The following is a 115343-nucleotide window of genomic DNA, read 5'->3' as shown; positions in this document are numbered from 1 at the left end:
CCTTATTGCGTTAGCTGTTGGAGATATAGCTTACAAACCCGTAAGTCATCGCACAGGTGTATATGCCGAAAAATCTATGATAGACAAAGCGCAAGCAGAATTTATAGACATGGAAAAAATGGTTACAGCAGCAGAAAATTTATATGGAGCCTACGATTGGGATCAATTTGATGTGATTGTTTTACCTCCTAGTTTTCCGTTTGGTGGTATGGAAAATCCGCGTTTAACATTTGCGACACCTACTGTAATTGCAGGAGACAAAAGTTTAACCTCTTTAATTGCACACGAGTTGGCACACTCATGGTCTGGAAATTTAGTCACCAATGCTACTTGGGATGATTTTTGGCTCAACGAAGGGTTTACGGTATATTTTGAAATTAGAATTATGGAAGCTCTTTACGGAAAAGAGCGTGCAAACATGATTGCGTTAATTGGCAGGCAAGATTTGGAAGAAGAAGTTGAGGGATTTAAGGACGAACCTAATATGACAAAACTTAAATTAGATTTAAGCGCTAAAAATCCTGATGATGGCATGAATAGTATTGCTTATGATAAAGGCTATTTGTTTTTAAGAACTTTAGAAGAAACGGTTGGTCGTGAAAAAATGGATGCATTTTTAAAAAGCTATTTTAAAACCAATGCTTTTTCTACAGTAACAACCGAAGGTTTTATAGATTATCTCAACGCCAATTTATTAACACCAAACAATATTACATTTAATACTGAAGAATGGATTTATAACCCAGGAATTCCAGAAAATCAATCGGTAATTGTTTCTAATGCATTTACAAATGTTGAGCAGACGTTACAGTCTTTTTTAAATTTAAAATCTATTGATGTCACAAAAACCAAAGATTGGACGACACAAGAGTGGGTTCATTTTATTAGAAATTTCCCTGAAACCATCACTCTAGACGATTTGTCTAGATTAGACGCTGCATTTAATTTTACAAACGCTACAAATTCTCACATTGCTATGGTTTGGTATGAGCAGGCGATTCATCATAATTATCATGGTAATAATGTAGACCAAAACATTGAAGAATTTTTAATACGTGTTGGACGACGTTGGTATGTTTCTACCTTATTTAAAGCTTTTAAAAATGCAGATAGAGTTGATGAGGCTTTGATTATATATCAAAAATCTCGACCAAATTATCATAGTGTAACTGCCAATACAATTGATGCGCTTTTGGGATTTGAGAGCAAGTAAATGGGATTTAATTAACTTTAGCATTCATAACCATAACCTTATTAAAACTAAAACATGGGATTATTTGACCAATTTATAAAACAACCAGAATCTAAAATCATAACTTATAAACCGCTTTCAGATTTTGAAGCTTGGATTGGAATTCTTTATGCTTGCATGTCGGCAGATGGCACTGTAAGTGATGTTGAAATCGATGCGCTTTCTAGAATGATTGTGCTTAAACAAAAATTTAAAGGCATTGACATCTCTCCTCTTTATGATTCGGTAGCAGAAGCAAAACTAAAAATTGGTGGTATTGGTTTAATAGAAGTTTGCTCAGAGTATGTTAATGAAAATGATAAAGCGACATTATTCTCAATGGCTGTTGAAATTGTATTAGCTGATGGTATTTTAGAAAAAGACGAAGAAAAAGTTATTGAATTAATAGCCAACCACATGAAAATTGAAATGGAATTAGTTGAAAAAATCATACAAGTCATGCTCATTAGAAATAGAGGTAATGTTGTTATCGTAGATTAATTCTAGGGTTAAATTCAATAGAGATTCATCACTAATTAAATACTAAATAACAAATAGATGTGTTGGTTGTTACAGCTATTTGAACTGTCATTGCTTGTTATTTACACCAGCGAATAATGAGTGAATTGTAATATTTCTGCAGTATAAAACCAACCACACCTTAACCTCATACTTCAAATAAAAGCCATGATACAGCTTTAGGAAATTCTTCTCGCCAATACATCTTTGAATGATGTCCATGCTCATTAATAGAAAAGTGAAAATCAATATGATAACCATTAGTCATTTTTTCTTTTATAAAGTCACCTAATTTATTTGCATTAGGTAAAATGCTCTTCACTTTATTTTCCGCCAGAATACAAGTATATTTTTGATTCTTCTAGTGGTTTAAAGCTTTTAGTGTATTTAAAAATTCTATTAGAAATCCAAAGGCTAAGCGAGAAAATAAGCAGTTTACCAAAAACACCAGGATTTGATAAACCTGCATGCAAACTAATAAAAGCTCGCATTGAACTGCCTCCAATTGCTGTATTTTAAAAATCGGTTAAGGTTCTAAATTTATCATTGATATATGGCATTAACTTTTCAATCATGAACTGAATATAAAAATCACCTTTTCCTTCACCAAAACGCGAATATTAATAAGGTAAGTAGTCACTAATTCGTTCTTGTTCGCCATGATCTACGGCAATGATTATAAGGTCTCCATAATCTTCTAGCGCTAATTTAGCCATAGCTTTATCTATAGCCCAATCACCATAGAGTGCAAATGGATTGAATAGATTTTATCTGTCTTGTAAATAAACTACTGGATACTGTTTATCTGTGTGGTAATGATCGTGTGATAATACAGCCGAAATTTTACGAGTTGCACTTAAATGCGGAATTTCATAGGCTTTTTCGATGGCTTCTAAAATGGGATCAAACTCCGTCACTGATATTTCTAATTAATTTAAAACATAGGGAAAACGAAAGTAAAGAAATATGTACATACATGTTACCCTTTATCATATATTAAATAACAGAAACATGATCAAAACATTTGGTATAATTACTGCTAAAAATTGTATTTAAATACAGATTCTAAAAATGTAATTACACCAATATTAAAACCTACTATCTTGAGTAATTAGGAGATTCGTTAGTAATTGTTACATCATGCGGATGACTTTCATTGATACCAGACGCTGTTATTTTTACAAACTGACCTTTATCTTGAAGTGTTGTAATATCTTTAGCGCCACAGTAACCCATTCCTGCTCTTAAACCTCCAATAAATTGATGTATACTCTCTACGAGTTCACCTTTATATGGTACACGACCTACAATACCTTCTGGTACTAATTTTTTGATGTCATCTTCTACATCTTGGAAATAGCGATCTTTACTACCTTGTTTCATGGCTTCCACAGATCCCATACCACGATACGACTTAAATTTTCGTCCTTCGTAAATAATAGTATGCCCTGGACTTTCTTTTGTACCTGCTAATAATGACCCTAGCATAACACAATCTGCTCCTGCTGCTATTGCTTTTGGGATATCACCTGTATAACGAATTCCACCATCAGCAATTACGGGAACTCCAGATCCTTTTATCGCTGCTGCGACTTCTAAAACTGCTGAAAATTGTGGAAATCCAACTCCTGCCACAACTCTCGTTGTACAAATTGAACCTGGTCCAATCCCTACTTTTACAGCATCTGCTCCTGCGTCGACCAAATATTTTGCCGCTTCACCTGTTGCAATGTTTCCTACGATGACTTCTAACTTCGGAAACTTCTTTTTAATATCCTTTAGAACCATCACCACACCTTTAGTATGACCATGAGCTGTATCGATAATAACAGCATCTACACCTGCGTTTACAAGGGCTGAAGCTCTTTCAACTGCATCTGCAGTCACTCCAATTGCAGCTGCAACACGTAGTCTTCCGTAGGTATCTTTATTTGCATTTGGTTTTTGAGTAACCTTTGTAATATCTCTAAATGTGATAAGTCCTACTAGTTTATAGTTATCATCAACAATGAGTAATTTTTCGATTTTATTTTTTTGTAGAATCTTCTCTGCATCTTTCAACGAAGTGCCTTCTCTTGAGGTTATTAAATTTTCCGAAGTCATGACCTCAACAATCGGTCTGTTATTTTCGTGTTCAAAACGTAAATCACGATTAGTCACAATACCTTTTAATAATCCATTATCATCAACAATAGGAATACCTCCAATACTATGCTCTGCCATACTATGTTTAGCATCACTTACAACTGCGTTCATTGGTAAGGTCACAGGATCCATAATCATACCACTTTCTGCACGTTTTACTTTACGTACTTTCTCGGCTTGTTGCTCTATGGTCATGTTTTTGTGGAGTACACCAATACCTCCTTCTTGAGCCATAGCTATTGCCATTTTGCTCTCTGTAACCGTATCCATAGCTGCTGAAACTATAGGAATATTTATAGTAATATTACGTGTTAACTTGGCTTGGATATTTACTTCTCTTGGTAAGACTTCTGAGAATGCTGGAACTAAGAGTACGTCGTCATAAGTAAGACCTTCTCCAACAATTTTATGTTCGTGTGCTGTCATGATGCAATTAGAATTAATTGCATGCAAAGATACAATTTAAATAAGATAAAGTATTAATACAAGGTTAAATCTTAACTAAAGAAAAAAGACCTACACTCTAGGGCAACGTTTACAATTCGTTTTTCCCGATTTTTTATACTTTTTACAGCATTTAGACTTCTTACTGATATCACAATACATTACACATGAAGTAATGATTATAGGAAAGTCGTCTACTATTATATCGTTTTGCATTATTTTAATTTATTCTAAATAAATACAAATTTACAAAAAAAAGATTCCTGTTCAGGAATCTTTTAAGATATAATTAGCAAAATTAATTATTCATTTGTGTGATTGGCAGCAATTGTATTAATATCACGATCAAATAGATAGTGACCAGATTTATCTGCACCTATAATATTTAATTTATCTAGTAAGGTTCGTGCCATTGCTTCCTCTTCTAACTGCTCGGTTACATACCATTGCATAAAATTATGAACATTGTAATCTTTTTGCTGTAAGCACTCAAAGATGACGTGATTAATTTGTTCTGTCACGAACATTTCACTTTCTAAAAACTTTTCAAAAAGTTCATTGAGACCTTCATAAGTATCTTTTGGTTTATCTAAAGCTGGAATTATAACGTTTCCTCCTCTTTCATTTACAAACTTTATAAGTTTACTCATGTGCACACGTTCTTCATCAGACTGGCTATAAAAAAAATCTGAGACTCCATTATATCCTTTTGCATCAGCCCAAGATGCCATTGCTAAATATTGTAAAGAGGCTTGTGCTTCGTATTTTATTTGAGAATTAAGTAATGCTTCTATTGTCGTGTTCATAATAATTTTGTTTTTACGAAGATAATGAATTTGTGAGTTGAAAGTTATGTTTACAAAAATTCAGAATCACTCTAAACTAAGCTTTATTATAATTTAATTTGTAAGGTAGTATACCAGTTTCTTGGTGCCGAAGGTATAATTCCTGGTCCAGGATAACCCGTTGCTCGTCTCGTAAAATAGGTTTCGTCTAATAGGTTATTAATACCAGTTTCTAGTTTAAAACGCTTGTAGGTATATGATAATGATAAATCTAAAATATCATATTCTGGGATGGCACCTATAACACCACTCAAATTAGCATCTTGAGAATTTGTAGCATCTGTAAATTGGCGACCTAAATAAGAATACTGTACGTTTGCCATTAGATTTTTATATCCAAATCGCACTCCTGTTTTTAGGTTCACATCTGGCACAAACTCTACTTGATTACCTTCTACACCAGATTGTTGTGAGTTTGTATATTCCGAAGAAATAAAGGATGCATTTACAAAGTAATTAAAGCTGAAATCATTGTTCATTTTCAGCACCTTTTTTAGGTTAACATCTACTAATGACTCTATACCAACAATTCTCGCATCACCAACATTGCCACGCTCACTTATTACGCGACCATCATCAAAAGATTTTTGTATGAACCCAATTCTGCCATTATAGAACAAGGCAAAAGCACCTAAATCATAAGAAATGGTATTTTTATAATTACCTCTAAAACCTAAATCTGCGGTAAACCCATCCTCATCAGTAATATCTGGGTTAACTGCAAATGCCGGATTATTGATATTAATATCTGAAAAGGTAACTGAACGATAGTTCTGTGAGATATTACCGTAAATTTCTAAAGCTGTTGTAGGTTTATAACTCAATCCTACACCTAATAACACAAAATTACGTTCAAATGTTCTATCGTCATTTACGGTTTCTTCAAAAATAACATTGCCTGCAGCATCTGTATTTATACGCTGAAAAAAGCCTTCACTTTCAGTCTTTATATATTCAAATCGAAAACCTGGTGTAACTGAGAATTTATCATTAAGATAAAATATATTTTCTCCAAATACAGCTACATTGAGATTTGGGAAATCAAATTGTGATTGCGACGGATAATTTGGAAATTGATCATAGTAAAACTCAAAATCTGGACCACTACCATCAGATCCTGGACCTTGTTGTTCATTATTATTGGCTTTGTAAAATTTAGACCCAATTAGGAAGGTCGCTTCTTTTCCGAAGAACTTATACTCACTAAGCAGTCGTGCCTCTGCACCAAAGTTTTTAAAATCACCTTTAATTAAATCGCGCTCATTATTTGGGTCTATTTGATCTACACGATTGGTTCTAAAACCTAAGGCATCTCGTGATGCATTTAAACCAAATGCGTTAAAAGTAAAGTTTGTTTTTTCTGAAAATTTATGACTCAATTTTAAGCTGTACAACAACCAATTAACCTTAAACCAATTTCTTGATCTATTGCTTTGAAATGCATCGTTATTAAATTGCGCATCTGTTAAGCCACCTCCTTGTTGTGCTAGATAATGTAAATGTGTAAACTCTGCTGCGATATTGGTTTTCTCATTAAATTTATAGCCTAAATGTGCAAATACGTTTTTAGACTCAAACTCAGAGTTTGGTCTAAACCCATCCCCTTTTTTATAGTTGAAATAAGAATAGTAGCTAAACTTCCCTTTTGTACCACTAAGGCTTGTGAAATTGGTATACAACCCATTGCTACCCAAAGTATTTCTTGTGATAAGCTCAATTGGTTTGTTTGGATTTGGTGCCTTGGTTTTAAAATTTATGAGTCCGCCAAATTGTGTACCATATTGTAAAGATGCTGCACCACGAATCACTTGTATTTCTTTTAAACCTTCGGCAGCTGGAGTGTAATAACTTTCTGGATAACCCAACACATCTGCGCTAATATCATAGCCATTTTGTCTGGTATTAAAGTTAGCTGTACGGTTTGGATCTAAACCTCTACCTCCAATATTGAGTTGCAAACCTGCATCATCATTTTGGTAAATATTTAATCCTGCAACTTGGCTATATATTTGTCTTGCGTTGTTGGTAGCTAAGTTAGCTAGTGATTGGTCTACAAGAATAACCTCAGTTTTTTTACCTGCAAAAATTGACGTTTCTTCAACATCTTTTAACCTATTAAGTTCAAAAACCTTTGCACGTCTTGCATTGATTATAATTTCTGAAAGGTCTTCTTGCAATGGTATTAAAACCACATTTAGATTTTTATCTTTTTCAAGTGTTTGCTCTAATTCTATAATTTCAAATTCTGAAATGTAAAATACTAAGACAAGCTCAGTCTTTACTGTAGAAAACTCAAAATAACCTTTAGCATTAGAGGTTGCTAACAATCCTGAAACTTTATCAAAAACTTGAACATTGGCAACAACATCGTTAGTATTGCCATTAGTAATATATCCAGAAACTTTGTTTTGCCCTATTACAGGCAAACTCAATAAAAGTAGTGTTATAATTATTTTAAAATCCTTTAATGTCATCTTTAAATGGTAAAATCCAGTGTTTGGGTTTAAATGATTCCTTTTCTTTATATAAATCTACGGTTGGGTCAATATATTTCTGACTTAACCTACCGTTGAGTGCTACGTAACTGTCTGCAAAAACTTGTACATTTTCATGTCCTTGCGCTTTAAAATGATCGCCTAAAAAATGTGCGTATTCTAAAATAAAATCAGGTTGAAAACTCATTTGTTTTTCTTGAAATGCAGTTAAAAAATCTGAATTTTGGACGTAAAAGTACTGCCCAGTTTTAGAATTGGCAATTTTAAAAGTGGTTAATCCTGCTTTTTCCATGAGCATTACGCGCCATGATAGTCTGTAGCCTTCCTCAGTCCAAAATAATTCGTTTTTATAAAAGGCATATCTAAACGGAAATACGAGTTGAATTATGAAAAAAACGGCAAGAATTGGGAGCAAGATATTTCGGCTAGAAAAAGAATAGGTTTCTACAGTAATTGGTGATTTTATGTGTTTACGAAATGGTTTTAATACGCGTTTAATATTAGCTATTATTTTGTCATGCACGCTAGCATCAAAAAAGATTAAGGTGGCAATAATCATGATATACGGAAACATGCCAATTGAGAATAAAACGCGTGTAAATACATGAAAAATTACAACTAATACAAATGCAAAAGTGCGTGTTCGTTTATACAATAATAAAAACGGAATTGTTAAATCATATAACATTCCAGACCAACTCATGGCGTAATGAAACCAATCTTGTTGCATGAGATCGTTGCCTATAAATGGTAAATCGTATTTTGATGGTAACCAAATTTTTAATGGCATGGCTTTAAATAACCAGTCGCTATTTAGTTTTGCAAGTCCTGCGTAGAAATACACAATACCTAAAAGTAATTTTATACTATCTATGGTCCAGTTTGGGATTTGATTATAGCTTTTTTCCCTTAATAGATTATCTACAGAGAATTTAGCGTTTGCTGGCAAAAAAATCATTACAAAACTAAGCACACTAATAAAATAGTAGTGATTGAGATAGGTAGTTTTATCTATAAGTTCTATGTAAGTGAACGTTAGGAAAAATGCGATAATGGCTAGTCTATATTTTAACCCAAAGGCGACAAAGAGCGCAGCGATTCCGCAGAAAAAAAACAAAAGATAATTATAATCTCCAAGAGATTTCACCCACTCAAAACCATAATATTTAAAATGAAAATTGGGTGCAATGTATAATTTTTCTATCCAGCCATGATACCAAAACCTGATGATACTGAAACACATCAGAACACCAAAACCAATGCGAAAAACTGCTAATGGTACAGCGTTTGTGGTTTTGTTTAGGTATGTTTTTAGCATTTGTGCCATTGAAAAAACCATCATACTGGTGTATGATGGTCTGATATATTTATCTTTAATTGGGTATTATAATACCACTAGTTAGTTTTTTAAACTGTTTAATATAATTATCATTAATATGAACAATGTACTTACCATAAGGTAAATTGGACAAATTAACGTTAGTACCATCAACAACACTCATATTTGTAATCAAATCTAGTGTGTCAAATTTGTAAATTTTTAAATTATAACGAGTTTGAGTTGGTCGAATACGATTATTGGATGGAAAGTACTGGTCTAAACGGACTTCAACTAAAATATTATTTCCAAGATTTAAATAAGCAAATCTTCCAGCTGTGTTATGAATATAAACTCTTCTTGATGAAAATGAATTATTAGATTCGTTAGAGCCTTCATCCACATCATTATCAATATCAACTTTAATATGTATATAAGCATTATCTAGTATTCCTAGCAAGTTGGCAAAATGCCAATGGCTAATAGCAATATTTTGGGAAGCTGAAGAATTTTCATTAATATTATAAAATTGTTCGTCTAGAAGAAGGGTAGAATTAGATATGTTATTATCTGTAGATAAATAAAAACCCACCTTAAAGTTACCAGAATCTCCAATTCCTTCGTTTTTAATTTTTAAATTGAATTGAATTTCATCTCCAGTATAAATTTGTTCAATTATACTTGAAGATAATGAAGTTGTAGCATTCCCACTGCCAGGAACCACTGTATTAGAACCACTGACATCCACGACTAAATCTGGAAGTCCTGGACAACCGTTATTGCTTAATATTCCATATTCATCTGGACAATTATCTTCCGTATTAGAAATACCATCACCATCCCGATCAGCATCACAAACATCTCCAATACCATCGGTATCCATGTCTTGTTGATTTGCATTAGCTTCATTTATACAATTATCACATATATCACCAACTCCATCTAAGTCTGTATCAAGATTATTTGAGCTTGCTATAAGAGGACATTTGTCATTTATATCAAGAATTCCGTCATTATCATCATCATCATCACAAACATTTCCAATCCCGTCATCATCTGTATCTAATTGATTTGAATTGGCTACATTAGGACAATTATCACAAACATCTCCATCTCCATCGTCATCAGTATCTGCATTTGATGGATCAAAATCTTCTGGACATAAATCAATTTCATTTAGCAGTCCATCACCATCAATATCCGGACTTTCACTGAAGGCAGTTGTTCTATAATTATTACCATCTGAATCAGTAAAAACTGTATCTGAGTTAAATAAACCTGAACTCATTTGATAAACTCTATTATTTACACCTCCCGGATATAGATGAGCAAATTCTGGTTTAACATAAATATAAACTGTAAAACGTATATTTCTAAAAACCTCATTTGATGGAAAATTGTTAGATCCGCCAAGAAAAAAATCAATATCATTAGGATGAAATAAAAATGACATATCGTAGGTAGTAGTTAATGCGTATACATTACTACCTAAACTTGGATTTAGAGTAAATTGAGGTGTACTATTTGGGTAAATATTTCTACCATAACCATTTAAATACTCACCCGTGTTTATATTGTTATTTGACGGATAACTACTATCAAACCATATTTTATCTCTGATTTTTTCAATATGGTTTCTAATTATAATTGGTTTTCCGTTAATACTACCGGGATTGTCTTGAAGTTTAATATTATAACCTGTGACGAGATCATGCCTAAAAATGAAACCATCGTGATTTCTGTCTGGGTTATTAATATTTGGAACTGACAATCCCGTTGCAACAATATTGCCACATTCCTGAATGGAGACTTGTGAATAAGAGTAACTTATTAAAAACAAAAATGCTAAAGTAAATTTTAATTTTTTCATGTTTATTTGAAATTTTAATTTTTAATTAATTGGTTTTAATCTCCATCGTTATCATCGTAACCATCATCAATGGCAACTTGAAAAGCTACCATCATATCAACTTTTAAAAGCACAACTGCTTTTTGAATTTCGTCATAAGTCTCCAACATTTTAGTATTGTCTGTCTCAATTTGAAGAGAAAAATTATTATTTAACGTTTGGATTTTTGTCTCTGCAATATCAAATTGATTGTTTATAAGTAGATTCAAATCCTCACCATTTTTTATAGTGTTGAGATAATCTAGATAATCCTTAAAACTTAGTCCTTGTGAAGAATTGTCATAAGCCTCACCATTGAAAAAATCTTGAACTGCTTTAAATGCTTCTAATGCCAAATCCTTTGATACGTCTTGGTTGTAAAAAGCCTCAACTTTATCATTAAAAGGTGTTGTTGAAAACACTCCCGAAGGAATTCCAAATTTATTAGCACGCAAACCTTTCTCATAATAGAAGTTAAAATCATTGACAATTTTATTTACAGAACTTGTTGCTGTATTTGCTGTACCATTAATAAATGTAGTTCTATAATTACTTGTCCAATCATTTAAAATAAGATCTGTTAAAGATTGCATTCTATCTATCAAATTTGACAAATACGTCTTATTTGATTCAAAATTAGAACTATTTGTATATATATTTAGAATTTCAATATCACTGCTTGCAATACCATAAAGCAAATAATCTACAGCAGGAAAACCAACCGAAGCATTATTACTTGGACTTGCTAAATTATAACTTCCAGATCCTGATGAAATATTATTTTGAATGTTAGTAACATTTGTAGGATAAATATTCATTTGTTTCCAGTATTCAAGTTCTTCTGCTTTGCCAATATCAAACATTTCTACATACTGCCAAGTTTTATAAGCCTCTAACCAAGATGATCTCACAGCATCTAAAGTCGTTTGGTCTGGTGCTGCTACAAATGCATCTTTAGCAGCTGTTAACATTGCTAAATCTCCACTCAAATCTTGTAACGCTGGAATGATAATATTGTCTGCCCAATTGGTCAACATCGCTTGACGATCAAACCCATCTGATGTTGCTCCAGAACTACTATCATCTGAACTACATGCAACCAGTATGGCAAGTGTAAATACGCTAAGAATTATTTTCTTTATCATTTTTGTTTTTTTCAGTTTGCAAAGATAAACAAGCAAATGCGTTCAACCTAATGAACGCATTTACTATTGAGACATATTCAAATATTAGTTAGCAGCTTCAACTGTAAAGTTAAAACGTGCTGCAATCTCTTCAGAAATTGTATCTAAAGTTTCTGGTGTGACATCCCAAAACCCATTTCCTTGAGAAAGTTCTGCGATATAAGCATTAACTTCTGCATTAGTAAAATATGGGATAGCTGTATTTGGTTGTCTTGTAAATTGTAAGCTGTAGATAAATCCAAAACCTTCAGATAATTGATGAAATGCGCTAGCCATATCATTCTCTTCAATTTTTAATTTTCCTGCTTGTAAATAATGTACTGCTCTTACTCCAGATACTTTAGATAGGTTTTCTTTAATAATTTCTGCTTGCGCATCTCTTAACGTATAGTCTTTTTCAACAATTGCTGCACGACCTAATTTAAATGCATTTAATACTGTTTGAGCAATACCAGCAAAATCTTCGTCATTTTCTAATCTATTTAAATAGTTATTTAAAAAACTATCGGCTCCTAAAACTGGTGTAGAAGCATCATCTTCTGCTCCATAAAGGTAACCAAAAGCCTCATCCCATTTGTGCTCCATTGTAGTGTAAGTCTTTCCTTCTTCTACAACATCATTATCATTGTTTTCTACATTTGATCCTGCATCTAAAACAGCTGGACTTAGGTAGTTGTTTAAAATTTGATCTGTCATTAAACCACCAATTAATCCTTTAGAGACGATTTGGTTTAACTCAAAACCTTTACCGTTAATGTAACGAATAGATCCTCCACCTGCTTGTTGTAATTGACCTGCGTTACCTGCAGATGCAGTAGCCGACCAATTAGGAAATACGTTGTTAGCTTGATCTGCTATCCAACCATCAAATTCATTTTTTATTGAAGCCGAAAGCGTTGCATTAGATGAAAAGTAATCTGATGATGCAGCAACTTTAGAACGAATACTTTTGTTTGAAGCATTTAAATCTGCGTTAGAGAAATCTGCGTCTCCTTCAACATGTGCAAACATGCCATCTAATTGTGCTTCTGTATTAGTTTCTGTTGTAAGTGCAGAGGCTAATTCTTGAGCCATTGCAATTCTTGTTGTTTGACCATTAAAATCTACAGTAGATTCTCCGTTTCTTTCAAAACTATAGGTTGCAGGAGTTTCTATTTGTGGTACAAATGCTGTACCATCATCGTCGCTAGTACATGATGTAAATAGACTTGCAATTACGCATAAACTTAAAGCTAACTTTTTCATTAAATTGTGGTTATATTGTTTTTATTTAGACTTGTTACAAATAATATATGTAATTTGATTGCAAAAATAAAATACAAATTCGTTTAGACAAAGTTTATTTAGATTAAATTTAAATAAATTAATAACAATCTAATTTAACTTGCTGATTGTCTTCAAAATAACGTAACGATAAATTAAGTGTTGTACTTGTAATATGCCGTAATTTGTCTAACACTTGGTTTTGCATTACTATAGACCCACAAATCATAATCACACCTCCTTTTTCAAGATGCTTTGCTATAAATTCAGTTTGTTTTATCAATAAATCTTGAACGTAAACTTTTTCAATACCTTCTTGAGAATACGCCATTTGACTGGTTTTTAATTTACCATCATGTATCGCCTGATCAAGTAAACCTGAATAAAGTGCAAAAGATGTTTTTTTACGTAAACCTACAAATAAATGAATATCGCTTTTAGCCTCATTTTGGTGAATCATCCCTAAAAAAGGTGCAATTCCCGTTCCGTTGGCAATCATGATTACTGGTGTTGATGACTTCGGAAAATGAAACTCTCGATTATGTTCAACTGTTGCAGATATCTCATCACCAATATTTAGAGTGCTTAAATAAGATGAACATAAACCCATATCATGCTTTTTAATGCTTAATACTATATCATCTCCAATTTTTGCTACCGAATACTGTCGCACTGCTTCATTAACATTAGGTCTAAACGCTAACAAATCTCCCGATTGAAATTTTACTTTTTTTGTTGGCTTTAATTGCAACATAAAGGTTTGATCGTTATTTAAATTTGTGCGCTTTACAACTTTGAATTGCCGTGTATATTTTGAATTTAAGGTCTCTAAAGGTTGTTTTATTATAAGTTCTAAACCATTAGCAGTACTCCATTGTTTAATCCAGGTTTGAAACGCATTAAACGATTGATTATTAATTTTAAATACTTCTAATTGTTGTTGAAATCCTTTATGTGTAGCTAAATGTGAATCTACAACTTCTGCATACTTACAATATTCGGGATATAACAATGAACCAAACCCTAACACAGAAAACTCTAAAGGTTGATTTGGAGGCGTTTGGTTTGTTAAATTTATAAATTTTGTGGCATTTATTGGCGAATCACCTTCACCATAAGTTGCTGTGAAAATCACGATTTGCTGAGCTTGCTTATAGGTTGTATACGCGTTCATTTCAGCAATAAAAACGGTTTTCCCATGTGCTAATAATGCGTTATAAAATAGTGTGGCAAAACCAATGGTGCTTCCCGTTTCCGATCCTACGAGTATGACGATTTCCGCAGTATCTTTAGAAAACTTGTTTTTAGGAATTCCTACTTTTTTTCTGCGTTTTAAAGTCATTGCAAAACCAGAGTAGATAAAAAACAATAAGGCTACGCACACCAAAAACAACACCATAGACCAAAAAATAGTGCCTTGTCCTGTATGCAAAATAAGGCTCCATTGTGATAGCAGTTTTATAAGTGGGTAATCTTGCTCGCTTACAATGGCTCCAGAATATTGATTAACGAGCAGTTCTTTATCTTTCAGTGTTATGAAAAAATAATCTTCTATATCTTCGGAAAATGGAAATTCTAAGCGTTTTACATCTGTTATTTTTAACGTTTTAAATAACTCAAAGCTAGCGATTGAAGTTGTATCAATTTCCGAAGTCAACATCTCTGGATACTTGTGAGAAATTGTAGTTTCTGGTAGTAAAGCGAATTTTTCTAAAGACAGATAAACACCTGTAAATGCAACAATAAGGATAGGAATTAATAGCCATCTACCAAAAATTACGTGATAGTATTGATCAAAATTTTCATTAATAACTTTAGAAAAATAACGATGAATACCACCTTGTCTTTTTACAATTAAAATGAGTCCCGAAAATGCCATCAGGATTAAAAAAAAAGACACTAAACCAACAATAAAACGACCTGTTGACTTTAAAAACAAGGAACGATGCAAATTGGTAGCAAAGCTAAAAATTGGTGCCTTCTCAATGAGACTTCCTATTTTTTTACCAGTTTCTGGATTGATATAAAACGTATCACTTTCACCTTCGTTTGTAATTACAGACGCTACGACAAAATTATTTTCATCGGTTTGGATGGTTAAAATTTCATCATAGCGATTGCTTAAGTTGTCTATAGTTGTTGCAACTGTTGTATCGTCATTTATATTGTAAGACTCGAACTGATTTGAGATGGGCTCGAAAGCCAAAATCATACCAGTAACCGAAGCCAAAATAATAAATACAGAAGATAGTATAGCCAAAATAAGATGACTAAATCTCCAAATAGAAATGGTCATGCTTATTCGATTTATTGAGGCATCATACGTATGTATCTAATAAAGCCTTTACCTTCAATTTTACTTTTTACGTTTTGAGATGTGAGATCAAACTCTACGTCACTTGTGTAATAATCTTGATCTTCAACAGCCGTTTCAAATCTAAGTTTGTAGCCTTTATCTAATTTATCATTATCAATTTCAATCACATTTATTGCTCGTTCTCCACCACTTATGGTTGCTCCTGTAATGGCATCAAGGTCAGTACGTCTTTTTCCGTAGAAATCCCACCAAGATTCTACTGTATTATACCATTCATCATCATCACCTTTTACATATAAGGTTTTTTCATAATTGCCTTCAGGATTGATTAATGAAATGACAATATATGCGCCTTCTCCTGTATAATTAGTCATTTGAATCATGCATTTGTATTTTGATGATTCGGTTAATGATTTAAAAGACATAAAGCTTAAAACCACTACTAATATTGGTATTATTATGCGTATTTTTTTCATTGGTAATCTCTGTTATTTTAAAAATTCTATCGAATTACTATTTTTTGTGAGTAACTCGTTTTCTTTAGCTAGATCGTATGCTGTTTCTTCAAAATCTGTGGTGATGGTTTTATCTGCTCCTTGAGCTATAAGAAATTTTAAAACCTCAGTGTTTTTAGCTTTCATAGCTGCTAATAGCAAGGCTGTATTACCATCATTATTTTTAGCATTGATGTCTTGTTTTAGCTCTGATGCTAGCTTAATTAAATAGGTACTATTTTTATCAACTGCGTAATGATACCAAGTATTTCCATTTTTTTGAACAGCAGACACATCAACTTTATAGCGTTTTAATAACGCCATTTTTTCAGTAAACTGAGCCTTGTTTTTTGTAGAGTAAGCGTTGGCTAAATAATGTGCTAAATTGTTTCCATCAACATCTATGATAGTCGTGTCATAACCATTTCTTATTAAAAACTCTACAACATCAGGAGTATTACCTTTTACGGCTAGTGATAGCGCAGATTGCCCTTTTTTATTAATCTCATTTTTAACTTTTAGATTGTTAAATAAAATTTTAACAACCTCAAGCGAATTTCTAGAAGCAGCATTCATAATGGCATTATTTCCTTTAAAGTCTTTGTCACTTGGATCTAAATCTTTTTCTAACAAATAATATATAAGCTCAGTGTCTTTACTTCTAGAAGCGATGATATGTAATGGTGAGATTCCTTCTTCGTTTGAGATGTTAGGGTCTAAGCCAAGGCTTTCTAAATATTTGTAAACTGACACTCCATTTGTAGTACCTCTTGTTCCATAAGCTGCAAATAAAAAGGCTTGATTGGTTCCTTTTATCCCTTTTTTTAACAAGGTATTCATCACATCAATATTTCCTGTTTTTGCTACATAGTTAAAAACACCATTACCTTGATTATCTTTACTATTTAGGTCTAAACCTTTAGATTGAAAATAATCTATCAATTTAAAATCTTTATCACTTGGCGCTACTAATAATAACGCATTTGCACCATCTGGAGTAAGATCTGTTTTAAGGTTAGCTCCATTGGTTAGGCAAATATCATACACCTCAGTATTTTGTTGTCCTGAAGATGCTGCAAAATTTAAAATTGTATTGCCTTTATCGTCTGTAAGATCTGTTTTAGCTCCTTTTTTAAGTAAGTATCTCATAAACTCAACATTACCTTTGTAGGCTGCCCAAAAGATATAAGTTCTCCCATCGTGTGTGAGTTTATTGACATCATTTCCTTGTTTAGATTGTATGTACTCAATAGTTTTATTTGGAGCCTTTTGAAGAATAGCATACACCACAGCATCAAAATTATTGCTATTAGCTTCAGTAATATCATGCCCTTCTTTAATTTTTAAATCTACGTTTTTTATTGAAGGGTTTGTACTCCAATAATCACGACTTAAAAATATATTATCTTGAGAAAAGCCACAGACACTCATTAAGAGTGTAACTATGGCTATATATGTTTTAGTGTGTTTCATCTTATTTTTTTACGAATGATTCTATTACAGATTCAATTTGCTTTTCTTCATTCATATCTTCAGCAAATAAATGTTTATATAATAATTTGTTGTCTACTTTAGATTCTAATGATAAATTTTGGTGCCTGTCATAAACGTCATCCCATTTACTTCTAACTATTGCCCATTTTTCTTGATGTTCTTTCCACCAATCTGCAGCTGCTTGACATCTACTATCATCGACTTTAACATACGTATTGTAACCTTTTTCTTTTGCTAAAACCACATCTTGTTTTCCGGCTTCTCTAATGAGCTTATCATTATCTTGATCATGAACCCAACCATAATTAGTAATCTCATGACGATTACCTCTTAACGTTACATTATAATCACTACGTTTTGTATACTCTCGTCTTGGTAATGGAGCCGTTGTAGTATTTTCCCAATAGCTCTTTCCATCAACGTGAACCCAAGTAGAAGATCCTTCATAACGCGGACTATCATCTACCTGATACACTTTTTGAGTCCACTGCCCTTTCACAGCCTTATCATCCTTTTCTTCTGATAACCAAGCATTATCTCCATTAAACATATAAAAGTTGGTATTTTCAAATAACCAATCTTGTCTCCAATGCTTTACAATATGAGGTTGCGCTGGATTACCAACTTGCAATAAGTGCTGTATAGAAATTTTATTATTTTTATCTTCAATTAACTCTGCCCATTCTAATCCCTTATCAACCTTTGTTTTAGAAGGTCTATATAGAGAGTCTTCGCTATAAGAGAATGTCTCTGCAAAATTAAATGTTACTTCAAAACAACCACACATCTTTTTAATGGCTTCTTGATCTTGTTTTTTCTTGTTTTGAGCATTTCCAACTGTTGAAAATGTTAAAATCACAACTAATAAACTTACTATTTGTTTCATTTTTAAGCGTTTAATTTATATGAATTAAAAAAGTTAAAATTTCTCTATCCTTATTTAGATTGAATTAAAATAAGTATTTATATTTGCAGCAAAATTAATCAAGAATGAGTCTAAATAAAAATAATTTTAGCATTTATTTTTCACTTTTTTTCATAAGTTTATCTTTCTCACAGACAACCAGAGAGATAGACAAAGATTCTAGTAAAATCGAATCATTAGAAGAAGTTGTAATCACTGGACAGTATAATCCGCAATCCATAAAAAAGTCTGTCCATAATGTTATTGTTATCAATAGAAAACAAATAGAACAACAAGCTGCTACCAATTTAGCCGATTTGTTAAACTTCAACCTTAACCTTAATATCATCCCAAATTCTCAATCTGGAAAATCAACAATTTCATTTTTTGGTTTAGATGCTGAATATTTTAATATCCTCATCGATAATGTGCCATTAGTGAGTGATAATGGCTTAGGTAATAACATAGATTTAACTCAAATTAACCTTGATGATATAGAACGTATTGAAATGGTAGAAGGTTCGATGGGTGTAGAATATGGCGCAAATGCTGTTTCGGGTGTCATCAATATTATAACTAAAAAATCAATCGATAATGATTGGAAAATTCAAGCCTATTTGCAAGAAGAAACCATAAGCGATGAATATGCTTGGTTTAACGAAGGTCGTCACATTCAAGCCTTCAATATTGCACATAATATCAATGAAAAATGGTTCGCCAAAGTCGGTTTTAATAGAAATGATTTTGCTGGTTTTTTTAACAACAAACAAGGTAAAAACTATTATCAAAATGATGAATTACGAGGTTACGAATGGCTACCAAAACATCAAATAACGAGCAATGCCTTAATCAACTACAAGGCAAAAAACTTCAATCTATTTTATAAATTCGAATATTTTAATGAGCGTATCAATTATTATGATGCAACAGTAAGAGCCAATATAGATACCGAATCGCAAACTAGTAATCCATCTGCCACAGATAGAATTTTTACAACCAATCGTTTTCTAAATAACTTAAATATAAACGGGAAACTAAACTCTGGAGCCAACTATACATTTGCGCTTTCCTATCAACAACAAGAACGCGATCTAAATGAATTCAACTATTTTATTCTAACTCAAGATCGCAGTAATGAAACAGATGAAACCTACCAATCTAGTCAGGTTGTATTTTCAAAAGGAACCATAAGTAATCTAGTAAAAAGTGACACTTATAACTTCCAGTTAGGTTATGAAGGTCGATACATTGAAGGTTATGACACACAAGCCTCTGGTGAAATCACACAGCAAAACAAAACAAATAAGCAAAGTAATATTGCGGTTTTTGGTTCTTCGGAAATTGAACTATCTAAAAAACTCTCACTAAGACCAGGCGCACGTTTTGAATACAACACATTATTTAATTCAAAATTTTTAGGATCACTAAGTGCTCGCTACTTTTTGAACAACGGATTTGAACTTCGCGCAAACCTTGGTACATCCTATAGAGTTCCAAATTTTGAAGAACTGTATTACTACTTCGTAGATTCTAATCATGATGTTAGAGGTAACGAGAATTTAGATCCAGAAAATGGCTATTCAGCATTTATAAATTTAAAAAAACGAAGCTGGTTTAATAACATATCAATGATTTCAAATTTTAAAATGAGCTACATTGATGTGTCTGATAAAATTGATCTAGCCGTTGTAAACACAACGCCTTTACAATATCAATATATAAATATCGACAAATTTAAACTTTGGGGATTAACACTAGACAATACCTTAAAAATGGACAAATTATCTTTTAACCTAGGAGTTACTTTTCAAGGTATTTCTCGTATTGACTCAAATGAAGTTAACGGTCAAGATGATTTTTTACACAATTTCCAGGTAAATACTAGCGCATCTTATGCACATAAAAAATGGGATACCGTGTTTTCTCTATTTCTTAAATATAATGGCGAACAGCAAAATTATATAGCCACAGATACCGATGAAAACGGAAATTCACTATTCTCAAAATCAACAACAGAGGCTTACAGCTGGTTAGACGCCTCTATTAAAAAATCATTTTTTGATAATACCATAAACGTTACGCTTGGTAGTAGAAACTTATTAGACATTACCAATGTAGATGTAAGTAACGCCTCAGTTGGAGGCACTCACTCTGCAGGTAACAGTTCGCTTTTATTAGGCTACGGAAGATCATATTATTTAAAACTATTATATAACTTAAATTTTTAAAATGAATACCATGACAAACAAATTATTAAAACTCACATTATGCTTATGCGTTGTTTTATTTTCTAGCTGTAGTAGTGATGATGATGGACCTCAGGCACCATTAGTAATCACTATTGAAGGTGCAGCAGTTGCACCTGAAGTTGGAGGACCAAATCAACAAAACCAAGTGTATATTGATTTAAGCACAAATACAACAACAAGTATTCAAAGAGATTCTTGGGATTTAGGATTTTACTCCGGAAACGATTTTAGAGTAGCTATCAATGGGTCTATTGCAATGGCTGTTGCAGAGCTTTCTACAACAGATATTGACGCAATTTCGTCTTCCACTCAAGAAGTTGTTGATTTACAACCTCAAGTAGCCGTAGGTACATTTAATAGTGCTAATGTAGCTTATGTTGATGCTTTTGATGGTAACATTAATGGAACTGCAATTGAACAAGTCTCAGATACCAACTCTGAAAACAATGTGTATTTAGTTAATCTAGGAAATGAGGTAGGTACAGATACTCCTGAAACAGGCGTTTCGTTAGATGGTGAAGAAAGAGGATGGATGAAAATACGTGTACTTAAAGATGACAATAATTACATCTTACAATATGCAAATTTGGACGCTACAACTCATACCGAAGTTACCATCTCAAAAAGTACAAACTATAATTTTACATTCTTCAGTTTTAATACCGAATCTATAGTAAACGTTGAACCTACATCTACAGAGTGGGATTTAAACTTTAGTGTTTTTACTGATGAAGTTTTTGCTGGACCAGATAGCTATGGTGCTTATATTTATGCAGATTTTGTGGCGAGTAATAATCTTGAAAACGTAGGTATTTACATGATTGATACCGATGTAGACACTCAATTTACTTATGACAACTTTATCATGGCAGATGTAGTTGATTTTAATTTCTCAACTGACCAACGTAGTATTGGTAGTTCTTGGAGAAATGGAGGTGGACCTGGTGCTGCTCCTTCTTTAAAGGATAATGTATTTTATATTGTTAATGATGCTAACGGTAATTATTACAAATTAAAATTCTTAGCACTAACAAATCCAGATGGAGAACGTGGGTATCCTGAATTTGTTTACAGCTTATTAGAAGAGTAAGTAGCAAAAACCTGTACATATTAAAAAGTCCTTATCATGAGATAAGGACTTTTTTTATTTAATGATACTTTGTAAAAATCTTTGTGGCTTCATTATAAGAGCTTTCAAAGCTCATAGCATTAAGATGATTGTGTTTTTCTGATGTAAAATAAGATAGTAATTTCTCAGTAGGCATATTACCTGTTAGATCATCTTTTGCCATTGGGCAACCTCCAAAACCTTGTATAGCTCCATCAAAACGCATACATCCTGCTTTATAAGCCGCATGCACTTTTTCATGCCACGTGGTTGGAGTAGTATGTAAATGTGCTCCAAATTCAATATTAGAATATTCAGGTATTAAATTTGAAAACAAGTAATCAATATTTTCAGGATTTGAACTCCCAATTGTATCACTCAACGACAAAATTTTTACTCCCATTTTGCTTAATCGTTCAGTCCATTCTCCAACAATATCAACATTCCAAGGGTCTCCATAAGGATTTCCAAATCCCATAGAAATATAGACTACCATCTCTTTATTATGCTTATTTGTGAGTTCTAAAATTTCAGAAAGCGTCACCACAGATTGCGCAATGGTTTTATGAGTATTACGCATTTGAAAATTCTCTGAAATTGAAAATGGATACCCTAAATAATCAATCTCAGGATGTTTACATGCATCTACAGCGCCTCTTGTATTTGCAATAATGGCAAGTAATTTACTCTTCGTTGAACTCAAATCTAATTGTGCTAAAACTTCAGCTGTATCTACCAATTGTGGTATGGCTTTCGGTGATACGAAGCTGCCAAAATCAATAGTATCAAAACCTACTCGTAATAGCGATTGGATGTATTGCACTTTCGTTTCCGTAGGAATAAAAGTTTTAATCCCTTGCATGGCGTCACGAGGACATTCAATTATTTTTAAAGGTGTTGTCATCTTGCTCAAAGATAGCAAATATGACGAAATGATGGCTTTATTTTTTCGAAGTAAAAATTAAAATCGCAATCCCAACAAAGACAATAATTTGCAACCATTTTAAATACAATCCTATCTTATTATTTTGTTTTATATATTCGGAAATGGAACCAGCTAGAACAGCTATTACGGAAAAAATGATACCAGAAACAAACATAAATAGAAAACCCAAACTATAAAATTGAACCACAGTACTCAACGTATCACTAAATAAAAATCCTGGAAAAAAAGCTAAAAAGAAAATTGACACTTTGGGATTTAAAACATTCATAATAAACCCTTGTTTAAAAAGTTGTAAAAGACTTTTCTTAGGAATGTTGTCGCTATTTAAACTCAACTCTGCACTTGATTTGTAAACCTTAAAAGCTAAAAACAACAGGTAAAGCGCTCCCAATAATTTTATAATAAAAAATAAAGTATCACTTTCTTTAATAATTGCAGATACGCCAAATGCAACCAAGGTGGTATGTACCAAACAACCTGCAATTAATCCAGCAACTGTTGCTAATCCATATGTTTTACCATTAACAACACCTTGCATGAGTACATAAATATTATCAGGTCCTGGTGAGAGTGCCAAAACTGAAGTGGCAATCATAAATGAAATAAGGAGGTCAAAATTCAAACTGTTTTTTTTTATAAAAATAAATAAAATATTACGTAAGACTACTATTGTTTTCACGACATACTGCTCAACACTTAAAGTAAACCATTATGAAAAAAACTACTTTAACTTTAAAGCCTGTTCTATTTGTTTTACTACTATTATTTATAACGATGTCTTATGCTCAGTCTGCAGCAAGTTATAATATTACATTTAATAGTATTTGGGAAAATGACATTGTAGATCCACTACTTGGAAACAGTACAGCTGCAATTCCTGGAAATGCACATTGGTCAAATCTTGTTGGCGCAACACATAACAGTAATTATACACTTGTTGAAATGGGAACATTAGCCTCTTTAGGTGTAAAAAATGTTGCTGAAACTGGAAATAATGATGCCTTGATGACAGAAATTATGAATGAAATTAATGTTACAGGTAATGCAAACCAATGGTTACAGGAAGATTTTTCACCTTTTGCTGCTATAAGCTCTGCAACGCTAAATGAAGTTATCGTGGATGAAAACTATCCTTTATTAAGTTTAGTCTCTATGATTGCGCCTAGTCCAGATTGGATGATTGCAGTAAATAGCCTTAATTTAAGAGACGGCAATGCATGGAAACCAGAAGTTATTATTGAGTTATTTCCCTATGATGCAGGAACAGATAGTGGATCAACATATACTGCTGCAAATCAAATTTCAACGCCCTTTCAACCAATTTCAGTTTTAATTAATGAAGAACCTTTTAATGCAAAACCAATTGGTACACTTACAATAACATTGGTGGCCGAAACCTTAAGTACTACTGATACTAAAAGCATCACTGAGGTGAGCCTATTTCCAAACCCTTCTAAAGGTGTATTTAATATTAGCACGTCTAATTCTAATACTTTAAAAGAAGTTTTAGTTTATGATGTCTTAGGCAAACAAGTGGCTCACATCAAAAATTTAAATTCAGATAACACATTAAAAGTAGATTTAACAAGCTTAAATAAAGGTGTATACTTAGTGAGATTAGTTTTAAATGATGGTTCACAATCTACAAAAAAGGTGATTATTAGCTAAACCAATTATGCATTTCATCTATAAATTAGGTATTTAATCGGATTTTCATATATTTACCACCTAAACTTAACCTACATATATTCTTTAAGTTATGAAGAAAATCACTCAAATAAAGACGGTATTATGTCTCATTATGTTATTTTCATATTCTTATGTAAATGCCCAAACAGAACCACAATGTGGTACTCTAGCTACACCAGAATCTGAAAAATATTTGAAAAACCTTATGCCTCAAGTCTCTCAATTTGAGCAAGAGTTTTACCAAAAATCGTTACTACGATCTTCTACAGCCGTAAGCTCTGTACCTGTAAAAATTCATATTTTAAGAACTGACGAAGGAGCAGGTGGTTTATCAGAGAGTCAAATTAATAATATCATTACAGATATGAATACCTTTTATGCTAACGCCTTTCTAGAATTCTTTATTTGTGATGCCATTAATTATATAGACAATACAGCATATTTTGATTATTCAATTGATGAGGAAGATGACTTAACATTAGCTAATAATACTGCCAATGTTATCAATATCTATTTTGCTAATTCAGTAAGTACCGAAAATGGTGGAGGTTTATGTGGATATGCTTATTTTCCTGGTAATGCAGAAATTATCATGATGGATAATTCATGTGCCATAAACGGTAGTACAATGTCTCATGAAATGGGACACTTTTTTGGATTATCACACACACATGGTAATCTAAATGGTACCTTAACAACAGAGTTGGTTGATGGTTCTAATTGTGATACCGATGGTGATTTTATTTGTGACACAGCCGCAGATCCTCAATTAGGATATGGTAACGTTAGCGCTTCATGTAACTATATTGGTACAGCTACAGATGCTAATAATGATAGCTTTGTACCAGAACCTTTAAATATAATGTCCTACTCTAGAAAAGAATGCCGTACGCTATTTTCACAAGGTCAATATGCTAGAATTTATGGAGTGTATCAGGCTTCAAGATCACAAATGGCTTGTCCTAGTTTTAATATTGATCTTACTGCAAATTTTACTAGAGATTGCAGCAATTCTATGCTAGTTGATTTTACAAACACAAGTGTTGGTGCCACCTCATGGCAATGGGATATTGATGGAGATGATAACATTGACTATACCACTCAAAACCCATCTCACACTTATACTGAAGCAGGTAAATATGATGTCACACTTACCATTTCAAATGGTACAGAAACTTTAACCAAAGTATATCAAGATTATATTACTGTTGGAGGTGAAACCACAAATACCACTCAAATCATTTTAACGTTATTCACAGATGATTGGCCTAATGAAACCTCGTGGGTTTTTAAAGACAGTGCTGGTACTGCATTATATACAAGCCCAACCTATGTAGACGATGTTGATGATTTTACCACCTTTACAGAAACGTTTAACATCTCAACAAATGAATGTTACACCTTTGAAATGATTGATAGTTATGGCGATGGCATTTGCTGCTATTCAGGTAATGGATCATACAGCCTTGAAACCCTAGAAGGCACAACAATTACTGCTGGAGGAGATTATGGTGATGGTGAAATCACATATATGGCCAATGCCGTTTTAAATGATGACGATTATTTTTCTAATCAAGAAATAACTGTATATCCAAATCCAACACAACATGTTTTAAACATTAAATTATCCAATTCAAATGATTTACCAGACAACTACAAGGTCTATAATATGCTCGGTCAAATTATAAAAAGTAAGGCAGTAACGCAACTAAAAGATCTAAGTTTTCAAACAAATACGTTCAGTGATGGTGTGTATTATTTAGAAGTAACCAAAGAAAGTAACTCAAGTACAATTCCTTTTATTAAGAATTAATACTTCGGAAATATTATAATGTACAAAGCGAATTAACTTAACCGTTAGTTCGTTTTTTTACAAGCGCCTTATTGATATTTTTAATCAATCTAGGTCCTTCATAAATAAAACCTGTATACACTTGCACTAAACTAGCTCCAGCTTCAATTTTCTCTAATGCATCTTTAGCAGAATGTATACCTCCTACTCCAATTATCGGGAATGCTTTATTGCTTTTTTCTGAAAGATATTTAATAACTCGTGTCGATTTTTCTTTAATAGGTTGCCCACTTAATCCACCATTTCCAATTTCAGCTAAACGCTCATCAGTCGCTTTTAAACCCGATCTATCTATAGATGTATTACTTGCTATAACTCCATCCAGGCTCGTTTCAGCAATAAGCTCAACTATCTCATCGAGCTGCTGGTCGTTTAAGTCTGGTGCTATTTTTAAAACTATTGGTTTTTGTATTTCAAATGCTCTATTTGCTTTTTGTACTGCATAAATGAGCTCTAAAAGATACGCTTTATCATTTAATTTTGCATGACTGCCTACATTTGGACAACTCACGTTGAGCACAAAATAATCAACATAAGGATGCAAGCCGTTAAAACAAGTGATGTAATCTTTCGTGTAATCTTCTGGCTTGGTATCTGTATTTTTACCAATATTCCCTCCTATGATGAGGTTGCCTTTATTCTTTTTTAATTGTGTAATTGCCGTTTCTAAACCCTCGTTATTAAAACCCATTCGGTTGATAATTCCTTTATCATCCTTCAGTCTAAATAAGCGTTTTTTAGGATTTCCTACTTGACCTTTTGGAGTCACAGTACCAATTTCAATAAACCCAAAACCAAAATTCGCTAATTCATTATACAGTACTGCATTCTTATCAAAACCTGCTGCAAGTCCGACAGGATTATTAAATTTTAGTCCAAAAACTTCACGTTCTAAGGACGCATCTGTAACCTGATATAAATTTCTAAATAATGTTGAAAATCCTGGTATTTTAGATACATTTCTAATTAAAGAAAAGGTGAAATAGTGAACTTTTTCAGGATCAAAGCAAAATAATATCGGTCTTAGTAGAAGCTTGTACATTTTAAATCTTTTCTATTGCAAAAATAATATACATTTTTGAATATAATCCCTAACTTTAGGTTTAATAATTAAGCATTGGTTTATTATCTTTCACTCCAATTCAAAAAAGAAAAAAACATACGTTATGATTTCAAAAAAAGACATCACAAAACGATTTATAAGTTACGTAACCGTTGACACAGAATCAGACCCAGAAAGCGAGACTACACCCAGTACAGCCAAACAATGGGATTTAGCAAATGCGCTTGTAGATGAGCTAAAAGCTATTGGCATGAGCGATGTCACAATTGATGACAATGCGTATATCATGGCTACTTTGCCAAGTAATGTAGATCACGATGTGCCAACAATTGGTTTTGTATCACATTTTGATACTACGCCAGATTTTACAGGAGCCAATGTAAACCCTCAAATTATAGACGATTATGATGGTAAAGATATTATTTTAAATGCTTCGGAAAACATTGTGCTTTCACCAGATTATTTTGAAGACCTATTACAATATAAAGGTCAAACTATAATCACTACAGATGGTACAACACTTCTTGGTGCAGACGATAAAGCAGGCATCACAGAAATAATTTCTGCCATGGAACATCTTATCAATACCCCAGAAATTAAACACGGAAAAATTAGAGTAGGCTTCACTCCAGACGAAGAAATTGGTCGTGGTGCTCATAAATTTGACGTTGCAAAATTTGGTGCAGATTGGGCTTATACAATGGATGGAAGCCAACTTGGAGAATTAGAATACGAGAATTTTAATGCTGCAGGAGCAAAAGTATATATCAAGGGTAAAATTGTGCATCCTGGTTATGCTAAAGGCAAAATGGTAAATTCTATGTACATAGCAACAGAATTTATTAATTCGTTACCTCGAATGGAAACGCCAGAACATACTGAAGGTTATCAAGGATTTTTCCATCTTCATAATATAGATGGTAGCGTTGATGAGACCATTTTACAATATATTATTAGAGATCATGACAAAGATCATTTTGAAGCTAGAAAAGAAGTCTTGCAAAAGCTAACAGATGCTATAAACGAACAGTACGAACGAGAAGTAATTACCATCCAAATTAAAGACCAATATTTCAATATGAAAGAAAAGGTCGTACCTGTAATGCATATTGTTGATGTTGCTGAAGAAGCTATGAAAGCCTTAGATATTGAACCACTTATAAAACCAATAAGAGGCGGAACCGATGGTTCTCAACTGAGTTATATGGGATTACCATGCCCAAATATTTTTGCTGGTGGACATAATTTCCATGGACGATATGAATACGTACCAGTAGAAAGTATGATTAAAGCAACTGAAGTCATTTGTAAAATTGTGGAGTTGACTGCAGAAAAGGCTTTGAAATAAAATTATAGAATAGCATGAAAAAAGTAATCCTACTTATTTGTATAATAACTACAATATATTCTTGCAAAAGCAAAAAAGTTTCAACTAATAAAAATTATTTTATAGGAATTGAAAATAATTACCAAAAACGTTATTTCGATAAAGATAGTCTTAATTTAATCGCTCCAATTGTTCAACTTCGTTATGTGAATAATGGTGAACATTATTTTGTATCTAAAGACGTGACTGCATTTAACGATATGATTACAAACATATTAAAAGCAGAGCTAAATACTAGTGATATTATAACAACTGATTTAGATGCACTCAATCAAAAGAAAAAAAATAAAGTTTTAGAAAAAGTTATTCATGACAAATTTTCACATCCTAATTGGATAATGAAAGCTCCAGAGGAAATTATTGTTCCAAATAAAAAATACACTCTATTAGTTGAAATAAATGGTATTTATGGAGATCGAAATAATGGACAAATTTCATTTTCAGTAATTAATAATATTACAGAAGTCATAGAAATTGTAGATAAAGAAAAATTCTATTTTAATCCTAAAAATGAAGAATTAGTACGCGAATTAATTGCTAGAGGCATATCTAAACTAATTAGAAAATGAAAAAAGTAAATTCCGTAGAAGAATATATAGAAGTGAACTCAAATTTTTCTCAAGAACTGACTTTACTACGTGAAATTATAAACACCACAGATTTAGAAGAAACGATTAAATGGAGTGCTCCTGCGTATTGCTTAAATGGTAAAAATGTTTTAGGGCTAGGCGCATTTAAAAAGCATTTCTGCATATTTTTTCATCAAGGTGTTTTTCTAAAAGACGAACATGATTTACTCAATAATGCTCAAGAAGACAAGACCAAAGGCATGCGCCAAATGCGCTTTAAATCTATAAGTGACATCAATGAAACTGCTGTTTTAAGTTACGTTAAAGAAGCTATAGAAAATCAAGCGTTTAAACCGAAACGAATTACAAAAAAGGATGTTATCGTACCAGATTTGATAAGCGAAGTGTTAAACTCAAATGCCGATTTTAAAACTGCGTTCAAGGCATTAACTCCTTCATGTCAAAGAGAGTATTGTAATTATATTAGTGAAGCAAAACGAGATGCTACAAAATTTTCAAGGTTAGATAAAATCAAACCTATGATTTTAAAAGGCGCTGGTTTACATGATAAGTATAAAAAATGTTGAGCTGTTAATAGACTAACATTTTAACTCAAACAAAAAAACTCCGAAAGCGAACTTTCGGAGTTTTTAATATATAGATTATATAAATTTTATTTTACTGTAGCAGGCGTATTTAATTTTCTACTTATTTCCATAGAAATAGCAGATCGTTCAAACTTAATTTTTCCTGCAAGAGTTTCGATAACACAGCTATTGTCTTTCTCGTTTAGATCAACAACTTTACCATGCATACCACTTTTTGTTACAACTTTATCACCTTTTTTTAGCTCAGCAGCAAACTTCTTTTCTTGCTTTGCTCGTTTCATCTGTGGTGCAATCATAAAGAAATACACGACAGCAAACATGGCTATAAAAGGTAAAAAATCTCCAATTGATCCCATAAAATTACTTTACAGATTTAATTGATGTCGTACCTGCTTTTTTAGCTGGTGCATTAGGATCTGGCTCGACAAAAGCTTTAATTTTAACAATTTCCGAACCTTTTTCTGTGTTCGTTGTTAAAGTAATTGACTTTTGTACTTGGTTTGAACCTTTACCGTTAAATTTTACAGTAAACTCAGCAGACTCACCTGGAGCTAATGGGCTTCTGTTCCAATCTGAAGGTACTGTACATCCACATGTACTTTTAATATTACTTACTACTAAAGGTGTTTTACCTGTATTAGTGTAGCTAAATTTTGTTTCTACTGGAGTACCATTAACGATAGTTCCAAAATCGTGTTCAGTTTCAGTGAAAGAAATTACAGGAAAATCTCCTGCTGTTGCATCTCTCTCAGCTGCTACTGCTACATTTTCTGATTTGATTTTGCTTGTTGCATCTTCTTTACAAGATGTAAAAGCTACTAAACATAATGCGCTTAACGCTAAAATTGTTTTTTTCATTGCTTTATTATTTTAGATAATTTTTGATTCGAGAAGTCAAATGTACTAATAATTTCATGTAATTAAAATTTTTAGACCATTTTCAAACAAAACATTAACACTCTACAACCTATAAAATAAAAGGGATTACATTAAACCTCTTCCTATTTTATTTAGTTGTCCATCTGCAGTATAACTTTTAACAATTTTATCTAAAATACCGTTAATAAAGGTACTACTTTTTGGTGTAGAATATTCTTTAGCGATTTCTAAATACTCGTTAATTGTTACTTTTACTGGGATCGATGGGAATTTTTGAAATTCACAAATAGCCATTTGCATTAATATCGTATCAATTTGAGTGATACGATCTGCATCCCAATTTTTGGTTTTAGACCCTATTTCTTCACTAAACTTAGATTGATTCAGTAATGTTTTTTTCAACAACTCTACTCCAAAATCTCTATCTTCCAAGTCTTTATATAATTTTGGTGTAAAGAATTTTCCTCCAGATGAAGCTTTTACTTTCTTTAAAATCTTAAGTATTGCCGTATTCACAACAGGAAGATCATCTAGCCATGTAATGCGTTTATCTTCAAAGAAATCATATAATTTATCATTAGGCGCTATAACTTCTGTAAACAAATCAATGATAAAAGCCTTGTCATCTTTAAAAGTTGATGTTTTGGTAGACATGTACTCTTTATAAAGATCATTTTTAAGAATAGACTTATAGATGACATCTACGTATTCAAAATCTAAATACCAAAGATTTACTTTTTGGTCTTCTATCAATTCTAACAATAATTCATTAGAGCTTAAAAGAACTAACACCTCATTATTTACAAACTTAGAGTTAGGATTTTTATCTGCCTTAGTAGGTAATAATTTATTTTGTGTTTTATCTAAAATATCAATAGACTTTTTATGCACTTCAATCAATAACGATAATTGTGCTATAAATAAATCATACATGCTATCAAGACTCTGTAGAAGAAATTTTTCGTTAATTCTTACATTATCACTTTCTCCACCTTTTGATGCATAAAGTGTTTGCATTACTTTAATACGAATATGTCGTCTGTTTAACATGGTTACAAAGAACTATTAATTAATAAAAAATAAAAGCAAATTTATAAACTGAACTTTAAAAGTTGAGTGTACAAATTTGCTTTGCAAAAATACTATAATTTTAAATTATGCAAACTATTTTAGTTTGTATTATTTTTATTTTTGTTGTTCTCTTTTTCTTGTCTCTATACGTTCTTTTGCAAGACTCATAGCTGCTGCATTTGTAGTTATTTGACTAGCTTTTGCACGATCTAATATTTCTAAAGTCGTATTATAGATATTTTCAGTTTTACGCATGATCTCTTGCTTGTCATAATTTTCTAACTCTGCGTAAACATTAATGATACCACCTGCGTTAATTAAAAAATCTGGAGCGTATAAAATATTCTTTTCTTGTAACAGCTTACCATGCTTCACTTCGTCAGCTAACTGGTTGTTTGCTGCTCCAGCAATAATATCTGCTCTTAATTTATAGATGGTGTCATCATTTATAGTAGCTCCTAAAGCACATGGTGCATAAATATCCATTGGTTCACTATAGATATCATGCCCACCGTAAATCGTGACATCGTATTTAGAACGTACTTCTTCCAAACGTTCTTGGTTAATGTCCGAAATAGTAACCTTAGCACCTTCGTTGGTTAAATGCTCTACTAGAGATTCTCCAACATGACCAATACCTTGAACAAAAACATTTTTATCTTCAAGAATATCGCTTCCATACTTAAATTTGGCAGCAGCTTTCATTCCCATAAAAACACCATAAGCTGTGATTGGAGATGGATTTCCTGCGCCACCTTTGCTTTCTGAAATACCAGTTACATATGGCGTAACTTCTCTTACAAGATCCATATCTTCGGTAGTCATACCCACATCTTCGGCGGTAATATATTTTCCGCTTAAACCGTGAACAAACTCACCAAACTTTTTCATAAGTTCTGGTGTTTTTTGAGTTTTAGCATCACCAATGACGACTGCTTTTCCTCCACCAAGATTTAAACCTGTGATTGCTGATTTGAAAGTCATACCACGAGAAAGCCTTAAAACATCATTAAGTGCTTCCCACTCGTTATTATAATTCCACATTCGAGTACCGCCAAGTGCAGGTCCCAAAACTGTGTTATGAATTCCAATTATTGCTTTTAAACCAGTATCTTTGTCGTTGCAAAAAACGATTTGTTCATGATTATCAAAAGATAACTGTCCAAAAACTGGGTCAATTTTTGATAGTTCTTTAGTACTTAAAACATCTGTTGTCATTGTATGTAGATTAAGTGTTTATTTTAATTATGTGTAAAATAGCGAGCAAAAATAACCCAATATTAGAGTATTAGCAAAAAATAGATATTAAAAATAATAAATTGTTAATATTTAAGTTTCAAAAAGATTAATGAAAGAACTAAAACACATCAACAAATATTTTAAAAAGTACCGCTATAGATTGCTTTTAGGAATCTTAATTACGATTGGCGCTAAAATATTTGCATTGTTTACTCCAAGGTATATAGGTAAAGCCATTACTACAATCTCCAATAAATTAAATGGTAACATTTCAGAAGCCGTTTTTAGACAAGAACTAGCCTTAAATATTGGCTATCTTATTGGAGCCGCTGTTATTGCAGGAATCTTTACATTTTTAATGAGACAAACAATTATAAATGTATCTCGTTTTATCGAATATGATTTAAAAAATGAAATCTATCAACAGTATCAAAACCTATCACTAAACTTTTACAAGGCTAATAAAACTGGTGATTTGATGAATAGAATAAGTGAAGATGTTGGTAAAGTTAGAATGTATGCTGGTCCTGCTATTATGTATACAATCAATACTGTGACACTATTTATCGTAGCGTTAATATATATGATAAGTGTAGCTCCTAAATTAACCTTATATACTGTTTTACCTCTACCTCTACTCTCTTTCATTATCTATAAATTAAGTAGAGTAATCAATAATCGAAGTAGAGTTGTTCAAGAATATTTATCTCACCTATCCGCTTATACGCAAGAATCTTTTAGTGGTATTTCTGTTATTAAGTCCTACGGAATTGAACAAAGAAACTATGATGAGTTTAATAAACTTTCCGAAGAAAGTAAACAAAAGCAAATTGATCTAACAAAGGTACAAGCGCTCTTTTTCCCTTCCATGATTTTACTTATTGGGTTGAGTAATGTACTTGTTGCTTACATTGGAGGCATGCAATATATTAATGGTGAAATTAAAGAAATTGGAACCATTGCAGAGTTTTTAATTTATGTAAACATGTTAACGTGGCCAGTTGCGACAGTAGGATGGGTTACAAATTTAGTTCAACAAGCCGAAGCGTCTCAAAAACGAATCAATCAATTTTTAAAAGAAGAGCCTGAAGTTAAAAACTTAATTTCAACTCCTACGAACATCAATGGAAATATTGATTTTAAAGCTGTTACCTATGTATATCCTGATACTAATATTAAAGCTCTAGACAACGTTAGTTTCTCTCTTAAAAAAGGAGAAACACTGGCTATACTAGGAAAAACAGGTTCTGGAAAATCAACCATTCTAGATTTGATTGGTAGATTATATGATGTGCAAGAAGGTCAAATTTTGATTGATGGCACTCAAATAAATCAAATTAACCTTAAAAGTTTACGTGATCATATAGGCTATGTGCCTCAAGATGCTTTTTTATTTTCTGATACTATTGAAAACAATATCATGTTTGGAAAAGAAGATGCTACCGAAGAAGCTGTTATCAAAGCAGCCAAAAATGCAGATGTACACAAAAACATAATAAAATTCACTAATGGCTACAAAACCAAATTAGGAGAACGTGGTGTCACACTTTCTGGCGGACAAAAACAACGTATCTCTATAGCAAGAGCCATCATCAAAGCTCCAGAAATCATGCTTTTTGACGACTGCTTATCGGCTGTTGATACCGAAACTGAAGAAAAAATCCTTAAAAGTTTACGAGAAGTTTCTAAAAACAAAACGACAATCATTGTAAGTCATCGTGTCTCTTCTGCTAAAAACGCAGATAAAATTATTGTTTTAGATGACGGCAAAATTATTCAAAAAGGAACGCATGAATCTCTTGTTAACCTAGATGGTTACTACAAAGAACTATACGTAAAACAACTAAGCACAAAAGAAATATAGTTATTTGTTGCTTACTAATCTTTTTTTTTAGATTTTTGGTGAACAATCAATTCAAAAATTAAAAATTAGCTATGAGTGATCACGGAATGATGGAGAAAGAAGAAATTTTCTCAAAAGTCTTAAGAGCAGGACGACGAACCTATTTTTTTGACGTTAGAGCGACTAAGGCAGAAGATTATTATCTTACTATTACTGAAAGTAAAAAATTCACCAACGATGACGGATCGTTTCATTACAAAAAACATAAAATCTATTTATACAAAGAAGATTTTGCTGAGTTTAATGAAATTTTAAAAGAAATGACCGATTATATTATAACTGAAAAAGGGGATGAAGTTATAAGTGAACGTCATCAAAAAGATTTCAAAAAAGAAGATTACTCTAAACCAAACGATATTACAGAAGGCGGAGAATCTATTAATACTTCTGATTCTGCCGAAAAATTCACAGACATCAATTTTGAAGATATCTAAAACATTCAATTGTTAAATTATATAAACCGTTATTCATTGAGTAACGGTTTTTCTATTTTTATAAACTAATCAACTCCTTCTATGAGACTAACTTTCTTTCTATTTGTGCTTTCTATCTTTAGTATTAGTGCTCAATCTCAAAACGATTTATCCTATTATCTATCTCAAGATACTACATATGATCAGTCAATACCAACACCACAATCTGTTATAGGTCATCAAGTTGGCGAGTGGCACATTACACACGATAAGCTCGTGTATTATATGCAAGCTTTAGCAAAATCGTCAAACAGGATTTCAATAGAAAACAGAGGTACAACCTTTGAAGGCAGACCTCTACTCCTACTCACCATTACGTCTCCCGAGAATCACAAAAACTTAGAATCTATTAGAGCAACACATATTGCTGCGACCGAAGAAAACACTATAAACACAAGCAATATGCCAATAGTTGTCTATCAAGGATTTTCAATTCATGGTAATGAAGCAAGTGGATCTAATGCAGCAATGTTAGCAGCTTATCATCTTGCTGCAGCTCAAAATGAAGACGTTAAAACACTTCTAGAAAATACGGTTATTTTATTTGATCCTGCATTAAATCCTGATGGGTTACAACGTTTTGCGTATTGGGCTAACACCAATAAAAGCAAAAACTTAAATCCAGATCCTAATGACCGAGAGTACGACGAAGTTTGGCCTGGCGGACGAACCAATCATTATTGGTTTGATATGAATAGAGATTGGCTACCAGTACAATTGCCAGAGTCGCAAGCTCGTATTGCAAGTTTTCATAAATGGTTGCCAAATATTCTTACAGATCATCACGAAATGGGAACCAATGCCAGTTTCTTTTTTCAACCTGGTATTCCATCAAGAACACATCCACTTACTCCAAAACTAAACCAAGAACTCACTAAAAATATTGGAAATTTTCACGCCAAAGCCTTTGATAAAATCGGCTCGTTATATTATACCGAAGAGAGTTTTGATGATTTTTACTACGGAAAAGGATCTACCTTTCCAGATATCAACGGTGGCATTGGCATTTTGTTTGAGCAAGCTAGTTCTCGCGGACACATTCAAGAAAGTGATAACGGGATTTTAACGTTCCCATTCACCATACGTAATCAACTTACAGCAGCTTTGTCTACATTAGAAGCTGCACAACATATGCGAGAAGAGATTCTCCAATACCAACATGACTTCTATAAAAATGCAAGAACCGAAGCCACCAAAGAAAACGACAAAGCCATTGTATTTGGAGATGAAAAGGATGCTGCAAAAACCTATCATTTAGCCGAAATTTTAAAACGCCAACATATAGCGTTTCATGAATTAAAGGAGAACTTTACGAGTAATGGCAAACGGTTTAAAAAAGGACATGCGTTTATTATTCCGAAGAATCAAAAAAACACACGAATGATTAATGCCATGTTTGAAAAACGCACCACATTTCAAGACAGTTTGTTTTACGATGTATCTGCATGGACGTTTCCTTTAGCATTTGGATTGGATTATGATGACAATATCTCAACCTCTAAAGCAGGTGACAAAGTTGAAGATTTACAATTAAAAACAGGAATCGTTACCGCAAAAAGCAATTACGCATACCTCATGGAATGGCATGAATATTATACACCAAAAGCCTTAAACGCTATTTTAACTTCTGGGTTGCGAGCAAAAGTAGCCATGAAACAGTTTAGTATAAATGGTACATCTTACGATTATGGTACGATTTTAATACCTGTTCAAAATCAAGATAAATCTGCAACAGAACTCTATAACTTTTTACAGAACATTTCCGAAGAAAGTCACGTTCAAATTGATGCAGTAACAACAGGATTAACGCAAGGTATTGATTTAGGCAGCAATCAATTTAAAGCGCTTAAACAGCCAAAAGTCGCAATGATTGTTGGTGATGGCATTAGTCCGTATGACGCTGGAGAGATGTGGCATATATTTGATCAACGTTATGATATACGATTAACAAAACTAGATAACAGCGCATTAAATTGGGCAAATTTAGACCGTTATAATACCATTATTTTACCAAGTGGACGTGTTGATGCTAGTGCGACAAAAAAATTAAAAGAATGGGTTCAAAAAGGCGGAACACTCATTGGTTTTAGAAGTGCATTAAATTGGCTAAAAAACAGCGAATTTATAAGCCTAGATTTTAAAAAAATGGAGCGTAAAGCTAATGATATTAGCTTTGAGCAACGTAGTGATTATAGAGGTGCGCAATATATTGGAGGTGCCATTTTTGAAGCTCAGATTGATCGTTCGCATCCCATTAATTTTGGTTATAAAAACGATAAAATTGCCCTATTTAGAAACAATACGCTATTTATGAAGGCTGATGAACAAAGCTATAACAACCCAATACAATACACAAAAAATCCATTGTTAAGTGGTTATATTTCAAAACCAAACTTAGATAGTTTAGCTTTAACTGTTCCTTTTAAAGTGAAACATTTGGGTCGAGGTAATGTTGTGGTTTTTACAGATAACACCAATTTTAGAGCGTTTTGGTATGGCACAAATAAATTGTTGATGAATGCCATATTTTTTAGAGACGAAATGTGATTTGTAAATACTTATGGTATATTTCTACTTGAAATTTAATTTATAGCTTAACTGATAGTAAAGCCAAAATAATAACAGCAATTACATACAAAAATGCAAATTTAATAGACAATAGAAGTGCTAAAATAATCATGACCAAGATTATAAAAATGGGCACTAATGAGATAACTATTGCAAACCTAAATGTAGAGGTAAATTCAATTTCCTTAATTTTTGGTTCGGCAATTTTTTTCCAAATCAAATAAGGAGCAAACAAATTAAGGATTAATAAAACTTTAGCTATTTGTTTAATTGGATGCACCAATTTGGGTTTTGCTTGTTTACAATCTTTAAAGTTATTTGCGATACATTGATTGACGGTTTCTGGTTTTGTAAAATCTACATTTAAATCTTTTAATTGCTGAAGTGTTAATTCGTAATTGTCATTTTCAATATGAATTGTCAGTTCTTTTAACTGTTGTGATACCTCTTCTTTTAATTTTAATACACTTTGAGCTTTATCTTCAAGCAATTCTAAACCAACAGTTATAGGTTTCCCAAAATGAATTAGAGCAGTATCACTAAATTTCTCGGCATGTTTAAAGTTAAGACCTACAGGAATCAATTTTATTTCAGTTTTTGGATAACGCTCCAACGTTTCAAAAATAATACGGGTAAACCCTTTACTTAGAGGTCTAACCGTTCTATTTAAGTGATGACTACCTTCAGGAAAAATTACTACCGCATTACGTTCACTTAATAACTTTGATGTTTTAGAAAACACCGCATTATTTTTATTTAAATTTCCCCAACCATCTCTTATTCGATATACAGGAAGCATTTGTAAACTTTGCAATATTTTACTTACTAAGGGCTTATTAAAAACCGATGCACGAGTTAAAAAATAAGAAAAACGACCGTTTTTGGTTGCTATCAACAGGGCATCTAACAATGCATTTTGATGATTGCCTAAAAAAATTACAGCTTCATTTTTAGGAACACGATTAATATGTTGTATCTCAATTTTTTTAAAATAAAAAAACAACGCTAAGCGTAAATACGCTCTTACACTAAACAGCCATATTTGTTTCAAGCTACAACAATTTTAGAAGGTTTACGGCTCCAATAAAACGCTAACAGTAATCCAGAAACAATATGCCAAATTCCCCAAAAAGCAGCCATAATAGCCATACCACCTAAACCACTAAAAAATGCAAAAATGAGTAATAAACCCAACCCTGAGTTTTGGATACCTGTTTCTATGGCTATTGTTTTTTGATCTTTAAATGACAATCTAAATAATCTAGCTGTCAAAAACCCTAACAAAATAGCTAATGCATTATGTGAAACACCAATAATTAAAACATAATGTATATAATTATAAAAAACCTCTAAATTTTTAGAAAAGGCAATAACTACAATAGCTACAAACACTAAAATCGAAATGGGTTTAAGTAATTTAGACAGTTTTATAGCAAGCGTATTGTTTTTATATTTAAGTAACATTCCTAGTACAAGTGGAATTCCTAAAATGAGTACGATTAATTTAATAAGTTCAAAAGGTTGTATTTGCACATCTCTTAAAATTTGTGATGTAGGCTCATACAAACTCGCATACAAATGAAAATTTAAAGGCGTTAACACTATCGTTAGTAATGTTCCAAAAGCGGTTAACGAGACTGAAAGCGCGGTATTTCCATGAGCTAAATGCGTCATGAAATTAGATATATTACCACCAGGACAAGCAGCAACCATCATCATTCCTAAAGCAATACTAGGTTGTGGCTTAATTAGAACAACAATTACAAATGTCAACAATGGTAACAAAGCAAATTGAGCTAAAATACCCACTAATACCAACTTTGGTTGCTTTAATAAAGATTTAAAATCGTTAACCGAAATACCCAAAGCAACACCAAACATGACAACCGCTAGAGCCATGTTTAGCACCCACAATCCTTGACTGTCAAAATTTATTTTTACGTTGTCTAATTGCTCCATCAATTATGATACGGTCGATCCGTTTTTAACTCTATTTTCAGGGTTTAATAAAACAACATCTTTCCCTTGTACAGCTCCTAATACTAAACATTCACTCATAAATGTTGCGATTTGTTTCTTCGGAAAGTTAACAACAGCAACTATTTGCTTTTGTAATAAATCCTGTTTAGAGTATAAGGTTGTGATTTGAGCTGACGACTTACGAATACCAAGTTCTCCAAAATCGATAAGTAACTGATATGCTGGTTGTCGAGCCTTAGGAAAATCGTTAACCTCTATTATCGTTCCAATTCGTAAATCTACCTTGGTGAAGTCTTCAAAAGTTATTATATTATTCATAAACTAAAAGTATAAAAAATATGGCACGCACACAATCAAATATGCTTCCGTTAGGTACAAAAGCTCCCGATTTTAAATTAGTAAACACTGTTGATGACACTATAATTTCTTTAAACGAAGCAAAAGGTCTCAAGGGTACGTTGGTTATGTTTATTTGTAATCATTGTCCGTTTGTAATTCATGTAAATGCACAACTATCACAATTAGCAAAAGATTATGTTTCTAAAGGCATTAATTGCATCGCTATTTCTAGTAATGATGTTGATAATTACCCTCAAGATGGCCCTAAGTTTATGAAGCAGTTTGCCATAGATAATGATTATATATTTCCTTATTTATATGACCAAACGCAAGATGTAGCAAAAGCATATAATGCTGCTTGTACTCCAGATTTCTTTGTGTTTGATGGTAATTTAAAATTAGTTTACAGAGGACAACTGGATGACTCAAGACCAGGAAACGATATCGCACTCACCGGAACAGATATTCGTACAACCTTTGATCATATTTTAAATAACAAGCCAATTTCCGAAGACCAAAAACCTAGCATTGGTTGCAATATAAAATGGAAATAGGAAATGAAAAATACTTTTTACAGTGTATTATTTATAGGTGTAATGTTTCTGTCATGTGATCCATTAACTGTTGAATAAAAGGATTAAGATGTAGATATGTATCGCGATAATTATAACTGTACCTGTAATGCGTCTTTCGGCTTTTAAAGGTAGATTATCAATAAATAATAAAATCCTGCCTGAATACACAGACAGGATTTTACCCCTAACTAAACTAAATTTTAAATCTTAATGCGTCCGCTTAACTACTACATTAAGATTACCTACTTATGATTAAGAAACTATAATTAGTTTCTATCTGGTTTATATACGTGCTGTTTTATAGGTTTGGATTACGAGAACTGAAAAAAAGTTATATTTTTTTCGCTTCTTCCCAATAAACGTCCATTTCTTCTAGTGTCATGGCAGATAAATCTTTTTTTAAATCTTTAGATTTTTGTTCTAAATACTGAAAACGTTTAATAAATTTTTTATTAGTTCGTTCTAATGCGCTTTCTGGATCTATGTTTAAAAAGCGTGCATAATTAATCATTGAAAATAGAACGTCTCCAAATTCACTTTCTATATTATCTTTATTGTTTGCCTCAACCTCTACTTGTAATTCTCCAAGCTCTTCTTGCACTTTTTCAAATACTTGGTGAGGTTCTTCCCAATCAAACCCTACGCCTGCTACTTTATCTTGAATTCTATTGGCTTTAACCATTGCTGGCAAACTTTTAGGTACACCTTCTAAAACGCTCTTTTTACCTTTGCCTTCTTTAAGTTTTATTTGCTCCCAGTTTCTTTTGACGTCGGCTTCATCTTTAACCGTTACATTTCCGTAGATATGAGGATGACGATGTATAAGTTTATCACAAATACTGTTGCAAACATCTGCGATATCAAAGGCGTTTTTCTCACTACCAATTTTTGAATAAAATACGATATGAAGTAAAACATCACCTAGTTCGTTTTTTATTTCCTGCAAATCATTATCTAAGATAGCATCACCAAGTTCATAAACTTCTTCAATAGTTAAATGACGAAGGGTTTGAAGGGTTTGCTTTTTATCCCAAGGGCATTGCTCGCGCAACTCATCCATAATAACGAGTAAGCGCTCAAAGGCTTTTAATTGTTGTGTTTTATTAGACATAGTATCTCTTTAAAACTCAAAAATACGATGGTTTCACTCAGATAGAAATTCTAAGCAACAATTAATATGAACAATCTATTAACGAGGTTATTCTTCTTCGTTTGTAGAATCGGTTTTATCCTCATCTAAAGCACCAAGCATATCATGTTTTTGAAGTAAATTGTACCATTGCACAATTTTTTTAATATCACTTGCATACACGCGATCTTCGTCATAATCTGGTAATACTTCAAAGAAAAATTCTTCTAATTTATCTTTAGAATCTTTGTGACTAATTGATGTTTGATTAGCGTTTTCTTTAGTTCTAATTTTTTTCAAAACCTCCCTAAGTGGTAACTCTTCGGTTAATGTATACACAGCTATTTCACTTAATACACTAATATTACTATGAATATTCACAGAGGTCTTTTTTTGATCAATTAAAGATTCTACAACAAAACCATTACGAGTTTGTGTCACAATTTTATATAATCCTGGTTTTCCAGAAATGGAAAGTATTTTATCTAATGTCATAATTTATGTATATCTATTAGCGTTTTTTCTTCATTAAAGGAAAACGCATTCTGTAGTCTACTTTTATTTTTCCTTTGGAAATATTAGTTAATTTCCCTTTTATCAATCGTTTTTTGAGTGACGATAGTTTATCGGTAAATAATACACCTTCAATATGATCATATTCATGTTGAACCACTCTTGCAATTAAACCATCATAAACCTCGGTATGGGTATCAAAATTCTCATCCTGATATTTGATCGTTATTTTTGGTTGTCTAAACACATCTTCTCTCACATCTGGTATACTCAAACAGCCTTCATTAAAAGCCCATTCATCACCTTCTTCTTGTAAAATTTCGGCATTGATAAACGTACGTTGAAAATTTTTAAGTTGCTCTTGTTCTTCTTCGGTAAACACTTCATCTTCAGCAAAAGGTGCTGTATCTACAAGAAACAAACGAATTGGCAATCCTATTTGAGGTGCCGCCAAACCAACACCAAAAGCACCATACATGGTTTCTTTCATGTTTTCTAAAAGGGCATCTAGATTAGGATAATCTTTTGTAATAGGCGCTGCTTTTTTTCTCAAAACAGGGTCGCCATAAGCAACTACTGGTAATATCATTATATTGTAATTTTCGGGTGCAAAAATACGATTCTTCTTCTTATTTAAGAATTTTTAAGACGGATTTAAGATGGATTTTGCAAATATGTCTGTAATATAATTGTTGCGCTAATCTCATCTATTAAGGCTTTATTTTGTCGTTGTTTTTTTTTGAGTCCACTATCAATCATCGTTTGAAACGCCATTTTAGATGTAAAGCGTTCATCAACACGTTTTATTGGTATTTGCGGAATCGCTTTTTCTAAGCTTATTAAAAATTTAGCGATAGACGCTTCACTTTCAGAGGCTTCATTATTCATTTGTTTTGGTTCTCCAACGACAAATAATTCTACGTTTTCTTCGGAAATATACTGTTTTAAGAACACGATCAACTCCTTAGTGTTAACTGTTGTCAAGCCTGAAGCTATAATCTGTAGCTCGTCTGTGACTGCTATACCTGTTCGTTTTGTACCGTAATCTAATGCTAAAACTCTCGCCATACTACAAAGTTAATTCTTATTAATTGAGTTACCCATCTTAATGCAACAAAAAAAACTCTTCTTTAAAAACTAAAGAAGAGTTTCAAAATAATCAACTATCAATTAATAACATGAAATTGCCTACCCTCTACCTTAAACAATTCATGATATATTTTTTAAGACACGATAGTTTTTAATAAGTCACATTTCAGAAGAAAAACATTTAAATTAATACAAAAAAGCCTTTCTTGAGGTTAAGAAAGACTTTTTTTTGAATTGCATTTATATTAATGCAGGAGGTATAAGGCATTCTCTAATTTACTGTCAACTACACATTTAGACACCTCAACATGTAACAGGTCACATTTTATTTTAAGCGTTAATTTTAAAAAGAAAACCCTCCTAAGGGATAGGAGGGTTTTACAAAAATTAGCTATTAATTATTAAAGCATCCAAGTATTAGTTTAGGGAAAATACTCGGTAAATAATAATTCACACTAATAAGACACCTCTTTTATGGATAGGTCACATTATTTTTTATTTTTTTATTTATTCTGAATTTACTCAACAAAATTATAGGCTTATATTTGTACAAATAGCAGATATAAAATACAATGAAACAACTACAAAACATTATAGAAGGCGCTTGGGATGATAGATCTTTATTAACAGATCAACTCACTATTGATAGTATTAGAAGCGTTATAGATTTATTAGACGAAGGTACTTTAAGAGTTGCTGAGCCCACAGTTGATGGTTGGCAAGTTAACGAATGGGTAAAAAAAGCAGTTGTATTATATTTCCCTATTCAAAAAATGGAAACTCTAGAAGCTGGTATTTTTGAGTATCATGATAAAATTCCTTTAAAACGTGATTATCAAAAAAGAGGTATACGAGTGGTACCAAATGCTGTAGCTCGTCATGGTGCTTATATTTCTTCTGGTACAATTTTAATGCCTAGTTATGTAAATATTGGTGCCTATGTTGATGAAGGCACTATGGTTGATACTTGGGCAACTGTTGGTAGCTGTGCACAAATTGGCAAAAACGTACATCTCTCTGGTGGTGTTGGTATTGGTGGTGTTTTAGAACCTTTACAAGCTGCTCCAGTGATTATTGAAGATGGTGCATTTATTGGGTCACGTTGTATTGTCGTAGAAGGTGTTCATGTTGAAAAAGAAGCTGTTTTAGGTGCTAATGTAGTGTTAACCATGAGTACAAAAATTATTGATGTTACAGGTGAAGAACCTATTGAAATGAAAGGTAGAGTTCCTGCACGATCAGTAGTTATTCCTGGCAGTTATACCAAAAAATTTGCTGCAGGTGAATACCAAGTACCATGTGCACTAATTATAGGTAAACGTAAAGAAAGCACGAATAAGAAAACGTCGCTTAATGATGCGTTGCGTGAGTATGATGTTGCGGTTTAAAAATTAGTAAGCAGTATTAAGTTGGCCATATAAACTTAAGCCTAAAAACCTTAGACTGAAGATTCAAAATAATGAAAATCTTAATCATACAACAAAAAATGATTGGTGACGTGCTCACCACAAGTATCTTGTTTGAAGCGCTTAAAGCCGAACACCCAGATGCTGAGCTGCATTATGTGATTAATTCACATACGTTTCCTGTGGTTGAGAATAATCCATTTATAGATCAGTTTTTATTTATCACTCCAGAAATAGAAGACAGTAAATCTAAATTTCTCACGTTTTTAAAGGCAATAAAAAAAGAAAAATATGATGCTGTTATTGATGTCTACTCTAAATTTTCTAGTAATCTAATTACCAAGTTTTCGGGAGCAAAAATTAAAATTTCTAAGAAAAAATGGTACACGTCTCATTATTATACGCATACTTTTATCGAGGCTAAAACACCAAAAACAAATGCTGGTTTAGCGGTAGAGAATAGATTACAAATGTTACAACCTTTGTGTGAAATCATACCACAGCGTATAAAACCTAAAGTGTACCTAAAGCCTCAAGAAATTGAAAATGCTAAATTGCTTTTAACTCGTTCTAAAATTAATTTAGAGCAACCATTATATATGATTAGCGTATTAGGAAGTGGTGACAATAAAACCTATCCTTTGTCGCACATGGCAGATATTATTGATGCTATTGTTGAGGAAACTAACGGACAAATTTTATTTAATTATATTCCAAAACAAGCGCACGAAGCCAAAACGGTTTATAATTTTTGTAAAGCCGAAACCAAACAACACATTTACTTTGATGTGTTTGGAAAAAGCTTACGCGAATTTCTAGCAATAACGCACCATTGTACAGCTTTAATTGGTAATGAAGGTGGTGCTGTTAACATGGCAAAAGCTTTAGATGTCCCAACATTTACAATTTTCTCTCCATGGATATTAAAAGAAGCCTGGAGTATGTTTGAAGACAACAAGAAAAATGTGTCTGTGCATTTAAAAGATTTTCAGCCCGATTTATTTATAGATAAGAAGACCAAGGTTTTAAAATCAAACCAAAAGTCTCTTTACGAACAGTTATCTCCACATTATTTTATGGATCAACTCATTGTTTTTTTAAACAATAACATCTCCTCGATCTCTTAATGCTTTAATATAATCTCGCTGTTCATCTAATGATACTAGTTTTGCTTTTTCAAAACGACGCTCATTTTTTTTCTTTGCAAAATAACCCAAATAATCAGCGAAAGGTAAAAAATCCCGATGCCCAATTCCATCTACAATAATTAATCTTACCGATCCATCTTTAAAACGTTTGCAACAAATGTTGCGAGCTCTCAAATCTGAAGCAAATACCTTGTGAGTAATCATTTGTTGCTTTAAACGATTTAGTTCTTTCAAAAACACATTGTCTGAGATTGGAGACGGTTTCATTTCTAAATATTGCCTCAATACTTTAGACGTTTGTTGAGACTCCTCATCTTTTATTAGATCATAAACAAAACCTACACCTTTATTCGTTTCAATTTCTCCATGATATTTTGCATAAAAAGGATATTCAAATTTTGAGACGTCTTTACGTTTTATCTTATTATAATAAATAATTTCCTTATAAAGATGTTTAACATCGACCTCTGGCTTACCAATTTTAACACATAAATCACTGTCATTAGGATGTTGATACACCACTCTTGCCAATCCTTCAGAAATGTAAAGCTTATCTTCTAAAATTATCATATCGTATTTAAGGTATTTATTCCAAAAGGCGTTTTAGTGACGTTTTCATTTTTAGTCGTTGCTCTAATTGCTTTATTTTTTTCAATCATTTCGGGTTTCACATATCCTCTTTCATGATCTAAATGCAAACAAATAGCTGAGTAGCGCACTTGTTTTGCTTTAATTCCTGCATTAAACAAACGCTCACCAAGTTCTCTATCTTCACCTCCATATTGCATACGCTCATCATAACCGTTAGCTGCAATAATATCTTTTTTAAAACCAGAAGCATTATGTCCATTCCACGTTGCAGTAGTTGGAGTAAGCGCATTAAGCAATTTTTGCTTTACTCCTTTTGCTGTGATTTTATTATTTTTAAATGACGATTTGAGTCCGTGAGATTGCAACCAATTTATATCAAAACAACGTTGCGTTTTTATATCTTCTTCGGAAATGAGCTCACTTATATTCATGGGTAATTTAAAATATCCGCCAGATAAAAAATAACCTACTTCTCTCCTATTAATATGAACTTGCAAAAAATCTGCTCGAGCCATACAATCACCATCTGTATACACTAAGTAATCACCTTTTGCAGCTACAGTTGCTTTATTAAGAATGATGGTTTTTTGAAACCCATTGTCTTCATGCCAAATATGTTGGATGGGATAACTCACTTCAGTTGTCATGGTTTCAATCAAGTTTTTAGTGTCTTGACCTGAACCATCATCTGCAATAACAACTTCAAAATTTTTGAATGTTTGCTGGTCAAAACTCCACAAAACTTTTTGTAACCACATTGGGCTATTATAAGTACTAATAATTACAGATGTATCGATAGTTTTCATGAGTATGTTGTACCGTTTTTATAAAGAGGTCACTTGTAACATCTACATAAAAATTAGAATTTATATTAAACCCTAGATATGGATGTTTCATTGGGTCAAAAATAGTTATTTTTACGCAGATTCTTAACGTCAAATTTGAAAACCAATAAGAGTAACATATCTGCTTTAATGATTACCTTCAATGAAATAAAACACATTGAAGAGGTAATTAGTAACCTCTCGTTTGCTGACGAAATCATTGTTATAGACTCCTATAGTACCGATGGTACTTATGAGCAATTATCCAAAATGGATAACGTAACCGTTATATCACGTCAGTTTAAAAATTTCGCAGACCAACGTAACTACGCTATCGAGCAAGCTAATTGTGAATGGATTTTCTTTATTGATGCTGATGAGCGCTTAACCCAAGCCTCTCAATTAGAGATAGTCGCATCTGTAAAACACAATAACGGTATTGACGCTTTTAAATTTCCGAGGAAATTCATGTTTAATGATAAAATGATGCGTTTTAGCGGATTGCAAACCGATCAAGTATTTAGATTGTTTAAAAAGGGAGTCACTAAATATCGAGACGATAAATTGGTGCACGAATTATTAGATTTTAAAGGCGAATTTAAGATCTTAAAACATGATATGTTGCATTATTCATTTAGTGATTATGACGCTTACAAACGAAAAACAGAGCATTATGGCTTATTAAAAGCTCAAGAATTATTAAAAAAGGGCACACGACCTAATTGGTTTCACTTTTATTTTAAACCAGCATATAAGTTTTTAACTAATTATGTTTTTAGATTAGGTTTTTTAGATGGAAAAGAAGGCTACACCATTTGCGCTCTTAATGCATATGGTGTTTTTTATAGATATAAGGCTTTAAAAAACTTACTTGCGTCTCCAAAATAGCAGTTTATTTTTTAAACGTCGTCGTCGCCAATAACGATGTTGGAAGTCCATTGTTTCTTTCCACATTAAATTAAATACGACTTCAGGATCTTTACCAATACATTTGGCATACTCATCACTCATCACTCTAACCATCGACTCATGAGTGGTTAATTTTGCAAAGTTTTTAATTCGTGTTTCAAAGTCTAATAATTTAAACTCCATGCGATTTAAATCTACGAGATAAAACTCATAATTATTATCAACTTTTTTAATTAAGGTATTGCCTGGTGAGTGGTCTAAAAAATGAACTTTTTTCTCATGCATTTTAAAGGTAAACCTCGTAAATGCTCTTAAAATTTCTTCGTGATTAGGATAATCAAAGTTTTTTGTAAGTTCTCTATAGGTTATTTCACAATCTAACTGCTCACTTATATAATAGCTTTTCTTGAATAAAAATGGCGTTGTATATTCATAGTAGCCAATAGGTTCTGGCGTTCCTATATCTAAACTTTTAAGCCATTTTCCATATTCAAAAGAGCGTTGCGCTTTACTTTTTCTAAAAAAACGATATGCAATTTGATTCACTAGGTTTGGGATTCTAAATGATTTGACATTTAGGGTTTTGTCACCAAGTTTAAACAGCTTTAATGAGTTTCTATCTTGATTACCAAAATCTTCGCCTTTAGTATCATAGTTAGTAATGATATCATCTAAAAAGGCTTCGTTTGGCTTATATAACTCGTGTATATCTTTAGTTCTATTCATTTAGGTATTTATCAATTCCGTTGTTACACCATACAATCTTGTTATTGATGGTTTCAGATTGGATTCTTGTATTTTGAGTGACTCGCTTTTTAGAAAATTCGTTATGCCATATATGAAATATGATACCTCTAAATTTTAATCGTTTGCCATACACATGGTTATTTACCATTCTAATCACAAACTCGGTATCTTCTTTTCCCCAACCAGTAATATCTTCATTATAACCATTAACATCAATATAATCTTGTCTCCAATACGAAAGATTACAGCCTCTAACCTTTTTAGACAAATAATCTTGTCGTTTATAACGTTTACCTAAAATAGGTAAATACAAGCTTCTTCCTCTTTTGGTTAATGCCTTTGAAAAAAATGAAAAATCGATGGTTTTAAATTGATAAAGTTTAGGTACGCAAAATGCTTTTAAGCTTACTCTACAACCAAACAAGTATGTATTTCTCTCAATTGCAGACACATGATCATAAATAAATTTTTTATGCATTATACAATCACCATCTATTTGTATAATATAATCTCCTTTAGCTTGAGCAACTGCTTTATTTAAAATTAATGATTTTTGAAATCCGTTATCTTCATGCCACAAATACCTTAAATCTGTAGGGAAATCTTTTTGAAACTGCTCTACCAACATCTTAGTTTCATGTGTTGAACCATCATCTGCTATGATAACTTCATCAGGAAAAAGGGTTTGTCGTTTAACTGCTAGCAACACTAACTCTAAGGCTTCAGGCCAATTATAAGTTGGTATAATAAGAGTTGTACTTACTTTTTTTGACATCAATAAAAGTTTGATTTCGTAAAATTAATTTCTAAGACAAAAATAGTTATATTTTTGTATTCTAAATTTATATATATAAATGAAGTCTAAAGGATTATTTGTAATAACTTCGGTGTATCACATTCTATTATCTATCCTTTTAATAGAAGAACGAAAACTTAAAAACAACACACTTGTTATTGTTGAAATCACACCTGATATTGAGACACTTATTGATGGCCTCAAAAAAACGCCGTGGTTTGACCATGTTATATTAATGGTTGGTAGACAGCAGCAAAAAAAATTAGCAGGAAAACTAACTTATACCTTAAATAGAAAAAAAATAGTTGAACTTATAGATCAACAAAACCATAGTTTAAATAGTATTAAATCAAACGATACGAGCTTTGATATTTATATATGCTCACCCGATTCGGCAAAAAATTATTTTATCTACAAATATCCAGATCATAATAAATTTATGATTGAAGATGGCCTTAAAACCTACGTTACTCCTGCTCCAAAACTATCAAAAAAAATTACGAGCAAACTTGTTAATCGTCCGTTAGTAAATGGCTTTGACAATAGAATATCAAAAGTTTTTGCGACCAATCCCGAACAACTACCACAAGAATTAAAGATAAAATCAGAACAACTTAATTGGAAACAAACGCTAGCAAATCTAGATTTAGAGAAGTTAAATACGCTTTCACTAGCCTTTTTGCCTACAACTAATTTAAGTGAGAATAGCCTATTTCCGTTAGAAAAAACAAAAAGCATTATTATTACACAAACTTTAAATGAAGATGGTGTTGTTGACAATGAATCGATTAAACTAGAGCTTTACAAAGGCTTTGTAAAACAAGCAGAAACAGACTTAATTTACATTAAACCACATCCAAGAGAAATCACCAATTATGAAACCGTTTTTAATAATGATAAACGAATAATTGTGCTCCCAAAACTGTTTCCTGCAGAATTATTAAATCTACTTCCTAATCTCCAATTTGAAAAAGCATTCACTGCGTTTTCAACAGCCATTGACAACTTAGAGAACGTAGACACAAAAATCAACCTTGGTCATGCCTATTTTAAAAAATAACATGGCTATTCCCATAATATAAACCTCATACTAGTGATGAAACACGATATTGATAATGCCATACAAACTTTAAAACAAGGCGGACTGATACTTTACCCAACCGACACGGTTTGGGGAATTGGTTGTGACGCAACCAACTACGAAGCCGTAAAAAAAGTATATAAACTAAAACAACGTACAGATTCTAAAGCATTAATTTGCCTAGTTAACAACTATGCGATGCTAGAAAAACATGTAGATAATGTGCCTAATATGGCTTACACAATTTTAGATATTGCCGATAAACCAACTACCATTATTTATGACGATCCTGCAGGTGTTGCCGAAAATTTAATTGCAAATGATAACACATTAGCCATTCGTGTGATTAAAAATACCTTTTGCGAAAAGCTAATCAAGTATTTTAAAAAACCCATCGTTTCAACTTCTGCTAATATTAGTGGACAACCCACGCCTAAATCATTCAAAGAAATAAGTGAAGAGATTTTAAAAGGTGTGGACTATGTCGTAAATTTGCAAAACGAAAAAAATCAATCTAAACCCTCAACAATTATTAAATTAAGTAATTCTGGAATGGTGAAGATTATACGAGAATAACAGCGTTTTGCCACGAACTTGTGTCACAACAAGTAGATACACAAATACAAATGTCCAATACAAATTACAAGCAAGCCCTAAAAAACGACATCTTCAAAATCATCTCTAAATCTGCAAAAGAAATAGGTGTTGATAGCTACGTTATTGGTGGCTTTGTTAGAGATTTTATTTTAAATCGTGGTGATCATAAAGATATAGATATTGTTGCCATTGGAAGCGGTATTGCACTCGCTAAACAAGTTGCTAAAAACCTACCAAACCAACCCAAAGTACAAGTATTTAAAACCTACGGAACTGCCATGTTAGTCTATAACGACATGGATATTGAATTTGTAGGTGCACGTAAAGAATCGTATAATGAAAATAGTAGAAATCCAGTTGTAGAAAATGGAACACTACAAGACGATCAAAACCGTAGAGATTTCTCGATTAATGCTATGGCTTTAAATTTATCTGAAGATGACTTCGGAAATTTGCTAGACCCATTTAATGGTATCCAAGATTTAGAGCTTAAAATCATTCGCACACCTTTAGATCCAGATATCACCTATAGCGATGATCCTTTACGAATGATGCGTGCTATTCGTTTTGCAACACAACTCAATTTTACAATTGAAGCCGAATCTTTAAAAGCCATTTCTCGTAATAATGATCGCATAAAAATAATCACTAAAGAGCGTATTGTAGTAGAACTCAACAAAATTCTCGCAAGTGATAAGCCTTCTATAGGATTTTTACATTTAGAAAAAACTGGACTTTTAAAACACATTATGCCAGAGCTTACTGCGCTCAAAGGCATTGACGAAGTTGAAGGTCAAACTCACAAAGATAATTTTTATCACACCCTCGAAGTTGTTGATAATATTGCTAGAAACACAGATAATGTTTGGTTACGTTGGGCAGCTTTATTACATGATATTGGTAAAGCACCAACTAAAAAATTTAGTAAAAAAGTAGGCTGGACTTTTCATGCGCATGAGTTTGAAGGCGCAAAAATGGTATATCATTTATTTAAAAGATTAAAAATGCCCTTAAATGACAAAATGAAATTTGTTCAAAAAATGGTATTTATGAGTTCGCGACCAATTGTATTGGCTCAAGATTTGGTGACTGACTCTGCTGTGCGACGACTGGTTTTTGATGCTGGTGATTATGTAGAAGATTTAATGGTACTGTGTGAAGCAGATATCACCACAAAAAATCCAAGAAAATTTAATAAATATCATAACAATTTTAAAATTGTTCGTCAAAAAATTGATGAGGTAGAAGCACGTGATCATATTAGAAATTTTCAACCTCCAATTTCTGGTGAAGAAATTATGACCACTTTTAATTTAAAACCATCACGAGAAATTGGTCAAATTAAAGAAACCATTAAAGAGGCTATTTTAGAAGGAGATATACCAAATGAGTACGATGCTGCTTATCAATTGATGCTTAAAGAAGGTAAAAAACTAGGTTTAACTATTAAAGCGTAACACAATTTGAAATTAAGATTCCTTTTTTTATTAATAACAACAGGTACTTTATTCTCATGTAAAAGCTCACAATTTATTTACGAGAATGGACTCCAAAAAATAGAGTTAGTGTCTCCACATGAAATCACTCTAGATGATGGTGTAACCGAAACTAAAGCAACCTTAAAACTAACAAACATCAATCCTAATAAAGTGACTATAATTGGTGTTGGTGTACGATTAAATAAAAAATCTATTAATGGTGAGCTTATGCATTTAACCATTAAAACTAGAGCAGATTACTACAAAGGGCAAGAAAATTACGAGCTTAAGGTAAGTTATAAGAACGATGGAGAAACACACCATCATAAATTTGAAATACCCTTAACTAGAGTTAGTAAATAGTTATAAAAATTAATGTCATTATATGATTAAAATCATAAGAACCAACTCAAAAAATAAAGACTTTAGCAGTTTGGTTAAAGATTTAGATGCGTATTTAAAAATGACCGATGGTGATGAACACGATTTCTATAACCAATTTAATAACATAGACGTTTTAAACCATGTGGTTCTCATGTACGTAGACAACAAACCTGCTGGCTGTGGCGCATTTAAAGCTTTTAACAATACAAGTGTAGAAATTAAACGAATGTATGTTACTCCTGCAATGCGTGGTACTGGTATTGCTTCGGAAATTTTAAGAGCTTTAGAGTTTTGGGCTCAAGAATTAAATTTTAAGTCCTGCGTTCTCGAAACAGGAATTCGTCAAAAAGCTGCAGTTGCATTTTACAAAAAGAGTAACTATGAAATCATCCCAAATTATGGTCAATATATTGATATGGACAATAGTTTGTGTTTTAAAAAAGACATTTAAACCATGCAAAAAGCATTTAGAAAATCGGCCAAAGTTGCATTAGTATTAGTTTATTTAGTAATTATTGCAGGAGCTGTTGTGCGTATGACAGGTTCTGGTATGGGTTGTCCAGACTGGCCAAAATGCTTTGGCTATTATATTCCACCAACAGATATTTCCGAATTACAATTTAAACCCAACCACGATTACAAAAAAGGAATTGTGATTATAAAAGATGAAGCGTTACTGGTTGCTTCACAAGATTTTAGTTCTTCAAAAACATTAAATATCAACAATTGGGAAGCTTATACAAAACATGATTATGCTGCGTTTAACCCAACACATACTTGGGTAGAATACATTAACAGGCTAACTGGTGCGTTATCAGGAATTCCTATTTTAATTTTTACTATAATTTCATTTTGGTTATGGCGAAAAAACAAATGGCTAACCATTTTATCTATTGCTACTGTTTTTGGAATGGCGTTTCAGGCTTGGTTAGGCAAAACCGTTGTAGATTCTAACTTAGCACCTTTTAAAATAACGGTTCATATGGTGATGGCTATGGTTATTGTAGCTATGATTTTGTATTTAATTTATGCATCAAAAACAGCCCATAGACAACAAATATTTGATGCCAAATTTAGAAACGTTATGCTAATTGCAATACTTTTAACTTTAGTTCAAGTTGTGTTAGGTACACAAGTAAGACAGCATATTGATGAACGTGTTAAAGATATTGGATACATTAAATCGATGTGGTTAGACAACCCAACATTGCAATTTTATGTGCATCGTACGTTTTCTGTTTTAGTACTGGTTATTAATGCTTGGTTATATTTCCGAAGTAAAAAATTAAATTTAGGATATACTAAGAGTATGCTTGTAATGGTATGCATTCTTGCTGAGGTTATAACTGGTATTGCCATGTATTATTTAGATTTTCCGTTTTTATCACAACCGTTGCATTTGGTTATTGCTTTGGTGTTATTTGGGATTCAGTTTTATATCTATTTAGAAAGTCGTCACAAAAAAGCACTTCTAACATAAAACTTTATTTGTACTTTAGTAGTATCTTTGCAATCTTAATTTTTGAACATGATTTACAGATTTAGAGTTATCCTTGACAATGATACCGAAGACGATATTTTTAGAGATATCGAAATTCGTGAAACCGATTCTTTAGAAGACTTACACAATGCTATTACTCAATCTTTTGGGTTTGACGGACTAGAAATGGCATCATTTTATGTGAGTAATGAAGATTGGGATCAAGGGGAAGAAATCTCAATGTTTGATGTGAGTGAAGGGCATAATGACGCTAGAACGATGAGTGAAACACCACTCAATACAATTCTTGATACTACGCAAACCAAACTCATTTATGTGTATGACTTTATGAGTATGTGGACATTTTTAGTAGAGCTTGCCGAAATTGTTGAAGTCTCTGAAGGTACAGATTACCCTAACTTGATGTTTGTTCACGGACAAATACCAGACTCTGCTCCAGAAAAAAGTTTTGAAGTCGAAAATCTTAACGATGACGAATTTAACGAGTTTGATGACGATATTGATGTTGATGATTACAGCGATCTCGATTTTGACGAAAACTGGAACTAAGCATCTTAATTTTACTCGATCACTTATTTAAAGTAGCATAATGACTGACTTTTGGTTTTATTTAAAAGAAGGTATCAATCATATTTTAGACTTTGATGGTCTAGACCATTTCTATTTTATCATTTCATTTTGTATTCTGTTTTCTTTTAAAGACTGGAAAAAAATTGTTGGTTTGGTCACTGCTTTTACGCTTGGCCATTGCATCACTTTATTCTTATCAGGTTTAGAATTAGTCACTATAAATGCAGATACTGTAGAACTACTCATCCCAATTACCATTTTACTCAGTTGTATAAATAATTTTTATTTTATTCTGAAGGATAAGCAAACCAAACAACAACTCACTATTACATATATCATTTTGCTAGTCTTTGGGCTCATCCACGGTTTAGGATTTTCTAATTACATTAAAATGATGCTTTTTGATGGAGAATCTATAGTTTTACCGCTTTTAGGGTTTAATGTTGGTATTGAATTGGCGCAGTTGTTGATTGTTACTGGATTGCTAGCTGTAATCTCAATACTTCAATTGGTTTTGAAATCGAATATAAAATGGGTGAAATTTGCAGTTAATACAATTATCTTTTTGTTGGTTTTGAAGATGATTTTTAGCTAAACACTAACCTCATCAAGAAAAACCATCCATATTTATCCCGTCATAATTACGCTTTACAAAACCGAGTGCATTTCTTAGAACCTGACCCATATTTTTGCTTTTTCTAAATTCTAGATCTAACGTATAATTATAAATTTGTTCCTTTAGTAATTCAATGTTGTCTGTATTAGAAATAGTATCGGCTTGCATGCAGTCTAACAACTCGCCTATTCTATCTTGAAAACTTCGCATACGACGCACAATAATAGAGCGCTCTTCAATTTTATATTGATCTACAGATTCTTTTTGAATTTTCTCTCTAACCAATTCCACCATTTTAAAATTCTCCTTAAAAAATTGCGGTCTGTAAATGTTCAACTTTCCTTCGTAAGATTGTTGATCAAAATCTATGGCTCTAATTTTAAAAACTACATGATCAAAATCGTGTGTAGGTACAATCACATAATTGTAAGAACGCATATCTCCCAAAAGTCTAATCATACAACGCTCATTAAATTTTACAAACTCTTTTGCTATTTGTGATTTTTCTGATGAATTACACTCAGGCAACATGGTTTTTATAAATTCATCTCCAGGAATTCCTGCAATATGCTCTTCTATAATTGTATTTTTATAAACTAAAAAATTTAGGTTATAAGGCGAAAGCATGTGCTCTAATTCTAGCCCATAAACACGAGAAGCATCGGCTTTTTTAACATAGAAATAGGTATAATTATCATTGAGAATGTTTCGCACTTTAATTCTAAAAGGCTTGGTATTACCAAACGTACAGAAATCTATAGCATCAATATTTAGATACTTAAAAATGGTTTCGTTACCATCAGATATTAAATTAGAATACACACGTTTGAGACTCAAATCTATTTCTTCGCGTTCAAACTCATTATAATACACACGAACCCAAAGCGTATCTTCATCATTTTTGTCATAAACCACTATAGAACCTTGAAATCGTAATAAATCGTCATAAAAAATGGGAAGCCTAAAGTTTCGATTATAAGCTTTTAAATAGTTATACAGTTTATCGTTTATGGGATAAGTAGGTTTCTTTTTTGATATCTTTAAATCGTCCATAGTATTAATTGAGCTCTAATTTACTATTTTCAAAATTACTTTGTAACAATATTTCTATTTGTTCGTCGTATTTGTAATCAACCACTGCGGATTCCTTTTTTCCGTAGAAAAAATCAATCAAATTTTGGAACCAATTTTAACCATTAATAATCTTACCAAAAAATTTGGATACCTCACTGCTGTTAAAGATTTGTCGTTTACTATCAACAAAGGCAACGTTTACGGTATTTTAGGACCAAACGGAAGTGGGAAGTCAACAACACTAGGTATTGTTTTAAACGTTGTCAATAAAACCGAAGGAAATTTTCATTGGTTTGATGGCAGTATCTCAACGCATAACGCACTTAAAAAAGTAGGTGCTATTATTGAACGACCAAATTTTTACCCATACATGACTGCAGAACAAAACTTAAAGTTAGTGTGCAGAATTAAAGGTGTGAATCTCAGTAAAATCAATGAAAAATTAGAAATTGTTGGACTCTTAGACCGTAAAGATCATAAATTCAAAACCTATTCTTTGGGTATGAAACAACGTTTAGCCATCGCATCTGCATTGTTAAATGATCCCGAAATTTTAATTCTAGATGAACCTACAAATGGTCTCGATCCTCAAGGGATTCATCAAATTAGAAAAATAATCAAAGATATTGCGAGCACTGGAACAACCATCCTTTTGGCATCTCACCTACTCGACGAAGTTGAAAAAGTGTGCTCTCATGTTGTTGTATTGCGTAAAGGCGAGAAATTGTATGCTGGCCGTGTAGATGAAATGATCTCAAGTCATGGCTTTTTTGAATTGAAGGCAGAACAACATAATGAGCTTAAAACGCTTTTAGAGAATCATGCTTCCTTCGGAAATATAAAGGTTGAAGATCAGCTAATCACTGCATTTTTAAACGAACCAATGGATGCACCAACATTTAATAAGCTCATGTTTACAGAAGGGATTATCCTTTCTCATCTCGTGAAACGTAAAGAAAGTTTAGAAGAACAATTCTTGCAATTAACAGATAATACAGAAGCTTAATCATCAAATCAACTTGCCTTTAACTAGTATAAAGGTAAAAAAATCAACCACCATGTTAAGATTATTACAACTAGAACTTCAAAAATTACTGCTTAATAGAGCGAGTAAGGTTCTTATATTTATATCATTTATTTTACCTTTTTTCATCATTTTATTGTCATCCATACGATTTAATGTCTTTAACTATTTTACGTTAGAAGTAGGTCATTATGGCGTTTTTAATTTTCCGATTGTATGGCATATCATGACTTTTTTTGCCTCCTACTTCAAACTCTTTTTTGCCATTGTTGTGGTGAGTATGATTGGTAATGAATATAGTAACAAAACCATTAAACAAAACCTCATTGACGGTTTGAGTAAGAAAGAATTTATTCTCTCTAAATTTTATACAATTGTCTTCTTTTCGGCATTATCAACATTATTGATTTTTATAATTTGTATGCTCGTTGGTTTATTTTATTCAAGTATTGATGAAGTACATTTAATATTTAGAGATATTGAATATCTACTTGCCTATTTTGTAAAGCTTGTTGGTTTTTTCAGTTTATGTTTATTTTTAGGGGTATTGGTTAAACGATCGGCTTTTGCTTTGGCATTCTTATTTGTATTATTTCTTTTAGAATGGATTATATATGGTGTTTTAGCTTGGAAAATCGATGAAGGCATTGCTACAAAAATCCAGAATTTTTTCCCATTAAAATCAATATATAAGCTTATAGACCAACCGTTTCAACGTATTGCTATATCTAAAGCGCCTAATGGTCAAGACTTTTTATATGATTTTGCTGTGCATTGGTATGAATTTGCAATCGTCATAGCTTGGACTGCCTTATTTATCTTTTTATCGTATAGATTATTAAAGAAGCGAGATTTGTAATATCTTTAGTGACTTAGTGCTATGAAAAAGAACTTAATTGGTTGGTTAAAATTTCAGAATAAAACCTAGGAATTTTAAGCAATCAATTGTTCTATTCATGAAGTTATTAAAACGTGCTAAGCTAATTGCGATGATTACATGAAAAAAAAATCCCTCTTACTTTTTGCAACACTATTTTGTGTTGCTTTCTCTTTTGCACAACAAGAAGCGTCCTATTGGTTTTTTGGACAAAACGCAGGACTACGTTTTAATGCTGGAAACGGAACCGTTACGGCAATCACAGACGGACAATTAAACACCTTAGAAGGTTGTACTTCTATTTCAGACACCAATGGAAATTTACTGTTTTACTCTGATGGTAGAACCGTCTGGAATGCCAATCACAACCCAATGGCAAATGCGAGTGAAGCGTTTGGCACAGGTTTAAAAGGAGACGATTCTAGTACTTCGTCTGGTTTAATAGTGCCAAAACCACAAGATCCAGACTCCTATTATATTTTTACTGTAGATGAACCTCATCATATTAATCCGTCTCCTCCAACAACAGCAGATGATGGCTTAAATAATGGATTAATGTATTCTTTGGTAGATATTACTTTAGATGGTGGTTTAGGTGATGTTGTTGCTACCGAAAAAAATGTTCCGTTAGTCACTTATGACCCTACAGATCCGGCTGAGGAACGCTTTAAATGCTCAGAAAAAATTACAGCCGTTAAAGCAGATGATTGTTCTTCATTTTGGGTAATTACCCATTTTGTGAATAAATATTATGCTTTTAAAATAGATATCAATGGTGTACAAACAACACCTGTCATTTCAACTGTGGGACCAGAGGTTCCTGTAGCTGGATATCGTAGAAATGCTCTTGGTTACCTTAAAGCCTCTCCAGATGGTACTAAATTAGCAGTAGCTCATTTTGGATTTGCAATTACCGAAGGTGGCGACTCTGGAGGAGGCGTGTATTTAATGGATTTTGATAATGACACAGGTGTTGTTTCTAACTCGGTAGAATTGTATGGCCCTAATGAGAATGATAGCCCTTATGGTGTTGAGTTTTCTTCGGAAAACAGAAAAGTCTATGCAACCGTTGGCGTTGGAATTGGTGGTAATAATCAAGGAAGTAGCCTTTTTCAATGGGATTTAGAAAGTACAGATATATTTGGTTCTAGAAATGAAATTGATTTTTCTAGCTCACTAACTGCAGGAGCTCTTCAATTAGGATTAGATAAACGCATTTATAGAGCGCAAATGGTTTTTCCTAATTTCCCTAACACTGGAAGTTTTATAGGTATCATTAATAATCCTGAATTAACAGGAACAGCAGTTAATTATGATGAAAACGGCATTTTATTAGATGTCAATGGTGGATTTCAAAATGTAAGCCGAATAGGTTTACCGCCTTTTATACAATCATTATTTAACTCGCAAATAGATATCATTCAAAACGGAATTAGTACGACTGAGCTTAAATTGTGTACAGGTGATTCTTATACTTTAATTGCTGAAGAAGTTCCTGGAGCAACTTATGCCTGGACTAAAGATGATGTTGTATTAGCAGAAACCACCTTTGAGTTGGATATTGATAGCCCAGGGTTTTACGAGGTTTATATTGAACCTAATAATGGTGAATGCCCTATTGAAGGAGAAGCTGTTGTTGGTGTATTTGATATACCAACTGCAACACAACCTCAAAATATGGTAAATTGTGATGCTACGGAAACATCTGTTTTTGACCTTACTCTTCAAGATTTAGACATTCTTGATACACAAGACCCAACCCAATACACAGTACATTATTATACATCGCAAGAGGATGCAGATGATGATATGAACGAGATTATTGGTGATTTTACTTCCGAAGAAAACCCTCAAACCATTTACGCTCGTGTAGATAATAATGACAATCCCAATTGTTTTGCAACAACATCATTTACAGTAACGGTTTTTCTTACTCCTGCAATAAACACTTTAGACGATATTACAATTTGTGATACCGATTTTACTGCCAATAGTATGGATGGTTTAACGACTTTAGAGTTAGATACTCAAAACGCAGGAATTCTAGGGACTCAAGATCCATCATTGTATACCATAACATATCATCCAACGCAGGAAGATGCTAACGATAACACCAGTGCTTTCGCAAACTCTTATACTAATACAGAAGCTTATACCGAAGAAATTTTTGTACGAATAGAAAATAATGCTAATACCGATTGTTTCTCTACAAGTTCATTTATTTTAACGGTTAATGATGCTCCTGAAGCTATTGATTCATTGCTCATACAATGTGACGAAGACGGTATTCCTGAAGGTTTCACCAACTTTGATCTCAATCAAGCTTTTGATGATATTACAGGTGGTGCTGCAAATAGAACTATACAGTTTTATGTTTCACTAGAAGATCTAGAAAACGATGAAGACGAGCTGAATGCAGATGCGTTTGAGAATTATTTTGATCCGCATATTATTTACGCTTTAGTTACCAATACTGAAACCGGCTGTACTAATATTGCTGAATTAACTCTACAAGCAAGTTCTACATCTTCTAACGACACCAGTTTAGAAGCTTGTGACGATGATGGCACTGAAGATGGATTTACAAACTTTAATCTAAACGATACTTTAGATGCTATACTCTTCGGAATTGATCCAGATTTAGAGGTTACATTCTACGAATCCTATAATGATGCCTTACTAGAAGACAATGCTTTAGGATCTAATTTCACAAACACTACAGCTTATAACCAAACTATTTATGCTCGTGTTGAAAACATGAATGCTTGTTTTGGCATTAGTGAGATTGAGCTCACCGTATTTGAGCTACCTAATATTGTGATTCTAGAAGACCTATATTATTGTTTAAACTCATTTCCGCAGACCATTACATTAACAGGTGGTTTGATAGACGATTTTGATACACCTAACAATTACTATTATGAGTGGTCTACTGGTGAAGATGAATTTGAGATTCAAGTCAATGAACCTGGAACGTACACTGTGAGAGTCACGTCTACAGATGGTTGTTTTAAAGACAGAACGATTAATGTATTAGCCTCTGATACTGCAACATTAGACATTCAAGTTACAGATGCGACTTCAAATAATATAATTACAGTTTTTGCATCAGGAGATGGTATGTATCAATATGCTTTAGATGATCCCGAAGGTCCTTACCAAGACAGTAATATTTTTGAAGATGTGAGTTTTGGATTTCATACGGTTTATGTTCGAGATATTGAAAATGATTGTGGTATTGTAGATGAGATTGTTTCGGTTATTGGGTTCCCTAAATATTTCACTCCAAATGGAGACGAGTTTAATCCTACGTGGCAAGTTAAAGGGATTTCTAGTGATTTCCAACCTAATTCTCAAGTGCTCATTTTTGATCGTTTTGGTAAATTATTAGCAGAAATTGATCCTCTTGGCCCTGGATGGAATGGAACTTTTAATGGTTTTAATATGCCTGCAAGTGATTATTGGTTCGTAGTTACCCTAGAAGACGGTCGAGTGTTTAAAAGTCATTTTGCTTTAATACGTTAAGCCTATTATGAATAAGTTATTTGTTTTCGCGTTATTAGTTTTTATCTCACTAACATCATTCTCTCAATCACCAAATGATTGTGTAAATGCGATTCAAATCTGCGGAAATTCTAATATTGATTTAAATGTTGTAGGTGTTGGCACACAAGAATTTTTCTCCAATGAATGTTCTATGATTGAAAATAATACCATTTGGTTTAGACTTACTTTTGAACAAGCAGGTAATTTTGGATTTAAGCTAACACCAAATAGTACTGATTTAGCTGAAGATTATGACTTTGCATTATTTGGACCAACAGATTCTTGTACCAATTTAGGTGCAGCAATTAGGTGTTCATCTACAAATCCTCTCGCAGCAAATCAAGGCGATAATCTAACAGGAATGAATGCTACTGAACCTGATCCTGCTGAAGGTCCAGGTGCAGATGGAAATAGTTTTGTCAATGAAATTGAAGTTTTAGCTGGAGAAACTTATTATTTATTAATTGATAGACCTGTAGGAAACAGTCCGTTTAATTTAGACTGGACAGGAACTTCTCAATTTCCAAATCCGCCAGAAAACCAAATGACCACTGATGATGTCATAGATTTAGATGCATGTGACACCCTTGCGCCTTTTGGAGATGGTATCACTCAATTTGATTTAGAAACTTTAACCTCAGGCATTATTGGTAACCAAACTAATATTGATATCACATACCATGACTCTGAAGAGAATGCCGTTTTAGGTATTAATGCATTAATTAGTCCTTATACAAATACTAACAATCCTCAATCTGTGTATGCGAGAATCCTAAATTCGGTATCTAGATGCTTTGTCTCTGCAAGAATAGATTTACATGTCACAGATATTGGAATCATAACGCCTAGTGATTTTCAAAATTGTAGTATAGCAGATTTACCTTTTGGAATTTCAGAATTTGATTTAACATCAAAAATTCCAGAAATTTTAAATGGATTAAATCCTAACAATTACAATTTCTCCTTTCACCTTAACCAGGAGCATGCTGAGATGAACACTAATTCACTTTCAACATCATTTCAAAATACAGTACCAGAAACACAACAAATTATTGTTCGTGTTGAAGAAATCTCAACCCAATGTGTTGGATTTGTACCACTAAACTTAATTATCATTCCCCTTCCTGACGCCTTTGACACATCATTATTTCAGTGTGATGTAGATGGTATTCCTGAAGGCTTCACAAACTTTGACCTCAACCAAGTTTTTGATGATATTACAGGAGGAGCTCCTAATAGAACTATACAGTTTTATGTATCGCTTGAAGATTTAGAAAACCATGAAGATGAGCTCAATGCAGATGCTTTTGAGAATTATTTTAATCCGCATATTATTTACGCTTTAGTTACCAATACCGAAACAGGATGTACTAATATTGCTGAATTAACTCTGCAAACAAGTGCTACCGACTCTAATAACACAAGTTTAGAGGCTTGTGACGATGATGGCACTGAAGATGGATTTACAAACTTTAATCTAAACGATACTGTGGATGCTATACTCTTCGGAATTGATCCTGATTTTGAGGTTACTTTTCATGAAACCTATGACGATGCCTTACTAGAAGACAATGCTTTAGGAACTAATTTCACCAACACTACAGCTTATAACCAAACCATTTTTGCTCGTGTAGAAGATATGAATGCCTGTTTTGGCATCAGTGAGATTGAACTCACAGTGTATGAGTTGCCTAATATTGTGGTTCAAGAAGACCTATTTTATTGTTTAAACGCATTTCCGCAAACCATTGTATTAACAGGTGGCTTAATTGATGATACACCAAATAATTACTATTATGAATGGTCTACAGGAGAAGATGAATTTGAAATTGAAGTCAATGAACCAGGAACCTATACAGTAAGAGTAACATCAACAGATGGTTGTTTTAAAGATAGAACGATTAATGTCTTAGCTTCTGGTACGGCTACTTTAGATATTCATGTGACCGATGCAACATCTAATAATGTTATTACTGTATTTGTAGAAGGTGATGGTATTTACCAATATGCTTTAGATGATCCCGAAGGCACATACCAAGACAGTAATATTTTTGAAAATGTGAGTTTTGGTTTTCATACCGTTTATGTACGTGATATCGAAAATGATTGTGGTACTGTAGAAGACATTGTATCGGTAATTGGATTTCCAAAATATTTTACACCAAATGGAGACACATTTAATCCGACGTGGCAAGTCAAAGGGATTTCTAGCGATTTTCAACCTAACTCTCAAATTTTAATTTTTGATCGTTTAGGGAAGTTATTAGCAGAAGTTGATCCGCTTGGTCCTGGTTGGGACGGCACTTTTAATGGTTTTCATATGCCAGCAAGTGATTATTGGTTTGTGGTTACTCTAGAAGACGGTCGAGTGTTTAAAAGTCATTTTGCTTTAATACGCTAATAGGAAGTTTAAAAAAAAAATGTAAATTTAAAATATTAATTAGCACTTATGAGGTTTATCAAATTTGTACTTATACTATTTACATTTGTTTTGACATCCTCATCGTTTGCACAAGATATTGAGTTATTCCAGCAGTTTAATGGTCGTTATGATTATACAGCCATAGGAAACACACTTAATCCGTTTGAAAACAATTTAGATTCAAGCTTTTGCTTTCCGCTAGCATCATCGAGTGCAGATTTAAACTTACCAGCAACAAATACCATTACAGCTGCTTATTTATATTGGGCTGGATCGGGTTCTGGAGATACAAATGTCACGCTTAATGGACTCGCTGTAGAAGCCGATGACACCTATACCGTAGATTATACAGAAAACGCGAATACATTAACATATTTTTCTTGCTATGCAGATGTGACGAGTTTTATCATTTCCGAAGGTAATACAACCTACGAATTGTCAGATTTAGACATTTCCGAAGTACTTACAACCAATAGTACCTACTGCTCAAATCGCACCAATTTTGCTGGATGGAGCATTTATATTGTGTATGAAGATGCAGCTTTACCATTAAATCAAGTGAACTTGTATCAAGGTTTGGAAATTATTAATAGAAATAATCAAGAAAAAATTATTGACATTGACAACCTTAATGTCATTGATAATGTTGGTGCAAAAATTGGTTTTTTGACTTGGGAAGGTGATAATAGCTTGAATTTTGGAGAAAGCTTATCTATAAATGATAATATCATTTCAAATCCGCCTTTAAATTTAGGTGATAATGCATTTAATGGCACGAATACATTTACAAATTCAAACACGTATTATAATTGTGATTTAGATGTGTATGATATTCAAAATAACATTAGTATTGGAGATACGAGTGCCACCATAAAACTAACCACTGGTGATTATGATCAAAACGGACAATTTAGAGCCGACCTTATTATTATCAATAATATTATTACAGTTTTAAATAGTCAACTACCAGATGCGACTATTCTTTTAGATAATTACACCATTAATTGTGGTGATAGAACTATTGTGGTAGATTATACCGTTTTTAATGTAAATAGTACAGATATATTGCCTGCAAATACACCAATTGCGTTTTATGCCGATGGTATACTTATTGGACAATCACTCACTGAAAACCCAATTGCTATTGATGCTTCGGAAAGCGGCACAATCACACTAATACTTCCTGATGAGATTAATGATATTTTTTTGCTAACCCTTTTTGTTGATGATGATTTATCAGGAGATGGTACAGTTGCTGAAATCATAGAAACTAATAATAGCACTGAAAGTATTGTAGAATTATTAACTGTTCCTCCTGTGCAAGTACTACCAAATCACATGAGCTGTAATGAAGGGTTTAACAGTGCAACATTTAATTTAGTTGAGCTTTTTTTGAGTGTAATCAACACTAGTAACGACATTGTGTTTTATGAAACTCTAGAAGATTTAGAAACCGATGAAAATGCGATTAGTAATCCTGGAGACTATTCAAATACTAATAATCCCCAAACCATTTATGTTAAAGCAGATAATGCACCTTGTTATGATGTTTATGAATTTCAAGTAGCTGTAGAAAATTGCCCACCTTATGTTCCCGAAGGTTTTTCTCCTAATAATGATGGTACCAACGATTGGTTTAACATTCAAGGGTTATACGATATTTTTGAAAATCACGAACTCAAAATTTTTAATCGTTATGGCACTTTAATTTTTGAAGGTGATAATAATCAAAAATGGTATGGTCTCGTAAATAGAGGCATTAATAATCATGGTAAACTTGTACCTGTAGGCACCTATTTTTACATTTTAACTCCAAATGATGATAATTACAAACCATTAATAGGTTGGGTATATGTAAGTTACTAAAAACCAAATAAGCCTAAATTTGTAAGAATTTTACATACACATGTTAAAATAACATGTATTTAGTCGTCTTTTTTTGTATTTCAACTAAATTTCTGCTAGTTTTACGCTTAATTAGTGCCTCAACTCCTATCAATCCCAAATTGATAAGAAATATTAGTCTAAACTTAACCGCTTAAAAAATGAACTTATTTAAAATATCCCTCAGTAGTTTATTATGTCTATGCTGCTGTGTTGTTAATGCACAACAAATAAGTATTGACGATTCATTTACAGAACAACAGCTCATAGAGAACAACCTCATTCAAGGTTGTGTAGAAACTTCAAATATACAGTCGCAATTTAACGGTGAAGTCAACGGTTTTAATAGCTTTGGTTATTTTGAACGAGCTGGCTCAAACTTTCCTTTTGAAAACGGTATCATGTTATCTACAGGTAACGCCATTTCTGGTGGCAACACACAAAACAACGAGATTTTAAATGAAGGACAATCGAATTGGGCTACAGATCCAGATTTAGAATCTGCATTGGGTATTACAGGAACGTTAAATGCAACCTCAATTGAGTTTGACTTTATATCGGTTACCAACCAAATACAATTTAATTACATATTAGCATCAGAAGAATATTTTGGAGATTTTCCTTGTAACTATTCAGATGGTTTTGCTTTTCTTATTAAACAAACCGGAACGGCAGATCCTTATGTAAATATTGCTGTTATTCCTGGTACTACAACACCCGTGAATACAAATACAATACATGATGATATTGTGGGTTTCTGTTCGGCTTCTAATGAACAATATTTTGAAGGTTATAATGTTGGAGACACTAATTATAATGGGAGAACTGTTGTGCTAACTGCCATGGCAGACATATTACCAAATGTTCAATATAGTATTAAACTTGTTATTGCCGATCAAACCGATAAAAATTATGATTCGGCTGTTTTTATAGAAGGAAATAGTTTTAATGCCACGGTTGATTTAGGTGAAGATATTCAAACTTGCGCGAGTACAGTAACTTTAGATGGAAATATTGACAATCCTGATGCCACATACTCTTGGCATCTAAATAATAATTTACTTGCAGGAGAAACACAATCTACTTTAAACGCAACTCAAACAGGCGTGTATACTGTTTTTGCTGAAATTCCACTAGCAGGTTCTACTTGTGTTATTGAAGATTCTATCAATGTAACATTAAGTTCAACTCAAGCTGCAGATGCCATTAGCGATTATCAATTATGTGATGATGCCAGTGGCGATGAACAAGAAATATTTGATTTATCAACTAAAGATGTAGAGATTTTAGCCTCTGTTCCTGATTCTAGCTATGAAATTTCTTATCATTTAACGGCTAATGATGCTGAAAATGGCAGTGGTGTAATTTCTGGCTCATTTCAGAATACATCAAACCCACAAACCATATATATAAAAATAGAAGATACAGTTAACGGTTGTTTAGCCTATCAAAGTTTTGACTTAATCGTTAATCCTTTACCTGCAATCACAGCACCTACACAATTATTAGCTTGTGCAGATCATGCTGCAGATGGATCAACACTTATTGATTTATCTGAAAAAGATGATGAGATAACAAATGGAAATTTAGACCTCGTAGTCACTTACCATCTTACACAAGAAGATGCATCACTAGGTACAAATGCTATTGCATTACCTTATGCGAATACAAATACTAACGAAACTATTTTTGTTAATGTTACCAATAGTATAACTGGCTGTTCATCTACCACAACTTTAAATTTTGAAGTTAATGATAAACCAATTATTAATACAGAAGAGCACTATATTGATGCTTGTGATGTAGACCTAGATGGCTTCGCAATATTTGATTTAAGCTTAATAATTAATGATGTTTTAGAGGGTATTACTGATGTTACAGTTACTTTTCATCAAACTCAAGAAGACGCTAATATTGGTGCAAATCCAATAGCAGATATCACTAATTATGAAAACACCATTAGTGACGTGCAAACTGTATTTATTAGAGTGGAAAATGACACAACAGGTTGCGCATCTGTCACTGCTATAGAATTACATACTAATTTATTATTAACCGCTACGAACATTACTAATTACGGACTTTGTGATGAGAACAATGATGGTGTAGAGGAGTTTGATTTCATAGAGATTACAGAAAGTATTATAGGAGAACTAGAAGCTATCATGGATTATGATATTGATATTGCTTATTATTTAACTGAAGAAGATAGAGATAATCAAATAAACCCTATTGATGTCACTGCACCTTTTTTACCCTCAGAAAATCCTCAAACAATTTATATTACATTAACAAGTCCTACGTGTCAAGAAGATGCTCAATTTGATTTAATATTATACCCAATTGTTGAATTTGATCCAATTGGCGCTCAAACTATTTGTGATGAAGATCAAGATGGTATAACAGCTATTGATTTAAGTGAGTTTGATGTTTTAATCACTAATGGTGAACCTCAATTTACTGTGCGTTACTATACCTCACAAACTGACGCTGAAGATAATGCTAATGTGTTACCAGTAATTTACACCAATACAGCAACTACAGAAACCATCTATGCTAGAATCACATTTGGACCAACGTCATGTTCTAGTATCAACATGTTTGAAATTGAAGTTTTACCCGCTCCTACCTCTAATGAACCAACAGATATTATTATTTGTGATGATGACCAAGATGGAATTTCAACGATTAACTTGAATGCTAAAATTTCAGAAGTTGTAAATACTACAATCAATACAAATGTTACGTTTCACACACTTTTTAATGACGCTGAAAATGACATGAATGCAATTTCTAACACAGCATCTTATACGGTATCTACAAGCACAATATTTGTAAGAGTGGAAAATGCAACAACAGGTTGTGCGAGTATAGAAAATTTTGATGTCATTGTAAATACGTTACCTATTATTAATGATATAAGCTTGTATAAATTTTGTGAAATTGGTGATGATGGTTTTGGAGAATTTATTTTCTCAACTCAAGATGCTGATATTTTAAATGGGCAAACTGGCAAAGAAGTTTTCTATTTTGAAACAGCATTAGACGCTGAAAACAATACCGATGCAATTGACAAAGATGCAGTATATGTAAACACTTCTAACCCACAAACAATATATATTCGTGTTGAAAACACTACAGATCCAGACTGTTTTTCTACGTCATCATTAGAAATTGAGGTTGGAACAAACCCAGAATTCAATGAACCAACAGATATTTTTATCTGTGATGACGTTACAAATGATGGTAGTGTTAATTTTGACTTTAATGTACAATTAAATGAAATTACTCAAGGTATTTCTGATATTCAAGATGTTACATTTCATACATCTCAATTAGATGCTCACACTAACAATAACCCATTACCCTTAAGTTTTGATAATACTGTAAATCCGCAGCAAATTTATGTGAGAATAAATAATGGTTCTATTTGCGAGTCTTACACATCTTTTGTTCTTAACGTTATTGCTTCACCAGATGTAAACCCATCAATCCCATTAGAACAATGTGACGATGATTACGATGGGATTACTACCTTTGATTTAACACAAACAGAATTTGATATTTTAGATGTAAGACACGATAATATTGTTATATCTTACCATGAAACTGTTAATGATGCAGACGCCTATATTAATGCAATACCTGATCCTACAAATTATACAAATCTTACAAACTCACAAACGGTTTATATTAGAGTAACCAATACAATTTCAGACTGTTTTGTAACGCTACCTTTAGAACTCATCGTTAATTTGCCTCCAGTATTTAATCCAATTAGCGCTTATGAGATTTGCGATACAGAAACAAATACGACAGATTTAACACAAATAACCGATGTACTATTAATAGAAACAGAAAATGTAGTTATTACGTATTTTTCTTCGGAAGATGATGCACGCAACCAAGTGAATGCTTTAGACACCAATTATAATTACCTAACTACAAACGACTTATTATTTGCTCGTTTTGCTTTTTCTACGACACAATGTTTTTTCATACATACATTCAATCTTGTTATCAATCCGCTACCTATAGCCAATCAACCACAAGATTTAGAAGCCTGTGATAACGATTTTGATGGTTTCTTAGAGTTTGATTTATTACAGCAAAATGCACAAATATTAGGTAGTCAAAATCCAAATGACTTCACAGTAAGTTATTACTTAGACCAGTTATTTGCAGAAGAAGCTGTTGAAGAACTTGGAGACACATATGAGTCCATGACAAACGAAACGATTTATGTAAGAGTAGAAAACAATAATACAGGATGTTATAGTACTACAAGTTTTATGATTACTATTTTTGAAAGACCTGTTTTAGATATTGGTGATCAAGTTATTTGTTTAGATAACTTACCCCTTTTAGTTAGCGCAAATACAAATAATGTTGGTGATACGTACCATTGGTCAACAAATGAAACAACCCCTGAAATTGAAATTACAAATGTAGGCACTTACTCTATCACAGTAACCACACCAAATGGATGTGTAAGTTCTGAAGTTTTCAATGTCACAGAGTCTGAATCTGCCACCATAGAAATCACCGAAACAATTGACTTCTCAGATCCAAATAATATTACAGTAACCATTAGTGGTATTGGTAATTATTTATATCAACTGGATGATTATCCGCCACAATATTCTGGGTTTTTTGAAAACGTAAGTTTAGGATATCACACCATAACCATAATAGATTTGAATGGTTGTGCCAAAGTAAGCAAAGAAATAGTTGTCATTGATGCACCTAAATTTTTCACACCAAATAATGATTCTTATTTTGATACGTGGCACATAACAGGTGTTGAAACGTTAACAGGCACCATGGTTTATATTTATGATCGCTACGGAAAATTACTAACTACACTAGATTCACAATCTAGAGGTTGGGATGGCTATTATAACGGAAACCTAATGCGAGCTAATGATTATTGGTTTGTTGCCGATGTTAAAAAGGGTAATATCGAATTTCAGGTCAAAGGACATTTTGCTTTACGTTTGTAATAATTTTAAAAAAAAGTACAAGCAAAAATAGCAGTTTACCCAAAAAAGCACCGCTTAGACTAAAAATACTCATTAGTGGGTATTTTTTACTTAGCTTACAAGTCTTAAATTTACACTCCCAATGTATGTATTTCAAAGACTTGACCTCAATCACAATTAGTTACTAATAATGATAAGGGAATATTATTGCTTTTTTTTACTGTTTTTTGTTTTAATTACAGGAGTTCAAGCGCAGCAAATAACAACAGATGACACGTTACCTCTACAATCACTTATAGAAAGTAACTTTGGCCAAGGTTGTGTTGAAATTACAAATATTTCATCCTCAATTAATGGTTCAATAAACGGCCTTTCAAGTTATGGATCCTTTGATAAAAGCACATCAAATTTCCCATTTCAAAACGGTATTCTTCTCAGTACAGGAAATATCAATTCTGCTGGAAATACAATTAATACAAATCCGTTAAATGAAGGTGGTAGTAATTGGGGCACAGATCCTGATTTGGAAAATGCACTTGCGCTATCTGGTACTATAAATGCAACCTCTATAGAGTTTGATTTTATTTCAGTAGCCAACCAAATTCAGTTTAATTATTTATTAGCTTCCGAAGAGTATTTAGGCACCAACCCTTGCTCCTATTCCGATGGTTTTGCTTTTTTAATTAGAGAAGCCAATTCTACAGGACCTTTTACAAATATTGCCATTATTCCTGGCACATCAGTTCCAGTAAACACCAATACCATTCATGATGAAATTGTAGGATTTTGTCCAGCATCAAATGAGACCTTTTTCGAAGGTTATAATCTCGGTGACACCAATTACAATGGTCGCACAACTGTGTTGACAGCTACTGCTTCTATTCAACCTAATGTTCAATATCATATTAAATTGGTAATTGCAGATCAAGGTGATGAGTTTTATGATTCGGCAGTTTTTATTGAAGGAAATAGTTTTAATGCAACCGTAGATTTAGGTCCAGATATCGTGACTTGTGGAGACACCGTTTTACTTAATGGAGACATAGAAAACAATCAAGCAAGTTATGAATGGTTTCAAAACAATACACCAATTGCAGGTGAAACTAACCCAACTCTAGAAGTCACTGAATCTGGAACATATAGAGTAGAGATTAGTATTGTTCTAAATAATACATCATGTGTGATTGAAGATGAGGTTGTAATTACTTTAGATACTGAGCAAGAAGCTGGATCCATATCAGATTATTTAATTTGCGACGATCCCTCTAATGATGGTGTTGAGATGTTTGACCTATCCACTAAAGATTTTGAAGTAGAGTTACTATTACCACCTTCAAATTATAATATTACGTATCATATCTCTTCGGAAGATGCACAAAGTGGAGACAACCCATTACCTAATAACTATCAAAACACGACTTCACCACAACAAATTTTTGTGCGTATCGAAGATGTTGATAATGGATGTTTAGCGTTTACAGAATTTAATTTAATTGTGAATGAACCACCTGTACTAGAAGAACCAACAGCATTAATTGTATGTGATGATGGTGTTTCAGATGGCATTACGTCCATAAATCTAGATGACACTACAAACGAAGTAACTAATGGCGATCCTAATATATACGTTAGCTATCACTATTCTCAACAAGATGCCAATACAGGAGAAAATCCAATATATTCTCCATATACCAATATCAATCCTAATGACACTTTATACATTAGAGTTTATGATGCTACAACGGGTTGCTCAAGCACAACTTTTGTAGATATTACCGTACAAGATAACCCTATGGTAGATACTACCAATCCGCAATATATCAATGCTTGTGATCCCGATGATGGCGGTTCGGCAGAATTTGATTTAACCAGTATCATACAAGATCTTTTAGATGGTTTGACAGGAGTTACGGTTACATTCCATGAGACTAGTGACGACGCACAAACTGGCAATAACCCTATTGCAGATCCAGACACATATCAAAACATTGTGCCAGGTTTACAAGAAATATATATTAGAATTGTCGATGAGGTTACTGGCTGTTTTGTTATTGTACCATTAGAATTGTTTAGCAACCTTCCTGATAGTGCATTTGGTGGAGATACGTTTAGTGTTTGCGATGATATTTCTGCAGATGGCGTAGCTCAATTTGATTTAAACGAAGTCGAATTCGACTTGGTTAATGGTTATGATGAATTTGAGGTCATTTTTTATGAAACAGAAGACGATCTTACCAATGGTGTAAATCCTATTGATAAAACAGTTCCATATACAGTATCTACAAGTCCAACTACAATCTATGCTTTTTCATCAGATGGTGATTGCGCATCAGAATCACCAATTAGTCTAGTTGTATATCCTCCAGTTGATATTCAAGGACTTGGCGATGTAGATTTTTGTGACGAAGATACAGATGGCTTCACCTCTATTTTCTTAACCTCCTTTAACTCCTTTGTGAGTACAGGTGTCAATGGTGCAAACGTTAAATATTTTTTAACTGAAAATGATGCTATCAACAATGAAAATATCTTAGAACCTTATTATTACAATATTTCTAATCCGCAAACCATTTGGGTTAAAGTCACAAGTTCAACTACAGGATGTTTTGACATTGCACCTTTAACCATTAATGTGACAAGTGCACCAACGGCTATTAATCCTACAGATATAATTATCTGCGATGATAACCAAGATGGAATTTTCAATGTTGATTTAACACCAAAAATTACAGAAGCAGTTTCAGATACTAACAATCTCAGTTTCACATTTTATACAGATTATAGCAATGCTGAAAATGCTGAGAATGAGATTGCGAATCCAACCAGTTATGACACTACATCTCAATACATTTTTATACGCGTTGAAGACACGGTTACTGGTTGCTTTACTGTAGTATGGTTTTATGCTTATATCAATACAGAGCCTGCTTTTATACCCATTGAAAATTTTGAAAACTGTGAGGCAGATGGTAACGGTATAGCCGATTTCTATTTTTATTTGAAAGATACAGAAATCCTCAATGGTCAAACTGGAAAAGATGTTTTATATTTTGAAACTTCCCAAGATGCCATAGATCGAACAAATATTATTGATAAATATGCGCCTTTTCAAAATACAACGAGTCCGCAAACAATGTATGTAAGAGTTGAAAATTTTTCTGATGTTAGTTGCTTCGGAACGTCTCAATTTGAACTAGAAGTAGGCTCGCTTCCTCCATTTAATGAACCTCTAGACGTTTTCGTTTGCGATGATATGTCTAATGACGGTTTTGTGAATTTTGATCTCAATTTTAAAATTTTAGAAATTTCCGAAGGTATAAATCAAACACTTTCCATCTCGTTTCATCCTTCACAATATGAAGCCGATCAAGATCTTAATGAATTCCCGTTAGATTTTAACAATTATGCAAATCCGCAACAAGTGTATGCTAGAATTGAAAATGGAACGTATTGTCACGCTATTGTAGATTTTGATATTAATGTGATTCAGGTTCCTGATGTAAACGCACCTTCTGATTTAATACAATGTGATACAGATTATGATGGTTTTATGGTGTTTGACCTTACAGATGTTGAAGTTGAAATTTTAGATGTACGTCAAGATGATATTATTATTACCTATCATGAATCTTTTGATGGTGCAGAAACCGATACTGAAATTATCAGCACTCCAGATGCTTATACTAATATTACAAATCCGCAGACGGTTTTTATAAAAATAAACAATACGGTTTCAAATTGTTATGTGACCTTACCTATTAATTTAATTGTTAATATTCCTCCTACTGTTATCGATTTTCAAGAATTTGAAATCTGCGACAACACGCTTAATGAATTTGATTTAACTCTAATAGACACCATAGTTACCAATGAAACAGGAACACTTATTAGTTACTATAATTCTTTAAGTGATGCTGAAGCAAATGCCAATGCTTTAAGTACAAATTACACATATCAAAGTAGTAATGATACTATTTTTATAAGATTAGAAAATTCTATTACAGGTTGCTGGACGACCTATAATTTTGATTTAATCATCAATCCTTTGCCAATCGCAAACATGCCTACAACATTTTTAGTCTGTGATGACATTATAAATGACGGAGAAGAATCGATTGACTTAAGCCTTCAAGATTCTCAAGTTTTAGGCACACAATCTAACACACTGTTTTCTGTAACGTATTACAATAACGAAACTAATGCAAACAATGGTAACAATGCCATATCTAATGATTACATTGCCACTAATGGAGAAATTATTTTTGTAAGAGTTGAAAATAATGAGACTGGTTGTTATGATATCACGCAATTTGATGTGCTTATTTACGAACATCCTCAACCTGCGCAACCTATTATTTTATGTGATGATAATTATGATGAAATAACAACATTTGATCTTACGGTTTCAGAAAGTGATTTATACCCAACACTTCCAGAATATATCACAATTTCATATTTTGAAAATATAGATGATTTAGAGAATAATGCAAATCCTATTCTAAACGCAACTAGCTATAGCAATACGACTAACGCTCAAATTGTTTACATCAAAGTATTCAACACATTGGCTAATTGTTATGCAATTGTACCTTTAGAACTAATTGTTAATGTACCACCACCAATCAATCAATTTGAAACTTATGAGATTTGTGACAATCCTGACAACAGCTTTAACTTAAATACGATAGATGCTATTATTGTTGATGACGATACCAATGTTTTAATAAGTTACTTTGAAAATTTAACTAGTGCTCAAAATAGCGAGAATGCTTTAGATACAGATTACACCTATCAAACAACTAACGACATTATTTTTATTAGAGTGGAATTTGAAACGACAACTTGTTTCTATATCTATCCGTTTGAGCTAGTAGTTAATACATTACCTATAGCCAACCAACCTGATCCATTAGAAGCATGTGATGATGATTATGACGGTTTTTATAATTTTGACTTAACACAACAGGATGGTCAAATACTAGGAAATCAAAATCCAAATAACTATACAATCACCTATCACGCTTCTATTAACGATGCCAACTCAAATACTAATGCATTAGTAACAAACTATGATGCTCAACTCAATGAGACCATTTATGTACGCATCCAAAACAATACAACAGGTTGCTATAGTGTAACAGAGTTTATAACGCTAGTAAGACCAAAACCAGTAGTGGCCATACCTGACCAAGTGGTATGTATTGATAATTTACCACTAGTAGTAAATGCAGATACAACTTTTGCTACAGACACATATCAATGGTCTACAGGCGACATCTCATCTGAAATTGAAATCACAGAGATTGGGACTTACTCAGTAACAGTCACATCAGAATATGGTTGTGAAACTACAAGTACATTTAATGTGACAGCATCTGAATCTGCTACCATTGATGTAGTTGAGACTATAGATTTTTCAGATCCAAATAATATAACGGTCACCATTTATGATGCCATAGGTAATTACTTATATCAATTAGATGATTTTCCTCCTCAATTCTCTAATTTTTTCGAAAACGTTACTCTAGGGTATCACACCATAACTATTATTGATTTAAACGGTTGTGCAGAAGTCACTAAAGAAATAGTTGTTATTGATGCCCCTAAATTTGTGACTCCAAATGGTGATGGATATTTTGACACATGGCACATTACAGGTGTAGAAACCTTACCAGGAACTATCGTATATATTTTTGATCGCTACGGAAAATTGATAAAAACATTAACTCATAATTCTCAAGGATGGGATGGCTATTATAACGGTAACCTGATGAGAGCTACAGATTACTGGTTTTTAGCAAAAGTTAAAAAAGGAGATATTAATTTTGAGGTTAAAGGCCATTTTACCTTACGTTTATAAAGCATAATCTTAACATTTTTTAAGGTTTTTCAATTTCACTAATGCGTATCTTTGCACGCGTTAAAATTTGAAATGAAAACGACCGTTACAATCTTATGCTTTCTCTTTACAGTATTGGCTTTTGGCCAAAACATTTCAGTAGATAGCCAAACCTATACAGCACAACAATTAATAGAAAACATCCTAATTGACAGCAACTGCATTGACAACGTATTGATTACCAATGTGGTTGGCGGTGATTTTGGAGGTCCAGATGAAAGCTATGGCTATTTTGATGCGACAGGTACAACCTTTCCTTTTGAAACTGGTATTGTTATGAGTACTGGTAGATTAGCTAATGTTCCTGGACCTAACACAAGTCTTAGCGATGATGATGCACCTGGTTGGTCTGGTGATCTAGATTTAGAAATTGCGCTTAATGAAAGTAATACAACCAACGCAACTATTTTAGAATTTGATTTTACTTCTGTTGCTACAGAAATTAGTTTTAGATATATTTTTGCTTCGGAAGAATATCAAGAAGGAAACCCAAATACCTGCAATTTTTCAGATTTGTTTGGCTTTTTAATTCGTCCGGTCGCAGGAAATCAGTATACCAACATAGCATTAGTCCCAGGAACACAAACACCTGTAAAAGTAACCACAGTACATCCTGAAATTCCTGGAGGTTGCCAAGCACAAAACGAAGCCTATTTTGAGAGCTTTAATCCTGCAAATTCTCCTACTAATTTTGCTGGACAAACTAAAATATTAACAGCAACTGCACAAGTGATTCCTAATGAAACGTACCATGTAAAATTGGTTATTGCAGATGAGCAAAATTTTAGATTTGATTCTGCAGTATTTTTAGAAGCAGGTAGTTTTAGACTTTCAACAGATTTGGGTCCAGATTTATTAATTAGTAATGGCACAGCTATTTGTGGAGATGATACCTATACAATTCAAACCAACGAACCCGGAACCAATAATAGTTATAAATGGTTTAAAGATGATGTTGAACTTTTAACCGAAACCAATGCTACTTTAGTCGTTGAAGAAGCTGGAACCTATACTGTAGAAATCACTTTAGACAATAACTGTTTATCTTATGGTGAAGTAATTATTGAATATTCTGAAAATCCAACGGTCTTTGACGCTGTGCTAATAGAATGCGATCAAAATCAAGACGGATTAACATTCTACGATCTTTTTAACGCTGAAAGTGATGTCACCAATGGAGATAATTCTATATTTATTGCAAACTTTTTCTTAACCGAAGCGGATGCTGAAAGCAATACGAATGTTATCGCAAATTTCAACAATTTTGAAAATTCAATGCCTTTTCAAACTGTATATGCTCGCGTTGAAAACCAAGCTAGTTGTTATAGTATTGCCGAAGTTGAGCTTCAAATTTCAAATAATACAATTTTTATTCCTACGCTAGAATCTTGTGATGGTGATGATGTAGATGGCTTTGCCGATTTTAATTTAAATGACATTAGTACATCTATTTCTACTCAAATCCCTATGGATGCAACGGTTACGTTTTATGAAAGCGAAATGGACGCTTTTTTAGAAACCAATAGCATCTCTGGCACATTTCAAAATACAACAGCAAACTCACAAACCATCTTTGTTAAAGTAGAAAACAACAATCAATGCTATGCCATTTCAACTGCACAATTAGAGGTGTTATACACACCTGTTTTATTAGAGGATGAGTCGTTTATTTATTGTGTAAATAGTTTTCCAGACACGATAACTTTGGTTGGAGGTGTGCTTAACGATGAACCTAGCAATTATTATTACGAATGGTTATTTAATGGAGTTTCAACAGGGATTAACACCACATTTAACGACATCAATGAGGTAGGAACATACACTGTAATCGTCACAGATCCTAATGGATGTTCGTCTAGTAGAAATATAACCGTTTTACCTTCTAGCGATCCCGAAATTGAAGATGTGATCGTTTCCGAAGGTACAACATTAAACAACACAGTGACCATTATAGCTAATGGTGATGGTGAATTTGAATATGCTTTAGATACGCCTGAAAATGGGTATCAAACTGAAAATATATTTACAAATGTCTCGGCAGGTTTTCATACTATTTTTGTACGTGACGCGAATGGTTGTGGAATTACAGAACAAGTGATTTCGGTATTAGGGTTTCCTAAATATTTTACGCCTAATGGTGATACTTTTAACGAGCGTTGGCAAGTTAAAGGTGTAAATTCAACTTTTAATCAAGGTACTAGTGTGCAAATTTTTAATCGCTACGGAAAATTGCTTACCCAATTCACTAACGAAAGTGCTGGTTGGAATGGGACGTTTAATGGTAGTCCACAGCCAAGTGATGATTATTGGTTTTTAGTTACTCTTATTGATGGTAGGACTTACACTGGCCATTTTTCGTTGAGGCGATAAGTTAAATTTTAATTATTACCTAGCTTTAGACTCAAACTAAGTTTTGAACATATAGCCTCTTCTTAAATTTCCAATTTAAAATAATTGTCGTGTTTTAAAGATGATTAGCACGTCTAGAATTCTGAAAAATCAGACTCTAAAACACAGTAATTCGATCTTATTAAAACAATAAAGGATATTAGTGTCATATTTTAGAATATAAAAAAGGAAGTTCATCGTATTAAAGAACTTTTAACACAATTGAAATCAACACATAATTAAAATATAAACGCTTTATCGTAACTTTGTTACATGCGTTTTAAAGTACAATCTGAATTTAAACCCACAGGAGATCAACCTCAAGCCATTAAACAATTGGTTCACGGAATTAATTCCGAAGAAAAATACCAAACACTTTTAGGTGTAACAGGTTCTGGTAAAACATTTACAGTGGCTAATGTTATTGAAAACGTGCAACGACCAACGTTGGTATTAGCGCATAACAAAACATTGGCTGCACAGTTATATTCTGAATTTAAACAGTTTTTTCCAGATAATGCTGTGGAGTATTTTGTGTCTTATTATGATTACTATCAACCTGAGGCTTATATTCCAGTATCTGGTGTTTATATAGAGAAAGATTTATCTATAAACGAAGAAATTGAAAAAATGCGTTTGAGTACAACCTCTTCTCTACTCTCTGGTCGTAGAGATGTGATTGTTGTAGCTTCAGTATCATGTTTATATGGTATTGGTAATCCTGTAGAATTTCAGAAAAATGTAATTTCATTAAAGGTTGATCAAGAAATTTCTAGAACAGATTTATTGCATAGTCTTGTACAGAGCTTATATTCTAGAACAGAAGCAGATTTCAATCATGGAAATTTCAGAATAAAAGGAGATACGGTAGACATTTTTCCTAGTTATGCCGATGATGCGTTTAGAATACACTTTTTTGGTGATGAAATTGAAGATATTGAGCAGTTTAATATTCAAACAAATGAAGTGATTGAGCATTATGAGCGACTCACAATCTATCCTGCTAATATGTTTGTAACGTCTCCAGATGTGCTGCAAGGTGCAATAAAAGAGATACAGGATGACCTAGTAAAACAATATGATTATTTCAAGGAAATAGGCAAACACCTAGAAGCTAAACGGTTGAAAGAACGAACCGAGTTTGACCTAGAAATGATTAGAGAACTTGGTTACTGCTCTGGAATTGAGAACTATTCTCGTTATCTCGACGGACGATTACCAGGAACAAGACCTTTTTGTTTATTAGATTATTTTCCAGATGATTTTTTAATGGTTGTTGATGAAAGTCATGTCACCATTTCCCAAGTACATGCAATGTATGGAGGTGATAGAAGTAGAAAAGAAAATCTTGTAGAATATGGTTTTAGATTGCCTGCCGCAATGGATAACAGACCTTTAAAATTTGAAGAATTTGAGGTTTTACAAAATCAAGTGATTTATGTGAGTGCGACTCCTGCCGACTATGAATTGCAAAAAACAGATGGTGTTTATGTGGAACAGGTGATTAGACCAACAGGTTTATTAGACCCAATTATTGAAGTGAGACCAAGTTTAAATCAAATAGACGATTTAATTGAAGAAATTCACCAGCGTATTGAGAAAGATGAACGTACTCTTGTGACAACTTTAACCAAAAGAATGGCTGAGGAATTAACTAAATATCTAGATCGTATCCAAATTAGATGTCGCTATATTCATAGTGATGTTGATACCTTAGAGCGCGTTGAAATTATGCAAGATTTAAGACGCGGTATTTTTGATGTGCTTGTTGGTGTTAACTTACTTCGAGAAGGCTTGGATTTACCTGAAGTGTCACTCGTTGCAATTTTAGATGCAGATAAAGAAGGGTTTCTACGTTCGGCACGTTCATTGACTCAAACTGTGGGTAGAGCTGCACGACATTTAAATGGTAAAGCCATTATGTATGCAGATAAAATTACCAAAAGCATGCAAAAAACGATTGATGAAACTGAGTATAGACGAGAAAAACAGATTGCCTATAATACAAAACATAAACTAACACCTACTGCATTAAATAAGAGCTTAGATAGTGCATTATCAAAAAACTCTGTAAGTACCTATAGTTACGAACTTGAAGCTGCCAAAGCTGCAGAACCTGAAAGTGAATATCTTAACAAAGGTGAACTAGAAAAGAAAATACGTGAAAAGCGTAAATTAATGGAACAAGCTGCTAAAGCTTTAGATTTTATTATTGCAGCTCAATTAAGAGATGAACTTAAAGGATATCAAGATAAATTAGAAAAATTGAAAGTTTAACAAAACCATCAATTATATCATATAGAACGTCGAGCACAAATCTTACTCGTCAATCAAGTAATCAAGTATAACTTACAAAATTGAATGCGCCTAACGGCTTTTCAATTTTGAGTTTCACTTAATTATATTGTACCTTGAAAATATCTATTAAAAAATCTGGCGGAACCATTTTATTAGGAAAACTATCCATTAAATCTAAAACACGATTTATAGATTCGTGACTTAAACCCATTCGTAATCCAAAATTGTGAAGTTTTACTAATTCTTTACTCGAAATATGTTTATCGAGATTCATTAATAAAACTAATCTATGAAATTGCACAATACGTTCACTATGAGACTTTAAATTAACGTATGTAATAGGATGTTCAAATAAATAGTCGAAGTCTTCCTTAGAAATTTCTAGTTGCTTAGCAATACTAAACAAAAATTTGTATTCTATCGATTTTATATTATCGTCTGCTTGAGCAAATGCAATCATTTCTGATAGTAAGCTAAGCTTTTCAACACGATTTACCATATGTGAGGGATTCATGATTTTTACTTTTTATAAATTTAATGAGTAACTTTAATTTATAATCGTCGATACCTTGTAGCTTATCGAATAAATTTGTGCCGTTCATCGCATTTTTACTACCCTCATACTAAATTATATTTTAAACACCTGATTTTCAATGTTTTAAAAATAAATTACCGTTCATCGATTTTTAGACTTTCAAAAATCATTATCGATGAACGGCATGTTAGAAAATCATTAAATTTTAATTACTTTCGTATGAACTAAAAAACGATATGAAAACAACGTTGTTATTTCTATTGATTCTTATAAATTCTGTAGGTATTTCAGTTGCTCAAAGTACGGCATCTAAAAATGTTTCAACATTTACAATTGAAGCTCCTCAGTTAAAAACGCATAAGAGAATCTGGGTATATACACCGCAATCGTACCATAATTCAAATAAAAACTATCCTGTCATGTATATGTTTGATGCGCAAAATCTTTTTGATGCGCAAACTTCATATGTTGGCGAATGGAATGTTGATGAATATCTAGATACGCTAACCAACAAGGAGGTTATTGTCATTGGTATAGAACATGGTAACGATAAACGCCTTGAAGAATTGACACCGTATCCACATACAACTTATGGAGGAGGTCATGGTGACATCTTCATGAAATTTATAATTAACACTGTAAAACCACATATAGATATTACATATAGAACTCAACCCGAAGTAGAACATACAAGTGTTTTTGGCGCATCTCTTGGAGGACTTATGGCATTTTATGCAACTATAAAATATCCAGAAACCTTTAGCAAAGCTGGTGTTTTTTCACCTTCTTTTTGGGTAAACGATAAAATATACACCTTGGCCTCTTCTTCGGAAATATCTAAAACAGCAAAATTTTACTTTTTAGTTGGCAGTAAGGAAGGCGATTCTATGGTGCCAGATCAGGTAAAAATGGTGCAATTACTAAAAGACAACGGTGTTGATGCTCATCATATTGAAAACATAATAATTGAAGGAGGCGAACATAATGAAAAACTATGGAGCGAAAATTTCCCTAAAGCATTTCAATGGCTCTTTAATTAAAAGATGTAATCCATTTACTATGATAGACTAAGTGTTTGGATGATTTTAATAATAATTGATACGAAAATAATTCTCTTTATAAAGAGAACGCAAAATAAATATTTAGATGACAAATAATGACATATTTAAAAAACTAAGAGTTGCACATAAGCTACGTGATAATGATATTATCAAAATATTGGAGCTCGTAGATTTCAGAATGACAAAAAGCGAACTCAATGCGATGTTTAGACGAGAAGATCATCCTAATTATATGGAGTGTGGTGATCAAGTATTGAGAAACTTTCTCAATGCCTTGATTATTCATTTGCGTGGACCAATGCCTAAAAAGGGAGAACAAAAGAAAGCTTAAGTTTTATAATAAAAAAAGGTTCTCAAATTTGAGAACCTTTTTTTTATCTAATGTGTATATGTTTTAATAAGCTGAATGTCAATCCAGTCTAAAACACCATATATATTACGCTAATACTTCTTGTACTTTATCTGCTGCTTCTTGGAATTCTGTTGCGCTCATTACGGCTAATCCAGACTCATCAATTAATTTCTTAGCGATATCTGCATTGGTACCTTGTAAACGTACAATGATTGGTACATTAATGTTACCCATATTTTTATAAGCATCAATTACACCTTGGGCAACACGATCACAACGAACGATACCTCCAAAAATGTTAATTAAAATCGCTTTAACAGCAGGATCTCTTAAAATCAATTCAAAAGCCAATTCAACTCTTGCAGCATCTGCAGTACCACCAACATCTAAAAAGTTAGCTGGCTCTCCACCTGCTTGCTTAATTAAATCCATAGTTGCCATTGCAAGCCCAGCACCATTTACCATACAACCTACGTTACCATCAAGATCTACATAGTTTAAACCATGTTCTCCAGCTTCTACTTCAATAGCATTTTCTTCACGGAAATCACGTAGAGCTGCTAAATCTTTATGTCTAAATAAGGCATTGTCATCTAAAGATACTTTTGCATCTACTGCCATAATTTTAGCATCACTTGTTTTTAAAACAGGATTAATTTCAAATAATGAAGAATCAGATTTGTCATAAGCGGTATAAAGAGCAGTCACAAATTTTGTCATGTCTTTAAATGCAGCACCAGATAAACCTAGGTTAAATGCAATTTTACGTGCTTGAAACGGTAAAATTCCTGTTGCAGGATCTATTTCTTCATGGAAAATTAAATGAGGAGTTTCCTCTGCTACAGTTTCAATATCCATTCCTCCTTCTGTCGAATACATAATCATATTACGTCCATTAGCTCTATTTAACAGCACAGACATATAATATTCTTCTGGTTCAGAATCTCCAGGATAGTACACATCTTCTGCAACTAATACTTGGTGTACGCGTTTACCTTCGGCAGAAGTTTGAGGTGTCACTAAGTCCATCCCAATAATTTCTCCTGCGATTGTTTTTACTTCATCAAGGCTTTTTGCTAGTTTTACACCACCACCTTTTCCACGTCCACCTGCATGAACCTGTGCTTTAATAACGTGCCAACCAGTACCTGTATCTTCGGTTAATTTTTTAGCTGCTGCAACTGCTTCATCAGCATTTTGTGCAACAATACCACGTTGAATACGTACGCCAAAGCTGCTTAATAATTCTTTTCCTTGATATTCGTGTAAATTCATAATAAATTATCTATTTATATTTTCCTTAAAAAGGAAATCTTTAAAATTTATGGTTTGACTTCGTTTAATATTTCCGAAGTAATTTAAATAGTTGTAATAGCCACAAAAATAAACATACTAAAGGTTATTACCAATAGTTTTTATATTGAAATCATTTAAACTTTATATTTTAGTTTAAACATCAATCTTTTAAGCGTTTAATTACCGAAAATGCTTTATCTACCAACGCATCCTCAACAACAATTGTAAATTCATTTGTTGTAGAAACGACTTCATATAATGTGATATTTTCCCATGCCAAACGCTTAAATATTTGATAATAGAGTCCAGCGATTTTTGAGTTTCCATTGGGTAAAGAAATACTAATAGCACTCAATTTATCTTGTAATCCTATTTGAGTCTCATTCTTAAATGCCTTTAAAACACTGTCTTTTTCTGAGGTTGAAATAATCATATTACTTTCAAACATACCTCGTGTAAAGGCATAGAAAATTTGATGATTAGCCCTAATTTTTTCTAATACTTGAGAATGACTATGAATTAATGTTTTTGAATTCTGAAATGTAAAATCACTAAGATTTGATCGTACCGTAATATCTCCTAAGTTTCTAAACACTTTTTTTAATCGTACCGAATTCTCTAGATTTAACGGCGAATGATAGCGACGTAAAGCCATCATAATGGCTCCATCTTTAACAGGTTTACGCAACATTTCTGAAATAGGCTGATTCAAATCTTTGGCCAAAGCCGAGAAATTTATGATTTGTCTTGATAAGCCTTCTTCTAAAAACGGACGTGCTATAATAATGTCGTGCACACAAGAAGCAATTGTCTTCATAACGTATAACTTGTTAATTATTTAACATTTTGTGTAAAATTAGCAATATTTTTTCATTTTTATGTTTTAACTAAAGATAAAATCTAAGTTTGATGCTTCAATTAATAACGATTTAAAACTTATGGAACACACTACCTTATTACAAATTGCTGCAGACTACGGAAGTCCGGTTTATGTTTATGATGCTGAAAAAATCAAGTTTCAGTACAAACGTTTAACATCTGCGTTTAGTAAGGTTAAAAAATTAAAATTGAATTATGCTGTTAAGGCCTTGTCAAATATTTCGGTTTTAAAACTGTTTAACCAATTAGGATCAGGATTGGATACGGTTTCAATACAAGAGGTTCAATTAGGTTTAAAAGCGGGCTTTAAACCTGAGCAAATTATTTTTACACCCAATGGTGTCTCCCTAGCGGAAATTGAAAAGGCTGCAAAACTTGGCGTTCAAATTAATATTGATAATCTATCTGTTTTAGAACAATTTGGAACAAAGCATCCAAAAATACCAGTTTGTATAAGAATTAATCCACACGTGATGGCTGGTGGTAACACTAATATTTCTGTAGGACATATTGATAGTAAGTTTGGAATTTCTATTCATCAAATACCACATCTATTAAGAATTGTTGAGAATACAAAAATGAATATTAACGGTATTCATATGCATACTGGTAGTGACATTCTTGATATTGACGTGTTTTTATATGCAAGTGAAATTCTTTTTGATACGGCTAAAAACTTCAAAACATTAGATTTTATAGATTTTGGTTCTGGTTTTAAAGTTCCTTATAAAACTGGTGATATTGAAACCAATATTGAGGAGTTAGGAGACAAATTATCAAAACGATTTAATCAATTTTGTAAATCTTACGGCAAACCGCTAACCTTAGCCTTCGAGCCTGGAAAATTCTTAGTGAGTGAAGCTGGGTATTTTTTAACCAAAGTAAATGTCGTAAAACAAACCACATCCACGGTTTTTGCTCAAGTAGACTCTGGATTTAATCATTTAATTAGACCAATGCTGTATGGATCGCAACATGAGATTGTTAATATTTCAAATTCGAAGGGTCGCGAGCGATTTTACTCGGTTGTAGGCTATATTTGTGAAACTGACACCTTTGCGAATAACAGGCGAATTTCAGAAATAAAAGAAGATGATATTTTAGCTTTTAAAAATGCTGGAGCTTATTGTTACTCGATGGCTTCCAACTATAATTCTCGTTATCGTCCTGCTGAAGTACTGTGGCTCAATAAAAAAGCACATCTCATAAGAAAGCGTGAAACTTTTGACGATATTTTAAATAATCAAATTGAAATAACAATTTGAAACTCAAGGCTTTAAAAATAAGTCACCTGAAAACACAGTCTTTTATATGCGTTTTAACGTTTATTTTTGCACTTAATCGTTTATTTTGTTAGGTTTGTGTTGTATTTCATACCTATCGAATTACAATCCCAAATAATTAACACCTATAAATTAATGACAAACATAAGTCATCTTAATGACTGCCTACCTTCAGATGATCTTTTAGAAATGGCCCAAATTGGCACTTGGGAAGTAGAGTTGAGCTCCATGACTATTACATGGAGTAAGATAACGAGAGCTATTCATGAAGTAAACTCTGACTTTGAAATTACTTTTGAGCGTGCTACTAGTTTTTATAAAAATGATTGTTTACACACTCTTTTAGAAGCCTTCGACGCGTGTACAAAATTTGGTAAACCGTATGATTTAGAACTAAATTTCACAAGTGCAAAAAACAATCAAAAGTGGGTAAGAGCCATTGGTAAAGCTATAATTGAAGACGGAGTATGTGTTAAAATTTCAGGTTTATTTCAAGATATCACTGAAAAAACAAAAAATTTAAAAAAAATAGCTTTACGAGAAGAACAATGGAGAAAAACATTCGATTTTTCTGGAATTGGAATGGCTATAGTAAGCTTAGAAGGAAATTGGCTAAAAGTCAATACTTTTTTGTGTGATATGTTTGGATACAAGGAAGAAGAATTTATTTCGAAAAATTTCAACGAAATGACTCATCCTGATGATAAAACAATTGGATTAAAACTTATAAAACAATTATTAAATAAAGATATTGATTATGCAGAAATAGAAAAACGATATATATCTAAAAATGGAGATATCATTTGGGCCTTATTAAACGTTTCTCTAGTAAGAGATGATAAAGACGAGCCTATGCATTTCGTTTCTCAAATTAATAATATTACTGCTAATAAATTAGCGGCATCAAAAATACAGTCGTTATTAGATGTGACGACAGATCAAAATGCTAGATTATTAAATTTTGCGCACATCGTTTCTCACAATTTAAAATCTCATTCTGGTAACCTAGTAATGCTTCTAGACCTTATGGAACATGAAGACCCAGAAGCCGCTAAAAATAGCTTTTTCCCACTAATTGGCACTGCAGTTGGACACCTTAGAGAAACTGTAAACAACTTAAACGAAATAGCTTTCATGAATACCAAAATTCATGACGATTTATCTACAGTTAGGCTATACAATGCTATAGAAAAAACACTATTTAGTGTAAAAGCCATTATTTTAGATACAAAAGCAACAATCATTAACGAAGTTCCTGACGGTTTAAAAATCAAAACCATACCTGCTTATTTAGATAGTATTATCTTAAACTTTCTATCTAATGCCTTAAAGTATAAAAAAGAGAATGTAAGGCCTATAGTTACTTTAAAAACGCGTGTTTCAGATGAATATATTATTATTGACATAAAAGATAATGGTCTTGGCATTGACTTAAAACGTCATGGAGACAAATTGTTTGGCATGTACAATACATTTCATAAACATAAAGATTCTAGAGGCTTAGGGTTATTTATTACTAAAAACCAAATAGAAGCTATTGGTGGTAAAATTAAAGTTGATAGTGAGATCAATGTTGGCACTACTTTTTCTTTGTATTTAAAAAATAATTATAAGTAGAGCCCAAATATAAAAGCTCTTAATTTTTTGTCGTCTTTAAAGGTGAATTAATCCAGTATTTAGCTACATCTAAAGCGTGATTATTAATTTTAGATTTGCTAAGAGGCATTATTTTATTTACAAATATTAGATTATTAGGCACCGCTTTACTTTTAAATACTTCTTGTACAAAATACTCTCTAAATTGATCGGCATCAATAAACGTAAGCTCATTTAGTTTTCTACCAGCTAAATCTAATACATGTCGTATTTTATAATCGATTCCTTTTAAGGTTTTAAAATCTTCAACTTCATCAATAGACAAATCTTCATCTAAACTAATTTTAAGTTGCTTATTCGTCAATACTTCAACTTTTGAAACTCTTAGTCGTTCATCATTATAATTAAATTTAAAACGCTTTTTCTTAGTGATTGTTTTAGTATCAATAGCATTACTAAAACTTACTAAAAATGCATTGTCATCAGCATCAAATTCTACAGAGTTAATTTTAAAGCTATTGACACTCTTTGCTTTAAAAGAATTATAAAATGAAATATAATTAAGATACATTTTCCCGTATTTAGGCACGTATTCTACAGTTAAAGAATAAAAGGGTTTTTCGTTATTTTTTTCAAATCCATTATATTCGATTTTATGAATTGCAAACGTGTCATAAGCTATATAAATAACACCTGTAGCTGTATTTTTTACTCCTGCAACAGCTTCTGTAGCATAAAATTTGATTTCATATATAGGTTTGCCATTTAAATACGTTTTATTGGCTAATCTAAATACGTGATTATATAAAAAATTTTCTTTAAAGACATCTACAAAAGAGAAGGATTGCTTTTCATAATTTCTTATGGTATTGTGCATATGTAAAACGCATAATTCATTACCACCAAAACCTGAAATTGTGGCTTGCTCAATAAATTTTAAATTTTTATTATCATAAGCCTTAGATAATACCGTATCCTGAGGAAATTGGGTATTTTGTTTAAAACTATATAGAGCGGCTTGATTATCTTTATAGAATAATTTATTGGTGTGAAATCCAGCATCAAACTCTTCCATAATACCTTCGTTAAGGTTAAAGTAGCTATTATTTAAAACCTGGTATTCTCGATAGTATCCTATATATGAATGCGCATTAGTTGGATAATTTAAAGGTATATTTTGAATAGCTTTTCTAACAATATCTCTTACCGGAATATAATCTGCTTTCTCCTTTTTAGAGTCTTTCTCTGCAATAATGGTAACAACAGAAAGAGATTCTATTTGAGGATCTAATTTTAAAATATTTAAATGGTTACTTGCTAAAGTGCTCACATCAACCTCTAAAGTTCTATAACCAATACACGAAATAATAATTATAGTATTGTTCCTCTTATAAGTTATTGGCAATCTAAAACTACCGTCGTCGTCAGAAATAACACCAACATTTTGATCTTTCACTGCAACAGATGCAAACATAACTGGCTCACTAGTTTTAGTGTCTAGGATTTTGCATAATAGTTCGCTAACATGTTGTGAAAATGAAAATAATGGAATTATGAAAAAAGCGATAAGTACGAACTTCTGCTTTAGAGTTGTCATGCCTTTAATTATTTATAAGAAAAATATGACTTTTTATTTACAAAAAAAAATCCAATCAGGTTTACTCCTTTACAGTTCCTCTAAAATGATTCACATTTGGATTAATGGGATTTCCTGAGATTCTCCTGTAAGATGCCAACTGTCCACAATGCCAAATTGAATCTGCAATGGGACCATTAACTTGATTCCAAAACGGAATCTCATTCTCACCAAAAATAATTTTATACTGAGAAATATCATCACTTGTTCTCAAAATTTCGGCTGCAGTCTTTAAATTTATCAAAGCCTGTTTACGCTTGTCGGCATAAGTCATTGTAGACTTATCTACACCTTCATTTGCAACCTTTAAAGTAGAATTCACAATAATATAAGACAAATCTAAAATATGATCAATCGTCTCTGCCGTAGAACGCACATCGTCATTTGGTTTAAACGCCAAATCCTTTTCTGTTAAACCTGCACTAGCCCAATAAAATCTAAAACCTAAAGCATCAACCATACGAGCTGCCATTGTTCCGGCTGTAAATTCTTTGGAGTATTCTGGAATGTTATGATATGGAATATTCACTTCGGAAATATCTTGCGCAAAGCCCATCGTTGAAATAAAAACAGTTATAACTAAGTAAATATGCTTCATAATTTGGAGTTTAGTTCTTTAGTCTAATGTCGTCATCGGTATTTGGTGTTTTATCTTTTCCGAAGGAAAACAAATCATAACTCAAACCATCCTCAGATAATTTATAATAAAACTCGTTGTTCCAATCATCTAATGTCACCTCTTTAAGCAAAGGATTATTTCTAATGATCGTTCTTAATTTGGTGGGATATTCTCCAATATCTTTCTTTTCTTTTTCTAATAATAACACAATTTTAGAGAGTTGTTTTTCCGTTTTTCTCTTTTGCGAATTTGGAAATACAAATACCATTACAATCGTTACCGAAATCAACATAACCACCAAATAAACGACAGTTAACTGTTGTGAAGGATACCACATAGTTTTTTTTGGAAGGTTATGTTCCTTCTCAAATTTTCGTCGTTTTCGCTTTTTAAACCAGAACTTGATATCTAGATACAGTTCTAATAAATTAGCTAATAATTCAGTAAACAAATCATAAAAAATTAGTGTTAATCTCTCAATTCTACATCATTAGTGATGGTATCGGTTCCATAGGTATCCATCAAATATATTAAGGCTGTCATAGAGGCTGCTCCTAGTTCTAATTCTCGTTTATTAACATGTTCAAACGTATCGTTTGCAGCATGATGATGATCAAAATAGCGTTGTGAATCTGGACGTAATCCAGCAAGTACGATATTGTCATCTTTTAACGGACTAATATCTGCACCACTGTAACCCATCTCAAAAAAGTGAATTAAATACGGTTTAAATAATGATCTCCAACTCTGTATTTTTGCGAGCATGGCTTCACTACATTGAAAACTAAAACCACGAGGTGTGAATCCTCCCGAATCACTTTCTAAAGCGAAAACGTGTTTTTCATGTTTTGATTTGGCAACCTCAGCATATTTTTTTCCGCCACGCAAACCATTTTCTTCATTCATAAAAAGTACGGTTCTAATCGTTCGTTTTGGTTTAATACCACTTTCTTTTAATAAGCGTAACACATCCATAGATTGCACAACTCCTGCTCCATCATCATGAGAGCCATCACCTAAATCCCAAGAGTCTAAGTGCCCACCAACGACAATAATTTCATTTGGGAATTCGCTTCCTGTTATTTCTCCAATTACATTATAAGATTGGACATCGGCAAGTTGTTTACAGTTTAATTTAAAAAAGAAATTAAGGTTTTTATTTAGTGCAATCATGCCACTTAACAATTCGGCATCATTAGTACTAATTGCCGCAGAAGGAATACGTTTATTGTTTGGTAACTCGCCATAACTCATACTTCCTGTGTGTGGATAATCATCTAATCTCAAACTTAACGATCTCACAATTGTACCAACAGCACCATACTTTGCAGCTTCCTTTGCGCCAGCATAACGTTCTACAGAGCAACCTCCATAAGCTTCAAAAGTTTGAATTACATCTGCTTGCATTGGTCTATTAATAAATACAATTTTACCCTTGATGTTTTCTTCGCCTAAAGCTTCGAGTTCAGTATAACTACCAACTTCAATAATTTTAGCCTTTACACCTCCATTTGGAGTTGCAATAGAACCACCAAGCGCACAAATATTGACATTTGTAGTAACTCCAGGTGAGGTTTCAAAATAAGCGAATTCTGGAGCTCCTCTTACCCAACGTGGCACCATAACAGGTTGTAACCACACTTTATCTAGACCTAATTTTTCTAACTCTTGTTTTGTGTATTGTACTGCTTTTTCGGCATTTAAGGAGCCAGAAAGTCGGCCGCCAATTTGATTAGACAAGTGGTCTAACCATTGGTAACTCATACCATTAGTTAAAGAATTGGAATAGATGGTTTTTAGATGTTCGGCATCTGTTTGTGCCGAAAATTGAACTGTTGAAAATAGAAATACAACAATAAGTAAGTGCTTCATGCGAGATTTTTTTTTCAATGAAGCTTAAAGATACTATTTTAAATAATTACGAATTACAAAGAAAACTTAAAAAATAAATTATTCGCTTTCTAATTGTTTTATATACGCATTGAGATTAGCTTTTACTTTATCATCTAATTCTGGTTCTACAATATCCTTGTATTGATTTAGTGTATCATACAAAATTTTGGCTACAATATATCTAGCTGTTGGTTTATCATCGGCTGGAATTGCAAACCATGGTGCATGATCTTTAGACGTGCGATTTAAGGCATCTTCATAACAATCTTGATATTGATCCCATAATTCGCGCTCTTCTAGATCACCTGGAGAAAATTTCCAATTTTTTTCAGCTTTATGCAAACGTCTTAGTAACCTATCTCTTTGTTCATCTTTTGAAAGGTGTAAAAAGAATTTAAAAATAATGGTGCCATTATCTGCAATATGCTTTTCAAATGCATTGATTTGATCAAAGCGCTTATCCCAAAATGCCTCATCTATATCATCAACACCGTTGATATTTGGTAAATTTTCACCCATGATATAATCAGGATGTACGCGAGTTACTAGTACATTTTCATAATGTGTTCTATTAAATACACCAAATTTTCCACGCGCAGGTAACGCAATATAATGACGCCATAAATAATCGTGTTTGAGCTCTATTTCCGTAGGTACTTTAAAACTATGCACTACAACACCTCTAGCATTTAGCTCTTTAAACACTTCACGAATCATGCTGTCTTTTCCAGCAGTGTCCATACCTTGAATACAAATAAGAACGGCATATTTGCCATGAGCATACATCGTATTTTGAATTTTCGCCAAATCCTTGCAAACGTCTTCTAGTTCGTTTTCTATATCTTTTTTACTCGCATCTAAATCAAAGGATGTAGCTGCTTTTTTTATATTAAAGTCTTTTGAAACTTTAAATTGTTGGCTATTGACGGTTTTCATACGCTTATTATTTTGATGCAAATAATTTTACATCATTCTCACTTACTTCCTTCTCTCCTAAGATAATTAATCGCTCAATAACATTGCGTAATTCACGAATATTTCCTGTCCAATCATACTCTTGAAGCAGTTTTATAGCCTTATTAGAAAATTCTTTTTTAGCTGTACCTTGTTCTTCGGAAATTTTAGTTGCAAAATGATTAATCAACAATGGAATATCATCTCGTCTATCATTCAAAGCAGGAACTTTGATCAATATAACGGCAAGTCTGTGGTATAAATCTTCTCTAAATCGGCCTTCAGCAATTTCGGTTTTTAAATTCTTATTAGTTGCTGCAACAACCCGAACATCTACTTTTATATCTTTATCATTACCTACACGTTGAATACGACTTTCCTGCAACGCTCTCAGCACTTTCGCTTGAGCCGAAAGGCTCATATCTCCAATTTCATCTAAAAAAATTGTACCTCCATTTGCGGCTTCAAACTTACCTGCTCTGTCTTTTACAGCACTTGTAAACGCACCTTTAACGTGACCAAACAATTCACTTTCTATAAGTTCGGCAGGAATTGCAGCACAATTAACCTCAATTAATGGTCCTTTAGAGCGATCACTTTTTTGATGTAACCAATGTGCAACAAGCTCTTTACCTGTACCATTAGGACCTGTAATTAAAACTCGAGCATCTGTAGCCGCAACTTTTTCAATCATATCTTTAATATGAGAAATGGCATCACTCTCACCTATCATCTCATATTTTTTGCTCACTTTCTTTTTGAGCATTTTATTCTCCACAACTAAAACCTTGGTATCTAATGCAATTCTAACAGTATTAAGTAATCTATTTAAATCAGGTGGTTTAGAAATATAATCAAAAGCTCCCAAACGCATTGTATTTACGGCTGTATCTAAATCACCATGTCCAGATATCATCACCATAGGTATTTCTGGTTTAATTTTTTTCACAGCTTCTAATACTTCAACACCATCCATTTTTGGCATTTTAATATCACACAAGACTAAATCAAAATCGTCTTTTTTAATTTTTTCTATCCCTACAAGGCCATCTTCTGCTTGATCTACTTGATATTCGTCATTTTCTTCAGAAAGTATTTTAACCAATACTCTTCTAATTGCTGCTTCATCTTCAATTACTAAAATCTTCGCCATTTCTATATTTTAAATTTTATACCTGTTCTTAAATAAAATGCATTTACATCGTCTAATTTAAAAACTTCATCTCTATTATCGTCACGTATAACATTATTTAATCTAAATGTATAACCTGTATACAAGTAGGCAACTAAATGTTTAGTGAAGCAATATTCATAACCAAGTCCGCCAACCGCTACAGATAAAGAAATATTTTCAACGTTTTTTCCATTGATTTCTTGAGGTTGCTGTATGTGTGCAAAATAACCATCGAGACCTACAAAAGTTTGTAGCATATTTTTTTCATTAAGAAAATACTTTAGATTAGATTTTGGAACACCTGCAGAAAAAGACCATTTTTCATTAACACGTCTATAATAACTCACAAAAGGCAACGGAAAAGGAACTCCTGTAGTCGCATTATATGTAAGTCCCAAAATGAGTCGATACGGACGTTTTGCTGTTGAATCTTTAGTTCTATCATTAATAGTGTAAACACCTCCATTTAGAAAAAAATCGTCTGAGGTGAGTTTGGATGTTAATGTTGACGCTATTCTAGGATTAAATTTAAATCCTAGGCGCCATTTCTTACTAGTTTTAAACGTATAAGCAATGTTTAAGTCAATAATATTTATTGTCTCAAAAAGGGACGTATTAAAAGGATAATTGTCCTCTAAATTTAATAAGACACGATTGTATTCAGCTCCAATTATAAAATAACAGTCTTCTGATGTTTCTATGGGATAATTTACTAAAGCTCTTATTCGTGTATATTGGTCTTCTGAGTTACTTTTAGGTATGAACGAATATTCTAATCGTGCCAAATCTGTTAACTGTGCATTAGCTAATTGTGACATAATACACAGTAATACAATCCAATAACATTTAACAAGTTTAATATTCATAAATTTAAGTACTATTTTTAAAGGTTTTAATTTGGTTTTTGAATAATATGTATGTCTCTCTGCGGAAATGGTATCGACACATTATGCTCTCTAAATAATTTATCAATTTCAAAACGTATATCACTTTTAGGAAATTGCGCTTTAAAGCTGTCTGCTAGTGTAAATACTAATTTGAAATCTAATGAACTATCTCCAAAATTTGTAAATACAACGGTTGGCTCGGGAGTACTGATAACGTTTGGATTTGTACTTGCTGCCTGTAATAACAATTTTTTTACCAACTGAACATCACTACCATATGCTACACCTACCTCGACACTTTCTCTTGTCGTAGTTCCGTTTTGCGTCCAATTGTATAAACTGTTTTCTAAATATAAATGATTAGGAATTACTAATACTTTATTATCTATAGTCACTGCTCTTGTTGTTCTTAATTTTATTTCTTCAACGCGACCTACTTTACCGTCAATTTCAATAATATCTCCAACATGAACAGATTGATCTATCAATATAAAAATCCCTGAGATAATATCTTGAAATAAAGTTTGCAGAGCTAAACCTATACCAATCATTAATGCTGCAGAAGCTGCAAAAACCGCTGTTACATTAACACCTACAGTATGTAAAGTGATTAATAAAATCACTAAATATACTAACCATCTAAAATAACCAAAAACAACATTAAATTTACCTTTATCATCTGGCGGTAAATTTCTTGTTATAAGTTTTAGAACGAGCCTTAGAACTAGAGTGGTAATGAAAATAACAGTTACAACTATGAGAACATCTAAGATTGAAATACTGATATCATTACCAATATCAATATGTTGACTTAAAAAATTTTTAATATTTCCCCAAGCGGAACTCTCTGTAATTGTTTCTTCTAATTTTGATAAATCCTGGACCATGTTTAGTATTTAATCCATTTATAAAGCTCTTTATAACTTGGTTTTTTACCATACATTAAAATACCTACTCTATAAATTTTAGCTGCAAACCACACTGTAAACGCAAATGTGCATATCAATATTGCGAATGATAAAATTTGTTGCCAAATAGGTACACCAAAAGGGATACGCATTAACATGACAACTGGAGAGGTAAACGGTATAAATGAAAACACTGTTGATACTGTGCCATGAGGATCTTCAATAACGGTGAATATACCAACATATACAGCCAAAATTAATGGCATTAAAATTGGCATCATAAATTGCTGTGTATCCGTTTCGTTATCTACTGCTGCTCCAACAGCTGCGTATAATGAACTGTATAATAAAAAGCCTCCTATAAAAAAGAATAAAAATGCGATCACAAGATTAACAATTGGCAAATTAGACAACGACTGTAAGCCTCGTTGAAACTCAAAAGCAATATCAGGATTTTTCATCATCTCATTCATGGCTTCTTGTTGTGGTGTTTGTAAATCAGTTAAGCTCACACCAAGAATGGCAGATACAACTAACATTAATACACTACCTAAAAGAACCCAAATTACAAATTGTGTGATACCAGCTAGTGATGTCCCAACAATTTTACCCATCATTAATTGTATAGGTTTAACCGAGGAAATAATGATTTCAATGATTCTACTTGTTTTTTCTTCGATGACACTTCGCATAATCATATTTCCGTAGATAATAATAAACATAAACAATAAGTAACCCGATACACCTCCAAATGCCAATTTCAAATAGCTATCGATTTTAGATGTTTTTTCACCTGTAAATGTTTCTTGAGCAATGGTTATATTTGTTTTAGAACTTTCTATTTTAGCTGGATCTACGCCTCCATTAAAGAGTTTAGTATCTGAAACAATTTTTTCTATTTTTTCTTCTAAACTAGACATGATACCAATGGAAGGTGATTCATCGGAAAAAAATTGCACATTGGACAATATCATTGTACTGTCATTACTTTTTTCAATATAAAGCAACCCAAAATCTTCTTTTGCTTTTGTGAGTTCTTTTGCTGTTTTTAGATTAGTATCAGTCAAAATCGTGTAAGTGGTATGCTCTGTATTTTCAAATACACTGCTTAAAACTCCAGTTTCATCTAAAACTGCGATGGTACGTTCTTTATCATTATTTAATTGCGACAAATAGGCTACTACAGCAAATAAAGCAACCATAATTAACGGACTTACAAACGTCATTATGATGAACGATTTGTTTTTCACTTTAGTGATATACTCTCTTTTTATTATGAGTGGTAAATGGTTCATTTTAATTGTTCTTTACAGTTTGAATAAATATATCACTTGCACTTGGCACGACTTCAACAAAGTGGTTCACTTCTGCATTTGATGTAAGAAAGGATAATAAATCGTTGGAAGTATCTTTAGTGTTTAGTTTAATATTTAGCTTTACGTCATCGTTAAGATTTCTAAAGGTTGCTGGAAATGCTTCAAACTTGTCTTTAATTATTTTAGTGACTTCCTCAACACGATCTGTTTGCAAACCAACTTCAAACGTATTGGTTTTATATTGGCGTTTTATATCTGTTAATTTTCCGTCTAAAACTTTATTAGATTTATGAATTAGAGCAATATGATCACACAGTTCTTCAACAGATTCCATGCGATGTGTTGAAAAAATCACAGTAGCTCCTTCATCTCTAAGTTGTAAGATTTCATCTTTAATGAGGTTTGCATTAATAGGATCAAAACCTGAGAACGGCTCATCAAAAATTAACAACTTAGGTTGGTGTAAAACGGTTACGATAAATTGAATTTTTTGAGCTTGACCTTTACTCAGTTCTTGGATTTTTTTGTTCCACCAATCACCTATTTCTAGTTTCTCAAACCAGTATTTTAAACGCTGTTTAGCTTCGGCTTTTGATAAACCTTTGAGTTGTGCAAGATACAAGGCTTGTTCACCAACTTTCATCGATTTATACAGGCCACGTTCTTCTGGCAAGTAACCAATATTTCTAATATGCTCTGGTCGCAAGGCCTCACCATCCAATAAAACACGGCCATTATCTGGCATCGTAATTTGGTTGATAATTCTAATTAGAGTTGTTTTCCCTGCTCCATTTGGTCCTAATAAACCAAAAATACTTCCTTTAGGAACTGAAATTGATACATCATTAAGTGCTCGAAATTCTCCAAAGTTTTTAGATACCGAATCGGCGACTAAGAGGTCATTCATATAAATAAAATAGGTTGATTTTTAATAACAGTAAAGATAAAAATGTTAATGACGTATTGTATGCTTATTCGCTTAAATTTTTAACTGTAAGGCAATTTAAATTCAAAATAAGAAAAGCCATAATCATCATGAACCGTGACTTTTATACTAAAAAAACAAAACCCACCCTTAAAACAAATTAAGGATGGGAAAAAATTGCTATGAAAAAGAAAAATTACCACTAATCGAAATTAGTGATAAATCAAATATAGTGTTTTTTTATAAAGTAGTGGTTTAAACTTTTTTCAATCGGTAAAAAAACATACTTTTTAATATGATTTACGTCTTTTTTACTTAAAAACTAACCACATACAACCAAAATTAACTTAAATCAATTAACGTAACCTATGTTAAAAATGGGCTCTAAAAAGCATAAATCGTTAATTAATTATCGATTTATGAAAACATATCTTTAACTTTTTCAAAAAACGATTTATCTGTACTTTCTGGCTTAGGATCAAAATGCTCATCGTTTCTCATACTTTCAAAAAACGCTTTTTGCTCTTTGTTTAATGTTTTTGGTGTCCATACATTCACATGAACTAATAAATCTCCACTTCCGTAGCCATTAATACTCGGAATTCCTTTACCACGTAAGCGTAAAATCTTACCAGATTGCACACCTGCATCTACCTTAATTCTAACTTTACCTGTAACTGTATCTATTTCAGTTGATGTTCCTAAAACAGCATCTGGTAAACTCACATACAAATCGTAATGTAAATTATCACCTTCTCGTTTTAAGGTCTCATGTTCCTTTTCTTCAATGACGACTAATAAATCTCCTGAGATACCATTTCCTGGCGCTTCATTACCTTTGCCTGTAACTTTGAGTTGCATAGAATCTACAACACCTGCAGGTATTTTTACTGAGACCGTTTCTTCTTGCACTTTTAACCCTTGTGCATCAGCATCAGAAGGCTTTTTATCAATACTTTGTCCTGAGCCACCACAAGTAGGACAAGCAGATGCTGTTTGCATACGGCCTAAAATAGTGTTAGTCACTCTAGTTACTTGACCTTGCCCATTACAAGTTGCACATGTTTTGTAAGTTGTTCCTGGTGCTTGAACTTTTCGTTTTACTTTTATTTTTTTCTCTACACCATTAGCAATTTCCTCTAAGGTTAAAGCAACTCTAATTCTTAGGTTACTTCCTTTCACACGTCTTTGGCCTCCACCAAATCCGCCTCCAAAGCCAGAGAAACCTCCTCCTCCAAAAATATCGCCAAACTGGCTGAATATGTCATCCATATTCATACCACCTCCACCACCACCAAATCCACCTGCACCATCAAAGGCTTGGTGACCAAATTGGTCGTAACGTGCTTTTTTGTCGGCATCGCTTAATACCTCATAAGCTTCGGCAGCCTCTTTAAATTTAGCTTCTGCGTCTGCATCATCAGGATTTTTATCTGGATGAAACTTAATTGCCATCTTACGATAAGCTTTCTTTATTTCGGTTGCAGTTGCACTTTTAGTAACCCCTAATATCTCGTAATAATCTCTTTTTGCCATGCTTGTTTATTAACCATTTCTCAAGCCACTTGTTAGCAGACAGGGAAAACGATTTTTAATTTTATGTTTTTATTGTCCTATAACAACTTTAGGAAAACGAATAACTTTCTCACCAAGTTTGTAACCTTTTTCAATCACATCAATAATTTTTCCTTTTAAATCGTCTGTTGGTGCAGGAATTTGGGTTATTGCTTCGTGATCATCTGCATTAAATGCATCGCCTTGGCTTACCTCAATTTTAGCTAAACCTTTTTTCTCTAAAGTAGATACCAATTTATTGTAGATTAAAAGCACGCCTTTTCTTAACTCTTCGGCTTCTTTATCCTCTTCAATATGCATTAAAGCTCGCTCAAAATCATCTAAAACTGGTAGCAAAGAAACAATAACCTCTTCACTTGCGGTTGTAAATAAATCGATACGCTCTTTTGTTGTACGTTTTTTATAGTTTTCAAATTCAGCAAAAAGACGCATAAACTTGTCTTTTTCTTTTGCTAAATCTTCTCTAAGTTGCTCTTCTACTGTTAATTCTTCAACTTGAGTTTCAGTATTCGTTTCGTTTATATCCTCTTGAACTTGTGGTTCATCTATGGTTTGATTTTTATCTTTTTTACCCATTGTAAATTCTTATTTAATAAATCTTTGATTTAAGGATGGCAAAAGTACTGCCATTATTATTAAAATGTCAAAATGTCATCAAAATATTTTCTTCGGAATTGCAGATGCTACAAGCAATACGTATTTTTGTAAGATTAACACACTAAAAAACGGAATATGAAAACCAAATTTTTAAAATTTTCAATGATTTTAGCTATTGCCATTGCTTTTACAAGTTGTAAAGATAAAGCAGATGAAGCTAATACAAGTGAAGCAGAGGCTGCAGCAGTTAGCGAAAGCACATCTCAAAAATATATAGCAAATGTAGGAGAATCTACAATTACTTGGAAAGGTTACAAACCAACCGGAACGCATGATGGTACTATTAAATTAGAAAGTGGAAGTTTTAAAACTGACGATGGTAAATTACAAAGTGGTACGTTTTTAATTGATATGACATCTATTAGCGTATCAGATCTTGAAGCTGGTGATGGTAAAGAAAATTTAGAAGCGCATTTAATGGGAACTGTAGAAGGTAAAGAAGGTGACTTTTTTGATGTAAAAAAATTCCCAAGTGCTGCATTTGAAATCACAGGAACCGAAGCTTTAGCTGCTGGAAAAACAAGACTTTCTGGTAACTTAGCAATAAAAGGTCAAAAGCATAATATATCTTTCCCAGTGACTATTTCTAATGAAGGTGACATGATGACTATTGAGAGTGAAGCCTTTACAATTGATAGAACAAAATGGGGAATTAATTATGGATCTAAATCTGTGTTTGATAACCTTGGCGACAAATTTATCAATGATGATATGGAATTAAAAATATTAGTGAAAGCTAAAAAAGGATAGACTAACAGCTAACTATCGTAACTTTACTGTTACACCATTTTAAAAAGCATTCACCATCGTGAGTGCTTTTTTTTTGTTGACTTCGGAAATTTTAAAACTCCAAATAATGCTGAGTATAAGCCATGACGCGACTTAACGTTAAAACTAAAGAAAGGTCGCTTTTGCGACCTTAAAAATACTGAGTTTATAATTATTTTACTCGCACCAAAGCACTAAGTTTATTACAATAACACCATCTTCATTTTCTAATGCACTAGATAAGGTTACCGTTTGAGAAGATGTACCACAAAAATACCCTTGATAAGAATCAAAACGGTAAGACCCTTCTAACATGCCATAAAAACAATTGTCATAATAACGAGAAGGATACACAAACTCTCCTGTTTCTAAATTTGTGGCTGCGTAACCATAAATGTCATTGCTAGATGTAGGATTGCCTTGATAATCTACCAATTGAATACATACATCATACTCAACTGGAGAATCCGAATGATTAGCTTGATTTAACTCAATAGCTCCAAATAAAACACTACATAGAAATAATGGTAATAAAAAAACTGTTTTCATAATATAAATTGATTTAAAATTATGATTTAAAGGTAGTTACAAATTAAAAAAGAAACATTATGATAACTTAAGGAAACTGTTAAATTTGATGAATTATAAAAAAGCGCATCAAATCTATTAGTTTTTATATCTTACTTATACATTTTCATGATAATAGTCGAACTTCGTTTTTTGTACAACTCATAAAGCATTAGGTATTAACATAACTAAAACCCATATCGTTCCGCAGCAAAGTAGTCCTATTCGTTTACAAGAATATGGCGTTGGAATTTTTGATGCTACCATCACCAAATCTGCTTTAAAGAAAGCTTTAAAAAAACAATACATTACTGTTAATGGTGTTGTTGCTACGACTGCTACTTATATTAAAGGTGGAGAATGTATTCGAATTACTATTTCCGAAGAAAACACTCATAATAAACAATTTATACTTAAACTTAATGTCTTATTTGAGGACGATTACTTAGCAGTTATTCATAAACCTGCAGGCGTTTTAGTGAGTGGTAATAGTTTTAAAACCATTGCTAATGCTTTGGTTAGAAGTATTAAAAAAAGTACGCTTCCAGATGCTACAAAACCTCAGCCTGTTCACCGATTGGATTTTCCTACTACTGGTATTTTATTGGTAGGAAAAACACAAAGTAGTATTCGTGCGTTAAACAAATTGTTTGAAGATAAAGCTATAAAGAAAACTTATTATGCGGTTACTATTGGCAACATGAAACCTAAAGGTCATATTACATTTAACATTGATGATAAACCCTCTCAAACGTATTACAAAGTGTGTCAATCGGTAGTTTCAAAACGGTTTGAAACACTTAATTTAGTACGTTTAGAGCCTCAAACTGGACGACGACACCAATTACGCAAACACCTTTCACAGATTGAGCACCCTATTTTAGGAGATAAAGATTATGGCGTTAAACCTCTCATTTTAAATGGTAAAGGCTTGTATTTACATGCTTACGCTTTATTGTTTACGCATCCATTTACTAAGGACGTGATGTTTTTAAAGGACGAACTACCAAAACGTTTCCTTAAAATTTTCAAACCTATAGATTAACTATTAAGCACACTTTACAAAGACTTGACCGTAATTTCATCGTGTAAATTGGCAAACTTGATATTCTCATAAAAATAGTCGAACTTCGTTTAACTATGAAACAGCAGCAATACGGATTGCGTTTTAATATTTCAGAATAAAAAAACACATCAACAAGCCTATTTAATATTCAATTTAAAACATTAAGAAATGAATAAAAAAATCATCACAACGGTATCCTTATCATTAATTTTTAGTGCATGTTTATTACTTAATAATTGTAAAGACACACCAAATAACACAACTAGCACGACGCCTACAAATAGCACTGAGGACACTGAGACCAAAGCTTCTAAATTTGCAAGTGATGTGATACCATTTTTTGAGGATTGGAAATTAATTTTAGGTGATGGATCAAACGCAGGTATTGCCACTAATTTTGAGAACAAAGATTACTTTTATACGGTTAATGAAGCTGCTAACGACTGGGTTGTGTTTAAATCGCCTAATGGTGGAGATACTCATGGCACATCAAACAATACAAGAACAGAGCTAGCGCAAATAAAAAAATGGTACCCAGCAACCGCCAATGACAAATTAACAGCTTCTTTAAAAGTGATGAATGTATCTTCTACAGGTGATGCGAGAGTGGCTGCCTCATACTCTGTTGTTGTTGGTCAAATTCATAGTGCAGATAAACATGAGAATGAACCGCTAAAAATATTCTATAAAAAATTTCCTGGTCATGAAAAAGGCTCGGTTTTTTGGCATTATGAGATTAACACTTTAGGTGATGATAATTCGGGACGATGGGATTTTTCTTCTGCAGTTTGGGGTAATGATTTTTCTGTTGTTGGTACAGATGTTAGTTCATATCCTGAAGAACCAAAAGATGGCATCGCATTAGGTGAAGAATTTAGCTATGAAATTGTTGTTAAAGATGGTATCATGAGTTTAAAATTTACTAGTAAAGGTCATGACACTAAAACATTTACCAAAAATTTACTTAAATCTGAATACACAACCTCTGCAGATATACCTGAACAAACGCAAAAATTATTTGTACCAATTGGTCAAGATGGTGTTGAACGCGAAAATGCTTATGCAGGAGAAGGCTGCTTTTTTAAACTTGGGTGTTACAATCAAACTAACGGAAAATCACCAGAGGTAAACAAAAACTGGTGTTCTGGTGCAGAAACCCATGATGGTGATCTAAAAAAACAATATGCAGATGGTAATTATGCCGAAGTATGGTTTAAAACCGCTAGCATAACGGTAAGTGATAACGCTGTCTCTAACGAAGGGTATTTCACAAAAAACGATTAAAAGTATGCCTTGCCTTTAATAAATAAACATGCATTGATGGTACAATTGAACTTACCAATCTATATTGATCAATAGGTTAAATATTTCCTCTCGCTATAACGAACTATTTAACTAGGTGCAAGAAGAAAAACCACCTACTATTTATGAATCTGAAAACCGAATTACAGCGAATTTGCGAAAATAACAATGGTGTGCTTGTAGAGAAAAGCTACAAAGTTAATGGTGAAGCTGGCTCATTTGTACATATAGCTAAATACCAGTTAAAACTCGAATATAGAGGTTTTAAAATGACTATAGTATATGATTTTGGAAATTCGGATACTGCAGTTTGCAAACTTAAATCCTTAAATACTAACAACATACCTGAATTTAAAATAAATACAATAGATCATCTCAGCAAATATATTTTATTAAAAAAACAACGTTGGCATGTAAAGTGCTCTGATAATGATTTAAAACAAAATATTGAACATTTAATAATCAAACTTAAATTAAATGATTTAATACACAACACAGCTTTTGATCTTAATACGCATAGTAAACAACATGATGACATTTGTTTAATTCAAAGCCAATTTTCTTTAAAATATAAAAGCAAAACAGAAAGCGCAGAATCAATTGTTAATTTCCATAAAGGGTTAATTGACTTAGTAGTATAAAACCACCTTAACTCAAATTACAATGAAATCAACAATTACATTTGTTTTAATCTTAGGAGTTTTTAGCCAACTATTTGGACAATCTAACAAAAAGAAGGTTGAGGCTTCTTCTAAACACAACCTTAAACTTGAGTACAATGTTATGAAAAACATCACATTGAAAAAAAATAAGGCATATAAAGACTCTGAACGGTATGAATTTATAGAAAACGGTATTTATCGAGACTTAAAAAATACAGAAGATACTACATGTAGTATGACGATTTCTTATGAATTAGAATCTAACGATAGCAATAACCAATATCCTTTAGAAGATATTTTAGATAAATATGTAATTTATGTGTCTGATGCCCAAAAGTCAGAAAACAAACCAAACACAAACACCTATATACTCGAACTTAGTGGTCAACTAGAAGACTTAAAAAAAGCCAAAGAGATTATAGGCAAAAAAGTGTTTAATCAAGAATTTCTAGACAAAGACGGACAAACAAGAGTGAGGTTAGTTATTGAGTAATATTAACCTCAAACTTTTAAATTCAGTTTTAAAAATTAAATATCCCATTTTAATTGTCGTACAGTGTAAAATCACCTTTTGTTCTTCGGAAATTTTAAAACAACCTCCAAATTGAGCTACCACGACACTTGTTCTATAAATTATCCAATTGATTATCACTACCATCCTCACTAATTGTCCAAAAGAAACCAACAAAGAAAAACTGATCTGCTGCTGGTCTTAACGAGCGACTTGCAAAATTACCATTAACATCTGGAGTGTTGGCATATTGATAGCCATTGATATTTTTAAATCCTAAAGCATTATTCACAGAGAGATATAGTATTTTTTGAGGCGAAATGAGATAGGCCCAATTTAAACTTACACTATTATAACTTTTAGTCATTTCTCCTAAAAAAGCATCTGTATTTGGGTTTGTATATGGTCTCCCTGAAGCAAAGGTATAACTAAAACCTACTTGACTTTTCCAATCATCTATCCAATATTTCGCTACAGCAGAAAAGTTGTGCGTATTTGCAAAACTTGGTTGCGCTTGCGTTGGATAATTTTGATAATCACGCTCTGTATCTAAGTAAGAATAACTCAACCAATAATCTACATTTTTAATGCTCTTATTATCTCTCCAAAATATATCTAAACCTTGAGCATAACCTGAACCCGAATTCTCAAAAGTGCTATCAAAACTCTCAAAATTGGTATCATATTTAACCAAGTTATCATAGTTTTTTCTGTACAATTCTGCACGAAATAAGCGACCATCATTTACAAATTGATAATTCATGATGTAGTGATTTGTACTTTGAGACTTTATATCTTGATCAAATTTTAAAGCATTGCTATTTGCATTTTGATAAAAACTACCAAAGGCAAGAGATAATTGTCCGTTTTTTGATGTTTTATAAGCTAGTGAAGCTCTTGGTGCAACTTTAAATTCATTTGACAATTCATAGTTATCTGCCCTTACTCCTATTTTTGCTGCTAATGTTTTACTAAAAATAATATCAGACTCAACAAACAGTGACGAATTATCACTGGTAAAGCCATAATTTACAGGCGAGACGATTTCCGAAGCATAACGTTCATCAAACTTAGTTTTAAAATGTTCAGCTCCAAAATAGAGCTTAAACCTACTATTAAATCGTTTTTTAAGTTTCAATTTAATGTGAGTAGAATGTTCATCATCTGCAACATCGTTATCTATTACCGACACATCTGTTTTTGCAATAGTATAACTCAATCCAGTGTTCATGGACCAACCATTACCCAAAACACCTTGATATGATGTATTTGCATAAAAATTTCTATTATTAAGTTTAAATCGCACACCTTCTTGACTATTAATATCTTGTTGAGTAATATCAAAACTAGATGCATCAAAAGCTGCATAAAATTTAAGCATACCTGAATTAAGTTTTTGACGAAAAACGGCTTCACCTTGAGCGCCTTCATACGGTTTATCCCAAGTATTACGATCTGGAAATAATGCGGTATAAGGTGCTAAATTAATGTATGAAGCATTGACACTTAATGAGGTTTTTTCCCATTTTTCGGTACGACCTAAAGCACCTCCAACAGACATGATCCCAATCTCGGTTTTCTCTTGATCTGGTTCATCAATAGTATTTAGAAGTAAAACACTTGAGAGTGCATTACCATATTCGGCCGAGTAACCTCCTGTAGAAAAAGTGATCCCATCAAATAAAAATGGCGAATAACGACCACGTGTAGGTACATTGTTTGGTGAAGGAGAATACGGTGTAAATACCCGAATACCATCAATAAAAATTTGCGTTTCATTAGCATCTCCTCCTCTCACAAAAAGCCTTCCGTCTTCAGATACGGTAGATGTTCCTGGTAAGGTTTGTAAGGCGCCAACAAAATCACCCAAAGCACTTGCTGTAGTTACAACATCTAAGGGTTTTAATACCGAAACTTTAGAATTGTCACTGGCTTCAAATGTTCCTGCAGAAATGACTACAGCATCTAACGACTCCATATCTTCACGTAAGAGAATTTTTAAATCTTTTAATTTGGACACGTCAGCTGTGATGGTTTTGGTTTCATAAGACAGAAAGGATATTTTTAAAGTTTGAGTTCCAGTTTCCTCAGTTGTAAAAGTGAATTTCCCATTTTCATTAGATGTTGCTCCATCATAAGTGCCATCTAAAAACACATTAGCACCAAAAACGGGTTGATTCTTGGCGTCGGTTATTGTTCCAGTAATAGTGGTTTGCGCAAAGCTCATTGATGAGATGAAGATGGCAATAATTGTGATTAATTTACTCATGCTTGATGATTTTAACTGTTCGTTTTTTTACTGAAATACCATGTACTGAATTCATTCAGGTATCTCAACAAAGATTGATAGGTCAAAAATGCAACAGTTATAGCATTTTATAAATTAACAATTACTCAATTGTCAAATATCATTACCGAATTGCATATTTTTGAGAAACTCTTTTGTGTATGCTTACAACTTCAGAAAAAAAATTTAGCAGTATTTACGGTATCATCGTTTGTTTAGAATTACTAACAGGCTCTTTAGAAACCCTAAGCGCTTTACATTATATTTTTAAACCAGCGATACTCATTTCTTTACTCATTTTCTTTATTCTGAAAAGTAACGCACTCCATAAACCGTTACGTTTAATCATTATTTTAGCGCTTGTATTTTCGTTAGCTGGTGATGTCTTTCTTATGTTTGTTGATGTGTCACCAAACTATTTTTTATTAGGTCTAATTGCTTTTTTGGTGGCACACATTATGTATGTGATTGCATTTTTAAAACAAAGAAATAAAGCAGCTAAACCGTTTGGTTTTATTACGTTTTTAATGCTTTTTGCTTCAGGATTATTTTATTTCTTAAAAGATGGATTACATGACATGTTAATACCTGTTGTGATATACATGTTAGTTATTTTGAGCATGTCTACTGCAGCTTTTATGAGAAAAGGAAATGTTTCAAAGCGAAGTTATATCTTAGTGTTTTTAGGCGCTTTATTCTTTATGATATCTGATAGTATTTTGGCATTAAATAAGTTTTATGAGCCATTAGCCTATTCCAATATTAATATTATGCTCACCTATGCACTTGCGCAATATTTAATAATTATTGGCCTATTAAAATTAGACCAAGCCTCTCACTAAAACTACTTGAATCCAGACACTCAACCCAAGTTAACGATTACTTGTTAAAAGGTCTAATAATTAAACGTGCCGCTTTATCAAAATTAATGTAGTTATAGGTCCAATTAAAAAAGACAATAACTCGGTTTCTAAAACCTACAAGCGACATTAAATGAATAAACATCCAAACAAACCAAGCAAAAAATCCGCCAAACTTAAAGTGTTTTAAATCTACTACAGCTTTATTGCGACCAATAGTTGCCATAGAGCCTTTGTCATTATATACAAACGGCTTTAGATCATGTTTATTAATGAGTCGTAAAAGGTTTTTACCAAGAAGTTTACCTTGCTGAATTGCAGGTTGCGCAACTTGCGGATGTCCTTTTGGATAATTATCTGTGCTCATAGAAGCAATATCACCTAAGGCAAATATATTATCGTAGCCTTCAATTTGATTATACCGATTAACCTTATAACGATTTGCTCTTTCAATCAAAGATTCGGCCTTAAGACCAGGTATTGGAGCACCTGTGACACCTGCAGCCCAAATTAACGTTTGGGTCATGAGCTTTAAATTTGAATTTGTGGTGACTAATTTACCATCGTAATTTTTCACAATAACATTCGTATGGACTTGAACACCTAAGTTTTTAAGAAATTGCTCAGATTTCTTTGAAGCGTGCTCACTCATAGGTGGCAATAAGCGTTCTGCTCCTTCCAATAAATGAATTTGCATATCGCTAGCATCTAAATCATGATAATCTTTTGGGAGAATATTATTTTTAAGTTCGGCAATTGCTCCTGCTAACTCAACTCCTGTTGGTCCTCCTCCAACTATCACAAAATTTAAATAGGCTTGTCTATCTTTTTCAGAATTAGCTATAGCTGCTTTTTCAAAGTTTTGCAATATCAAGCTTCTAATATTAAGTGCTTGCGGAATACTTTTCATTGGCATACTATGCGCTTGAATAGCTGTATTACCAAAATAATTAGTTTTTGTTCCTGTAGCGACTACTAAATAATCAAAATCAAGTGCTCCAATACTTGTGGTAATTACATTAGTCTCAGCATTAATATGTTCAACTTCAGCGAATCTAAAAAATGAATTTTTATGAGTTTTTATAATTTTTCTTAACGGATAAGCTATTGAGTCTGGCTCTAAACCAGAACTAGACACTTGATACAATAATGGCTGAAACGTATGATAGTTATGCTTATCAATTAAAACAACCTGCAATTCTTTATTAGCTAATGATTTTACTAAATTAACACCTGCAAAACCACCGCCTATTATTACAACTCTTGGAAACTTAGACTGAGGAATATTCATTTAAAAACGCACTTTAATTGTGGACTATAAAGATACGATTTATGCCTTTGAAAATCTTATTTTTAAATTATTGTTTAAACACGTGTAACAATTTTATTATTTATACTACATATAGGTAACTAACTAATGACAATTGAATAAAGAACTCGAAAATAATTTTGTAGAATTACTTGAGAAGCATCAAAATATTGTGCACAAAGTATGTAGATTATATACCAATAATCAAGATGCTCACAATGATTTGTTTCAAGAGATAACCATACAATTATGGAAGGCATATCCAAAATTTCGAGGAGATGCAAAGTTTAGCACATGGATGTATCGTGTTGGTTTAAATACCGCTATTACATTATATCGAAAGTCTAAACGTACCATCAAAACACAAGAATTTGAAAAAGTTTCTTTTAAAATCAAATCAGTAGAATATGATGATACAGAAGAACAACAACTCAAATTATTATATCAAGCAGTATATCAACTAAATGATATTGAAAAGGCCTTAGTCTTTTTGTACTTAGAAGATAAAAAATATAATGAAATTAGTGAAACCCTTGGTATTAGTGAAGTTAATGCTCGTGTGAAAATGAATAGGGTGAAGAAAAAATTAAAAACAATACTAAATCCGTGATATTATGGATGAATTAGAATTATTGAAAAAAGATTGGCAAACAAATGCCAATCAAGAAAATCAACATATATCAAGCGAAGCTATCTACCCGATGATGCAAAAAAAATCATCGTCTATTGTAAAAACGCTGTTCTACATAAGTGTCGCAGAACTGGTATTCTGGATCATACTTAACAGTTATCCTTATTTTGCATCGGAAGCTTATCGTGCCGAATTAACATCTATGTATGGTGGTAATAATAATGTGTTTTTAGCCATTACCTTGTTTAGTCACGCTATAATTTTAGTATTTGTCTATTTGCTCTATAAGGCTCATAAGTCTATTTCTGTAACAGACAACGCCAAAAAACTCATGGAAGGTATTTTAAAGACTAGAAAAGTTATAAAATATTATGTGATTTACAATTTAGTTGTAGCTTTTTTATCGATGTCCTTTGGCCTATACCACTCAGTTTATAACAACCCAGAAATTTCCCAACAATTTGAAAAATTCTCTGATAAACAAATGTTTATTGCGACCTTAGTTATGATAATTTTCACAGCACTGTTTATCCTCATCATTTGGGTGTTCTATCGTCTCATATATGGAATTCTACTTAAGAGGCTTAATAGAAATTATAAGGAACTTAAAAAGTTAGAAGTGTAAATTTGGAGTGAGTGCAATAGGTCTTGGAAACTTAAAATTTGTTGGAAACCAAGTCTCAAAAAAATCGTCTTTTCTTGGTGCAAAGTATAAGTTTGTGTTGGATGCTCTCGGTAAAACAGAATCTTCTAAAGATGCTACAAAAACAAATCATAACGATTAGATTTTAATAACAATTAGACACCTATTATTAGACATGAATAAAGATAACAAATTAACTAAAGGCATAGCTTTAGGCATCAGTTTTGGTACTGTTATTGGACTTTTAACGAATAATATAGCGTTATGGATTGGCGTTGGAGTTGCCTTAGGAGCAGGTATAGGAAATTCTCTTTCTAAAAAAAAGTCTAAAGATTAATTACAAGCTTTAAGAAAAACTTAAGTTTAATATTAATCAACGTAATTCGACATTAGTTTTGCATCTTAACTGAAGTCTGCTCACTAAATTACCAATCACGTAGCTCTCTATTCAATCGTTCCATTTCCTCTAACTCTGCTTGAGGAATGACCTTTAAAAATGAAGGATGCTGCTCAATAGCGTATTCAATTTTTTCAACGATAGAACTCACAGATTCATTTTCATAATCAATCTCTAGTGGCTGTTTAATTTCAAAAGATTGATACACATTTTTCTTTTTTACGCGTAATCCTTTTTTATCAAACGAACGTCTAAAACCATCAATAACAATAGGCACCACAATAGGTTTGTATCGTTTTATAATATGAGCTGTTCCTTTTCTAATAGGTTTAAAAGGTGTTGTAGTTCCCTGCGGAAATGTGATAACCCAACCATCGTCTAATGCTTTACCAATACTAGAAATATCACTCATTTTAACCTGACGATTAATATCCTTACCTTGAGATCGCCATGTTCTTTCAATACTAATAGAACCTACGTACGCTAAAATTTTAGGCAATAATCCAGATTTCATGGTCTCTTTTGCCGCAACATAGTAGATATTGAGTTTTGGGTTCCAGAGATAACCTATGTTTTTTATTGAATCTTCACGATTACTTAAACTTGCATTAAATACATGAAACATCGAGATCACATCTGCAAAGTACGTTTGATGATTAGAAATAAACAGTACATTGTTATCTGGTAAGTTTTTAATAATTTCAGAACCCTCAATTTGAAGCTCATTAAAGCCTCTAAATCGTCGATGCGTTAGTGCACCTAAAATTCTAATCAACCATTTTTTTACAAAAAGTATATGCCCAAAAGGGTTTCTTTTAAATAATCCCATTAATTTTTTCTAATTATTAAGCGAAAAACAAACTTACAAAAAACAATATCTTATAATACCAATTTTAACAAGTCTTTTAGTTCGCTAAGCATCATAGCTGTTGCTCCCCAAACAATGTGACCATTAAGTGAAAATGCTGGCACTTCTAATTCTACTTCCATTGATGTCATTACACCTACTTCTACTTCATTTGTATCATCCAAAAAATGAGATAAAGACACTTCAATAAGGTCTTCCACTTCTGCGTCTTGCTTTACAAATTTTGGCGTTGCTTTTGTAATTCCGAAGAAAGGAGACACCGTAAAATTGCTAGGCGGAATATATAATTTTGTCATTGGTTTTAAAACATCTACATCTTTAATAGGCACACCAACTTCTTCAAAGGTTTCTCTCAAAGCCGTATATTCCATATCGGGATCATCTTTTTCAAATCGACCTCCAGGAAAACCAACTTGAGCCGAATGAACCCCTTTATAGGTTTTTCTTAAAATTAAAATTAAACTCGTCTCACCTATATCATTAGGATAAAACAAAGCCATAACACCAGCTTGTTTAGCTTGTTTCATCTTAGCTTTATTTTCTTCTATAAGTGATTCTCGAAAAGGAGGTGACATCTTAAATTGAGAATCTTCTCCTGGAAGATTTAGATTTTTTATTTTTGAAGCAGATTTCATGAACGTTTCAAAATTCATTTTCTTATGCGGTTTTTTATAATGATAGTATTATGCCTAGTAATTTTTAATTGTGAAGATAAACAATCCAAAAAGAAATCGCCTACTCAAGCTGTAGATTCTACACTTATCAAACAAGACGTTGACATAAAAAAAACAGATTCCATTTCTAAAGACAACCAAGAGTTTTTATTAACCGATGAAAATGCTATGGAGTTTTTTCTGCAATACGATAAAAAACATAAAGAAAACAAAGTGCGTATCGTCACCGATTTTGGCAATATAGACATCCTGCTTTTTGACGAGACAAAATTCCACCGTTCTAACTTTATTTACCTAGCAAAAAAAGGCTACTTCAATGATACACAATTTTATAGAGTGATAGAAAATTATATCATCCAAGGTGGCAGCACAGATAATCGTGAAGTGATGAAAAAACGTCGTTTTATTGGTAAATATCTACTTCCTACAGATACCAAACG

Annotated in this window: 100 protein-coding genes (2 of these 100 cut by a window edge); 48 read left to right on the top strand and 52 right to left on the bottom strand. The window is 32.6% G+C overall.

What is annotated here, in order from left to right; all coding sequences use genetic code 11:
• Both TD29_RS07630 and TD29_RS07625 read left to right on the top strand, forming a co-directional pair.
• Positions 1-1213 carry the 3' portion of a M1 family metallopeptidase gene (locus TD29_RS07630; RefSeq protein ID WP_040279888.1) on the top strand. It extends 644 nt beyond the left edge of the window, so 1213 of the gene's 1857 nt are visible here — the last part of the coding sequence; the start codon falls outside the window, past its left edge; it ends in the stop codon at positions 1211-1213.
• A gap of 54 nt (positions 1214-1267) precedes the next feature.
• The gene (locus TD29_RS07625; protein ID WP_040279887.1) at positions 1268-1732 is read left to right on the top strand and encodes a tellurite resistance TerB family protein; all 465 of its coding nucleotides are present in this window, start codon (positions 1268-1270) and stop codon (positions 1730-1732) included.
• A 166-nt stretch (positions 1733-1898) separates the two neighbouring features.
• Here TD29_RS07625 and TD29_RS18505 read toward each other — a convergent pair whose 3' ends face one another.
• The 13 genes from TD29_RS18505 to TD29_RS07565 all read right to left on the bottom strand — a co-directional run bounded on the left by TD29_RS18505 (position 1899) and on the right by TD29_RS07565 (position 18523).
• Positions 1899-2072, bottom strand: coding sequence for a hypothetical protein (locus TD29_RS18505; RefSeq protein ID WP_161792607.1), 174 nt, complete (start codon positions 2070-2072; stop codon positions 1899-1901).
• A gap of 445 nt (positions 2073-2517) precedes the next feature.
• On the bottom strand, positions 2518-2667 hold the full coding sequence (locus tag TD29_RS18500) for a hypothetical protein (RefSeq protein WP_161792606.1): 150 nt from the start codon (positions 2665-2667) through the stop codon (positions 2518-2520).
• Positions 2668-2848: 181 nt separating this feature from the next.
• On the bottom strand, positions 2849-4321 hold the full coding sequence (gene guaB, locus TD29_RS07615) for an IMP dehydrogenase (protein WP_040279886.1): 1473 nt from the start codon (positions 4319-4321) through the stop codon (positions 2849-2851).
• Positions 4322-4641: 320 nt separating this feature from the next.
• A complete protein-coding gene (locus tag TD29_RS07610) occupies positions 4642-5145 on the bottom strand; it encodes a ferritin (protein WP_316931850.1) in 504 nt (167 codons plus the stop codon).
• Between the two features lie 86 nt (positions 5146-5231).
• Positions 5232-7658, bottom strand: a complete 2427-nt coding sequence (locus TD29_RS07605) for a TonB-dependent receptor domain-containing protein (protein WP_040279884.1) — start codon at positions 7656-7658, stop codon at positions 5232-5234.
• Positions 7639-9006 carry an HTTM domain-containing protein gene (locus tag TD29_RS07600; protein WP_040279883.1) on the bottom strand — a complete coding sequence of 456 codons (1368 nt, stop codon included), beginning with the start codon at positions 9004-9006 and terminating at the stop codon, positions 7639-7641. The genes TD29_RS07605 and TD29_RS07600 overlap by 20 nt, the downstream gene beginning before the upstream one ends.
• Positions 9007-9052: 46 nt before the next feature.
• Positions 9053-10867, bottom strand: a complete 1815-nt coding sequence (locus tag TD29_RS18495) for a thrombospondin type 3 repeat-containing protein (protein ID WP_040279882.1) — start codon at positions 10865-10867, stop codon at positions 9053-9055.
• 35 nt (positions 10868-10902) lie between these two features.
• Positions 10903-12030 carry an imelysin family protein gene (locus tag TD29_RS07590; RefSeq protein ID WP_040279881.1) on the bottom strand — a complete coding sequence of 376 codons (1128 nt, stop codon included), beginning with the start codon at positions 12028-12030 and terminating at the stop codon, positions 10903-10905.
• A gap of 84 nt (positions 12031-12114) precedes the next feature.
• Positions 12115-13314, bottom strand: a complete 1200-nt coding sequence (locus tag TD29_RS07585) for a DUF4856 domain-containing protein (RefSeq protein WP_040279880.1) — start codon at positions 13312-13314, stop codon at positions 12115-12117.
• Positions 13315-13432: 118 nt separating this feature from the next.
• Positions 13433-15628 carry a PepSY domain-containing protein gene (locus TD29_RS07580; protein ID WP_052467023.1) on the bottom strand — a complete coding sequence of 732 codons (2196 nt, stop codon included), beginning with the start codon at positions 15626-15628 and terminating at the stop codon, positions 13433-13435.
• A gap of 11 nt (positions 15629-15639) precedes the next feature.
• On the bottom strand, positions 15640-16125 hold the full coding sequence (locus TD29_RS07575; RefSeq protein ID WP_040279879.1) for a DUF2271 domain-containing protein: 486 nt from the start codon (positions 16123-16125) through the stop codon (positions 15640-15642).
• A 12-nt stretch (positions 16126-16137) separates the two neighbouring features.
• Positions 16138-17616, bottom strand: a complete 1479-nt coding sequence (locus tag TD29_RS07570; protein ID WP_040279878.1) for an ankyrin repeat domain-containing protein — start codon at positions 17614-17616, stop codon at positions 16138-16140.
• A 1-nt stretch (position 17617) separates the two neighbouring features.
• On the bottom strand, positions 17618-18523 hold the full coding sequence (locus TD29_RS07565) for a DUF6607 family protein (protein ID WP_040279877.1): 906 nt from the start codon (positions 18521-18523) through the stop codon (positions 17618-17620).
• Between the two features lie 104 nt (positions 18524-18627).
• Here TD29_RS07565 and TD29_RS07560 point away from each other — a divergent pair, with 104 nt between their 5' ends.
• Positions 18628-20769: a TonB-dependent receptor plug domain-containing protein gene (locus tag TD29_RS07560; protein WP_052467022.1), complete on the top strand. Its 2142-nt coding sequence runs from the start codon at positions 18628-18630 to the stop codon at positions 20767-20769.
• Between the two features lie 10 nt (positions 20770-20779).
• Positions 20780-21880 carry an HmuY family protein gene (locus TD29_RS07555; protein WP_040280128.1) on the top strand — a complete coding sequence of 367 codons (1101 nt, stop codon included), beginning with the start codon at positions 20780-20782 and terminating at the stop codon, positions 21878-21880.
• A gap of 58 nt (positions 21881-21938) precedes the next feature.
• Here TD29_RS07555 and TD29_RS07550 read toward each other — a convergent pair whose 3' ends face one another.
• Together TD29_RS07550 and TD29_RS07545 are read right to left on the bottom strand one after the other, a co-directional pair.
• Positions 21939-22802 (bottom strand): hydroxymethylglutaryl-CoA lyase, encoded by an 864-nt coding sequence (locus TD29_RS07550; protein ID WP_040279876.1) that lies wholly within the window; start codon positions 22800-22802, stop codon positions 21939-21941.
• A 37-nt stretch (positions 22803-22839) separates the two neighbouring features.
• A complete protein-coding gene (locus TD29_RS07545; RefSeq protein WP_040280127.1) occupies positions 22840-23466 on the bottom strand; it encodes a LysE family translocator in 627 nt (208 codons plus the stop codon).
• Positions 23467-23555: 89 nt separating this feature from the next.
• On the opposite strand from TD29_RS07545, the gene TD29_RS17850 reads away from it, so the two are divergent.
• A complete protein-coding gene (locus TD29_RS17850) occupies positions 23556-24512 on the top strand; it encodes a T9SS type A sorting domain-containing protein (protein WP_052467021.1) in 957 nt (318 codons plus the stop codon).
• 91 nt (positions 24513-24603) lie between these two features.
• Positions 24604-26346: a T9SS type A sorting domain-containing protein gene (locus tag TD29_RS07535; RefSeq protein ID WP_084203413.1), complete on the top strand. Its 1743-nt coding sequence runs from the start codon at positions 24604-24606 to the stop codon at positions 26344-26346.
• Between the two features lie 37 nt (positions 26347-26383).
• Here TD29_RS07535 and TD29_RS07530 read toward each other — a convergent pair whose 3' ends face one another.
• Positions 26384-27427, bottom strand: a complete 1044-nt coding sequence (locus tag TD29_RS07530) for a quinone-dependent dihydroorotate dehydrogenase (protein WP_040279874.1) — start codon at positions 27425-27427, stop codon at positions 26384-26386.
• A gap of 124 nt (positions 27428-27551) precedes the next feature.
• On the opposite strand from TD29_RS07530, the gene pepT reads away from it, so the two are divergent.
• The 3 genes from pepT to TD29_RS07515 are packed head-to-tail and all read left to right on the top strand — an operon-like array spanning position 27552 to position 29991.
• Complete coding sequence (gene pepT, locus TD29_RS07525; protein ID WP_040279873.1) at positions 27552-28796, top strand: peptidase T; 1245 nt, start codon at positions 27552-27554, stop codon at positions 28794-28796.
• A gap of 14 nt (positions 28797-28810) precedes the next feature.
• Positions 28811-29404, top strand: a complete 594-nt coding sequence (locus tag TD29_RS07520; protein WP_040279872.1) for a hypothetical protein — start codon at positions 28811-28813, stop codon at positions 29402-29404.
• Positions 29401-29991 (top strand): YdeI/OmpD-associated family protein, encoded by a 591-nt coding sequence (locus tag TD29_RS07515; protein WP_040279871.1) that lies wholly within the window; start codon positions 29401-29403, stop codon positions 29989-29991. The genes TD29_RS07520 and TD29_RS07515 overlap by 4 nt, the downstream gene beginning before the upstream one ends.
• Before the next feature lie 86 nt (positions 29992-30077).
• On the opposite strand, the gene yajC is transcribed toward TD29_RS07515, so the two are convergent.
• The 4 genes from yajC to TD29_RS07495 form a co-directional block, all read right to left on the bottom strand.
• Positions 30078-30368: a preprotein translocase subunit YajC gene (gene yajC / locus TD29_RS07510; protein WP_040279870.1), complete on the bottom strand. Its 291-nt coding sequence runs from the start codon at positions 30366-30368 to the stop codon at positions 30078-30080.
• Positions 30369-30372: 4 nt separating this feature from the next.
• Positions 30373-30870, bottom strand: coding sequence for a DUF1573 domain-containing protein (locus TD29_RS07505; protein WP_040279869.1), 498 nt, complete (start codon positions 30868-30870; stop codon positions 30373-30375).
• 126 nt (positions 30871-30996) lie between these two features.
• Positions 30997-31908 carry a transcription antitermination factor NusB gene (gene nusB / locus TD29_RS07500; RefSeq protein WP_084203424.1) on the bottom strand — a complete coding sequence of 304 codons (912 nt, stop codon included), beginning with the start codon at positions 31906-31908 and terminating at the stop codon, positions 30997-30999.
• 168 nt (positions 31909-32076) lie between these two features.
• On the bottom strand, positions 32077-33180 hold the full coding sequence (locus tag TD29_RS07495; RefSeq protein WP_040279867.1) for a Glu/Leu/Phe/Val family dehydrogenase: 1104 nt from the start codon (positions 33178-33180) through the stop codon (positions 32077-32079).
• Between the two features lie 130 nt (positions 33181-33310).
• On the opposite strand from TD29_RS07495, the gene TD29_RS07490 reads away from it, so the two are divergent.
• The 3 genes from TD29_RS07490 to TD29_RS07480 all read left to right on the top strand — a co-directional run bounded on the left by TD29_RS07490 (position 33311) and on the right by TD29_RS07480 (position 38124).
• Positions 33311-35065, top strand: coding sequence for an ABC transporter ATP-binding protein (locus TD29_RS07490; protein WP_040279866.1), 1755 nt, complete (start codon positions 33311-33313; stop codon positions 35063-35065).
• Positions 35066-35136: 71 nt separating this feature from the next.
• Complete coding sequence (locus tag TD29_RS07485; protein WP_040279865.1) at positions 35137-35538, top strand: PUR family DNA/RNA-binding protein; 402 nt, start codon at positions 35137-35139, stop codon at positions 35536-35538.
• An 81-nt stretch (positions 35539-35619) separates the two neighbouring features.
• Positions 35620-38124, top strand: a complete 2505-nt coding sequence (locus TD29_RS07480) for a M14 family zinc carboxypeptidase (protein ID WP_174435340.1) — start codon at positions 35620-35622, stop codon at positions 38122-38124.
• Positions 38125-38164: 40 nt separating this feature from the next.
• Here TD29_RS07480 and TD29_RS07475 read toward each other — a convergent pair whose 3' ends face one another.
• The 3 genes from TD29_RS07475 to TD29_RS07465 are packed head-to-tail and all read right to left on the bottom strand — an operon-like array spanning position 38165 to position 40443.
• Positions 38165-39196 carry a lysophospholipid acyltransferase family protein gene (locus TD29_RS07475; RefSeq protein WP_040279864.1) on the bottom strand — a complete coding sequence of 344 codons (1032 nt, stop codon included), beginning with the start codon at positions 39194-39196 and terminating at the stop codon, positions 38165-38167.
• The gene (locus TD29_RS07470) at positions 39193-40104 is read right to left on the bottom strand and encodes a bile acid:sodium symporter family protein (RefSeq protein WP_040279863.1); all 912 of its coding nucleotides are present in this window, start codon (positions 40102-40104) and stop codon (positions 39193-39195) included. Before TD29_RS07470 ends, TD29_RS07475 begins: the two co-directional genes overlap by 4 nt.
• Before the next feature lie 3 nt (positions 40105-40107).
• A complete protein-coding gene (locus TD29_RS07465) occupies positions 40108-40443 on the bottom strand; it encodes a tRNA-binding protein (RefSeq protein ID WP_040279862.1) in 336 nt (111 codons plus the stop codon).
• 20 nt (positions 40444-40463) lie between these two features.
• Here TD29_RS07465 and TD29_RS07460 point away from each other — a divergent pair, with 20 nt between their 5' ends.
• Positions 40464-41018: a thioredoxin family protein gene (locus TD29_RS07460; RefSeq protein ID WP_040279861.1), complete on the top strand. Its 555-nt coding sequence runs from the start codon at positions 40464-40466 to the stop codon at positions 41016-41018.
• A gap of 352 nt (positions 41019-41370) precedes the next feature.
• On the opposite strand, the gene mazG is transcribed toward TD29_RS07460, so the two are convergent.
• From mazG to ruvX, 4 genes are all read right to left on the bottom strand, one after another.
• On the bottom strand, positions 41371-42150 hold the full coding sequence (gene mazG / locus TD29_RS07455) for a nucleoside triphosphate pyrophosphohydrolase (protein WP_040279860.1): 780 nt from the start codon (positions 42148-42150) through the stop codon (positions 41371-41373).
• Positions 42151-42237: 87 nt separating this feature from the next.
• Positions 42238-42663, bottom strand: coding sequence for a DUF5606 family protein (locus tag TD29_RS07450; protein ID WP_040279859.1), 426 nt, complete (start codon positions 42661-42663; stop codon positions 42238-42240).
• A 16-nt stretch (positions 42664-42679) separates the two neighbouring features.
• Positions 42680-43270 carry a peptide deformylase gene (gene def / locus TD29_RS07445; protein WP_040279858.1) on the bottom strand — a complete coding sequence of 197 codons (591 nt, stop codon included), beginning with the start codon at positions 43268-43270 and terminating at the stop codon, positions 42680-42682.
• A 65-nt stretch (positions 43271-43335) separates the two neighbouring features.
• Positions 43336-43749 (bottom strand): Holliday junction resolvase RuvX, encoded by a 414-nt coding sequence (gene ruvX, locus TD29_RS07440; RefSeq protein ID WP_040279857.1) that lies wholly within the window; start codon positions 43747-43749, stop codon positions 43336-43338.
• Between the two features lie 593 nt (positions 43750-44342).
• Here ruvX and TD29_RS07435 point away from each other — a divergent pair.
• Positions 44343-45158 (top strand): 2,3,4,5-tetrahydropyridine-2,6-dicarboxylate N-succinyltransferase, encoded by an 816-nt coding sequence (locus TD29_RS07435; protein WP_040279856.1) that lies wholly within the window; start codon positions 44343-44345, stop codon positions 45156-45158.
• Positions 45159-45229: 71 nt separating this feature from the next.
• Entirely contained in the window at positions 45230-46303 is a 1074-nt protein-coding gene (locus TD29_RS07430; RefSeq protein WP_040279855.1) for a glycosyltransferase family 9 protein, read from the top strand.
• Here the strand turns inward: TD29_RS07430 and TD29_RS07425 are convergent.
• Positions 46274-46894 (bottom strand): YrbL family protein, encoded by a 621-nt coding sequence (locus TD29_RS07425; protein WP_040279854.1) that lies wholly within the window; start codon positions 46892-46894, stop codon positions 46274-46276. The genes TD29_RS07430 and TD29_RS07425 overlap by 30 nt on opposite strands.
• The gene (locus tag TD29_RS07420; RefSeq protein WP_040279853.1) at positions 46891-47721 is read right to left on the bottom strand and encodes a glycosyltransferase family 2 protein; all 831 of its coding nucleotides are present in this window, start codon (positions 47719-47721) and stop codon (positions 46891-46893) included. Before TD29_RS07420 ends, TD29_RS07425 begins: the two co-directional genes overlap by 4 nt.
• 135 nt (positions 47722-47856) lie before the next feature.
• Between TD29_RS07420 and TD29_RS07415 the strand changes: the two genes are divergently transcribed.
• On the top strand, positions 47857-48627 hold the full coding sequence (locus TD29_RS07415) for a glycosyltransferase family 2 protein (protein WP_040279852.1): 771 nt from the start codon (positions 47857-47859) through the stop codon (positions 48625-48627).
• On the opposite strand, the gene TD29_RS07410 is transcribed toward TD29_RS07415, so the two are convergent.
• Positions 48607-49374, bottom strand: a complete 768-nt coding sequence (locus tag TD29_RS07410) for a lipopolysaccharide kinase InaA family protein (protein WP_040279851.1) — start codon at positions 49372-49374, stop codon at positions 48607-48609. The genes TD29_RS07415 and TD29_RS07410 overlap by 21 nt on opposite strands.
• On the bottom strand, positions 49367-50170 hold the full coding sequence (locus tag TD29_RS07405; protein WP_040279850.1) for a glycosyltransferase family 2 protein: 804 nt from the start codon (positions 50168-50170) through the stop codon (positions 49367-49369). Before TD29_RS07405 ends, TD29_RS07410 begins: the two co-directional genes overlap by 8 nt.
• Positions 50171-50249: 79 nt before the next feature.
• Between TD29_RS07405 and TD29_RS17845 the strand changes: the two genes are divergently transcribed.
• Genes TD29_RS17845 through TD29_RS07365 form a run of 8 tightly spaced genes read left to right on the top strand, consistent with a single transcriptional unit; the run spans position 50250 to position 56397 of the window.
• On the top strand, positions 50250-51251 hold the full coding sequence (locus tag TD29_RS17845; protein ID WP_052467019.1) for a glycosyltransferase family 52: 1002 nt from the start codon (positions 50250-50252) through the stop codon (positions 51249-51251).
• A 36-nt stretch (positions 51252-51287) separates the two neighbouring features.
• On the top strand, positions 51288-51848 hold the full coding sequence (locus TD29_RS07395) for an L-threonylcarbamoyladenylate synthase (RefSeq protein WP_040279849.1): 561 nt from the start codon (positions 51288-51290) through the stop codon (positions 51846-51848).
• 50 nt (positions 51849-51898) lie between these two features.
• On the top strand, positions 51899-53326 hold the full coding sequence (locus tag TD29_RS07390; protein ID WP_040279848.1) for a CCA tRNA nucleotidyltransferase: 1428 nt from the start codon (positions 51899-51901) through the stop codon (positions 53324-53326).
• Between the two features lie 6 nt (positions 53327-53332).
• A complete protein-coding gene (locus tag TD29_RS07385; RefSeq protein ID WP_040279847.1) occupies positions 53333-53710 on the top strand; it encodes a hypothetical protein in 378 nt (125 codons plus the stop codon).
• Positions 53711-53732: 22 nt separating this feature from the next.
• On the top strand, positions 53733-54182 hold the full coding sequence (locus tag TD29_RS07380) for a GNAT family N-acetyltransferase (protein ID WP_084203412.1): 450 nt from the start codon (positions 53733-53735) through the stop codon (positions 54180-54182).
• A gap of 3 nt (positions 54183-54185) precedes the next feature.
• Positions 54186-55211 carry a COX15/CtaA family protein gene (locus TD29_RS07375; RefSeq protein ID WP_040279846.1) on the top strand — a complete coding sequence of 342 codons (1026 nt, stop codon included), beginning with the start codon at positions 54186-54188 and terminating at the stop codon, positions 55209-55211.
• A 48-nt stretch (positions 55212-55259) separates the two neighbouring features.
• Positions 55260-55781, top strand: a complete 522-nt coding sequence (locus TD29_RS07370; RefSeq protein WP_040279845.1) for an IS1096 element passenger TnpR family protein — start codon at positions 55260-55262, stop codon at positions 55779-55781.
• A 40-nt stretch (positions 55782-55821) separates the two neighbouring features.
• A complete protein-coding gene (locus TD29_RS07365) occupies positions 55822-56397 on the top strand; it encodes a HupE/UreJ family protein (protein WP_040279844.1) in 576 nt (191 codons plus the stop codon).
• 12 nt (positions 56398-56409) lie between these two features.
• Here the strand turns inward: TD29_RS07365 and TD29_RS07360 are convergent, their stop codons facing one another.
• Complete coding sequence (locus tag TD29_RS07360; RefSeq protein WP_040279843.1) at positions 56410-57471, bottom strand: hypothetical protein; 1062 nt, start codon at positions 57469-57471, stop codon at positions 56410-56412.
• 124 nt (positions 57472-57595) lie between these two features.
• Here TD29_RS07360 and TD29_RS07355 point away from each other — a divergent pair, with 124 nt between their 5' ends.
• The 9 genes from TD29_RS07355 to uvrB all read left to right on the top strand — a co-directional run bounded on the left by TD29_RS07355 (position 57596) and on the right by uvrB (position 82791).
• Positions 57596-58498, top strand: a complete 903-nt coding sequence (locus tag TD29_RS07355; protein ID WP_040279842.1) for an ABC transporter ATP-binding protein — start codon at positions 57596-57598, stop codon at positions 58496-58498.
• Between the two features lie 52 nt (positions 58499-58550).
• Complete coding sequence (locus tag TD29_RS07350) at positions 58551-59375, top strand: ABC transporter permease (RefSeq protein ID WP_040279841.1); 825 nt, start codon at positions 58551-58553, stop codon at positions 59373-59375.
• Between the two features lie 138 nt (positions 59376-59513).
• Positions 59514-62918 (top strand): T9SS type B sorting domain-containing protein, encoded by a 3405-nt coding sequence (locus TD29_RS07345; protein WP_040279840.1) that lies wholly within the window; start codon positions 59514-59516, stop codon positions 62916-62918.
• A gap of 7 nt (positions 62919-62925) precedes the next feature.
• The gene (locus TD29_RS07340) at positions 62926-65340 is read left to right on the top strand and encodes a T9SS type B sorting domain-containing protein (protein WP_040279839.1); all 2415 of its coding nucleotides are present in this window, start codon (positions 62926-62928) and stop codon (positions 65338-65340) included.
• A 48-nt stretch (positions 65341-65388) separates the two neighbouring features.
• Positions 65389-67227 carry a gliding motility-associated C-terminal domain-containing protein gene (locus TD29_RS07335; protein ID WP_052467018.1) on the top strand — a complete coding sequence of 613 codons (1839 nt, stop codon included), beginning with the start codon at positions 65389-65391 and terminating at the stop codon, positions 67225-67227.
• A gap of 179 nt (positions 67228-67406) precedes the next feature.
• Complete coding sequence (locus TD29_RS07330) at positions 67407-72248, top strand: T9SS type B sorting domain-containing protein (protein WP_040279837.1); 4842 nt, start codon at positions 67407-67409, stop codon at positions 72246-72248.
• A gap of 169 nt (positions 72249-72417) precedes the next feature.
• Positions 72418-78087: a T9SS type B sorting domain-containing protein gene (locus TD29_RS07325; RefSeq protein WP_052467017.1), complete on the top strand. Its 5670-nt coding sequence runs from the start codon at positions 72418-72420 to the stop codon at positions 78085-78087.
• 72 nt (positions 78088-78159) lie between these two features.
• The gene (locus tag TD29_RS07320) at positions 78160-80496 is read left to right on the top strand and encodes a T9SS type B sorting domain-containing protein (protein WP_040279836.1); all 2337 of its coding nucleotides are present in this window, start codon (positions 78160-78162) and stop codon (positions 80494-80496) included.
• Positions 80497-80787: 291 nt separating this feature from the next.
• Positions 80788-82791: an excinuclease ABC subunit UvrB gene (gene uvrB / locus TD29_RS07315; protein WP_040279835.1), complete on the top strand. Its 2004-nt coding sequence runs from the start codon at positions 80788-80790 to the stop codon at positions 82789-82791.
• A gap of 118 nt (positions 82792-82909) precedes the next feature.
• Here the strand turns inward: uvrB and TD29_RS07310 are convergent, their stop codons facing one another.
• Positions 82910-83311 (bottom strand): hypothetical protein, encoded by a 402-nt coding sequence (locus tag TD29_RS07310; protein WP_040279834.1) that lies wholly within the window; start codon positions 83309-83311, stop codon positions 82910-82912.
• Positions 83312-83583: 272 nt separating this feature from the next.
• On the opposite strand from TD29_RS07310, the gene TD29_RS07305 reads away from it, so the two are divergent.
• A complete protein-coding gene (locus TD29_RS07305) occupies positions 83584-84387 on the top strand; it encodes an alpha/beta hydrolase (RefSeq protein WP_040279833.1) in 804 nt (267 codons plus the stop codon).
• A 106-nt stretch (positions 84388-84493) separates the two neighbouring features.
• Positions 84494-84739, top strand: a complete 246-nt coding sequence (locus TD29_RS07300; RefSeq protein ID WP_040279832.1) for a DUF1456 family protein — start codon at positions 84494-84496, stop codon at positions 84737-84739.
• 105 nt (positions 84740-84844) lie between these two features.
• Here the strand turns inward: TD29_RS07300 and sucC are convergent, their stop codons facing one another.
• Complete coding sequence (gene sucC / locus TD29_RS07295; protein WP_040279831.1) at positions 84845-86035, bottom strand: ADP-forming succinate--CoA ligase subunit beta; 1191 nt, start codon at positions 86033-86035, stop codon at positions 84845-84847.
• Positions 86036-86216: 181 nt separating this feature from the next.
• Positions 86217-86873, bottom strand: coding sequence for a hypothetical protein (locus TD29_RS07290; protein WP_040279830.1), 657 nt, complete (start codon positions 86871-86873; stop codon positions 86217-86219).
• A gap of 121 nt (positions 86874-86994) precedes the next feature.
• On the opposite strand from TD29_RS07290, the gene lysA reads away from it, so the two are divergent.
• Together lysA and TD29_RS07280 are read left to right on the top strand one after the other, a co-directional pair.
• Positions 86995-88200, top strand: coding sequence for a diaminopimelate decarboxylase (lysA, locus tag TD29_RS07285; protein WP_040279829.1), 1206 nt, complete (start codon positions 86995-86997; stop codon positions 88198-88200).
• A 153-nt stretch (positions 88201-88353) separates the two neighbouring features.
• Entirely contained in the window at positions 88354-89835 is a 1482-nt protein-coding gene (locus TD29_RS07280) for a sensor histidine kinase (protein ID WP_084203411.1), read from the top strand.
• Positions 89836-89854: 19 nt separating this feature from the next.
• On the opposite strand, the gene TD29_RS07275 is transcribed toward TD29_RS07280, so the two are convergent.
• The 12 genes from TD29_RS07275 to TD29_RS07220 form a co-directional block, all read right to left on the bottom strand.
• A complete protein-coding gene (locus tag TD29_RS07275; protein ID WP_040279828.1) occupies positions 89855-91411 on the bottom strand; it encodes a carboxypeptidase-like regulatory domain-containing protein in 1557 nt (518 codons plus the stop codon).
• Between the two features lie 61 nt (positions 91412-91472).
• Positions 91473-92048, bottom strand: a complete 576-nt coding sequence (locus TD29_RS07270; protein WP_040279827.1) for a hypothetical protein — start codon at positions 92046-92048, stop codon at positions 91473-91475.
• Positions 92049-92058: 10 nt separating this feature from the next.
• Entirely contained in the window at positions 92059-92406 is a 348-nt protein-coding gene (locus tag TD29_RS07265) for a type II secretion system protein GspG (RefSeq protein ID WP_040279826.1), read from the bottom strand.
• A gap of 131 nt (positions 92407-92537) precedes the next feature.
• Positions 92538-93941: a M20/M25/M40 family metallo-hydrolase gene (locus tag TD29_RS07260; protein WP_040279825.1), complete on the bottom strand. Its 1404-nt coding sequence runs from the start codon at positions 93939-93941 to the stop codon at positions 92538-92540.
• Between the two features lie 78 nt (positions 93942-94019).
• On the bottom strand, positions 94020-94898 hold the full coding sequence (locus tag TD29_RS07255) for a PPK2 family polyphosphate kinase (protein WP_040279824.1): 879 nt from the start codon (positions 94896-94898) through the stop codon (positions 94020-94022).
• 7 nt (positions 94899-94905) lie between these two features.
• The gene (locus TD29_RS07250; protein ID WP_040279823.1) at positions 94906-96069 is read right to left on the bottom strand and encodes a sigma-54-dependent transcriptional regulator; all 1164 of its coding nucleotides are present in this window, start codon (positions 96067-96069) and stop codon (positions 94906-94908) included.
• Between the two features lie 2 nt (positions 96070-96071).
• The gene (locus tag TD29_RS07245; RefSeq protein WP_241485254.1) at positions 96072-96908 is read right to left on the bottom strand and encodes a DUF6268 family outer membrane beta-barrel protein; all 837 of its coding nucleotides are present in this window, start codon (positions 96906-96908) and stop codon (positions 96072-96074) included.
• Positions 96909-96982: 74 nt separating this feature from the next.
• Complete coding sequence (locus tag TD29_RS07240) at positions 96983-97864, bottom strand: mechanosensitive ion channel family protein (RefSeq protein ID WP_040279821.1); 882 nt, start codon at positions 97862-97864, stop codon at positions 96983-96985.
• Positions 97865-97866: 2 nt separating this feature from the next.
• Positions 97867-99180: an ABC transporter permease gene (locus TD29_RS07235; RefSeq protein WP_040279820.1), complete on the bottom strand. Its 1314-nt coding sequence runs from the start codon at positions 99178-99180 to the stop codon at positions 97867-97869.
• Between the two features lies 1 nt (position 99181).
• Entirely contained in the window at positions 99182-100108 is a 927-nt protein-coding gene (locus TD29_RS07230; RefSeq protein ID WP_040279819.1) for an ABC transporter ATP-binding protein, read from the bottom strand.
• Between the two features lie 435 nt (positions 100109-100543).
• Positions 100544-101662, bottom strand: a complete 1119-nt coding sequence (dnaJ, locus tag TD29_RS07225; RefSeq protein WP_040279818.1) for a molecular chaperone DnaJ — start codon at positions 101660-101662, stop codon at positions 100544-100546.
• Between the two features lie 69 nt (positions 101663-101731).
• Positions 101732-102277: a nucleotide exchange factor GrpE gene (locus TD29_RS07220; protein WP_040279817.1), complete on the bottom strand. Its 546-nt coding sequence runs from the start codon at positions 102275-102277 to the stop codon at positions 101732-101734.
• Between the two features lie 156 nt (positions 102278-102433).
• On the opposite strand from TD29_RS07220, the gene TD29_RS07215 reads away from it, so the two are divergent.
• Positions 102434-103108 (top strand): YceI family protein, encoded by a 675-nt coding sequence (locus tag TD29_RS07215; RefSeq protein ID WP_040279816.1) that lies wholly within the window; start codon positions 102434-102436, stop codon positions 103106-103108.
• A 195-nt stretch (positions 103109-103303) separates the two neighbouring features.
• On the opposite strand, the gene TD29_RS07210 is transcribed toward TD29_RS07215, so the two are convergent.
• Positions 103304-103675 (bottom strand): hypothetical protein, encoded by a 372-nt coding sequence (locus TD29_RS07210; protein WP_040279815.1) that lies wholly within the window; start codon positions 103673-103675, stop codon positions 103304-103306.
• Positions 103676-103871: 196 nt separating this feature from the next.
• Here TD29_RS07210 and TD29_RS07205 point away from each other — a divergent pair, with 196 nt between their 5' ends.
• The 4 genes from TD29_RS07205 to TD29_RS07190 all read left to right on the top strand — a co-directional run bounded on the left by TD29_RS07205 (position 103872) and on the right by TD29_RS07190 (position 107216).
• A complete protein-coding gene (locus TD29_RS07205) occupies positions 103872-104738 on the top strand; it encodes an RluA family pseudouridine synthase (RefSeq protein ID WP_040279814.1) in 867 nt (288 codons plus the stop codon).
• A 189-nt stretch (positions 104739-104927) separates the two neighbouring features.
• The gene (locus tag TD29_RS07200; protein ID WP_040279813.1) at positions 104928-106043 is read left to right on the top strand and encodes a polysaccharide lyase family 7 protein; all 1116 of its coding nucleotides are present in this window, start codon (positions 104928-104930) and stop codon (positions 106041-106043) included.
• A gap of 143 nt (positions 106044-106186) precedes the next feature.
• Entirely contained in the window at positions 106187-106702 is a 516-nt protein-coding gene (locus tag TD29_RS07195) for a hypothetical protein (protein ID WP_040279812.1), read from the top strand.
• A 22-nt stretch (positions 106703-106724) separates the two neighbouring features.
• Complete coding sequence (locus TD29_RS07190) at positions 106725-107216, top strand: hypothetical protein (protein WP_052467015.1); 492 nt, start codon at positions 106725-106727, stop codon at positions 107214-107216.
• 133 nt (positions 107217-107349) lie between these two features.
• Here the strand turns inward: TD29_RS07190 and TD29_RS07180 are convergent, their stop codons facing one another.
• Positions 107350-109503, bottom strand: coding sequence for a TonB-dependent receptor (locus TD29_RS07180; RefSeq protein WP_040279810.1), 2154 nt, complete (start codon positions 109501-109503; stop codon positions 107350-107352).
• Between the two features lie 179 nt (positions 109504-109682).
• Between TD29_RS07180 and TD29_RS07175 the strand changes: the two genes are divergently transcribed.
• On the top strand, positions 109683-110363 hold the full coding sequence (locus tag TD29_RS07175) for a lysoplasmalogenase (RefSeq protein ID WP_040279809.1): 681 nt from the start codon (positions 109683-109685) through the stop codon (positions 110361-110363).
• Positions 110364-110400: 37 nt separating this feature from the next.
• Here the strand turns inward: TD29_RS07175 and TD29_RS07170 are convergent, their stop codons facing one another.
• A complete protein-coding gene (locus TD29_RS07170; protein WP_040279808.1) occupies positions 110401-111672 on the bottom strand; it encodes an NAD(P)/FAD-dependent oxidoreductase in 1272 nt (423 codons plus the stop codon).
• Positions 111673-111805: 133 nt separating this feature from the next.
• On the opposite strand from TD29_RS07170, the gene TD29_RS07165 reads away from it, so the two are divergent.
• From TD29_RS07165 to TD29_RS18685, 4 genes are read left to right on the top strand one after another with little or no spacing between them, the layout of a single operon-like run.
• Complete coding sequence (locus tag TD29_RS07165) at positions 111806-112300, top strand: RNA polymerase sigma factor (RefSeq protein ID WP_040279807.1); 495 nt, start codon at positions 111806-111808, stop codon at positions 112298-112300.
• 4 nt (positions 112301-112304) lie between these two features.
• On the top strand, positions 112305-112946 hold the full coding sequence (locus tag TD29_RS07160) for a hypothetical protein (protein WP_040279806.1): 642 nt from the start codon (positions 112305-112307) through the stop codon (positions 112944-112946).
• Positions 112947-112953: 7 nt separating this feature from the next.
• Positions 112954-113106 (top strand): hypothetical protein, encoded by a 153-nt coding sequence (locus TD29_RS18490; protein ID WP_161792605.1) that lies wholly within the window; start codon positions 112954-112956, stop codon positions 113104-113106.
• Positions 113107-113139: 33 nt separating this feature from the next.
• Positions 113140-113301, top strand: a complete 162-nt coding sequence (locus TD29_RS18685; protein WP_162835819.1) for a hypothetical protein — start codon at positions 113140-113142, stop codon at positions 113299-113301.
• Positions 113302-113389: 88 nt separating this feature from the next.
• Here the strand turns inward: TD29_RS18685 and TD29_RS07155 are convergent, their stop codons facing one another.
• Both TD29_RS07155 and TD29_RS07150 read right to left on the bottom strand, forming a co-directional pair.
• Positions 113390-114190 (bottom strand): lysophospholipid acyltransferase family protein, encoded by an 801-nt coding sequence (locus TD29_RS07155; protein WP_040279805.1) that lies wholly within the window; start codon positions 114188-114190, stop codon positions 113390-113392.
• A 50-nt stretch (positions 114191-114240) separates the two neighbouring features.
• Positions 114241-114882 (bottom strand): NUDIX hydrolase, encoded by a 642-nt coding sequence (locus TD29_RS07150; RefSeq protein WP_040279804.1) that lies wholly within the window; start codon positions 114880-114882, stop codon positions 114241-114243.
• Between the two features lie 6 nt (positions 114883-114888).
• Between TD29_RS07150 and TD29_RS07145 the strand changes: the two genes are divergently transcribed.
• Positions 114889-115343, top strand: partial view of a peptidylprolyl isomerase gene (locus TD29_RS07145; RefSeq protein ID WP_040279803.1) — the 5' portion only. 250 nt of this gene lie beyond the right edge of the window; only the first 455 of its 705 coding nucleotides appear in the window; the start codon lies at positions 114889-114891; its stop codon lies off the right edge, out of view.

Source organism: Psychroserpens damuponensis (assembly GCF_000826655.1).
In the GTDB taxonomy this organism is placed as follows: Bacteria; Bacteroidota; Bacteroidia; order Flavobacteriales; family Flavobacteriaceae; genus Psychroserpens; species Psychroserpens damuponensis.
Note: the sequence above shows the minus strand (reverse complement) of the source record. Positions and strands in the feature narration are given on the sequence as shown.

What these genes read in the sequence shown, in the direction of transcription:
- TD29_RS07280 (WP_084203411.1), top strand. Translation starts at nt 88,354, where the DNA reads ATGACAAACATAAGTCATCTTAATGACTGCCTACCTTCAGATGATCTT.
- TD29_RS07435 (WP_040279856.1), top strand. Translation starts at nt 44,343, where the DNA reads ATGAAACAACTACAAAACATTATAGAAGGCGCTTGGGATGATAGATCT.
- TD29_RS07190 (WP_052467015.1), top strand. Translation starts at nt 106,725, where the DNA reads ATGAAATCAACAATTACATTTGTTTTAATCTTAGGAGTTTTTAGCCAA.
- TD29_RS07420 (WP_040279853.1), bottom strand. Translation starts at nt 47,721, where the DNA reads ATGAAAACTATCGATACATCTGTAATTATTAGTACTTATAATAGCCCA.
- TD29_RS07245 (WP_241485254.1), bottom strand. Translation starts at nt 96,908, where the DNA reads ATGTCACAATTAGCTAATGCACAGTTAACAGATTTGGCACGATTAGAA.
- TD29_RS07360 (WP_040279843.1), bottom strand. Translation starts at nt 57,471, where the DNA reads ATGGACGATTTAAAGATATCAAAAAAGAAACCTACTTATCCCATAAAC.
- TD29_RS07180 (WP_040279810.1), bottom strand. Translation starts at nt 109,503, where the DNA reads ATGAGTAAATTAATCACAATTATTGCCATCTTCATCTCATCAATGAGC.
- TD29_RS07380 (WP_084203412.1), top strand. Translation starts at nt 53,733, where the DNA reads ATGATTAAAATCATAAGAACCAACTCAAAAAATAAAGACTTTAGCAGT.
- TD29_RS07565 (WP_040279877.1), bottom strand. Translation starts at nt 18,523, where the DNA reads ATGAAACAAATAGTAAGTTTATTAGTTGTGATTTTAACATTTTCAACA.
- TD29_RS07505 (WP_040279869.1), bottom strand. Translation starts at nt 30,870, where the DNA reads ATGAAAAAAACAATTTTAGCGTTAAGCGCATTATGTTTAGTAGCTTTT.
- TD29_RS07515 (WP_040279871.1), top strand. Translation starts at nt 29,401, where the DNA reads ATGAAAAAAGTAAATTCCGTAGAAGAATATATAGAAGTGAACTCAAAT.
- TD29_RS07195 (WP_040279812.1), top strand. Translation starts at nt 106,187, where the DNA reads ATGAATCTGAAAACCGAATTACAGCGAATTTGCGAAAATAACAATGGT.
- TD29_RS07155 (WP_040279805.1), bottom strand. Translation starts at nt 114,190, where the DNA reads ATGGGATTATTTAAAAGAAACCCTTTTGGGCATATACTTTTTGTAAAA.
- TD29_RS07350 (WP_040279841.1), top strand. Translation starts at nt 58,551, where the DNA reads ATGTTAAGATTATTACAACTAGAACTTCAAAAATTACTGCTTAATAGA.
- TD29_RS07230 (WP_040279819.1), bottom strand. Translation starts at nt 100,108, where the DNA reads ATGAATGACCTCTTAGTCGCCGATTCGGTATCTAAAAACTTTGGAGAA.
- mazG (WP_040279860.1), bottom strand. Translation starts at nt 42,150, where the DNA reads ATGTCTAATAAAACACAACAATTAAAAGCCTTTGAGCGCTTACTCGTT.
- TD29_RS07570 (WP_040279878.1), bottom strand. Translation starts at nt 17,616, where the DNA reads ATGAAACACACTAAAACATATATAGCCATAGTTACACTCTTAATGAGT.
- guaB (WP_040279886.1), bottom strand. Translation starts at nt 4,321, where the DNA reads ATGACAGCACACGAACATAAAATTGTTGGAGAAGGTCTTACTTATGAC.
- TD29_RS07300 (WP_040279832.1), top strand. Translation starts at nt 84,494, where the DNA reads ATGACAAATAATGACATATTTAAAAAACTAAGAGTTGCACATAAGCTA.
- TD29_RS07290 (WP_040279830.1), bottom strand. Translation starts at nt 86,873, where the DNA reads ATGAAGACAATTGCTTCTTGTGTGCACGACATTATTATAGCACGTCCG.
- TD29_RS07575 (WP_040279879.1), bottom strand. Translation starts at nt 16,125, where the DNA reads ATGAAAAAAATACGCATAATAATACCAATATTAGTAGTGGTTTTAAGC.
- TD29_RS07605 (WP_040279884.1), bottom strand. Translation starts at nt 7,658, where the DNA reads ATGACATTAAAGGATTTTAAAATAATTATAACACTACTTTTATTGAGT.
- yajC (WP_040279870.1), bottom strand. Translation starts at nt 30,368, where the DNA reads ATGGGATCAATTGGAGATTTTTTACCTTTTATAGCCATGTTTGCTGTC.
- TD29_RS07370 (WP_040279845.1), top strand. Translation starts at nt 55,260, where the DNA reads ATGATTTACAGATTTAGAGTTATCCTTGACAATGATACCGAAGACGAT.
- TD29_RS07340 (WP_040279839.1), top strand. Translation starts at nt 62,926, where the DNA reads ATGAATAAGTTATTTGTTTTCGCGTTATTAGTTTTTATCTCACTAACA.
- TD29_RS07200 (WP_040279813.1), top strand. Translation starts at nt 104,928, where the DNA reads ATGAATAAAAAAATCATCACAACGGTATCCTTATCATTAATTTTTAGT.
- TD29_RS07520 (WP_040279872.1), top strand. Translation starts at nt 28,811, where the DNA reads ATGAAAAAAGTAATCCTACTTATTTGTATAATAACTACAATATATTCT.
- TD29_RS07560 (WP_052467022.1), top strand. Translation starts at nt 18,628, where the DNA reads ATGAGTCTAAATAAAAATAATTTTAGCATTTATTTTTCACTTTTTTTC.
- TD29_RS18495 (WP_040279882.1), bottom strand. Translation starts at nt 10,867, where the DNA reads ATGAAAAAATTAAAATTTACTTTAGCATTTTTGTTTTTAATAAGTTAC.
- TD29_RS07305 (WP_040279833.1), top strand. Translation starts at nt 83,584, where the DNA reads ATGAAAACAACGTTGTTATTTCTATTGATTCTTATAAATTCTGTAGGT.
- TD29_RS07530 (WP_040279874.1), bottom strand. Translation starts at nt 27,427, where the DNA reads ATGTACAAGCTTCTACTAAGACCGATATTATTTTGCTTTGATCCTGAA.
- pepT (WP_040279873.1), top strand. Translation starts at nt 27,552, where the DNA reads ATGATTTCAAAAAAAGACATCACAAAACGATTTATAAGTTACGTAACC.
- TD29_RS07330 (WP_040279837.1), top strand. Translation starts at nt 67,407, where the DNA reads ATGAACTTATTTAAAATATCCCTCAGTAGTTTATTATGTCTATGCTGC.
- TD29_RS07425 (WP_040279854.1), bottom strand. Translation starts at nt 46,894, where the DNA reads ATGATAATTTTAGAAGATAAGCTTTACATTTCTGAAGGATTGGCAAGA.
- TD29_RS07480 (WP_174435340.1), top strand. Translation starts at nt 35,620, where the DNA reads ATGAGACTAACTTTCTTTCTATTTGTGCTTTCTATCTTTAGTATTAGT.
- TD29_RS17845 (WP_052467019.1), top strand. Translation starts at nt 50,250, where the DNA reads ATGAAGTCTAAAGGATTATTTGTAATAACTTCGGTGTATCACATTCTA.
- TD29_RS07465 (WP_040279862.1), bottom strand. Translation starts at nt 40,443, where the DNA reads ATGAATAATATAATAACTTTTGAAGACTTCACCAAGGTAGATTTACGA.
- TD29_RS07450 (WP_040279859.1), bottom strand. Translation starts at nt 42,663, where the DNA reads ATGACATTAGATAAAATACTTTCCATTTCTGGAAAACCAGGATTATAT.
- TD29_RS07600 (WP_040279883.1), bottom strand. Translation starts at nt 9,006, where the DNA reads ATGGCACAAATGCTAAAAACATACCTAAACAAAACCACAAACGCTGTA.
- TD29_RS07215 (WP_040279816.1), top strand. Translation starts at nt 102,434, where the DNA reads ATGAAAACCAAATTTTTAAAATTTTCAATGATTTTAGCTATTGCCATT.
- TD29_RS07470 (WP_040279863.1), bottom strand. Translation starts at nt 40,104, where the DNA reads ATGGAGCAATTAGACAACGTAAAAATAAATTTTGACAGTCAAGGATTG.
- TD29_RS07240 (WP_040279821.1), bottom strand. Translation starts at nt 97,864, where the DNA reads ATGGTCCAGGATTTATCAAAATTAGAAGAAACAATTACAGAGAGTTCC.
- TD29_RS07310 (WP_040279834.1), bottom strand. Translation starts at nt 83,311, where the DNA reads ATGGTAAATCGTGTTGAAAAGCTTAGCTTACTATCAGAAATGATTGCA.
- TD29_RS07460 (WP_040279861.1), top strand. Translation starts at nt 40,464, where the DNA reads ATGGCACGCACACAATCAAATATGCTTCCGTTAGGTACAAAAGCTCCC.
- TD29_RS07610 (WP_316931850.1), bottom strand. Translation starts at nt 5,145, where the DNA reads ATGAACACGACAATAGAAGCATTACTTAATTCTCAAATAAAATACGAA.
- dnaJ (WP_040279818.1), bottom strand. Translation starts at nt 101,662, where the DNA reads ATGGCAAAAAGAGATTATTACGAGATATTAGGGGTTACTAAAAGTGCA.
- TD29_RS07495 (WP_040279867.1), bottom strand. Translation starts at nt 33,180, where the DNA reads ATGACAACAGATGTTTTAAGTACTAAAGAACTATCAAAAATTGACCCA.
- TD29_RS07255 (WP_040279824.1), bottom strand. Translation starts at nt 94,898, where the DNA reads ATGAAAACCGTCAATAGCCAACAATTTAAAGTTTCAAAAGACTTTAAT.
- TD29_RS07265 (WP_040279826.1), bottom strand. Translation starts at nt 92,406, where the DNA reads ATGTGGTATCCTTCACAACAGTTAACTGTCGTTTATTTGGTGGTTATG.
- TD29_RS07335 (WP_052467018.1), top strand. Translation starts at nt 65,389, where the DNA reads ATGAGGTTTATCAAATTTGTACTTATACTATTTACATTTGTTTTGACA.
- TD29_RS07235 (WP_040279820.1), bottom strand. Translation starts at nt 99,180, where the DNA reads ATGAACCATTTACCACTCATAATAAAAAGAGAGTATATCACTAAAGTG.
- TD29_RS07160 (WP_040279806.1), top strand. Translation starts at nt 112,305, where the DNA reads ATGGATGAATTAGAATTATTGAAAAAAGATTGGCAAACAAATGCCAAT.
- ruvX (WP_040279857.1), bottom strand. Translation starts at nt 43,749, where the DNA reads ATGGCGAGAGTTTTAGCATTAGATTACGGTACAAAACGAACAGGTATA.
- uvrB (WP_040279835.1), top strand. Translation starts at nt 80,788, where the DNA reads ATGCGTTTTAAAGTACAATCTGAATTTAAACCCACAGGAGATCAACCT.
- TD29_RS07430 (WP_040279855.1), top strand. Translation starts at nt 45,230, where the DNA reads ATGAAAATCTTAATCATACAACAAAAAATGATTGGTGACGTGCTCACC.
- TD29_RS17850 (WP_052467021.1), top strand. Translation starts at nt 23,556, where the DNA reads ATGAAAAAAACTACTTTAACTTTAAAGCCTGTTCTATTTGTTTTACTA.
- TD29_RS07250 (WP_040279823.1), bottom strand. Translation starts at nt 96,069, where the DNA reads ATGGCGAAGATTTTAGTAATTGAAGATGAAGCAGCAATTAGAAGAGTA.
- nusB (WP_084203424.1), bottom strand. Translation starts at nt 31,908, where the DNA reads ATGCAAACACTTTATGCATCAAAAGGTGGAGAAAGTGATAATGTAAGA.
- TD29_RS07410 (WP_040279851.1), bottom strand. Translation starts at nt 49,374, where the DNA reads ATGAATAGAACTAAAGATATACACGAGTTATATAAGCCAAACGAAGCC.
- sucC (WP_040279831.1), bottom strand. Translation starts at nt 86,035, where the DNA reads ATGAATTTACACGAATATCAAGGAAAAGAATTATTAAGCAGCTTTGGC.
- TD29_RS07590 (WP_040279881.1), bottom strand. Translation starts at nt 12,030, where the DNA reads ATGATAAAGAAAATAATTCTTAGCGTATTTACACTTGCCATACTGGTT.
- TD29_RS07535 (WP_084203413.1), top strand. Translation starts at nt 24,604, where the DNA reads ATGAAGAAAATCACTCAAATAAAGACGGTATTATGTCTCATTATGTTA.
- TD29_RS07490 (WP_040279866.1), top strand. Translation starts at nt 33,311, where the DNA reads ATGAAAGAACTAAAACACATCAACAAATATTTTAAAAAGTACCGCTAT.
- TD29_RS07220 (WP_040279817.1), bottom strand. Translation starts at nt 102,277, where the DNA reads ATGGGTAAAAAAGATAAAAATCAAACCATAGATGAACCACAAGTTCAA.
- def (WP_040279858.1), bottom strand. Translation starts at nt 43,270, where the DNA reads ATGATATTACCAGTAGTTGCTTATGGCGACCCTGTTTTGAGAAAAAAA.
- TD29_RS07345 (WP_040279840.1), top strand. Translation starts at nt 59,514, where the DNA reads ATGAAAAAAAAATCCCTCTTACTTTTTGCAACACTATTTTGTGTTGCT.
- TD29_RS07210 (WP_040279815.1), bottom strand. Translation starts at nt 103,675, where the DNA reads ATGAAAACAGTTTTTTTATTACCATTATTTCTATGTAGTGTTTTATTT.
- TD29_RS07175 (WP_040279809.1), top strand. Translation starts at nt 109,683, where the DNA reads ATGCTTACAACTTCAGAAAAAAAATTTAGCAGTATTTACGGTATCATC.
- lysA (WP_040279829.1), top strand. Translation starts at nt 86,995, where the DNA reads ATGGAACACACTACCTTATTACAAATTGCTGCAGACTACGGAAGTCCG.
- TD29_RS07170 (WP_040279808.1), bottom strand. Translation starts at nt 111,672, where the DNA reads ATGAATATTCCTCAGTCTAAGTTTCCAAGAGTTGTAATAATAGGCGGT.
- TD29_RS07320 (WP_040279836.1), top strand. Translation starts at nt 78,160, where the DNA reads ATGAAAACGACCGTTACAATCTTATGCTTTCTCTTTACAGTATTGGCT.
- TD29_RS18685 (WP_162835819.1), top strand. Translation starts at nt 113,140, where the DNA reads ATGAATAAAGATAACAAATTAACTAAAGGCATAGCTTTAGGCATCAGT.
- TD29_RS07390 (WP_040279848.1), top strand. Translation starts at nt 51,899, where the DNA reads ATGTCCAATACAAATTACAAGCAAGCCCTAAAAAACGACATCTTCAAA.
- TD29_RS07485 (WP_040279865.1), top strand. Translation starts at nt 35,137, where the DNA reads ATGAGTGATCACGGAATGATGGAGAAAGAAGAAATTTTCTCAAAAGTC.
- TD29_RS07375 (WP_040279846.1), top strand. Translation starts at nt 54,186, where the DNA reads ATGCAAAAAGCATTTAGAAAATCGGCCAAAGTTGCATTAGTATTAGTT.
- TD29_RS07405 (WP_040279850.1), bottom strand. Translation starts at nt 50,170, where the DNA reads ATGTCAAAAAAAGTAAGTACAACTCTTATTATACCAACTTATAATTGG.
- TD29_RS07260 (WP_040279825.1), bottom strand. Translation starts at nt 93,941, where the DNA reads ATGAAGCACTTACTTATTGTTGTATTTCTATTTTCAACAGTTCAATTT.
- TD29_RS07395 (WP_040279849.1), top strand. Translation starts at nt 51,288, where the DNA reads ATGAAACACGATATTGATAATGCCATACAAACTTTAAAACAAGGCGGA.
- TD29_RS07585 (WP_040279880.1), bottom strand. Translation starts at nt 13,314, where the DNA reads ATGAAAAAGTTAGCTTTAAGTTTATGCGTAATTGCAAGTCTATTTACA.
- TD29_RS07550 (WP_040279876.1), bottom strand. Translation starts at nt 22,802, where the DNA reads ATGACAACACCTTTAAAAATAATTGAATGTCCTCGTGACGCCATGCAA.
- TD29_RS07555 (WP_040280128.1), top strand. Translation starts at nt 20,780, where the DNA reads ATGACAAACAAATTATTAAAACTCACATTATGCTTATGCGTTGTTTTA.
- TD29_RS07325 (WP_052467017.1), top strand. Translation starts at nt 72,418, where the DNA reads ATGATAAGGGAATATTATTGCTTTTTTTTACTGTTTTTTGTTTTAATT.
- TD29_RS07275 (WP_040279828.1), bottom strand. Translation starts at nt 91,411, where the DNA reads ATGACAACTCTAAAGCAGAAGTTCGTACTTATCGCTTTTTTCATAATT.
- TD29_RS07150 (WP_040279804.1), bottom strand. Translation starts at nt 114,882, where the DNA reads ATGAATTTTGAAACGTTCATGAAATCTGCTTCAAAAATAAAAAATCTA.
- TD29_RS07580 (WP_052467023.1), bottom strand. Translation starts at nt 15,628, where the DNA reads ATGACCATTTCTATTTGGAGATTTAGTCATCTTATTTTGGCTATACTA.
- TD29_RS07365 (WP_040279844.1), top strand. Translation starts at nt 55,822, where the DNA reads ATGACTGACTTTTGGTTTTATTTAAAAGAAGGTATCAATCATATTTTA.
- TD29_RS07625 (WP_040279887.1), top strand. Translation starts at nt 1,268, where the DNA reads ATGGGATTATTTGACCAATTTATAAAACAACCAGAATCTAAAATCATA.
- TD29_RS07270 (WP_040279827.1), bottom strand. Translation starts at nt 92,048, where the DNA reads ATGAAGCATATTTACTTAGTTATAACTGTTTTTATTTCAACGATGGGC.